This is a genomic window from Streptomyces sp. NPDC088706, from assembly GCF_044752765.1.
Taxonomy (GTDB): Bacteria; Actinomycetota; Actinomycetes; order Streptomycetales; family Streptomycetaceae; genus Streptomyces.
Window position 1 is genome coordinate 1 of the sequence record NZ_JBIVLW010000020.1, and the last position, 95,606, is coordinate 95,606.

97 protein-coding genes and 3 pseudogenes are annotated in these 95,606 nt (G+C 71.4%); 59 read left to right on the forward strand and 41 right to left on the reverse strand.

The window, feature by feature from the left end; genetic code table 11:
- Positions 1-566 precede the first annotated feature (566 nt).
- The 5 genes from ACIQAK_RS29475 to ACIQAK_RS29495 all read left to right on the forward strand — a co-directional run bounded on the left by ACIQAK_RS29475 (position 567) and on the right by ACIQAK_RS29495 (position 4,191).
- On the forward strand, positions 567-980 hold the full coding sequence (locus tag ACIQAK_RS29475; protein ID WP_366389344.1) for a hypothetical protein: 414 nt from the start codon (positions 567-569) through the stop codon (positions 978-980).
- Between the two features lie 66 nt (positions 981-1,046).
- A complete protein-coding gene (locus ACIQAK_RS29480; protein WP_366389343.1) occupies positions 1,047-1,796 on the forward strand; it encodes an ATP-binding cassette domain-containing protein in 750 nt (249 codons plus the stop codon).
- Between the two features lie 62 nt (positions 1,797-1,858).
- Positions 1,859-3,028: a hypothetical protein gene (locus ACIQAK_RS29485; RefSeq protein WP_366389342.1), complete on the forward strand. Its 1,170-nt coding sequence runs from the start codon at positions 1,859-1,861 to the stop codon at positions 3,026-3,028.
- Positions 3,025-3,603, forward strand: coding sequence for a hypothetical protein (locus ACIQAK_RS29490; protein WP_366389341.1), 579 nt, complete (start codon positions 3,025-3,027; stop codon positions 3,601-3,603). The genes ACIQAK_RS29485 and ACIQAK_RS29490 overlap by 4 nt, the downstream gene beginning before the upstream one ends.
- A 132-nt stretch (positions 3,604-3,735) precedes the next feature.
- Positions 3,736-4,191 carry an SUKH-4 family immunity protein gene (locus tag ACIQAK_RS29495; RefSeq protein ID WP_366389340.1) on the forward strand — a complete coding sequence of 152 codons (456 nt, stop codon included), beginning with the start codon at positions 3,736-3,738 and terminating at the stop codon, positions 4,189-4,191.
- Between the two features lie 60 nt (positions 4,192-4,251).
- Here the strand turns inward: ACIQAK_RS29495 and ACIQAK_RS29500 are convergent, their stop codons facing one another.
- Both ACIQAK_RS29500 and ACIQAK_RS29505 read right to left on the reverse strand, forming a co-directional pair.
- Positions 4,252-4,683, reverse strand: a complete 432-nt coding sequence (locus ACIQAK_RS29500; RefSeq protein ID WP_366389339.1) for a transposase — start codon at positions 4,681-4,683, stop codon at positions 4,252-4,254.
- Between the two features lie 153 nt (positions 4,684-4,836).
- Complete coding sequence (locus ACIQAK_RS29505; RefSeq protein WP_401849385.1) at positions 4,837-5,439, reverse strand: winged helix-turn-helix domain-containing protein; 603 nt, start codon at positions 5,437-5,439, stop codon at positions 4,837-4,839.
- Between ACIQAK_RS29505 and ACIQAK_RS29510 the strand changes: the two genes are divergently transcribed.
- From ACIQAK_RS29510 to ACIQAK_RS29545, 8 genes and pseudogenes are all read left to right on the forward strand, one after another.
- Positions 5,327-5,563, forward strand: coding sequence for a hypothetical protein (locus ACIQAK_RS29510; protein WP_366389338.1), 237 nt, complete (start codon positions 5,327-5,329; stop codon positions 5,561-5,563). The genes ACIQAK_RS29505 and ACIQAK_RS29510 overlap by 113 nt on opposite strands.
- Positions 5,550-5,984, forward strand: a complete 435-nt coding sequence (locus ACIQAK_RS29515) for a DUF6193 family natural product biosynthesis protein (RefSeq protein WP_366389337.1) — start codon at positions 5,550-5,552, stop codon at positions 5,982-5,984. The genes ACIQAK_RS29510 and ACIQAK_RS29515 overlap by 14 nt, the downstream gene beginning before the upstream one ends.
- Before the next feature lie 154 nt (positions 5,985-6,138).
- Positions 6,139-6,465 (forward strand): helix-turn-helix transcriptional regulator, encoded by a 327-nt coding sequence (locus tag ACIQAK_RS29520; RefSeq protein ID WP_366389336.1) that lies wholly within the window; start codon positions 6,139-6,141, stop codon positions 6,463-6,465.
- Between the two features lie 1,344 nt (positions 6,466-7,809).
- A complete protein-coding gene (locus ACIQAK_RS29525; protein WP_366389335.1) occupies positions 7,810-8,718 on the forward strand; it encodes a hypothetical protein in 909 nt (302 codons plus the stop codon).
- Between the two features lie 68 nt (positions 8,719-8,786).
- Positions 8,787-9,140 (forward strand): annotated as a pseudogene (locus ACIQAK_RS29530) (ATP-dependent DNA ligase); the annotation flags it as partial.
- Between the two features lie 173 nt (positions 9,141-9,313).
- A complete protein-coding gene (locus ACIQAK_RS29535) occupies positions 9,314-10,363 on the forward strand; it encodes a DUF6215 domain-containing protein (protein ID WP_366389334.1) in 1,050 nt (349 codons plus the stop codon).
- 142 nt (positions 10,364-10,505) lie between these two features.
- A complete protein-coding gene (gene panD, locus ACIQAK_RS29540; RefSeq protein WP_366389333.1) occupies positions 10,506-10,931 on the forward strand; it encodes an aspartate 1-decarboxylase in 426 nt (141 codons plus the stop codon).
- Between the two features lie 41 nt (positions 10,932-10,972).
- Complete coding sequence (locus tag ACIQAK_RS29545; protein ID WP_366389332.1) at positions 10,973-11,326, forward strand: GNAT family N-acetyltransferase; 354 nt, start codon at positions 10,973-10,975, stop codon at positions 11,324-11,326.
- Between the two features lie 411 nt (positions 11,327-11,737).
- On the opposite strand, the gene ACIQAK_RS29550 is transcribed toward ACIQAK_RS29545, so the two are convergent.
- The 4 genes from ACIQAK_RS29550 to ACIQAK_RS29565 all read right to left on the reverse strand — a co-directional run bounded on the left by ACIQAK_RS29550 (position 11,738) and on the right by ACIQAK_RS29565 (position 15,914).
- Entirely contained in the window at positions 11,738-13,144 is a 1,407-nt protein-coding gene (locus tag ACIQAK_RS29550; RefSeq protein WP_366389331.1) for a diaminopimelate decarboxylase, read from the reverse strand.
- Positions 13,145-13,179: 35 nt separating this feature from the next.
- Entirely contained in the window at positions 13,180-13,443 is a 264-nt protein-coding gene (locus ACIQAK_RS29555; RefSeq protein WP_366389330.1) for a hypothetical protein, read from the reverse strand.
- Positions 13,444-13,734: 291 nt separating this feature from the next.
- Complete coding sequence (gndA, locus tag ACIQAK_RS29560) at positions 13,735-15,174, reverse strand: NADP-dependent phosphogluconate dehydrogenase (protein WP_366389329.1); 1,440 nt, start codon at positions 15,172-15,174, stop codon at positions 13,735-13,737.
- A 170-nt stretch (positions 15,175-15,344) separates the two neighbouring features.
- Positions 15,345-15,914, reverse strand: a complete 570-nt coding sequence (locus ACIQAK_RS29565) for a DUF5709 domain-containing protein (protein ID WP_366389328.1) — start codon at positions 15,912-15,914, stop codon at positions 15,345-15,347.
- A gap of 232 nt (positions 15,915-16,146) precedes the next feature.
- Between ACIQAK_RS29565 and ACIQAK_RS29570 the strand changes: the two genes are divergently transcribed.
- The 4 genes from ACIQAK_RS29570 to ACIQAK_RS29585 all read left to right on the forward strand — a co-directional run bounded on the left by ACIQAK_RS29570 (position 16,147) and on the right by ACIQAK_RS29585 (position 21,285).
- Positions 16,147-16,287, forward strand: coding sequence for a hypothetical protein (locus ACIQAK_RS29570; protein ID WP_366389327.1), 141 nt, complete (start codon positions 16,147-16,149; stop codon positions 16,285-16,287).
- A gap of 289 nt (positions 16,288-16,576) precedes the next feature.
- On the forward strand, positions 16,577-18,052 hold the full coding sequence (locus ACIQAK_RS29575) for a UDP-N-acetylmuramoyl-L-alanyl-D-glutamate--2,6-diaminopimelate ligase (protein WP_366389326.1): 1,476 nt from the start codon (positions 16,577-16,579) through the stop codon (positions 18,050-18,052).
- Positions 18,053-18,542: 490 nt separating this feature from the next.
- Positions 18,543-19,688: a S1 family peptidase gene (locus ACIQAK_RS29580; RefSeq protein WP_366389325.1), complete on the forward strand. Its 1,146-nt coding sequence runs from the start codon at positions 18,543-18,545 to the stop codon at positions 19,686-19,688.
- Between the two features lie 478 nt (positions 19,689-20,166).
- Positions 20,167-21,285, forward strand: coding sequence for a DUF1996 domain-containing protein (locus ACIQAK_RS29585; protein WP_366389324.1), 1,119 nt, complete (start codon positions 20,167-20,169; stop codon positions 21,283-21,285).
- A 194-nt stretch (positions 21,286-21,479) separates the two neighbouring features.
- Here ACIQAK_RS29585 and ACIQAK_RS29590 read toward each other — a convergent pair.
- Positions 21,480-22,125 (reverse strand): annotated as a pseudogene (locus ACIQAK_RS29590) (family 1 glycosylhydrolase); the annotation flags it as partial.
- Between the two features lie 3 nt (positions 22,126-22,128).
- On the opposite strand from ACIQAK_RS29590, the gene ACIQAK_RS29595 reads away from it, so the two are divergent.
- Entirely contained in the window at positions 22,129-23,475 is a 1,347-nt protein-coding gene (locus ACIQAK_RS29595; protein WP_366389323.1) for an ROK family transcriptional regulator, read from the forward strand.
- Positions 23,476-23,539: 64 nt separating this feature from the next.
- On the opposite strand, the gene ACIQAK_RS29600 is transcribed toward ACIQAK_RS29595, so the two are convergent.
- Positions 23,540-24,628, reverse strand: a complete 1,089-nt coding sequence (locus tag ACIQAK_RS29600) for a LacI family DNA-binding transcriptional regulator (RefSeq protein ID WP_366389322.1) — start codon at positions 24,626-24,628, stop codon at positions 23,540-23,542.
- Between the two features lie 247 nt (positions 24,629-24,875).
- Between ACIQAK_RS29600 and ACIQAK_RS29605 the strand changes: the two genes are divergently transcribed.
- Positions 24,876-26,177, forward strand: coding sequence for a transglycosylase family protein (locus ACIQAK_RS29605; RefSeq protein WP_366389321.1), 1,302 nt, complete (start codon positions 24,876-24,878; stop codon positions 26,175-26,177).
- Here ACIQAK_RS29605 and ACIQAK_RS29610 read toward each other — a convergent pair.
- The gene (locus ACIQAK_RS29610; protein WP_401849395.1) at positions 26,147-27,388 is read right to left on the reverse strand and encodes a DMT family transporter; all 1,242 of its coding nucleotides are present in this window, start codon (positions 27,386-27,388) and stop codon (positions 26,147-26,149) included. The genes ACIQAK_RS29605 and ACIQAK_RS29610 overlap by 31 nt on opposite strands.
- A 233-nt stretch (positions 27,389-27,621) precedes the next feature.
- Between ACIQAK_RS29610 and ACIQAK_RS29615 the strand changes: the two genes are divergently transcribed.
- Positions 27,622-28,326 carry a (2Fe-2S)-binding protein gene (locus tag ACIQAK_RS29615; protein ID WP_366389319.1) on the forward strand — a complete coding sequence of 235 codons (705 nt, stop codon included), beginning with the start codon at positions 27,622-27,624 and terminating at the stop codon, positions 28,324-28,326.
- Positions 28,327-28,374: 48 nt separating this feature from the next.
- Here the strand turns inward: ACIQAK_RS29615 and ACIQAK_RS29620 are convergent, their stop codons facing one another.
- A complete protein-coding gene (locus ACIQAK_RS29620) occupies positions 28,375-28,743 on the reverse strand; it encodes an STAS domain-containing protein (RefSeq protein ID WP_366389318.1) in 369 nt (122 codons plus the stop codon).
- 212 nt (positions 28,744-28,955) lie between these two features.
- The gene (locus tag ACIQAK_RS29625; RefSeq protein WP_366389317.1) at positions 28,956-29,471 is read right to left on the reverse strand and encodes a MarR family transcriptional regulator; all 516 of its coding nucleotides are present in this window, start codon (positions 29,469-29,471) and stop codon (positions 28,956-28,958) included.
- An 86-nt stretch (positions 29,472-29,557) separates the two neighbouring features.
- Here ACIQAK_RS29625 and ACIQAK_RS29630 point away from each other — a divergent pair, with 86 nt between their 5' ends.
- Entirely contained in the window at positions 29,558-30,736 is a 1,179-nt protein-coding gene (locus ACIQAK_RS29630; RefSeq protein WP_366389316.1) for a PP2C family protein-serine/threonine phosphatase, read from the forward strand.
- A gap of 82 nt (positions 30,737-30,818) precedes the next feature.
- Here ACIQAK_RS29630 and ACIQAK_RS29635 read toward each other — a convergent pair whose 3' ends face one another.
- The 5 genes from ACIQAK_RS29635 to ACIQAK_RS29655 form a co-directional block, all read right to left on the reverse strand.
- Positions 30,819-31,274 carry an ATP-binding protein gene (locus ACIQAK_RS29635; protein WP_366389315.1) on the reverse strand — a complete coding sequence of 152 codons (456 nt, stop codon included), beginning with the start codon at positions 31,272-31,274 and terminating at the stop codon, positions 30,819-30,821.
- 96 nt (positions 31,275-31,370) lie between these two features.
- The gene (locus tag ACIQAK_RS29640) at positions 31,371-31,814 is read right to left on the reverse strand and encodes a response regulator (RefSeq protein WP_366389314.1); all 444 of its coding nucleotides are present in this window, start codon (positions 31,812-31,814) and stop codon (positions 31,371-31,373) included.
- Entirely contained in the window at positions 31,811-33,460 is a 1,650-nt protein-coding gene (locus tag ACIQAK_RS29645; RefSeq protein WP_366389313.1) for an ATP-binding protein, read from the reverse strand. Before ACIQAK_RS29645 ends, ACIQAK_RS29640 begins: the two co-directional genes overlap by 4 nt.
- Positions 33,457-34,689, reverse strand: coding sequence for a SpoIIE family protein phosphatase (locus ACIQAK_RS29650; RefSeq protein ID WP_366389367.1), 1,233 nt, complete (start codon positions 34,687-34,689; stop codon positions 33,457-33,459). Before ACIQAK_RS29650 ends, ACIQAK_RS29645 begins: the two co-directional genes overlap by 4 nt.
- Before the next feature lie 238 nt (positions 34,690-34,927).
- Positions 34,928-35,824: an RNA polymerase sigma factor SigF gene (locus tag ACIQAK_RS29655; protein WP_366389312.1), complete on the reverse strand. Its 897-nt coding sequence runs from the start codon at positions 35,822-35,824 to the stop codon at positions 34,928-34,930.
- A 224-nt stretch (positions 35,825-36,048) separates the two neighbouring features.
- On the opposite strand from ACIQAK_RS29655, the gene ACIQAK_RS29660 reads away from it, so the two are divergent.
- Both ACIQAK_RS29660 and ACIQAK_RS29665 read left to right on the forward strand, forming a co-directional pair.
- Positions 36,049-37,533 (forward strand): SDR family NAD(P)-dependent oxidoreductase, encoded by a 1,485-nt coding sequence (locus ACIQAK_RS29660; RefSeq protein WP_366389311.1) that lies wholly within the window; start codon positions 36,049-36,051, stop codon positions 37,531-37,533.
- Positions 37,534-37,911: 378 nt separating this feature from the next.
- Positions 37,912-38,088 carry a hypothetical protein gene (locus ACIQAK_RS29665; RefSeq protein WP_366389369.1) on the forward strand — a complete coding sequence of 59 codons (177 nt, stop codon included), beginning with the start codon at positions 37,912-37,914 and terminating at the stop codon, positions 38,086-38,088.
- A 17-nt stretch (positions 38,089-38,105) separates the two neighbouring features.
- Here the strand turns inward: ACIQAK_RS29665 and ACIQAK_RS29670 are convergent, their stop codons facing one another.
- The 3 genes from ACIQAK_RS29670 to ACIQAK_RS29680 are packed head-to-tail and all read right to left on the reverse strand — an operon-like array spanning position 38,106 to position 40,755.
- Complete coding sequence (locus ACIQAK_RS29670; RefSeq protein ID WP_366389310.1) at positions 38,106-39,560, reverse strand: lipase maturation factor family protein; 1,455 nt, start codon at positions 39,558-39,560, stop codon at positions 38,106-38,108.
- 41 nt (positions 39,561-39,601) lie between these two features.
- A complete protein-coding gene (locus tag ACIQAK_RS29675) occupies positions 39,602-40,114 on the reverse strand; it encodes a DUF1990 domain-containing protein (protein ID WP_366389309.1) in 513 nt (170 codons plus the stop codon).
- Positions 40,111-40,755: a YndJ family transporter gene (locus ACIQAK_RS29680; protein ID WP_366389308.1), complete on the reverse strand. Its 645-nt coding sequence runs from the start codon at positions 40,753-40,755 to the stop codon at positions 40,111-40,113. Before ACIQAK_RS29680 ends, ACIQAK_RS29675 begins: the two co-directional genes overlap by 4 nt.
- Positions 40,756-40,925: 170 nt before the next feature.
- Here ACIQAK_RS29680 and ACIQAK_RS29685 point away from each other — a divergent pair, with 170 nt between their 5' ends.
- From ACIQAK_RS29685 to ACIQAK_RS29700, 4 genes are all read left to right on the forward strand, one after another.
- Positions 40,926-42,122, forward strand: coding sequence for a DUF6777 domain-containing protein (locus tag ACIQAK_RS29685; protein WP_366389307.1), 1,197 nt, complete (start codon positions 40,926-40,928; stop codon positions 42,120-42,122).
- 98 nt (positions 42,123-42,220) lie between these two features.
- Entirely contained in the window at positions 42,221-44,287 is a 2,067-nt protein-coding gene (locus ACIQAK_RS29690) for a SpoIIE family protein phosphatase (RefSeq protein WP_366389306.1), read from the forward strand.
- A 128-nt stretch (positions 44,288-44,415) separates the two neighbouring features.
- Positions 44,416-45,780 (forward strand): wax ester/triacylglycerol synthase family O-acyltransferase, encoded by a 1,365-nt coding sequence (locus ACIQAK_RS29695; protein WP_366389305.1) that lies wholly within the window; start codon positions 44,416-44,418, stop codon positions 45,778-45,780.
- Between the two features lie 76 nt (positions 45,781-45,856).
- Positions 45,857-46,717: a DNA-formamidopyrimidine glycosylase family protein gene (locus tag ACIQAK_RS29700; protein WP_366389304.1), complete on the forward strand. Its 861-nt coding sequence runs from the start codon at positions 45,857-45,859 to the stop codon at positions 46,715-46,717.
- A 13-nt stretch (positions 46,718-46,730) separates the two neighbouring features.
- On the opposite strand, the gene ACIQAK_RS29705 is transcribed toward ACIQAK_RS29700, so the two are convergent.
- Positions 46,731-47,375 (reverse strand): zf-HC2 domain-containing protein, encoded by a 645-nt coding sequence (locus ACIQAK_RS29705; RefSeq protein WP_366389366.1) that lies wholly within the window; start codon positions 47,373-47,375, stop codon positions 46,731-46,733.
- A gap of 71 nt (positions 47,376-47,446) precedes the next feature.
- Here ACIQAK_RS29705 and ACIQAK_RS29710 point away from each other — a divergent pair, with 71 nt between their 5' ends.
- The 4 genes from ACIQAK_RS29710 to ACIQAK_RS29725 all read left to right on the forward strand — a co-directional run bounded on the left by ACIQAK_RS29710 (position 47,447) and on the right by ACIQAK_RS29725 (position 51,361).
- Positions 47,447-48,199 carry a LytTR family DNA-binding domain-containing protein gene (locus tag ACIQAK_RS29710; protein WP_366389303.1) on the forward strand — a complete coding sequence of 251 codons (753 nt, stop codon included), beginning with the start codon at positions 47,447-47,449 and terminating at the stop codon, positions 48,197-48,199.
- Between the two features lie 86 nt (positions 48,200-48,285).
- A complete protein-coding gene (locus tag ACIQAK_RS29715) occupies positions 48,286-48,648 on the forward strand; it encodes a hypothetical protein (protein ID WP_366389302.1) in 363 nt (120 codons plus the stop codon).
- A complete protein-coding gene (locus ACIQAK_RS29720) occupies positions 48,645-50,147 on the forward strand; it encodes a cation acetate symporter (protein WP_366389301.1) in 1,503 nt (500 codons plus the stop codon). The genes ACIQAK_RS29715 and ACIQAK_RS29720 overlap by 4 nt, the downstream gene beginning before the upstream one ends.
- The gene (locus tag ACIQAK_RS29725; RefSeq protein ID WP_366389300.1) at positions 50,144-51,361 is read left to right on the forward strand and encodes a histidine kinase; all 1,218 of its coding nucleotides are present in this window, start codon (positions 50,144-50,146) and stop codon (positions 51,359-51,361) included. Before ACIQAK_RS29720 ends, ACIQAK_RS29725 begins: the two co-directional genes overlap by 4 nt.
- 27 nt (positions 51,362-51,388) lie before the next feature.
- Here ACIQAK_RS29725 and ACIQAK_RS29730 read toward each other — a convergent pair whose 3' ends face one another.
- Positions 51,389-51,913, reverse strand: coding sequence for a hypothetical protein (locus tag ACIQAK_RS29730; protein ID WP_366389299.1), 525 nt, complete (start codon positions 51,911-51,913; stop codon positions 51,389-51,391).
- Between the two features lie 113 nt (positions 51,914-52,026).
- Between ACIQAK_RS29730 and ACIQAK_RS29735 the strand changes: the two genes are divergently transcribed.
- Positions 52,027-52,224 (forward strand): zf-HC2 domain-containing protein, encoded by a 198-nt coding sequence (locus ACIQAK_RS29735; protein WP_366389298.1) that lies wholly within the window; start codon positions 52,027-52,029, stop codon positions 52,222-52,224.
- Here ACIQAK_RS29735 and ACIQAK_RS29740 read toward each other — a convergent pair.
- On the reverse strand, positions 52,158-52,730 hold the full coding sequence (locus ACIQAK_RS29740; RefSeq protein WP_366389297.1) for a sigma-70 family RNA polymerase sigma factor: 573 nt from the start codon (positions 52,728-52,730) through the stop codon (positions 52,158-52,160). The two genes, ACIQAK_RS29735 and ACIQAK_RS29740, sit on opposite strands and share 67 nt — an antisense overlap.
- A 269-nt stretch (positions 52,731-52,999) precedes the next feature.
- On the opposite strand from ACIQAK_RS29740, the gene ACIQAK_RS29745 reads away from it, so the two are divergent.
- Complete coding sequence (locus ACIQAK_RS29745) at positions 53,000-54,199, forward strand: CapA family protein (protein WP_366389296.1); 1,200 nt, start codon at positions 53,000-53,002, stop codon at positions 54,197-54,199.
- 19 nt (positions 54,200-54,218) lie between these two features.
- Here ACIQAK_RS29745 and ACIQAK_RS29750 read toward each other — a convergent pair whose 3' ends face one another.
- Positions 54,219-54,677 carry a universal stress protein gene (locus tag ACIQAK_RS29750; RefSeq protein ID WP_366389295.1) on the reverse strand — a complete coding sequence of 153 codons (459 nt, stop codon included), beginning with the start codon at positions 54,675-54,677 and terminating at the stop codon, positions 54,219-54,221.
- Positions 54,678-54,817: 140 nt separating this feature from the next.
- Between ACIQAK_RS29750 and ACIQAK_RS29755 the strand changes: the two genes are divergently transcribed.
- Positions 54,818-55,666: a polysaccharide deacetylase family protein gene (locus tag ACIQAK_RS29755; RefSeq protein ID WP_366389294.1), complete on the forward strand. Its 849-nt coding sequence runs from the start codon at positions 54,818-54,820 to the stop codon at positions 55,664-55,666.
- A gap of 227 nt (positions 55,667-55,893) precedes the next feature.
- Here ACIQAK_RS29755 and ACIQAK_RS29760 read toward each other — a convergent pair whose 3' ends face one another.
- The gene (locus ACIQAK_RS29760; RefSeq protein WP_366389293.1) at positions 55,894-56,556 is read right to left on the reverse strand and encodes a class F sortase; all 663 of its coding nucleotides are present in this window, start codon (positions 56,554-56,556) and stop codon (positions 55,894-55,896) included.
- A 327-nt stretch (positions 56,557-56,883) separates the two neighbouring features.
- Between ACIQAK_RS29760 and ACIQAK_RS29765 the strand changes: the two genes are divergently transcribed.
- Positions 56,884-57,360, forward strand: coding sequence for a hypothetical protein (locus ACIQAK_RS29765; RefSeq protein WP_366389292.1), 477 nt, complete (start codon positions 56,884-56,886; stop codon positions 57,358-57,360).
- 92 nt (positions 57,361-57,452) lie between these two features.
- On the opposite strand, the gene ACIQAK_RS29770 is transcribed toward ACIQAK_RS29765, so the two are convergent.
- From ACIQAK_RS29770 to ACIQAK_RS29780, 3 genes are all read right to left on the reverse strand, one after another.
- Complete coding sequence (locus tag ACIQAK_RS29770; RefSeq protein WP_366389291.1) at positions 57,453-58,022, reverse strand: hypothetical protein; 570 nt, start codon at positions 58,020-58,022, stop codon at positions 57,453-57,455.
- Between the two features lie 220 nt (positions 58,023-58,242).
- Positions 58,243-59,007, reverse strand: coding sequence for a DUF4239 domain-containing protein (locus tag ACIQAK_RS29775; protein WP_366389290.1), 765 nt, complete (start codon positions 59,005-59,007; stop codon positions 58,243-58,245).
- Positions 59,008-59,020: 13 nt separating this feature from the next.
- Complete coding sequence (locus ACIQAK_RS29780) at positions 59,021-59,155, reverse strand: hypothetical protein (protein WP_366389289.1); 135 nt, start codon at positions 59,153-59,155, stop codon at positions 59,021-59,023.
- A gap of 32 nt (positions 59,156-59,187) precedes the next feature.
- Here ACIQAK_RS29780 and ACIQAK_RS29785 point away from each other — a divergent pair, with 32 nt between their 5' ends.
- The 5 genes from ACIQAK_RS29785 to ACIQAK_RS29805 all read left to right on the forward strand — a co-directional run bounded on the left by ACIQAK_RS29785 (position 59,188) and on the right by ACIQAK_RS29805 (position 64,058).
- Positions 59,188-59,448 (forward strand): hypothetical protein, encoded by a 261-nt coding sequence (locus ACIQAK_RS29785; protein ID WP_366389288.1) that lies wholly within the window; start codon positions 59,188-59,190, stop codon positions 59,446-59,448.
- Positions 59,445-59,651: a hypothetical protein gene (locus tag ACIQAK_RS29790; RefSeq protein ID WP_366389287.1), complete on the forward strand. Its 207-nt coding sequence runs from the start codon at positions 59,445-59,447 to the stop codon at positions 59,649-59,651. Before ACIQAK_RS29785 ends, ACIQAK_RS29790 begins: the two co-directional genes overlap by 4 nt.
- Positions 59,652-59,871: 220 nt before the next feature.
- Complete coding sequence (locus ACIQAK_RS29795) at positions 59,872-60,831, forward strand: SCO0930 family lipoprotein (RefSeq protein ID WP_366389286.1); 960 nt, start codon at positions 59,872-59,874, stop codon at positions 60,829-60,831.
- A 237-nt stretch (positions 60,832-61,068) separates the two neighbouring features.
- Positions 61,069-61,887, forward strand: a complete 819-nt coding sequence (locus ACIQAK_RS29800; RefSeq protein WP_366389285.1) for an SAM-dependent methyltransferase — start codon at positions 61,069-61,071, stop codon at positions 61,885-61,887.
- Positions 61,884-64,058 (forward strand): EAL domain-containing protein, encoded by a 2,175-nt coding sequence (locus tag ACIQAK_RS29805; RefSeq protein WP_366389284.1) that lies wholly within the window; start codon positions 61,884-61,886, stop codon positions 64,056-64,058. Before ACIQAK_RS29800 ends, ACIQAK_RS29805 begins: the two co-directional genes overlap by 4 nt.
- Positions 64,059-64,169: 111 nt before the next feature.
- Here the strand turns inward: ACIQAK_RS29805 and ACIQAK_RS29810 are convergent, their stop codons facing one another.
- The gene (locus ACIQAK_RS29810) at positions 64,170-65,066 is read right to left on the reverse strand and encodes a LysR substrate-binding domain-containing protein (RefSeq protein WP_366389283.1); all 897 of its coding nucleotides are present in this window, start codon (positions 65,064-65,066) and stop codon (positions 64,170-64,172) included.
- 131 nt (positions 65,067-65,197) lie between these two features.
- Here ACIQAK_RS29810 and ACIQAK_RS29815 point away from each other — a divergent pair, with 131 nt between their 5' ends.
- From ACIQAK_RS29815 to ACIQAK_RS29825, 3 genes are read left to right on the forward strand one after another with little or no spacing between them, the layout of a single operon-like run.
- A complete protein-coding gene (locus ACIQAK_RS29815) occupies positions 65,198-65,866 on the forward strand; it encodes a succinate dehydrogenase cytochrome b subunit (protein ID WP_366389365.1) in 669 nt (222 codons plus the stop codon).
- Between the two features lies 1 nt (position 65,867).
- Positions 65,868-67,817: a fumarate reductase/succinate dehydrogenase flavoprotein subunit gene (locus tag ACIQAK_RS29820; RefSeq protein ID WP_366389282.1), complete on the forward strand. Its 1,950-nt coding sequence runs from the start codon at positions 65,868-65,870 to the stop codon at positions 67,815-67,817.
- Positions 67,814-68,560, forward strand: coding sequence for a succinate dehydrogenase/fumarate reductase iron-sulfur subunit (locus ACIQAK_RS29825; RefSeq protein WP_366389281.1), 747 nt, complete (start codon positions 67,814-67,816; stop codon positions 68,558-68,560). The genes ACIQAK_RS29820 and ACIQAK_RS29825 overlap by 4 nt, the downstream gene beginning before the upstream one ends.
- A 79-nt stretch (positions 68,561-68,639) precedes the next feature.
- Here ACIQAK_RS29825 and uvrA read toward each other — a convergent pair whose 3' ends face one another.
- Together uvrA and ACIQAK_RS29835 are read right to left on the reverse strand one after the other, a co-directional pair.
- Complete coding sequence (uvrA, locus tag ACIQAK_RS29830) at positions 68,640-71,060, reverse strand: excinuclease ABC subunit UvrA (RefSeq protein ID WP_366389280.1); 2,421 nt, start codon at positions 71,058-71,060, stop codon at positions 68,640-68,642.
- 100 nt (positions 71,061-71,160) lie between these two features.
- Positions 71,161-72,177, reverse strand: a complete 1,017-nt coding sequence (locus ACIQAK_RS29835; RefSeq protein WP_401366289.1) for an MsnO8 family LLM class oxidoreductase — start codon at positions 72,175-72,177, stop codon at positions 71,161-71,163.
- A 123-nt stretch (positions 72,178-72,300) separates the two neighbouring features.
- On the opposite strand from ACIQAK_RS29835, the gene ACIQAK_RS29840 reads away from it, so the two are divergent.
- Positions 72,301-72,789 carry a hypothetical protein gene (locus ACIQAK_RS29840; protein WP_366389278.1) on the forward strand — a complete coding sequence of 163 codons (489 nt, stop codon included), beginning with the start codon at positions 72,301-72,303 and terminating at the stop codon, positions 72,787-72,789.
- Here ACIQAK_RS29840 and ACIQAK_RS29845 read toward each other — a convergent pair whose 3' ends face one another.
- The gene (locus ACIQAK_RS29845; RefSeq protein ID WP_366389277.1) at positions 72,790-73,005 is read right to left on the reverse strand and encodes a dodecin; all 216 of its coding nucleotides are present in this window, start codon (positions 73,003-73,005) and stop codon (positions 72,790-72,792) included.
- A 202-nt stretch (positions 73,006-73,207) separates the two neighbouring features.
- Between ACIQAK_RS29845 and ACIQAK_RS29850 the strand changes: the two genes are divergently transcribed.
- The 3 genes from ACIQAK_RS29850 (at position 73,208) to ACIQAK_RS29860 (ending at position 76,624) form a co-directional block, all read left to right on the forward strand.
- On the forward strand, positions 73,208-74,461 hold the full coding sequence (locus ACIQAK_RS29850; RefSeq protein ID WP_366389275.1) for an extracellular solute-binding protein: 1,254 nt from the start codon (positions 73,208-73,210) through the stop codon (positions 74,459-74,461).
- A 226-nt stretch (positions 74,462-74,687) separates the two neighbouring features.
- Entirely contained in the window at positions 74,688-75,515 is an 828-nt protein-coding gene (locus tag ACIQAK_RS29855; RefSeq protein WP_366389364.1) for a GNAT family N-acyltransferase, read from the forward strand.
- 164 nt (positions 75,516-75,679) lie between these two features.
- Positions 75,680-76,624, forward strand: a complete 945-nt coding sequence (locus ACIQAK_RS29860; protein ID WP_366389274.1) for a lysophospholipid acyltransferase family protein — start codon at positions 75,680-75,682, stop codon at positions 76,622-76,624.
- Here the strand turns inward: ACIQAK_RS29860 and egtD are convergent.
- The 5 genes from egtD to ACIQAK_RS29885 form a co-directional block, all read right to left on the reverse strand.
- The gene (gene egtD, locus ACIQAK_RS29865; protein ID WP_366389273.1) at positions 76,567-77,529 is read right to left on the reverse strand and encodes an L-histidine N(alpha)-methyltransferase; all 963 of its coding nucleotides are present in this window, start codon (positions 77,527-77,529) and stop codon (positions 76,567-76,569) included. The genes ACIQAK_RS29860 and egtD overlap by 58 nt on opposite strands.
- Positions 77,526-78,281 carry an ergothioneine biosynthesis protein EgtC gene (egtC, locus tag ACIQAK_RS29870; RefSeq protein WP_366389272.1) on the reverse strand — a complete coding sequence of 252 codons (756 nt, stop codon included), beginning with the start codon at positions 78,279-78,281 and terminating at the stop codon, positions 77,526-77,528. The genes egtD and egtC overlap by 4 nt, the downstream gene beginning before the upstream one ends.
- Positions 78,281-79,648, reverse strand: coding sequence for an ergothioneine biosynthesis protein EgtB (gene egtB / locus ACIQAK_RS29875; RefSeq protein WP_366389271.1), 1,368 nt, complete (start codon positions 79,646-79,648; stop codon positions 78,281-78,283). Before egtB ends, egtC begins: the two co-directional genes overlap by 1 nt.
- A complete protein-coding gene (gene egtA / locus ACIQAK_RS29880) occupies positions 79,645-80,994 on the reverse strand; it encodes an ergothioneine biosynthesis glutamate--cysteine ligase EgtA (protein ID WP_366389270.1) in 1,350 nt (449 codons plus the stop codon). The genes egtB and egtA overlap by 4 nt, the downstream gene beginning before the upstream one ends.
- Positions 80,995-81,142: 148 nt before the next feature.
- Positions 81,143-81,610, reverse strand: coding sequence for a type II toxin-antitoxin system PemK/MazF family toxin (locus ACIQAK_RS29885; protein WP_366389269.1), 468 nt, complete (start codon positions 81,608-81,610; stop codon positions 81,143-81,145).
- Between the two features lie 129 nt (positions 81,611-81,739).
- Between ACIQAK_RS29885 and ACIQAK_RS29890 the strand changes: the two genes are divergently transcribed.
- Positions 81,740-82,762, forward strand: coding sequence for a LacI family DNA-binding transcriptional regulator (locus ACIQAK_RS29890; protein WP_366389268.1), 1,023 nt, complete (start codon positions 81,740-81,742; stop codon positions 82,760-82,762).
- Between the two features lie 98 nt (positions 82,763-82,860).
- Positions 82,861-83,133 (forward strand): hypothetical protein, encoded by a 273-nt coding sequence (locus tag ACIQAK_RS29895; RefSeq protein ID WP_366389363.1) that lies wholly within the window; start codon positions 82,861-82,863, stop codon positions 83,131-83,133.
- Positions 83,134-83,214: 81 nt separating this feature from the next.
- Here the strand turns inward: ACIQAK_RS29895 and trxA are convergent, their stop codons facing one another.
- The gene (gene trxA / locus ACIQAK_RS29900) at positions 83,215-83,613 is read right to left on the reverse strand and encodes a thioredoxin (protein WP_366389267.1); all 399 of its coding nucleotides are present in this window, start codon (positions 83,611-83,613) and stop codon (positions 83,215-83,217) included.
- A 115-nt stretch (positions 83,614-83,728) separates the two neighbouring features.
- On the opposite strand from trxA, the gene ACIQAK_RS29905 reads away from it, so the two are divergent.
- Together ACIQAK_RS29905 and ACIQAK_RS29910 are read left to right on the forward strand one after the other, a co-directional pair.
- A complete protein-coding gene (locus tag ACIQAK_RS29905; RefSeq protein WP_366389266.1) occupies positions 83,729-85,180 on the forward strand; it encodes an NAD(P)/FAD-dependent oxidoreductase in 1,452 nt (483 codons plus the stop codon).
- Positions 85,181-85,611: 431 nt separating this feature from the next.
- Entirely contained in the window at positions 85,612-86,112 is a 501-nt protein-coding gene (locus ACIQAK_RS29910; protein ID WP_366389265.1) for a hypothetical protein, read from the forward strand.
- A 255-nt stretch (positions 86,113-86,367) separates the two neighbouring features.
- Here ACIQAK_RS29910 and ACIQAK_RS29915 read toward each other — a convergent pair whose 3' ends face one another.
- Positions 86,368-86,772, reverse strand: coding sequence for a DUF1622 domain-containing protein (locus ACIQAK_RS29915; RefSeq protein ID WP_366389264.1), 405 nt, complete (start codon positions 86,770-86,772; stop codon positions 86,368-86,370).
- A gap of 154 nt (positions 86,773-86,926) precedes the next feature.
- On the opposite strand from ACIQAK_RS29915, the gene ACIQAK_RS29920 reads away from it, so the two are divergent.
- A complete protein-coding gene (locus tag ACIQAK_RS29920; RefSeq protein ID WP_366389263.1) occupies positions 86,927-87,916 on the forward strand; it encodes a magnesium and cobalt transport protein CorA in 990 nt (329 codons plus the stop codon).
- A gap of 81 nt (positions 87,917-87,997) precedes the next feature.
- Here ACIQAK_RS29920 and ACIQAK_RS29925 read toward each other — a convergent pair whose 3' ends face one another.
- Positions 87,998-88,231, reverse strand: coding sequence for an alpha/beta fold hydrolase (locus ACIQAK_RS29925; protein ID WP_401849429.1), 234 nt, complete (start codon positions 88,229-88,231; stop codon positions 87,998-88,000).
- Between the two features lie 46 nt (positions 88,232-88,277).
- Between ACIQAK_RS29925 and ACIQAK_RS29930 the strand changes: the two genes are divergently transcribed.
- Complete coding sequence (locus ACIQAK_RS29930; protein ID WP_366389262.1) at positions 88,278-88,409, forward strand: hypothetical protein; 132 nt, start codon at positions 88,278-88,280, stop codon at positions 88,407-88,409.
- A 175-nt stretch (positions 88,410-88,584) separates the two neighbouring features.
- On the opposite strand, the gene ACIQAK_RS29935 is transcribed toward ACIQAK_RS29930, so the two are convergent.
- On the reverse strand, positions 88,585-89,412 hold the full coding sequence (locus tag ACIQAK_RS29935; protein WP_401849420.1) for a pentapeptide repeat-containing protein: 828 nt from the start codon (positions 89,410-89,412) through the stop codon (positions 88,585-88,587).
- A gap of 343 nt (positions 89,413-89,755) precedes the next feature.
- Between ACIQAK_RS29935 and ACIQAK_RS29940 the strand changes: the two genes are divergently transcribed.
- The 6 genes from ACIQAK_RS29940 to ACIQAK_RS29965 all read left to right on the forward strand — a co-directional run bounded on the left by ACIQAK_RS29940 (position 89,756) and on the right by ACIQAK_RS29965 (position 95,365).
- The gene (locus ACIQAK_RS29940; RefSeq protein WP_366389261.1) at positions 89,756-90,601 is read left to right on the forward strand and encodes a hypothetical protein; all 846 of its coding nucleotides are present in this window, start codon (positions 89,756-89,758) and stop codon (positions 90,599-90,601) included.
- A 737-nt stretch (positions 90,602-91,338) separates the two neighbouring features.
- On the forward strand, positions 91,339-91,911 hold the full coding sequence (locus tag ACIQAK_RS29945) for a hypothetical protein (RefSeq protein WP_366389260.1): 573 nt from the start codon (positions 91,339-91,341) through the stop codon (positions 91,909-91,911).
- 181 nt (positions 91,912-92,092) lie between these two features.
- On the forward strand, positions 92,093-93,136 hold the full coding sequence (locus ACIQAK_RS29950; RefSeq protein ID WP_366389259.1) for an acyl-CoA desaturase: 1,044 nt from the start codon (positions 92,093-92,095) through the stop codon (positions 93,134-93,136).
- Positions 93,137-93,260: 124 nt separating this feature from the next.
- Entirely contained in the window at positions 93,261-93,761 is a 501-nt protein-coding gene (locus ACIQAK_RS29955; protein ID WP_366389258.1) for a hypothetical protein, read from the forward strand.
- Positions 93,762-93,911: 150 nt separating this feature from the next.
- Complete coding sequence (locus ACIQAK_RS29960; RefSeq protein WP_366389257.1) at positions 93,912-94,631, forward strand: GAF and ANTAR domain-containing protein; 720 nt, start codon at positions 93,912-93,914, stop codon at positions 94,629-94,631.
- Entirely contained in the window at positions 94,628-95,365 is a 738-nt protein-coding gene (locus ACIQAK_RS29965; protein ID WP_366389256.1) for a GAF and ANTAR domain-containing protein, read from the forward strand. The genes ACIQAK_RS29960 and ACIQAK_RS29965 overlap by 4 nt, the downstream gene beginning before the upstream one ends.
- A 70-nt stretch (positions 95,366-95,435) precedes the next feature.
- On the opposite strand, the pseudogene ACIQAK_RS29970 reads toward ACIQAK_RS29965, so the two are convergent.
- A pseudogene (locus ACIQAK_RS29970) lies at positions 95,436-95,606 on the reverse strand (cardiolipin synthase B); the annotation flags it as partial.

Below are 95,606 nucleotides of genomic sequence, written 5' to 3' on the forward strand. Positions count from 1 at the left end.
TCCACGGCCGAGTGCTCACACCATCACGAACGGCCGAATCGTCAGATCGGTCACGCCCCACCAGGACGATTCAGCAAGATCGTGTTACGAGCTCTTAGACCGCAAGACGGATCCGCGGCGTTGATCACCGCATACGCCTGGGTGCTGACTCTCACTTCAGCGCCGAGTGCGTTCTTGCTCTGGTGTCTGAGGCGACGGGCTCTGAGCTGCCATTCCTCAGCACGAGGTGAGACGATGGTCGGCGCCTCGCGAGAAGGCCCAGCCCAGCGATACGGAAGTCAGCACTTGAATGCCGGCCCGTTCGCCACGTTGAGCGCGCGAGGGTGCTCGTGAGGTGTGAGCCAGGGCCCTGCGGATGTCGCTGTGTTCCAAGACATGACCGAAAGTGGCCGTTGATCAATTTTGGCTATCAACTTACGATCTCACCGTTTGGCATGTGGCAGGAGCATGGCGCTCTTGTCGGGGCGGGCATGCCTTTCCGGGGGAGGGGGATTCCCTCTTCGCGTGCCCGGATTCGACCCGCGAACGAATGGGATGTACCTGTGAGATCTCTCCACGCGCGTGTCATGGCTCTGCGAGCCTCGGTTCGTCGGGCAGCCATAGTGCTGCTCAGCGCCGTCACGATCGTCAGTATCTTCGCCTCGCCGGCTCAGGCGGGGAGCTGGGACAGCAGCCTGTCCGGCGTCGGCCCGGGCTATGAGTCCCGCCGGTGGTACCAGCCGAGCTCCTCCACGGGCACCACGATCAAGTTCACCGGGTGCACGGGAGGGAACACTGTTGTAAACGTCACACTTTACAAGGTCGTCAACAACTTCCCTGACACGGACTACACCAGGGCGGCGTTCACGAAGTGCTTCGCGGGCCCCTCGTCGACCTCCACGGGAAACTGGAAGGACCATGGAGCCGGGGACTACTACTTCGTAGTCAATGACGGTGGTGGCTCGACCGTTTCGGTCAGGTACCTGGTCGTTTCCTACTAGTCATACTGTCCCCGGCACCGCGTTCACCGCGGGGCCGGGGGCGAGTTCCGTCGATGAGGTTGACCCATGCCGTTGCACTACCAGTCCTGTACGTTCCGCTACAGCCGCAGGACACGTCCTGTCATCGACAGACTCGACCTGAGTTTCTCGCCGGGCAACACCGTCCTTCTGGGTCCGAACGGAGCGGGTAAGAGCACGCTTCTTGCGCTAGGAGCGAGCGCGCACGCTCCACTGGAAGGAAAGGTCCGCTTCGGCGAGTTGCGGTCCACTAATAGCAGGACTTTGCAGTCCTACCGGCGCAAGGTCTCCTGGTTGCCCCAGCGTGCCAGCTTTCTTCCGAGAATGACTTGCCGGGAGCACGTTGCCTACGTCGGCTGGCTCAAGGGGATGCGGGAACGAGACGCCTGGCGTGCCGCTCCCGCAGCGATCGAGCGTGTCGGGCTGACGACGAAGATCAAGGACAAGGTTGCGACCCTCTCGGGAGGGCAACAGCAACGGCTGGCCATTGCCCAGGCCTTGGTGCATGACGCGGAACTCTTGCTTCTCGACGAACCCACGGTCGGCCTGGACCCTGTCCAGCGACGCCGGTTCCACGATCTGCTCGTCGAACTGCGAGGCAGCGTGCACGTCATCGTGTCCACACATGACATTGCCGACCTGGACCAAGCCTTCGACGAGGTTGTGGTCCTGGAAAACGGGACCCCGAGATTTCAGGGTGGAGTAACAGAATTCGCCGACTACGCCGATCCGCAGAGTGTTCCAGGACGACGCCTGGAGAGCGCCTATTCAGCTCTGCTGGGATCGGTGGAACAGTGATCTCGCTCGGGAATCTTCGTGCGTCCTCCGCCCCTTGGTTGATCCTCCCGGCGCTTTTTTACTTGAACAGCTTCGTCACGGAGGGAAACTTCTGGGGCGTTCACGGCTACGGCCTGGCATCGGGCGAGTTCGCCTCCTGGGGCATCACAGCAATCGCTCCGGCAGTGGCCGGGGCTGCCGCCTGGGAAGCCGGCCGCCAGCGGCACGTGGAAGACCTGCGGAGGGTCAGCTCTCGAGGTCCTGTGCGCCAGTGGTTGTGGGCGTCCCGACCGGTCTTCGCGCTGCACCTCGTCCTTGTCGTTGGCGCCCTGATCATGACCAGGATGACCGTCGGGGTCTGGCCGAGCACTTCCGGTCTGCTTGCCGTTGGGCACCTGTTGGTACTCCCGTGCGCCTGGGTAGTCATCGGCTGGATGGTGGGGCTGCTGTGTCCACGTGCTGTTGCCGCGTTGATCGCTGCGGTCAGCAGCTGGGTTTGGCTGGCCATTCCGCAGTCCATGAGTGCCCCCTCATGGCGTCATCTGAATGGCTTCATTACTGAGAACTCGACCCTCACCGACACTCTGGACCCACTCGTCTATCTTGTTCCCTGGCTGGTCACGGCAGGAATCGCTGTGGCTGTCGTGCTAATCGTGGGCGTCCGCCGCAGGCCTTGGCTGATCGTGTTGAGCGTGGCCGTTCTGGCAGCAACGATCCTCACAGGCAGAAGTCTTGTATCGGACTGGGGGCACAGCCCGCTCGCAAATGCACGCGTCGGCCACACCGTATGCGTCGGCCAGTCGCCGACGCTCTGCCTGCCCGAAGAGTACGGGGAGAAGGCCTTGAGCCTGCGAAACAGCTCCCTGTCGGCGCTGGAAGAACTGCGAGCCTCTGGAGTGCCCTCGCCACGGACGCTGCGACTGGCCTCCGATGAACTCGATCTCGAACCGGGTACCTGGCCCCTGTACTGGTCGCCGGAGAACAGCACCGAGCAACTCCGCGTCGATCTCGCACGATCGGCCGTCGCCGGCGTCGCCGCCCTCCACGGCATACGTGACTGCCGCCAGCCGTACCTGGCTGACACATGGGCGCTGCTGGTCGTAGGCATAGACGAAGAAGACGTGCGGGCGAGCGTCCCTGAGCAGGACTGGAAGCAGGTCCAGCGCATCCGTCAGCTTCCGGCCGAGCAGCAGGCCCAGTGGTTCACTAAGGCCGCCCAAGACCAGACCCACTGTGTGGGGGGAACGACGTGAAGCTCTACTTTTCCGTCGTGCGACGTTGGTGGACCGTGCCCTGCGCACTCCTGCTGCTGGCAGTGATCTGCTGGATACTTGGCGGGACGGAAGTCCCCGTACCGGCATTTCTGGGCGGCATGGTCAGTACGCGTGTTCAGTACTTCACGCCGCTCCTCGTTGTCGGGGCAGTCCTCTACTGCCTCGAGCGTCGCCTGGACGCTCCCGAGAGGACAGCAGTCGTGCGCGTTGACCGCTGGGACCTCGGGGCCGTCACGGTCACTGTGACGTTGTCTCATCTACTGGGCCTCATCTTGGGCATGGACATCCCACGCAACCTGATGCTGCTCCTCGCTGTGGCTCTGGTCGTACGGCGGGTCAGTAACGAGGCAGCAGCTGGCGCCGTCTGCCTGCTGCTCCTGCTGATCAGCGCCAGTCTCGGCCGCGCTTTTCACCCTTCCGGGAAGCCAGTAGCTGAGTGGTGGGCTCTCACGCTCTATCCATCCGAGAGTCTGCCCGCGTGGACTGCGGCTCTTGTTCTGTTCGCCTTGGGACTACTGGCATCCAGTCGGCGTCAATCAGCAGCGCGTAGCTGACTCGCGGCCAGCATTGAGAACACCTGGTATGAACTACTGAACTTGAATCCGTGCTGTCGGGGTCTGCCGCGTGGTGCTGGGGGCCTGGCTCGCGGTTGACCCACGACGCGGGAGAACGAGGATGATGTCCGCGTGATTCGAAACCTGCCGCCGTTGTCGTTGCCCCAGTACGTCGTGGTCCGTATCGGCTGCTCACCAGAGGTGCCCCCTGAGATTGCCGCCGATCTGCGGCAGATCGGAGTCCCGGCGGGGCTGATCGGCTATGAGTACCAGCCGCTTGCTGAGGCGGCGGTCCTCGGCGGGATGGGCGACAGCGGGTTGGTCGTCTTCGGGACCAGCGGCCTGTTTGGACACATCGCCATCGAAGTGGCTTCGCGCCGCATCGTGCACATGCCCATGGCCGAGTCTTCGACCACCAATCACGTGAACAGGGACCTCGAAGCCTTCCACCGGTGCGTCGCGGCCACCATCGCCCGCTTCCCGTTCTACGAAGAAGGCGAGGAGGAAAAATTCGAGGAGGCGGCGGGCGACCTCCGCGAGCTCCTGGCCACCCTCGATGACACCGCGCTCGCACGCAACGGGCTTTAGGAGGCCCTGTGTGACGACATTGCGATGGGTGACTACGCGAACTGGGAGGACTGAAGTATGTCAGCCCTCCAGCATCAGACCCGTGGCCTGCAGGCAGCCGTCGACCAGCTCCGGTCGGTACTGGATCCTTCTGAGGCGACGCTTTACGGCTCGGGTGATCTGGCTGAGGTCCGCTGCGGCGAGGTTGCCGATGTCGCGTTTGACCAGCGACCAGACGCCCTCCTGCGGGTTCAGGTCCGGGACGTAGGTCGGTAACTGGAAGACGGTTAGCCCGGCGGTGTTGGCCGCGAAGAACTCCCGTAGCGGCGCGACCAGGTGCATGCGCAGGTTGTCCCACACCAGGACGATCGGGCCGCCGAGATGAGTGTGGGCACGGGCGATCAAGTCGCGGTAGTCCTTCCAGCCGAAACCCTTAGGTTTGTCCTTACGGCCCCGGTACTCGCGGACCGCGTAGATCAGGCGAGAGCGCTCACCGGGCTTGTAGCAGGTCATCCCCCCATCGAGACCCGACCTGAACCGCGTCCGCGCACGCGGACGACCGGAGTGACGCCCAGGCGGCCCCGGGCCCTGGCACGCGGTGGCGTCATCGACTGGCCGGCCTCGTCCTCGAAGACCACCCAGGCGTTGTTCACCGCCGCGGTGCTCTTACCCGCGGCCAGACCTCCCGCCTCCACAGCGCACCGCGTCGTCGTCGCGCTCGATCGCCCGCCGGACGGGCTGCTGCCACGACCATCCGTGCCGCCGAAACAGCCGCCACGTACCCTCCACCGTGCACGAGACGTGGAACAGGCGGCCGATCATCGCCTTTACCCGGGCCAGCGTCCACTGCAGATCGGTCCATCCGTGCACCAACGGTCCGCGCTCCAACTCCCGTTCCAGTCGCGTTATCTGTGTGCTCGAGAGCCGAGGCCGACCGGGAGATCCCTTCGATGCCACCCCGGCCAGACCGCATCGAGGAGACCGACGGAGCAGTCCGCCTCCGCCTCGGCGCCCTCCCCGTCGACTTGCCCGGTCCCGTTGCTGAGCTCGCCCTTCAGCAAGTTGCGGTTCGCCGGAGCCATGCCGTCCTCGCCCGGGCAGACTCACCCTGGCTTTTCCCCGGCGGCCGGCCTGGCGCCCGATCAGCGTCTGGGCCATGGGCGAACGACTCCGCAAACTCGGCATCCGGCTCGCCGAGACCCGGTCGACTGCCCTGTTCCAGCTCGCCACCGAGCTGCCCGCCGCGGTCCTCGCCCGCACGCTCGGCATCGACATCACCGTCGCCGTCAAATGGCAGCGAGCCGCCGCCGGAGACTGGGGCGCCTACGCAGCCGAGATCAGCCGACGAGCCAGCAGCCACCAGCAAGGAGAAGACGTACGTGACTCTCGATGACCAGAACGAGAACGCGCAGACATCCGCAAGCCACGATGCCACGGAAGCAGGTTGGCAGGCCGTTCGCCGAGACGGTCGAGTCCGCGACGAACTCGTCAACGCTGCCTACGGCCATCCTCGCCTACGGCAGCTCTTCCCCTGGACAGGCATGGGAGAACTGCACTTCAGTCGCTGCACCGAACACCGCTGGACATGGGACATTCCATACATCCAACCCGCCAAGGGGGGTGGCTACTGGGTTTCCGGCCCACTACGCACTGAATCGGTCGGTCCAGCCGCAACCGTGGAGGACGCCATCGCCATAATCATCACGAGGCTGCCGGCCAACGCTGGCCCGGCGTTTGTGGGAACCCCCGAGCAGCTTGAGGACTATGAAGCTTCGCCTGGCTCTCACCCGACCACGAACCCAGGCGCTGAATGATCCGGGCCGCAAACACCGCTCACCTCACGACATTCGCTGGGGTATTCGGAGAGTTCCAATACCCGAGCACACCATTAGGCGTCTCCGACGAGTACCGCAACCAGCTCCTTGAGGCTTCACTGAAGCGTCGGCTGGGTGACGACTGGGATCTTAAATGATCAAAAAGATGGGATACGAGTGGTGCTTGCGGGCCACGATGGCGGAGCATCAGATATTCCAGACATCGGACCTCGTGCCGCTCCTTGCCGAGCGCGGCGTGACGCTGTCGCGCGAACAGGTCTACCGCCTGGTGACGCAGCCGCCCCGGCGGATGAGCATGGACACCCTGGTCGCCTTGTGCGACATCTTCCAGTGCACCCCGAATGACCTCATAAAACCGAAAGTGGTCAACGCCCAGGTCAAGAAGACCGCCGACGGGCAGGCAGAGCCGCTTCCGCTCAAGCAACGGCGGACCACGATCCGGCGTCCAGGACAGCCATGAGGCCGCCGACTTCCGACCAAATCCGCCTACGTGCCGAGCTGGCTGCCGCCCAGGAACAGATCGTCGTGCTGCTGCGATCGGCAGTGGGCGACACGCTTTCCCCCGAGCAGGCCCAGGCCGCGGCCGAGCAGGCTCAGGCATGGCGAGGCGCGAACGCCTTCCGCCTGCTTCGATACCTGTCCGGTGGACCCGACACTCTGAGCGCTCCCGTAGCGACTGCCCTTCCTGCGCAGTGCGCCTGCTGGCCGCGCTCGCCGCCGCCGGACACGACGACAAGGTCGCGCTGTTGGCCTGCGCCGACTGTGGGCGCATCCAGCCCCTCCCCATCGAGAATGGGCCGGAAGGGCGCCTGCGTTCACGCTGCGCCGGCCGCCGCCGCAAGAAGCCGTGCGCCCGGTGCGGCAACGTGGCCAGCATCTACACGCGCCGCGAGGATGGCGGCATCTGCCTTCCGTGCAGAAACAAGGAGCCGGACGCCGAGGAGACCTGCGCCAACTGCCGCCGGCTCATGCTCCCGTACCGGCGCCTGCCCGACGGAACCAGCCTGTGCCAGACCTGCGCACCCAAGAACACTCAGACCTGCTGCAGCTGCGGCCGGCTACGCCGGGTCAACGCCCTGACCACCGCAGGCCCGGTCTGCAGCACCTGCTACTCCAGCCCGCCACGACAGTGCGGGATCTGCAAAGAGATCGCGCCCATCATGGCTCGGGCCGACGGAACCAGGCTGACGCCTGCTACCGATGCCATAAGCGGCCAAAGAAGCCGTGCGCCATCTGCAAGAGGCCCGCCCAGGTCACCACATCAACAGCGGCCGCGGCGCGTGCCACTGCGACACATGCCGCCCCCGCGCGGAGGGTGCCTGCACGCTGTGCGGCCGAACCGTGAAGGTCAAGATCTTCTGGCCGCGAGGACCGGTCTGCGCACCCTGCTACCGGACGACTCGGTCGACGCCCGCTCCATGCGCCTCGTGCCGTCGGCGCCGCATCCTCGTAGGGCAGACTGCCGAAGGAGCTCCGCTGTGCAAGGCGTGCTCGTTCCCCGACGAACCAGTTGAGCGCTGTGCGACCTGCGACGAACCATCGGACCTGTACTCCGCCGGTCGCTGTCCCCGCTGCACTTTGACCGACCGCGTCACCCATCTACTCTCCGCCCACGGGGAGGGCGTGGCGCCGCCCCTAAAGCCGCTCGTTCACGTGTTGGCCGATGCGGAGAATCCTTACCAGGGCCTGAAGTGGCTGCGACGGAGCCCAGCCGCTCACCTCGTGAGGCACCTGGCCCTCTCCCCGGAGATGCTGAGCCGCGAGTCCCTCGACGCACTTCCTCAGAGGGCCGCATCGGGCCTACGTGTGGGGACTGCTCGGCACCGCTGGCATCCTTGCACCGCGGGACGAGAATCTCGCACTGCTCACCAACTGGGTGACGCGCACGGTCGCCGACCTTCCAGCGCGGCAGGCCAACATCATCCGGCCCTTCGCCGAGTGGCACATCGTCCGCGATGCTCGTCGACGCTCATCGCGCGGCCGCTACACCTATGCCGCGTACAAGGGCGACTACGGCAACGTAACTGCCGCCATCGACTTCCTGAACTGGCTCGACTCCCAGAGCCTGAACCTCCGCCGGCTCCAACAGGCGCACTTGGACACCTGGGCAACCGACCGGCCGACTCTGCGCGCCCGAGCCATCCCCTTCCTCCGCTGGGGCATCGCCCGACGGCTCTGTCCTCCCGATCTGGTCATCGACCGCCCAGACTCCCAACTCCCCGGCAATTTCCAAGCCGAAGATGACGCCCGTGAAGAACTAACGCGCTGCCTCAACGACGCCACACTGCCCTTGGACGTCCGCATCGCCGGAGCTCTCGTCCGCCTCTACGCTCTGCCCCTGACCCCGATCGTCGAACTCACCACCGACCACATCAGCCGCGACCGGGAGCACACATACCTGAGGGTCAAGCAACACTCCTTCCTGCTGCCGCCCAAGCTCGCCCGCCTTATCGCTGACCAGATCCGTTGCGGTACACCCGGGCACAGTGTTGTGACCGGACCACGACATCTTTTGCCTGGTCAGAGCCCTGGGCGGGCACCACGGCCTGTCCGCTCGCGTTGCTCGAAACATTGCCATGCTGAACGCCCTCACGGATCTACCGCCCATGATCATCGCGGACCTTCTCGGCATCCATCCCAAAACAGCCGACCGTTGGGCCACTCTCGCGGGCAACAACTGGTCCGAGTACGTGTCCTCGCGGACCTGATCTGACGACATCGAGAGACCAGCCCTCGACCGGGGCATACCGCAGCTCCCGAATAGCGACACTTCACCAGTGGCACGTGCGGACCGAGGACGTCGTCGTCGGCGGCTGGCTGCCCGGACAGGGCCGACTCACCTCCCTGCCCGGCGCCCTCCTCACGGGCCAACCCGACCCCGACGGCCAGCTCCGCTACGTCGGCACCGGCTGGCGAGACACCGAACGCAACGAGCTCGCCGCCCTCCTCCAGGCCGCGGCGACCGACACCTGCCCCTTCACCGAGCGGCCTGCCGTGACCGGCGCCCGGTGGGTGGTACCCGACCTTGTCGGCGAAGTCCGCTGCGTGACCCGCACCAGGTCGGGACGGCTGCGACAGCCTTCCTGGCACGGCCTGCGCCCCGACCTCACCCCCGACGACCTCCGGCCTAGCTGAGGCCGCAGGAGCAGGAGAGGGAACGACTGCGTGGTGGCGGTGTCGGCGACACGGGAGGCTCTGGCCACGAGCCCGAGGGCATCGAAAGCCCTCGGTTCATCACGGTTGAGTCCCGAGCCGGAACTATGGCTTCCGTCACAGCCAATGCGATCTTGCCCTGATGAGATCGCCGAGTGCTCGGTTTCCTCTTCAGCCTCCTGCCCTTCTGGGTCCGTGAACCCCTGTTCATCGTGGTCGGGTCTGTTTTCGGCGTACGCATCATGTATCTCGCCCTCCGCGACGACGCATGGGTGGCAGCCGGGATCGGCGTGGTGTTCCTGCTGTTCACCGCGGTGCGCGTCCACACGGTGGTCCGGGCCCTCCGCGCGCGCCGGCACTCGAGCCCGGCGGCCCTCGCGGACGGGGCGGTGTCCGACGCTCCTGTCCAGCCCCAGCCCCAGCCCCAGCCCCAGCCGCAGCCGCAGCCGCAGCCCCAGCCGCAGCCTCCAGCGGTGCAGCCTCTCGCCTCGGCCGCTCCGGAGGCAGAACCCAACGCGTGGGGCCAGGCCTTTGCGGCCGTGGCCGTGTTCGCGGTACTCGGGGCCGTCCTGTGGCTGGGTCCGCACCTGCTGCCCTCCGACAACGACAGCACCCCGCAGGCCCTCTCGTGTTCGCGCGGGGAGGACGAGGAGCTGCCGAGCGCCTACAAGAAGACGCCCCACGCTGTCACCGGCGTCGAACTGTGCGAGGCGCTCAACAGGCCCGACCTGCCCAAGCTCCTCGGAACGCCCACGGAGACCGCGACCGTGGTATCCGGCAACAGCAACACCGCCCCGCTGACCGACGGGAAGGTCGCTCAACCGGAGGCTGAGGTCCAGTTCGACACCTACACCGTGAACGTCGTGGTCACGTACAACGACCTGTCGATCGCCCAGTACGTGAAACTGATGGGTTTCGGGGAGACGACGGACGTCAAGACGCTCCCGGTCCTCGGCCGGCCCGCGGTCCTCTCCTCGGATCACACCATGGAGATCGAGATCAATCTCGGGAGCGGTGGATCATCCGGCGGACCCGTCGAGCAAGGCCCCCTGGCCAGAACGCTGTCCGTAGCCCTCGACGGTAGGGACCGGGGTGGCTACTACGACATCACCGTGTGGAGCACGTCCGGAGCCCTCCCCGACGACAGCGTGCTCCTCGACCTTGCCGAGACGGTTCTTCCGACGATCCCCGAACGGACTGCGTGAGGAGGCGCTCAGGGATTCCAGGGCCAGGGTGAAACAGGAGCAGCGAGGAAGTCGACCGAACCCGGGCCTCGTTGTAAGGTGAAGAAACAGCACTTGACCTGCAAAAACGCAGGCAGGGAGCCTTGAACCCGGGAGTACTCCGATGATGCGCACCATGTTCAAGTCCAAGATCCACCGGGCTACCGTCACCCAGGCCGACCTGCACTACGTCGGTTCCGTGACCATCGACGCCGATCTGATGGACGCCGCCGATCTGCTGCCCGGCGAGCTGGTCCACATCGTCGACATCGACAACGGCGCCCGCCTGGAGACGTACGTCATCGAGGGCGAGCGCGGCTCCGGAGTCATCGGGATCAACGGCGCCGCCGCACACCTCGTGCACCCCGGCGACCTGGTCATCCTGATCAGCTACGCCCAGGTCGAGGACGCGGAGGCCCGCGCGCTCACCCCCCGGGTCGTCCACGTCGACGCGGACAACCGGATCGTCGCGCTCGGCACCGACGCGTCGGCCCCGGTGCCCGGGACCCGTACGGAGCGAAGCCCCCAGGCGGTCGTCGCGGGCGGCTGAGCCGGCCGACCGCGTCCCACGGAACGAGGAGAGCAGAACCCATGGCGGAGAACGCTGCGACGGAGATCGGCGACGACCGGGAGCACGGCACGCTGACGGCCTGCGTGAACGGGGAGGCCGCCGGAACCATCGCGTACTTCGTCATGGACCCCGCCCCGGGCGCGCTCGTGGCCGTCCACACGGTCGTCCGCCCCGAACACGAGGGCAAGGGCGTCGCCGGAGCGCTGGTCCGGAAGTTCTACGCCATCGCCGCTCAGGAGGGCGTCCCCGTCGTGCCCCTGTGCCCGTACGCGGCGAAGTGGGCGCAGCGCCACCCGAAGGAGGCGCCCGAGGCTCCGGAGGAGCTCGTTCGGGAGGCGGGGCGGCAGCTCAAGGACCATCCCGAGATGTTCTGACGGCACCTCGGCGGTCCTGGAGCCCGTACTCCTGCGGGCTCGGTACGTGTGGACTCGACAGGCGGGGGCAGCCGCACCGGGAGACGGTGGAGGAAAGCTTCCATCTGTCCGTTTCGTGTCGTTGTGGAGGATCGAAATGACCCACCCGTACCCCGACCCCGTACCGCCGTCGCCGACGCCTCCGCCCGTGCCGGGTCCACCCACCCCCGTGCCGAGCCCGCCGCCCGTGCCGCCGGGCCCCGGCCCGGTGCCCCCCGGCCCGGCTCCGGACCCGATTCCGCAGCCCCCGGCACCCGGACCGGACCCCGTGCCGGACCCGGAGCCGCAGCCCGAGCCCACCGGGCCGTAGGGACGGGCGCGGGGGCGAGGCCGCCCCCGCGCCCCATTGCCGTGCGACACCGGCCGCGGCCCTCAGCCCAGTCCCGTCAGCGCGTCCGCGTGCGCCAGCCCGCTCTCCGCCGCGATCGCGTCCATCGTCTGCGCCTCCCGTACCGTCGTGAACGTCACCTCGCCCTCCGGTGCCGTCGAGCGGAAGCCGTACACCGCTGGACGCGGCAGGCTGTTGTACGCCCACGGGGTGGAGAAGTAGTACGCCCCCGTGTCGTACAGCACCACGAAATCACCCTCGGCCAGCTCCGGCAGCTCCCGGGCGTGCGCCACCACATCGCCCGCGAAGCAGCACGGCCCGGCGATGTCCTGCGCCAGCCCCGGCCCGCGCTTCGGTGAGCCGTCCGCGGCGAACGCCCCGATGCGCAGGGGCCAGGAATCGGGCATGAAGACCGTACGGGTGGCGGTCTGCGCCCCCGCGTGGGTGAGCGCGATCCGGCGCCCGCCCGCGTCCTTGGTGTACTCCACCCGCGCCCCGATGAAACCGTTCTTGGCCAGCAGCGACCGGCCGAACTCGGTGACCAGCGTGTAGCGCCCGGAGAAGAGCCCGGGGGCGGCGGTCGTGAGGGCGGCGACGTAGGCGGCGTAGGTGGGGTGTACGGCGTCGTCGGTGAAGTTGACCGGCAGTCCGCCGCCGATGTCCAGGCTGGTGACCTGACGGACACCGAGGCGTTCGTTGATCTCCTCGGCCAGCTCGTACGTCTGCGCCACGCCCGCCGCGATCAGCTCCAACGGGCATCCCTGGGAGCCGACATGGGCGTGCAGCCGGGTGAGCCACGGGCGGGCTTCGAAGGCCCGCACGACCGCCTCGCGCGCGCCCGGGTCGCGCAGTGCCACCCCGAACTTCGAGGTCTCCGTCGCCGTGCTCATCGGCCCGATCGCACCGCCGCCCACCTGCGGATTGACCCGCAGCCCGAGGACGGCGGCGGAGTCCTGGTTGCGCAGCGCGTCGATGCGGCGGAGTTCGTCGATGCTGTCGGCGTTGACGGCCACCCCGAGGGCGAGCGCCAGCCTGATCTCCTCGCGGGTCTTGGCGGGGGAGTCGAGAACGATCGTCCCCGGCGCGAAACCCGCCTCGACGGCGAGCCGCAGCTCACCCGGGCTCGCCACCTCGCACCCCATCCCGCAGTCGGCGAGCAGCCGCAGGACCGGGATGAGGGATGAGGCCTTGGCCGCGAAGGTGTGCAGCACACCGGGGCTGTGGGCGAACGCCGCCCGCAGTGTGGCGACGGACGCGCGCACCCCGTCCGAGTCGACGAACCCGGCCACCGGGTGGGACTCGCTCAGCAGGCCCTGCCCGACGGCGGCCCGGACGGCCGCGTCGAAAGGAGCGGCGGGCCGGTGGGTGGTGACCGCGGGCGCGGCGGGGTCATCGAGAGGTGCGCAAGGTGTCGGTGTCGTACGGCCGCAGTCGGTGATGGCTGCCCCCACAGGTCTTCGGCGGATGGTTCCGGATCGGACACCGGTCAGGCGATGCGCCCGACCACCGTCTCCGGCGTCAGTATCCGGAAGGTGAACGCCTGCTGGAAGGAGAGGCGGACGCCGGCGGCTTCGTGGGCCGCGTCGCCGATCGTCAGGCCCTGGCCCGGGTCGAGGGGCAGCTGCGGTGGGTCGGGCGATGAGCCGTCCCGTAGACCGGTGATCCCCGCGAACAGCGCCGCGCCGGGATCACCGGTCTGCGGAGCCACCACGGGCTGGACCGGAACGGGGTCGGGAACGGCGTCGGACATACGCACTCCAGCGTCGGGTGGACCACGTGAACAGGACTCGCGGCCCAGTCAGCCACGTCCCGCGGCCGACCGCACCTGGGGTGGCCCGGGCGGACGAGAGCAGCCGGACCGGATCGCCCGGAGTGCGGGAGCGTACGTGTCGGGCAGCATCCGGTTCCGGCGCGTACGCCTTAATCCGCGTACGTCTACAGGCCACGTCCGTCCCGGGCGCGTACGTCTACAGGCTTCGTTCGTCCCGGGCGCGTACGCCTCAAACCACGTCCGTCCCGGTACTGGCATGCGGGTGGTCGGTCAGCTTTCGCCTTCGGTCTTGTCGCCGCCCCAGAGGGTGTGGAAGGTGCCCTCCCGGTCGGTGCGGCGGTAGGTGTGTGCGCCGAAGTAGTCGCGCTGACCCTGGGTGAGGGCGGCGGGGAGGCGTTCGGCGCGCAGGGAGTCGTAGTAGGCGAGGGTGGCGGCGAAGGCGGGGGTGGGGACGCCCCGGGTGACGGCGGTGGCGATCACGGCGCGCCAGTCGTCCTGTGCTGCCCCGATCTCCTCCGCGAAGCTCTTGTCCGCGAGGAGGCTCGGCATCTGGGGCTGGGCTTCGTAGGCGCCGGCGACCCGGTCCAGGAACGCGGCCCGGATGATGCATCCGCCGCGCCAGATCGCGGCGACCTCACCGAGGTCGATGTTCCAGTCGTACTGCTCGCTGCCGGCCGCGATCTCGTGGAAGCCCTGGGTGTAGGCGACGATCTTCGAAGCGTACAGCGCCTGCTCGACCTGGTCGGCGAAGGCCGCCGCCTCGTCCTCGCCCAGCTTGTGGGCGGAGGGTCCCTCAAGATGGCGTGAGGCAGCACGGAGGGCGGCGTGGCCGGATACGGAGCGCGCGAAGACGGCCTCGGCGATGGCGGAGACGGGGACGCCCAGATCGAGGGCGATCTGCACGGTCCAGCGGCCGGTGCCCTTCTGCTCCGCCTGGTCGAGCACGACGTCCACGAAGGGGTCACCGGTCTCCGCATCGACGTGCGAGAGTACTTCCGCGGTGATTTCGATGAGGTAGGAGTCCAGGCGCCCGGTGTTCCAGGAGCGGAAGATGTCCGCGATCTGCGCGGGGGAGTACCCGGCCACGTCACGCAGCAGCTGGTAAGCCTCGCCGATGAGCTGCATGTCCGCGTACTCGATGCCGTTGTGCGTCATTTTTACGAAATGTCCGGCGCCGTCCGGTCCGATATACGTGACGCACGGGTCGCCGTCCCTGGCCTTCGCGGAGATCTTCTCCAGCATCGGCTCGAGTGAGCCGTACGACTCCTTGCTGCCGCCCGGCATGATGCTCGGCCCGTGGAGCGCGCCCTCCTCGCCGCCGGAGATGCCCGCCCCGACGAAGTGGATGCCGCGCTCGCGCAGCTCCCTCTCCCGGCGGCGGGTGTCCTCGAAGTGGGCGTTGCCACCGTCGATGATGATGTCGCCGTCCTCCAGCAGCGGCGCGAACTCCTGGATCACCGCATCCGTGGGATTCCCGGCCTTCACCATGATCACCAGACGCCGTGGCCGTTCCAGAGCCACGACGAACTCCTCGGGGGTCCGCGCGGCGACGAAGGTGCCCTCGTCGCCGAACTCCTCCACCAGGGCGTCGGTGCGGGAGGTGGTGCGGTTGTGTACGGCGACGGAGAAGCCGTTACGGGCGAAGTTCCGGGCCAGGTTGCGGCCCATCACCGCAAGCCCGGAGACGCCGATCTGAGCAGTGCCGCTCATCTGTGTGCTCCTGCGGGTCCGGGGGCGTTCGGTCAGGGGAGTACGGGACGGCGAGTGGGCGCGCTCACGCGTCTGCTTGCCTACGTGCCTACGTGCATACGTGCCTACGTGTTCGCTCGCCGACCGTCCGGTTCGGTTGAGTCCGGTCGGTTCAGTCGGGTCGGGTCGGGTCAGGGTGACGGACGCTGTTCGCCCTCGACGGGCGCGTTGTCGGTACGGGACCCCTCGGCCGGAGAGCCGTCGAGCATGGCGCCATTGGGGAGCGAACCGTCCAGAAGGGTCGCGTCGTCCCCGTCCTCGGGGATCACGTGCATGGCGGCCTCCTCGGCCGACGCCGCGGCCCCGTCGATGCCCACATCGCTGGCGGTGAGCGTGGCCGGGACACTCCCCTCGGCCTGCTGGGTCAGCCGCCCGGCACGGGTGATGCCCACCTTGCCGTCCCAGAGCTCACCGTCCCCGCCCGCCAGGTCACCCACCCCGTCGCCGGTGAAACCGGGCGTCTCGGGAAGTTCTCTGGTCAGCCGGGCTTCGAGGGACTCACCCGTGACGCCTTCGGCAGCCGTGGTACCGAGACCCTCGACCACCCAGGGCCGGTCCGGCGGCGAATAGCCCTCGTCGAGGGGGTCGCCGGTGCCGGAGGGGTCCAGCAGCGTGTCCTTGGAGCCGAGCTGCTCCTCGGGGTCGGCGGCCTCCGGCTCCTGGGGCTGGTAGACGTCGTCCCCCCAGTCGGTGTCGCTCATGGCGCGTCCTTTCCTCGGGAGAACCACTGTCCCCTGTACGCAATTCCACTCCGGTCCCGCTCCGCCCGCAAAGGGAAGTCCGGTCCCGCTCCGCCCGCAAAGGGAAGACCGGAACACGGCATACGGCCGTGACTCGCGGGTCGGGTCCGTACGGCGGCCCTGGCCCGGCCGGACCTGCCCCGACCTGCCCCGACCGGACCGGGGCGTGCGCTGCCGGACGTACACTCGGCCCATGGGTCGTAGCGCCGAACTGAGGAAGTGCCCGCACCGGGCCGCCTCCGTGCTGCCCCCGGTCGCGGCGTCCGCCGCCGCGCCGGCACCCGCCCACGCGGCGCCCGGAACGGGCCGCACCGCGCTGCACGGCCACGGCTAGCGACCTTCGGCGTCTGCCGGGCCCGGGCGGTTGCCCAGGTCCGCCGCCCCCTCCCACGAACGACTCCGGCCTCCCTGCGCCGGAGGGAGCCGCCCTTCCGGCGCGCGCCGGACCAGCGATCCATCACGTACCACCGACACGTACCACCGACACGCATCACCGATCGCGCATCACCGATCACGCATCACCCACCACCATTCATGCATCACGCGGCACACGGCGCACCGCCCGTGCCGCTGCCCGGCGACGGCCGCAGAGACGGGTCGAGCCGCATTCGAAGGGACCCATCGTGAAGCTGAGCGACCTATTGGCCGGGCAGGACCACCACGTACTGCAGGGAAGCCCCGAGCGGACGAGAATCACCGCCGGCACGACGTTCGACGCGGACCGGGTCATGCCCGGCTCCGTCTTCGTCGCGGTGCCCGGCCACGCGGCCGGCGGTCCGGACGCCGTCGCACCGGCCGTCGCCCGCGGCGCGGCAGCCGTCGTCGTCGACGCCCAGGCACCACCTCTCCCCGCAGCCGCGGGCGACGTGTGCGCGATCCGGGTGCCGGACGCCCGCAAGGCCGCGGCCGTCATCGCATCGCGCTACTTCGGCGAGCCGGGGCGGGCGATGGATCTGGTCGCCATCACCGGGACCAACGGCAAGACCTCCGTCTCGTACATGGTCGAGTCGGTGCTGCGCCTGGCCGAGGGTGCCCGGGTCGGCGTGATCGGCACCGCGGGGAGCCGCATCGGGGACGAACCGATCCCGATGCCGCCCTCGGCGCTCTCCACCCCCGAATCGCCCGATCTGCAGTATCTGCTGAGTCGCATGCGTGACAGCTCGGCGGGCAGCGTCGTCCTGGAGGCCACCTCGATGGGTCTGCTGACCCACCGTCTGGACCGGACCTTCATCGACGTGGGCGTCTTCACCAACCTGTCGCAGGACCATCTCGACGACCACGGCACCATGGAGCACTACCGGGACGCCAAACTCCGCCTCTTCCAGGGGCTGTGCCGGCTCGCGGTCATCAACGCGGACGACCCGGTCGGTGCCGGCATCCGGGAGCTGATGCCCGACGCGGTGACGACGTACGGGCTGGACGGGCCGGCGGACTACCGTGCGACCGACCTTGAGGTGGACGCGTCGGGGACCCGGTTCACCCTGCACCACGACGGCCGGAAGTACCCGGCGGCGATTCCGTCCCCGGGCCGGTTCTCGGTCTCCAACGCCCTGGCCACGGTGGCGGCCTGCCATCTGCTCGGTCACGGCTTGGCCGGGCTGGTCGACGCGTTGGAGCGCATGCCGCAGATCCCCGGCCGCTTCGAGCGCCTCCACACGCCCGAGGGCACTTCGGTGATCGTGGACTACGCCCACTCGCCGGACTCCCTCAACAAGGTCCTGGCCACGATCCGGGGTTTCGCCGAGGGCCGGATCATCACGGTCTTCGGCTGCGGCGGCGACCGCGACACCACCAAGCGCGCCGAGATGGGAACCATCGCCGGCACCCACTCCGACCTGTGCGTCCTCACTTCGGACAATCCCCGCTACGAGGACCCCGAGGCGATCCTCGACCAGATCGCGCCGGGCATCGCTGCGACCGGGACGCCGTACGAACGGTTCACGGACCGCCGCCTGGCCATCGCCTCCGCCCTCGCCTCGGCGGGGCCGGCCGACATCGTGCTGATCGCCGGCAAGGGCAGCGAGCCCCACCAGATCGTGAGGAACGAACTGCTGCCCTTCAGCGACATGGCCACTGTGCGCGAACTGATCGGCCAGTAGGCGGGCAGGGCGCGGTTGGCGGGGTTCAGTGGGTCCGTGCCCGGCACTGCGCGGACATGCCTCCCGCCGCCGGAAACCTCCACGAGGCGAGCCTCCACTTCCTGACCGTCAGCCCGTCCGGCCCCGCCGACGACGAGTTGTCGCACCGCATGGCGAAACCTGGGCCGGGTCCGCCGTTCGCGGAATCCCGGGCCGGGGTCCACTCCTCACGGAATCCTGTGCCGGGTCCGCCGCTCACGGAATCCAGGGCCGGGGCGCGGACGCCCCCCGCACCTGGGCCCGGGCGCGGACGCCCTCCGCACCAGGGTCGCGGTGCGGACGCCCTCCCCGCATCTCCCCATCACGTCATTGGCATGGACCTGACTATCTAACTCCGCTACAGTCCGGGACGACGCGTCTGAGAGCGCTCTCAAAGACTCGATCCCGATGTGCTCCCCGATGCCTCCCGTTCCACCCCCACGTCGCTGGAACAACAGGAAGGATCACTCCCTTGAGACACACAACCGTGCTGCGGACCGGTCTGTCCGCGCTTCTGGTCCTCGGCGCCTGGACCGCCGTCGGCCCGTCGACCGCCTCAGCCACCCCCGCCGGCTCCGCAAAGCTCCCCGCCTCCGCGTCCCTGCTCTCCGCCATGCAGCGTGACCTCGGCCTGACCGAGGGCCAGGCTCGCACGCGGCTGGCCGAGGAGAAGGCGGCGACGGCCCTGGAGCCGAAGGCCCAGCGCGCCGCGGGTTCCGCCTACGGCGGGTCGTGGTTCGACCCCGCGACCGGCAAACTGACCGTCGCCGTCACGGACGCCGGCAAGGCCGGTGCCGTACGGGCGGCAGGTGCCCGGACTCGGATCGTCGAGCACTCGGCGGCTCAGCTCGACGCCACCATGAAGCGCATCGACGCGCTCAGCGCACCGGATGGCGTGGCCAGTTGGCGCGTCGACCCCGCGGCCAGTCGCGTCGTCGTGAACGTCATCGGCTCCGCCCAGCGTGACAACGATGTCCGCGCATTCGTCGCCAAGGCCCGCAAGGCCGGGCCCGTCACGGTCGAGCGGGCGGCCGAGGCCCCGCAGACCTTCGCCGCGGGCACCGTCGGCGGCGACCCGTACTACACCGGCAACGTCCGCTGCTCCATCGGCTTCTCCGTGCACGGCGGATTCGTCACCGCCGGGCACTGCGGGGGCGTCGGGCAGCAGGTCCGCGGCTGGGACAACTCGTACATCGGCAACTTCCAGGGTTCGTCCTTCCCCGGTGACGACTACGCCTGGGTGAACGTCGGCAGCGGCTGGTGGACCGTCCCGGTCGTCCTCGGCTGGGGCACTGTCCCGGACCAGTTGGTCCGCGGCTCGAACGAGGCTCCGATCGGCGCCTCGATCTGCCGCTCCGGCTCCACCACGCGGTGGCACTGCGGCCGGGTCCTCGCCAAGAACGAGACCGTCAACTACAGCCAGGGTGCCGTGCGTCAGATGACCAAGACCAGCGTCTGCGCCCAGGGAGGCGACTCCGGCGGCTCGTTCATCAGCGGCGACCAGGCCCAGGGCGTCACCTCGGGCGGTTGGGGCAACTGCAGCAGCGGGGGAGAGACCTGGTACCAGCCGATCAACGAGATCCTCAACCGGTACGGGCTGAGGCTGCACACCGCGTGATCCGGGGGAGTCGGCCGCTCGGCGGGGCGGCCGACTCCCACCGGCGGGCGACGCGCCCGTGCCCGTCATCGCCGCCGACCGGCCGGGCCGGCCGGTGGACGGGCGGTGGTGACGATGGCGACAAGGTGATCGAGCGGCCCTGCCCCAACGGCGGGGCCGCTTCCCTGCCGTGCCGGCTTACCCGGCCGCATCCTGGGTCATGCGATACCGGTCACCGTCATCGCCATCCGCCCGTTATCGCCGTCCGTACGCTGCCCCAACGCCCCTGACTCAGCGCAGGGTTCACCGTCTATTGACACCCCCTCAACCTCGACGCAACACTGACACTACGCGGGAGAGCGCTCTCCCACTCGTCTCCGGCGGTGCTCCGGGCGCGTGGACGCCGGGGGGCAGCGCCTCTTCCCGGCTGCACCGCCCAGCTCAACTCCCCCCACCGTGCACCCGATGTGCACGGACGCGGAGCGGCATGGAGGTCCGTATGGCGACAGGATTCAGCAGGACAACCCTGGTGTCCGCGCTGATCGTGGCGACCGCCCTGGCCCTGGTGGCCCTGGGGCTGACCGCGATCACGAACGCCGGGGCCACCGCGGCCGGCGCCGCCCCCAGGTCCGCGGCCGATCCGCCCGCCGCGGCGGCCCACGTCATGCGGGGGCACACGATGGCGGCGGCCAGGCCCGTCGCCTTCGGGGACGACCCCGACGGTGACGGATACATTCCGGCGAATCCGCCGGTCACCGGTGTGGAGCCGTCCCGGGAGATACCCCCGCACCGCTACTTCCACGAGTTCCAGGCGAACTGTTCGGTCACCCACACCGCCCCCGACGACCCGATCGTCTACCCGGGCCGGGCCGGCGCGTCGCACGACCACACGTTCATGGGGAACAGGACCACCAGGGCGAGCAGCACCACCGCATCGTTGAGCGCGGGCGGGACGGCATGCCTGGCACCGGGCGACCGCTCCGCGTACTGGATGCCGACCCGCTTCGACGGGAACCGGGAGGTCCGTCCGATCGGACCGCAGACCATCTACTACAAGGCCGGAGTCACCGACTACCGCACGGTCCGGCCCTTCCCCAAGGGGCTGCGGTTCGTCGTGGGCAGCCCGACCCAGACCGCGCAGCAGTTCCGCGACCACCCCGGCATGGTCGAGGGGTACGAGTGCGGTGAGAGCTACCACAACTACGAGTTCCCGAAGGCCTGCCCCACCAGTCCGGACACCCAGCTCAACCTGCGTATGCAGGCGCCCAGTTGCTGGGACGGGAAGTATCTGGACACGCCTGACCACAAGGCCCACATGGCCTACCCGATCGGGATGGGGGCCAACCAGGACGTCTGCCCGGCGAGCCACCCGGTCGCCCTGCCGATGATCGAGTTCAAGATGGCGTGGCCGGTCAACGGAGACATGTCGCAGGTGAGGCCGGCCAGCGGGACCGGCCACTCCTTCCACTACGACTTCTTCAACGCCTGGGACGACGCCACGCTCGACGCCCTGGTCGACCACTGTGTCGTCGGCGGTCTCCAGTGCAACGCCCGTGGCTACGACGAGAACAACCCGGGCCGGGGCGCCGCTCTGGACGAGAACTACGAGCTGCCCTGACCGACGTGGAGCGCTCTCCCTCCTGGACGTACCCCTGCCCAGGAGGGAGAGCGCTCTCCCGTCGACCGACGGCGGCGGCCTTCACCGAGCGCCGTGGCGGCGCCTCCGTGCCGGGGGATGGACCGCGACCGTGGTGGCGGCGTCGCCTCTGCGCGGGATACGCCTTCCGGATCTCCGTGGCCGCGGGGCCGAACTCAGACGGCCGGCACCGCGCGGCGCCCCGCGTGCTCCCCGGATCAGCTCCGCGTACCGGCGGCCGCTGCTCTTGACCGTACGGCGCTGGGTCGCGTAGTCCACGTGGACCAGGCCGAACCGTTTGTCGTAGCCGTACGCCCACTCGAAGTTGTCCAGCAGCGACCAGGCGAAGTACCCCTTCAGCGGAGCGCCCTTGGCGACGGCGCGGGCACAGGCGGCGAGGTGCTCCTCCAGGTAGCGGACGCGCTCCGGGTCGTGGACCGAGCCGTCCGCCGCGACGGTGTCCTGGTAGGCCGAGCCGTTCTCGGTGACGTAGACGCGCCCGACGCCGTACTCCTCGGTCAGGCGCAGCAGCAACTGCTCCAGCCCGTCCGCGTACACCTCCCAGTCCATGTACGTGTGGCGCGCACCGGCCACCGGGACCTGCGTGAACCCCGGCGCCGGGCCCGTCGGGTCCGCGGTGACGATCTGACGGAAGTAGTAGTTCAGGCCCAGCCAGTCCAGCGGGGCGGCGATGGTCTCCAGGTCGCCCGGCCGCACCGGGAGCTCGACTCCGTACAGCTCGACCATGTCCTGCGGGTAACCGCGTCCCAGGATCGGGTCCAGCCACCAGCGGTTGATGTGTCCGTCGGCACGGCGGGTGGCAACATGGCCGATCGCAACAGACGGACCGTGCGTGACCTGCGGCGGGGCAACCGGGCGCGGGTATTGCAACGGTTGTATTTCGACGGCCCGCTGAGCCGTCAGGAGCTCGGCCCCGCCATCGGGCTGAGTTCGGGCTCCATCAGCAACGTTGTCGCGGAACTGGCCGCCGAGGGGCTCCTCCAGGAGGCGGGCATCGTCGACTCCGACGGCGGCCGCCCCCGTACGCTGTTGCGGGTCGCCCCGGACGGCGGGCTGCTGGTGGGCATCGACATCGGGGAGACCCGGGTACGCGTCGAGCTCTTCGACCTCTCCCTGACCGAACTGGCCCGCACCGAGCGGCTGCTCGCCCAGCACGGGTACGACGTCGAGCGCATCGTCGCCCACGTCCGTACGGGCCTGGCCGACGTGCTGCGCGACGCGGGCGCAGACCCGCACCGGCTCCTCGGCATCGGCATCGGAGTCCCCGGCATCATCGAGCACGAAGGACCGAAGGGCCCTGACGGGACGCGCACCGCGGTGGTGCACGGCCAGACGGTCGGCTGGCAGGCGGTCCCCTTCGAGCAGCTGCTGCGCGAGGCCGTCGACGTACCGCCCGAGGTGCCCCTCTTCATCGACAACGGCGCCAAGACCCTCGGCCGGGCCGAGATGTGGTTCGGCGGCGGGCGGGGGGCGGGCGCCACCGCCATCGCGCTGATCGGCTCCGGGGTGGGCGCCTGCGTCGACCACGGCGACATCCTCGCCGAGAACCGCACGAGACTCGCCCTCGAATGGGGATACACCACTGTCCAGCTGCGCGGCCGCCGGTGCCGATGCGGCTCCATCGGCTGCCTGGAGGCGTACGCGGGCGCGGAGGCCCTGCGCGAGCGCTGGCGCGAGGCGGGCGGCCCGCTCCCCGAGGACGCCGACGACGAGACCGCCCTCGCCGCCCTCATCGCCGCCGCCTACCCCCCGCCCGGCGGACCCGCCCCGGACCGGGTCGCTTTCTCCCTCCTGGACGAGACAGCCGAGTGCCTCGGCGCGGCCCTCGCCGACCTGGTCAACCTCTTCCTGCCCGAACGCATCCTGCTCGGCGGCTGGGCGGGCCTGCTGCTCGGCCCCCACCTGCTCCCCGAGATCCGCCGGTACGCGGACGAGTACGCCCTGAGCCACGCCGCGGCCCGCACCACCATCGAGATGGGCCGGCTCGGCCCGGACGCGGTCACCGTCGGCGCCGCCACGCTCCCACTCGCCGATTTCCTGACCCGCGGCGGCAGCCGCCCGGTCCCCGGCGCCCGGTCGGACGGCACCGGCGCGCCCTCGCGGACGGCGGCCGAGACCGTACGCAACCGGAGCCGTACGAAAACGAGTTGAGTACGGGATGCCCCGCCCGCCGGGGCCCGTCGTCAGACTGCCGCCTGCCGTGCGACGGCTGGCCCTAGGCCGACCCCCGCACCACCAGCTCCGGTTCGAAGATGACCGAGGTGGCGGGGGAGTCCGGGCGGGCCAGCCGGTCCAGGAGGAGACGGGTCATCTCGGCGGCCATCTCCTCCACCGGCTGGCGGACCGTGGTCAGCGGCGGCCGGCACGCCAGGGCGGCGCTGCTGTCGTCGAAGCCGACCACCGCCACGTCCTGAGGCACCCGGCGGCCGTGCTCCCGCAGGACATGGCAGGCCCCCATCGCCATCAGGTCGTTGGCGGCGAAGACCCCGTCCAGATCCGGATGCTCCGCCAGCAGCCGCTCCATCGCCGCCTCCCCGCTCTCCTGGGTGAACCGCCCCTCGGCGATCGGGGTGTACGGGTGCCCGTGGCGCGCCATCGTGTCCCGGAAACCGGCCAGTCGGGCCTGCCCCGCCGGCACGTCCAGCGGACCGCTGATCGTCGCGATCCGGCGGCAGCCCCGGGCCAGCAGGTGCTCCGCGGCCAGCCGGGCACCGTCCTGGTGGGCGAGGTCGACGTAACTGATCGGGACCGGCCGGGCGGGGCGCGCGTAGAGCACCGCCGCGAGCCCCGCCTCCGTGAGCAGGCCGGGCAGCGGGTCCTCGGCGTGCGTGGAGACGACGAGGGCCCCGTCCGCGCTGCCCTGCCGCAGATACGCCACCACCTCGGCGCGAGCCGACGAGGTCTGCGCGAACATCAGCACCGGATGCATCCCGCGCGGCCGCAGGTGATCGACCACCCCGGTGATCACCCGGCCGAAGAACGGGTCGGCGAACACCCGCGCGGTGAAGGAGCCCCCGTCCCCGGCCTCCCGTGCGCCGGAGCCCTCCGGACCCGCCCCGGCCTCGACGCCCGCTCCCGACACCACCAGTGCCACGGCGTCGGCGCGCCGCGTGACCAGGGAGCGGGCCGCGCGGTTCGGCGCGTAGCCGGTGACCGAGACCGCCTGCCGTACGGTCTCCTGGATCGCCGGATCGACGTTGCGCACGCCGTTGATGACCCGCGAGACGGTGGCACGCGAGACACCGGCCGCCCGTGCGACGTCCTCCAGGGTGGGCGCTCCGGCCGATCGCGGATCATCCGTCATGAGCGCCTTTATAGCACCCGTGGAGAGCGCTCTCCATCGTCGTCCGCACCGGGCGGCCGATCCGGACGAAGCGGGTCGGGCCGCCGAACCGCCGGGCGCCCAGGCCGATATCAGGCCGCCGGGAGCGGAATTCGGCCACACACCTGACGTAGGCGGCCGACTATCCTGATTCCCTTGTGATCAGTCTTCGGGGCGTCCTACGTTTGCGGCTTGCGACGTGTCCCAAAGCCTGTGGGGGAGTCAAGTCATGGCCGCGAACGGTCGGCACCGCAGATATCAGCCCAGCCGGATCAACCGTGCCTCGCTCACGGTGACCGCGGGCGGTGCGGGCATAGCGCTCCCGCTCATCACCGCGGCCTCGGCCGGAGCCGCTTCGGGGGAGGTCTGGGAGAAGGTCGCCGCCTGTGAGTCGAGCGGCAACTGGTCCATCAACACGGGCAACGGCTATTACGGCGGGCTGCAGTTCAGCGGTCCGACCTGGGCGGCCTTCGGCGGTACGCAGTACGCGCCGCGCGCCGACCTCGCCACCCGGGACCAGCAGATCGCCATCGCCGAGAGGGTGTTGGACGGCCAGGGGCCCGGAGCGTGGCCGTCCTGCTCCGTCGAAGCGGGCCTGACCCGGGGCGGGGACGCGCCCGGCACCACCCCGCAGAGCGCGGGCGACCGGCCCGTGCGGAGCGCGGCGCCGCAGAGCGCTCCCCCCCGGCAGCCGAGGGCGACCCCGGCCGCGGCGACGCCGACGCATGTACCGGGCAAGCGTGAGGCGTACACCGTCGCCGGCGGCGACTCGCTCTCGGGCATCGCGGACGCCGAACGGGTGCGGGGAGGCTGGCAGCGGCTCTACGCCGCCAACCGCACGGTCATCGGCGACAACCCCGACATGATCTTCCCCGGCCAGCGGCTGAGCCTCACACCGCGCGGCGGGGACGGGGCGAGCTCCGGCAAGCCCGCACCGCAGGAGAGCCGGAAGAAGCAGGCGGCGCCCGAGGCCGCCGAGCGGCAGGCGGGCGAGCCCCGGGCCGGGAAGCCGAAGCAGGCCGAGCCGCGCAAGGCCGAGCGGCGGGCGGCCGAGCCGAAGAGGGCGGAGCGGAAGCAGGCCGCGCCCCAGCAGAAGAAGCAGGCGCCCGCGGAACGCGCCGTGCAGCGCTCCGGCATGAGCGCCCCCGTCTCCGCCTCCACCGGCACGGCGTACCGCCAGGCCGGCTCCTGGTCCAGCGGCTATCACACGGGCGTCGACTTCCCCGTACCCACCGGCACATCGGTGAGGGCCGTGGCCTCCGGCCGGGTCGTCTCCTCCGGCTGGGCCGGGGCGTACGGCTACCAGGTCGTCATCCGCCACGAGGACGGCAAGTACAGCCAGTACGCCCACCTCTCCGCGCTACACGTGAAGGAGGGGCAATCGGTCTCCGGCGGCCAGCGGATCGCCCGCTCCGGCTCCACGGGCAACAGCACCGGCCCGCACCTGCACTTCGAGATCCGCCTCGGACCCGGCTACGGGTCGGACATCGACCCGCTGGCCTACCTCAGGGCAGGCGGCGTCAGCGTCTGAACGGTCCGCTCCTGGCGCGGGGCGGCGGCCGGCTCATTTCGCCGGTCGTGCCCCGCCCGGCGAGGACCGCCGAACCTCACGTGCGGGACGGCGCTGCCCGGCCGCAGGGGCGGAGCATACGTGGACCCGGCGACGGCCATCCCACCCCCGGACGGCGCCACCGCGCCGACGTCGCTCCCCGCCTCCGTATCCACAACGCCGTCGCTCCCCGCCTCCGCACTCACGGCGCCGGAGCTCCCCGCCTCCGCATCCACAACGCCGTCGCTCCCCGCCTCCGCACTCACGGCGCCGGAGCCCTCCGCCTCCGCGTCCACAACGCCGTCGCCCCCCGCCTCCACGACCGCACCCGCCGGCCGCGACTTCCCGACGGCCTGTTCCGCGCTCAGCCGCTCCGTCGTCAGCATGACGAGGCCGCCCGCCGCCAGCGCCCCGCAGGAGAGCGCGAGGACCGTGCCGGCCGCCCCGTGCCGGAAGTGCTCGCCGAACAGCGTGATCCCGATCGCGGCTGCCACCACCGGGTTGACCACCGTCACCGTCGCCAGCGGAGCGGCGAGCCCCGCGCCCCGGTAGGCGGCCTGGGAGAGGAGCAGGCCCGCCGCGGCGAGCCCGGCGATCACCAGCAGGGTCGGCAGCCCTGAGCGCACCGAGCCGGACGTCCACTCCATGGCCACGGTCTTGGTGAACACCGAGGCCATACCGAACGCCGTACCGGCGCCCGTGGCCAGCACCGCGCTCCGCAGCACCGGCCGGTGCACCGCCCGGGCGAGCAGTGTGAGCGCCCCCACCGCCCCGAAGGTCACCGCGGCCAGCGCCAGCTGCTCGGACCCGCCCAGGGAGCGCGGCTCGGCGCTGCCCGTGAGGGCCAGCAGCCCCACGAGACCGGCCGTCGCCATGAGCGCCCCGCGCCAGGCCCGCGCACCGGCCCCGCGCCCGACGAAGAGGGCGGCCATCGGCAGGGCGAAGACGATCGTCAGCGCACCGAGGGGCTGCACCAGGCTGAGCGGGCCGTAGGCCAAGGCCACCACGTGCAGGATCGCGCCGGCTCCGTTGAGCAGCACGGCCGCCCACCAGACCGCGTTGTGCACCAGGGCGTACGGGGAGTTGTCGCCGCGCGCGGCCACCCGCTCCTGGACGATCGCCCCGGCCGCATAGGCGACCGCGGAGACCAGTGACAGCAGCACAGACAGCGCGAGGGAACTCATGTACACCACGATGTCCTGTCCGGGGCGCCACGTCGTCGTCCTTGAGACGGCACTTCCGCGTACTGCCCCAGTAGTACGGACGGAGGGCCAAGGTCCTCCCCTCGACGGTAGTCCTGTCGCCCCCGGCCGTCAGAAGGAGCGCCCCGGCGGATACGGTGAGCGCCGGAACCGGTACCCGTGGTCGCCGTCGCCGCACGTGCTCCGGCGTCGGCCGGGCAGCGGCGGCGAGCGAGGAGCGTGGCATGGACCGGGCGCAGGCGGCATCGGTGGGCGGCTTCTTCGCGCTGCGGACCATCCCGGTCACCGGGGGCGCCCACCGGCCGCTGGCCGAGCTGTACGCGGGTGGGACGGCACCCCTGACGGCGCGGGTCGACAAGGTCGCGGTGCGGCTGGACGCCCCCGAACGCCGGGTCGCCGCCTCCATCGCCCACCTCGGCCTGGCCGCCCGGCTGTGGTCGATCGCGCTGGGCCCGGCCGCGCTCTTCGGGCGGTTCCCCGCCCTCGTACCGGACGCCCTGCACTGGGACCCGCTGCACACCTCGCCGGACGACCTCTGGATCGCCGACCCCGAGGAGCTGCCCGGAACGGCCGACCGGATCCGCGAGCAGGTCCAGTACGGGCACCTGGTGCCGCTGGCCGAAGCCGTACGGCGCGACGGGAACATCTCCCCGCAGCTGCTGTGGGGCAACGCGGGCTCCGCGCTCGCCGGGGCCGTACGCGAACTGGTCACCTGGTCGCGCGGGCAGGGCCGCCCGGATGTGGCGCGGCGGGCCCGCGCCACGGCGGCCGAACTGTTCGACCATCCCGACCTGCGCTCCACCGGCTCCCCGCACGACCCGGCATTCCGGCGGCACAGCTGCTGCCTCTACTGGCGCTGTCCGGGCGGCGGGCTCTGCGGCGACTGCGTCTTCGACCGCGTGCCGGGTGCGGCCGGGACGGGCCGGTAGCCGCCGGGGCGGTCCGCCCGGACCCGGGGAGGCGGCGGCGCGGAGGTGTCAGGAGGGCAGGGCCGCGTCTATCGCCTCGTCGACGTCCTGCCGGACGGGGATCGCGCTGTCGAGGCCGATCATGCCGATCAGCCGCTGCACGAACGGGGACGGCGCGGCGAGCCGAAGCCGGCCGCCCAGCGCGGTCTGTCCCTGGAGCAGCACGTTGACCGTGGTGGAGTCCGCGAAGCCCACGCCGGAGAGGTCCACCACGACGGGCCCGGAACCCTGTCCGGCCGCCGCGTCGAGCGCCCGGCCGAGGGGCGGGACGCTGTCGATATCGAGGTCACCCGACACGGTGAGGACCAGAGCACCCCGTTCCTGACGGGTGGTGATGGTGACTGCTCTGTCTTCGTTGGGCGGTTGCACGGAAGGCACCTCGGGCGGTTCGGGCGGATGACGGACACCGATGCGCCGGACGGGTCGGCATGTTCCGTCCCTGCTCACGGCGGGGTACAGGGATAACGATAGAAGGAACAGTTGCCATTTGACAACATTCTCCATTGGGTAACAATCTGATCCGCAACGGTTGAGGGACCAGCTGTCGGTGGTGACGCAGCGGGAGAAGCGGAAGCAGGGGCTGGATGAGGCTAGGCGCTGTCGGCGACATCATCGCGGAGCAGGGAGGCCGACGCACCCGTTTCCGGCGAGAGCCGCTCCGAAGCCGCCACGTGGAAGGCCGCGAGGCCCTCCGCGAGCGCGGCCACGGCGGCCGGTTCCATCCGGTCCAGCACGGCGCTCACCTCGCGGCCGCGCAGGGCCCGGTACTCTTCGAGGAGAGCTCGCCCGCGCAGGCTCAGCCGCAGCTCCACCTCGCGCCGGCTCGTCGGGCTGGGCGCTCGCTGGACGAGCCCCATCGCCTCCATGCGGTCGCACAGCCGGCTGACCGACGGCGCACGCGAACCCAACGCCGCGCCCAACGAACGCAAGTTGGTGCCCTCCTGCCGCTCGATCACGAGCAGAGCCCGGAGCTGGGAGGGCGAAACCGTTCCCGAAGAGGCCGCTTCCTGGCCACGACCCCAGAGCACTTCCAGCAGCTCCGAGGCCGCGGAGGCGTCGGCGGACACCTCTGCGCGGCTGCGCGGGCGGCGGGCACGGTGGGGCATCCGTCCACTCTGTCATCCGCCGGCCCCACTTGTCAGCCCGGCTCGGCCCCCTACCACGTCGCAGGACGAAGAATGCACGAGAGACCGTGAACAGAAGACCGGACATCGAGACGGCCGTCAGGGCCGCCGCTCCGCACGCGCTGCTGACGACGCTGCGCACCCTGCTGGCCGACGCCTACGGTGCCCTGGCGGTGGAGCTGCATCTGGCGGATTACGGTCTGCGAGTCCTCAAGCGCCTCGACCGGCCCGAGGGCGAGGAGGAGTCGCTCTCCCTGCACAACAGTGCCGAAGGCCGGGCCTTCGGAAGTCAGGAGCCCGGTGAACAGCAGGTCAGCCACGGCGACGCGGTCGACCACTACCTCCCGGTGACCGTACGCGGCGAACGTCTGGGCATCCTCACCGTCCGGCTGCCCGCGGTGCGGTCCCTGCCTGACACGGTGGGTGAGCTGACCCACGTGGCCGACCTGCTGGGCCACGAGATACTGGTCGCCGAGCGGGACACCGACGTCTACCAACGGGCCCGGCGCACCACCCGGCTCACCCTCGCCGCCGAGATGCAGTGGCAGCTGCTGCCCGCCCGCGCCTGCACCGCCGCCGAGTTCGCCATCGGTGCCCAGCTGGAGCCGGCGTACTCCATCCACGGGGACAACTTCGACTGGGCCGCCGACGCCGACGAGCTCACCCTCGCGGTGACCAACGGCATGGGCGAGGGCATACAGGCCTCCCTGCTGACCAACCTCGCGGTGAACGCCCTGCGCAACGCCCGCCGGGCCGGCATCGGCATCGCCGACCAGGCGGCCCTCGCCGACCAGGCGCTGTACGACCAGCACCGCGGCGCCTGCCACGTCTCCACGCTGCTGCTCCGCTTCGAGCTGGCGACCGGCCGGGTCGGAGTCGTCGACGCCGGGTCGCCACAGCTGTGGCTGCAGCGCGGGCGCACGGTCCGGCGCATGGAGCTGGAGGCCCAGCTCCCGCTGGGCATGTTCGAGGAGTCGCACTACACGGTCCAGGAGTTCCATGTGGAGCCCGGCGACCGGCTGCTGCTGCTCAGCGACGGGGTCTACGAGGCGGTGTCCCCGGCGGGGGAGACGTACGGCGAACGGGCGCTGGCCCGGGCCATCCAGTCGACGCGGCTGCTTCCGGCGGCCACCGTCCCGCGCGCGATCCTCGGTGAACTGGCCGAATACCGCGTGACGGAGTCGCTCGACGACGCGCTGGTGGTCTGCCTGGACTGGTTCGGCCGCCAGGGCGGCGACTTCGGCTGAGTCCGTGACACGACAGCTGGGACAGGAACACGACGCCCCCGCGGACGCATCGCGCGTCCACGGGGGCGTCGGCGTGCCTGAGTCAGGTGGAGAGCTGGAACTCCGCGCGGATCCGCTTGCCGACCGGCACCCGCTCGGCGGTGAGCCGGTCGCACAGGGCCACCACGATCTCCATGCCGTGCCCGCCCAGCCGGGAGGGGTCGGGGCCGTACAGCACGGGCATCGCCGTACTGCTGTCGTACACCGTGACGCTGATGAGCTGCGCGTTCCCCTCCAGCTCCAGGAGGTACGGGCCGTGGCTGTAGCGGTCGGCGTTGGTGACCAGCTCACTCACGGCCAGCATCAGGTCGCTGCGCGTGTGCTCGCCGATCGGCGCCAGACACTCCACCGCGAGACGGGTGAGGAAACGGTCCGCCAGCGCGCGCGCCAGCGCGATGCAGCCCGGTTCGCCGTCGAAGACCTCGGCGCTGAGCAGCACCTCGGTGGACCGCAGACCCTGGCCGGAGTCCTCCGGTGGTGAGGTGACCTCTGTGTTCATGTGCTCCAGCCAGGCGCCGCAGTGAGGTCGGAGACCCTGATCCGCCATTCGTCTACCCGTGTCGAAGGATCCCACTCCAGGGGATCCGGACCGATCCTACGCACGTCTGGGCAGCCGGACCACGGACACGAAGAATTCGTCGATCTGGCGTACCGCCGCGATGAACTGATCCAGGTCCACCGGCTTGGTCACGTACGCGTTGGCGTGCAGTTTGTAGCTGCGCAGGATGTCCTCCTCGGCCGAGGAGGTGGTCAGGACGACCACCGGGATGAGCGACAGCTCGGGATCGCCCTTGATCTGCTCCAGGACCTGCCGGCCGTCGTACTTGGGCAGGTTCAGGTCGAGCAGCACCAGGTCGGGGCGGGGAGCGTCGGTGTGCTCCCCGCGCCGGTAGAGGAAGTCCAGCGCCTCCTGACCGTCGCGCACGACGTGCAGGGTGTTGCGGATCTTGTTGTCCTCGAACGCCTCGCGGGTCATCAGCTCGTCGCCCGGGTCGTCCTCGACCAGGAGGACCTCGATCGGTTGTACGGGGCTGTTCACGAAGGTTCTCCCGGCTGGCTGGCGGTCAGGGCCGGAGCGGAGGGCTCGGCCGTGGTGGGCTGGGGCGCGTCGGACGCGACAGGCAGGGTGAAGTGTATGCGGGTGCCTTCGCCCGGCTCGGCGTCCAGCCAGATCCGGCCACCGTGGAACTCGATGATCTTGCGGCAGAGCGCCAGGCCGATGCCCGTGCCCTCGTACTCGTCGCGCGCGTGGAGCCGCTGGAAGATCACGAAGACCTTGTCCGCGAACTCCGGCGCGATCCCGATCCCGTTGTCCGAGACGGTCAGGTGCCAGTCCTCGCCCTCCCGCACGCAGGTGACGGTGATCCGGCACTCGGCGTCCTCCCGGCGGAACTTGACCGCGTTGCCGATGAGGTTCTGCCAGACCATCGTGAGCGCCGTGCCGTCGCCCAGGATCTCGGGCAGCTCGTCCGGCCGCTCGATCACCGCCCCGGACTCCTCCACCGCCACCGTCAGGTTGCCGAGCGCCCGGTCCAGCACCCGGCCCAGGTCGACCGGCACCCGCCCCTCGTGGACCCGGCCCACCCGCGAGAAGGTCAGCAGGTCGTTGATGAGCACCTGCATGCGCTTGGCGCCGTCCACCGCGAAGGCGATGTACTGCTTGCCCCGGTCGTCCAGCTCCTTGCCGTACCGCTTCTCCAGAAGCTGGCAGAAGGAAGCGACCTTGCGCAGCGGCTCCTGGAGGTCGTGCGAGGCGACATAGGCGAACTGCTCCAGCTCGGAGTTGGAGCGCCGCAACTCCTCCGTCTGTTCCGCGAGCAGGGTCTCGCGGCTCTGCGCCCCGCCCAGTTCGTCGACCAGCCGGCGCCGCATGTTCTCGACCGCCCCGGCCACCGCCTGGACATCGGAGGGTCCCTTGATCTCGATCCGCTGGCTGAAGGAGCCCGACCGTACGCGCTCGGAGGCGGCGCGCAACCGCTTCAGCGGAACGCCCACCAGCCGGTGGAGCAGCACGCTCACCGCCACCACGGTCAGCACGAAGAAGGCCACCAGCGCGAACAGCACCTGGTCGCGGGTGGTGCGCGCGTCGTCGAGCTCGGCCCGCAGGGTGTCCCGAGCCTCGGAGAGGTGGCTCTGCTGGGCGCCGTAGGTCCGCCGCAGGGTGTCGAAGTCCGTCTTGCTGCTCCGCAGCTGGGCGGAGATGCCGGCCGCGTTCGGCCCCTCGTCGCGGACCAGCTCCATCAGCGGCTCGGCCTTGCTCTCGCGCCACTGACGTGCGGCGGTCTCGATGGCGTCGAGATCCTCGGCGAACTGCTTCTGCCCGCCGAGCAGCTGCCGGACCTGGGCCAGCCGCTCCCGCTCGGCGGCCTTGCCCGCCTCGAAGGGTTCGAGGAACGAGTCGTCGCCGGTCAGCGCGAACCCCCGGACCCCGGTCTCCTGGTCCAGCAGGGCGTTCTGCAGCTGGAAGGAAGCCGACCGGGCCGGCTGTATTCGGTCCACCAGCTCGGTCGTACGGTCGGACATCCGGGCCAGCACCAGCCCGCCGACCACCAGACAGCCGCAGACGACCACGACGAATCCGCCGAGGATCAGGTGCACCCAGTTCTGTACCGAGAGCCGTGCGGCCGTGCCGACGGGTGCCGGGTCCGTCTCGGTGTCCGTACGCGCGGACTGTTCCGTACTCATGAGATTTCCGATCCCCAGCCCAGATGCAGGACGGCCACATCGTCCGCCAGTCCGCCGTAGGGGGCGGCTCCCTCGGCGGCTCCCGCCACCAGTGCGTCGACGAACCGGCGACCCGGCAGATGCCCGTAGACCTGAGCCATCGCCAGCAGCCCGTCCTCGCCGAGCCGGCTGTCCGGGCCGTCGCGCCCCTCGAACAGTCCGTCGGTGAAGAGTACGAGACCGTCACCGGGTACCAGCGGCAGGTCGACCGTCGGCCACCGGCCCATTCCGGGCAGCAGCCCGAGCGCCATGCCGCCCTCCGGCTCCACCCACCGCACGTCCCGGCTCCGGCGCAGCAGCAGGCCGGGGTGTCCCGCCCGGACGATCTGCGCGCTGTGCCCGTCGGGCGCGAAGACCACGGAGGTCACCGTGGCGAAGACATGCGAGTCCGCCCGCTCGGCGACCAGGATCTCCTCCAGGAGCTCGATCTGCTCCAGGTGGGAGGTCCCGCACAGCACGGCGGTACGCCAGGCGACCCGGAGGCAGACCCCCAGCGCCGCCTCCGCCGCGCCGTGCCCCGAGACATCGCCGATCACCGCGTGCACCGCTCCGTCGGCGGTCTGCACGACGTCGTAGAAGTCACCGCTCAGCAGCCCGTGGACGCGCCCGGGTTCGTACCGGGCGCGCGCCTGGAACCGGTCGTCCCGCAGCAGCGGGACGGGCAGCAGCCCGCGCTCCAGCCGGGCGTTCTCCTGCGCGATCAGCTGATTGGACCGCAGCGCCGCCGCGGCCCGCTCGACCTCCTTGCGCTGGAGGGCGTAACGGATCGCCCGCGACAGCACCTCGGGGTCCAGCCTGCCCTTGACCAGATAGTCCTGGGCACCTCCGGCGACCGCCCGCAGCCCCGTGCCCGACTCGTCGAGACCGGTGAGGACGACGATCGCGGCATCGCTGTCGGACTCCAGGATCTGCCGTACGGCGTCCAGTCCATGGACGTCCGGCAGGTGCAGGTCGAGCAGGACGCAGACCGGGGTGGCGCAGGTGCGCAGGAAGGCGCGGGCCTCGGCCAGCGTCTTGCACCAGGTGAGGGCGGAGTCCAGCTCGCTGTCGGCGAGCATCTCCTCGACCAGCAGCGCGTCACCCGCGTCGTCCTCCACCAGGAGGATGGTGGCGTCGACGTTCCACAGGAGGGAGCCGGGGGAGGAGTCGCCGGTGACCTCCTGCTGTGCGGGGATGCCGGCGGTGCCCACAGGTTTGAGAGACATGCCCATGGGTGACTCGGCCAACCCCTCCACCCCCCTCGTGCGGCCGGGCTCGGAGCGGCCGGCCGATCGTCGGGAAGCATATGTGATCGGCGGCTCCGGCAGATGCCGCGGGCCGCCGCTCGGACAGGAAGCGGCCGGGCACCCAGAAGGGTGCCCGACCGGGCGAACGGCTGACCGCCGGGGAAGGAAGGCCCCGGTCAGCTAGGGGAAAATGTGCGCGGGCTCACGCCTCCACGCTCATCCCCTTGCGCAGTTGCTTGACGATCCGGGTCAGCAGCCGCGACACGTGCATCTGGGAGACACCCAGCTCCGCACCGATCTGCGCCTGCGTCATCTCCGCCCCGAACCGCATCTGGACGATCCGGCGCTCCCGGTCGTCCAGCTGCTCCAGCAGCGGCGCCAGGGTGTGCAGGTTCTCGACGGTCTCCATGGCCGGGTCCAGCTCGCCGAGCACATCGGCGTACGCGCGCTGCTCCTGCCCGGAGTCGCTGTCCGCCGAAGGGGTGTCGAGCGAGCCCGCCGAGTAGCCGTTGGCGGCCACGAGCCCCTCGATGATCTCCTCCTCGGGCAGGTCGAGGTGGGCGGCGAGCTCCTTGACCGTGGGGTCGCGGTCGAGCTCGGCGGAGAGCTGCTCCTTCGCCTTGGCGAGGTCGACCCGCAGCTCCTGGAGGCGGCGCGGCACGTGCACGGACCAGGTGGTGTCACGGAAGAAGCGCTTGATCTCGCCCACGATGTACGGGACGGCGAACGTGGCGAACTCCACCTCGCGGGAGAGGTCGAAGCGGTCGATCGCCTTGATCAGACCGATCGTGCCGACCTGGATGATGTCCTCGGTGTCGTCGCCGCCGCGGTTGCGGAACCGGGACGCCGCGAAACGGACCAGCGAGAGGTTCATCTCGATCAGGGTGTTGCGGGCGTACTGGTACTCGTGGGTGCCCTCCTCCAGAACCTGGAGGCGGTCGAAGAAGACCTTCGACAGGGCCCGCGCGTCCTTGGGGGCGACCTTTCCGGCGTCCTCGACCCAGGGCAGTTCCTCGGTGCCGACGTCGGTCCGGGTGCCTACCAGGTCGTCGCTCAGCGGCGCCGTCGCTCCGGTGGCTCTCACAGACATCGCCGTCATGGTGTCACCCTCCCTGCTGCCCAATGTGTCGGACGGTCGCCTTCCCGGCCATGCGGAAGTCATGCCTGCCATTTCGAGAAAGTTTTCCGGGCCTCCCCACGGGGGGTCCGGGCCTGCGGTCCGGCCCGAACGGAGCAGCCTCGCGCGCATGGCAAACTTGACCGGGGTGTTGAGGCCTGCGGTGACCCCTGACCCGCGGGGATGAGGATGACAGAGGAACGGCAATGACGGTGACAGAGGACAGCCCGGAGCTCGCTCCCGGAATCGACGAGTTCGGTCCCGGTATCGACCCGGAGCGACTGGCCGTCTGCCTGAGCGTGCTGGACGAGCTCGACGACATCGAGGTCGACCACCCGGACGCCATCGCCGTCCGCCGCGCCACCGCCGGGATCTACCGCACCGTGAAGCAGCGCCGCCGCCAGGAGCGCCGGGCCGCGAAGACCGCCCACGACCGCGCCGTCACCGAGGCGACCGCGACCGGCTCGGCCGAGCGCATCGACGACGAGACGCAGGGCGTCCTGCCGTCCTCCTCCGCGCAGGCCGAGATCGCGGGGATACTCCAGCGCCCCCGGTCCTGCTACATCTGCAAGACCCGGTACGTAGAGGTGGACGCGTTCTACCACCAGCTCTGCCAGGCCTGCGCCAGGGACAACCGCGCCCGCCGCGACGCCCGCACCGACCTCACCGGCCGCCGGGCGCTGCTCACCGGCGGCCGGGCCAAGATCGGCATGTACATCGCGCTGCGGCTGCTGCGCGACGGCGCGCACACCACCATCACCACCCGCTTCCCCAACGACGCCATCCGCCGCTTCAAGGCGATGGAGGACAGCGACGAGTGGATCCACCGGCTGAAGATCGTCGGCATCGACCTCCGTGACCCGGCCCAGGTCGTCGCGCTGGCCGACTCCGTCGCCGCCGAGGGCCCGCTCGACATCCTCATCAACAACGCCGCCCAGACGGTCCGCCGCTCCCCACAGGCCTACAGCGAGCTCGTCAGTGCCGAGTCCGCTCCGCTGCCCGCGGGCGCGCTGCCCGCCGCCGAGGTCATCGGCACCTTCGGCAGCGGCACCGTCGACCGGGTTGCCGCCCTGCCCGCCCCACGCAAGGAGGGCCTCAGCGCCCAGGAGGTCACCGGCCTCGCGCTGGTCACCGGCTCCGCCTCCCCGGCCCGGATCGCCGCGGGCACCGCGATCGACGCGGGCGGGCTCGTCCCCGACCTGCACGACACCAACAGCTGGGTCCAGACCGTGGAGGACGTCGAGCCGATCGAACTCCTCGAGGTCCAGCTCTGCAACTCCACGGCGCCGTTCATCCTGATCAGCCGGCTCCGCCCGGCGATGGCCGCGACCGCCGCCAAGCACTCCTACGTCGTCAACGTCTCCGCGATGGAAGGCGTCTTCAGTCGGGGCTACAAGGGTGCGGGCCACCCGCACACCAACATGGCCAAGGCCGCGCTCAACATGCTGACGCGCACCAGCGCCCAGGAGATGTTCGAGAAGGACGGCATCCTGATGACGGCCGTGGACACCGGCTGGATCACGGACGAGCGGCCGCACCCGGACAAGATGCGGCTGGCCGAGGAGGGCTTCCACGCCCCGCTGGACCTCGTCGACGGCGCCGCCCGTGTCTACGACCCGATCGTGCGCGGCGAGGGCGGCGAGCCGCTCTACGGCTGCTTCCTCAAGGACTACGCCCCCGCGAACTGGTGACCCGGCACTCCCGGGCGTAACCCGACCGGCTCAACCGGAACCGCACCTTCCGTGCGAAGGCCGCAGACCCGGCCCAGGATGAATCCTGGGCCGGGTTTTCGTTGCCCGGAGTGGCCGAAAGTGACCCACTGCACACGTTCTATCGAGCGCGGAGCCGCTCATTTGGTTACTCTGAGGCGAACGGACGCCATCGAGGAGCCCACGAAGGTTCCCCGACCGTCCCGGGACAGGTCTGCAACCCGACCGCCGTCCCGCCCCGACACGGCGCCACCGCGACCGACATATCCCCATCCCTGCCCCGTACGGGGCGGTCGAGCTCCGGCGTCGCAGCCGGAGCGTCGGCGACGCCCTGGGTGACGCGACACAGAGGAGTGCGCGGTGACGACACCAGAACTGACGATGAGCGAGAAGCGACCCGCCGAACGGTACGGGGAGCGGACCGCCAGACCCGAGAAGCTGCGGAACATCGAGGTGTGGGCCAGGTCCGCACCGATCCGACTGGCCGGTTACGAGGACGACCTCGCCGAACCGCACATCCTGCCCGGCATCGACTGACCGCCCCGGCTGAGCGTTCAGCGCTGCTCACGGCCCGTGTCCCGGCCCTCCCGCTCCGGCGGGAGCGGCCGGGACACGGGCCGCATGAACTCCCGGACGAAGGTGCGGTCCCACCAGTTCCCGGTGGCCCGCAGCTCCCGCGGCTCGGTGAACCGGTAGTGGTAGACCCGGGCGCGCACGTGCGCCGGCGGGGCGCCCGGGAACGGGTTGTGCGCGAGCAGCCGGAGCGTGTCCCGGTCGCCGCGCAGCAGCCGCTCGGTGAACGGGCCGAACCAGGAGCGCGCGTACGCCGGAGAGAGCGCCGCGAACCACATCATCCAGTCCAGCCGCAGGTGGTACGGGGCGAAGGGGCGTGGCAGCCGCCCCACATCGCTCGGTTTGCCGCGGAATCCGTACTCCCGCCAGTCGGCGCCGTCGTCCGCGACCGGATCGGCCGTGCCCTCCACCACGACTTCCAGCCGCATTCTGCTGATGGAACCGAACGCGCCATAGGTGTTGACGAGGTGCAGGGGGTCGAAGGAGCGGTTCATCACCTGCCGGCGCGAGAGCAGGTTGCGCGCGGGGCGGTAGCTGAGCGCCAGCACCAGGGCCGTCACCGCGAGCACGACCACCTCGTACCAGAGCGGTGGCGCGGCCAGGGCGGCCGGCTGTCCGGTGAGCGGGGTCCAGTCGATCACGGAGAGCGCCAGGGCGATGGTCAGCCAGTTCAGCCAGGCGAAGTTGCCCGACAGGACGAGCCAGAGCTGGGTGAGCACCATCAGGGCGGCTGCCGCGCTCGCCACCGGCTGCGAGGTGAACAGCAGGAAGGGGACCAGCAGCTGGGCGACATGGTTGGCGGCCACCTCGACCCGGTGCACCGGGCGTGGCAGATGGTGGAAGAACCAGCTGAGCGGCCCCGGCATCGGCTGGGTCTCGTGGTGGAAGTCGAGGCAGGTCAGCTTCCGCCAGCACTCGTCGCCGCGCATCTTGATGAGCCCGGCGCCGAACTCCAGCCGGAACAGGAGCCACCGCAGCAGCCAGAGCACCAGCACCGGCGGCGCGGTGTCCCCCGTACCGAGAAAGATGGCGAGGAACCCCGTCTCCAGGAGCAGCGACTCCCAGCCAAACCCGTACCAGACCTGCCCGACCTGGACGATCGACAGGTACAGCACCCAGGGCAACGCCCACAGCAGCATCCCGCCCCAGAGCGGAAGGTGACCGTCCAGCCCCGCGATCAGGGCCACCGAGACCGCGCAGCCGCCCCAGGCGACGGCGGCGAACAGCCGGTCGGAGTAGGACAGCCGGAACAGGCCCGGCGCCGCCCTCCAGGGGGTGCGCCGAAGCAGTTCCGGTACGGGCAGCATGCCGCGCTCGCCGATCAGCGCCCGGAACTGGAGGGCGGCGGAGAGGAAGGCGACCAGGTAGATCACGGCCAGCGTCCGCTGGAAGATCAGCCTGCTCAGCCAGTAACCGTCGGCGGAGAACCACTCCATCCCTGCCAGTATCGGCCGGAGTCCGGTTCGAGCGCGCGCCGTCAGCCCTCGGCGACGAGCCGGCGCAGCGTCCGCCCCAGCCGGCGCGCGTACCAGAGCTGCACGGGGGGCACGAGCGGCCCCGCGAGCCGGGTGTACCAGGCGGCGGGGCGGGAGAACGCCATGACCGTGAACCAGACCGTGCCGTCGTCCGCCAGATCGACCACGAAGCACTCCTCGCCGTTCTCCGGGTGCCCGGCCAGGGTGCCGTAGCCGAATCCGGTACGGCCCTCCTCCCCGTACGCCGTCCAGATCACCTCGCACGTGGCGGCCAGGCGCAGAGGCCCCACGCCGAGCGCCATCCTGACGGTGCCGCCGGGCTCCGCCCGCCGGGCCGAGGCCTCCACACGGGTGCCCGCGGCCCGGTGCATCCGCCACTCGGTCACCGCCGCTCCCGCCGCCGCGAAGTAGTCCGCGCCCCGGCCGACCCGGGTGCGGTGGCGCAGGTGGTGGTAGCCCTCGGGGAGCGGGCCGAGCCGGGTGGCACCGACCTCTGGATAGGTGAGCGTGCTCATGCTGTCCTGCTTTCCAGGTGGGACGGGTGGGACGGGTGGGACGGGTGGGACGGGTGGGACGGGTGAGTGGTACGGATGCGCCGCCAGGCGAGCAGCGAGCACGGGGCGAAGCCCAGCGCGTTGCCCAGGCCGTGGGTGGCGGCCATCCAGGTCAGGGTGGGGTGGGGCAGTCCGGTCGCCTCGCCGACCGCCCAGCTCAGGGCGAGCCCCCGGCAGACGAGACCGGCCACCAGGGCGGCGGTGAAACCGGCGAAGGGGAAGTGGGGCACGGTCAGGGCGAGGATGCCCAGCTCGAAGCCGAACAGTTCGTGGCCCGAGCGCTCCGCGACCAGGGCGAGTGCGGCGACGGCCGGGGTGACGAGCGCGGTGAGGAGGGCGATTCCGGCGGGGGAGAGGTCCCGGCCGCGGACCGCTCGGCGCGGCGCGTGGAGGGCGAGGAGGGCGGCGCCCAGCGCGTAGCAGGCGCCGAGCGCGGTTGCGGTGGGGCCGCGCTCCCACCAGAGGGCCACCGCACCGGGCGCGGCGGAGAGGGGCCAGAGCCTGCGGATCCGGTCCAGCTCGCGCAGTCCGGTCAGCCGCAGCCCTGCCGGGACGACGACGAACATGCCGACCATCACGATCGCGTTGACCAGTACGGTCACGGCGCCACTCCCGGCTTTGAACGCGTTCAACTCCTGTGGTGAGGGTAGAGGTTTTCTTGAACGCGTTCAAGGTGCTGCTCCCGGAGGGGTGTCCGCTTGCGGGCGGGCAACGCATACGGCACAGATGGTGACGATCCATTCGTTTCGCCATGGACAGGCAGGAGAGCCCCGTGCGCTCACCCAGACGTATCCGGCGCGCTGTGCTCGCCGCGCTGTCCGCCGGGGTCCTGCTGGCCGTCGCCGGCTGCGACAGTGCCGGGGACAGGACCACGAAGGGCACCACCGGCATCGCGGAGGCCAAGGACATCCTCCTCCTGCCGTCGGCCGAGCCCGGCCCGGGACCCTTCACGAGATCGACGGTGCGGGCGGCGCCCTCGCCGTCCCCCACCCGTTCGCCGCTGGACGGCGGAGGGTCCGCCACCCGGACGGTCCACCGGGTCTCGGGCGCCGTCCCCGGGCTCTACGGCGGCGTCCGGTCCGAGGCCGCCTGCGATGTCGGACAGCAGGCCCGGCTGCTCACCGCCGACCAGGACAAAGGGCGCGCCTTCGCAAGAGCGGCGGGTGTCGAGGCCGTACAGATCCCGGGCTATCTGCGCTCACTCACCCCGGTGGTCCTGCGCGCCGACACCCAGGTCACCGACCACAGCTACGGTGCCGGCGCCGCCACCGCCTTCCAGGCCGTGCTCCAGGCGGGCACCGCCGTCCTGGTCGACAGCAGGGGGCTGCCGCGGGTCCGCTGCGCCGGCGGCAACCCGCTGGACGAGCCGGTGCTCACGAAGGGGAAGGTCACCTATCGCGGGGAGCGCTGGCCGGCTTACGACCCCGCGCGGATTCTGGCGATCGAGCCCAGTGTGCAGCCGGTCACCGACCTGGTCATCGTGGACACCACGGACAACAACTGGATCGAGCGGACGGTCGGCGACGACGGCGGACGCGACCGGACCCCGGAGGATCCCCCGCCCTTCGAGCCCAGCGAGGACCTGCTCTTCCCGGGGCCGGGCCGCCCCTCCGAGCCCGCACCGCCGGACGCCACCCCGTCGGCTCCCGCCCCGGCCGAGCCGGAGGAGTGCCCGGGGCCCATGGACGACCCCGCCGAGCCGCCCCCCGGGTGCCCGCCGCCCATGGAGCCCGACCCCGGCACCGAGCCGCCGGAGGACTTCGACGGCATGCCGACCGACGAGCCCTGGGAGCTGGAGGAGGACGGGTCGGACGTGGTGCCGGAGCCGACCCAGGTCTTCCCCGACGACCTCTATGATCCCGATGGGTACGAGGAGTTCGAGGAGGTCGAGGAGGTCGAGGAGGTCGAGGAGTTCGACGGGTTCGAGGAGCCGGTGGACTCCGGCGTTCCGGAGCCCTTCGCCGGCTGACCGGCCGCGCCCGCACCTCCGCCGGCCCGTGCGACGCCGTCTCCGGGCGACGTGCGGATCACTCGAAGAATCGGACAAATAATGGCAGAGTGGCCCACATGGATGATCGGGTAGCGGGTGCCCTGTCACTCCCGGACGACTGGCCCGCCCACCCGGACCTCAGCCTCGCCCTGAACCGTATGGGCAGCTTCGACTGGGATCTGGACACCGGCCTCATGCACATGGACCGGCCCGCCCTCGACGTGTTCGACCTGACCCCCGACGAGTACGACAACCACCCCGCCTCCCTCGCCCGCCGCGTGCCGACCGACGAGGCGCAGCGCCTGGACGGGATGGTCTCGCAGGCCCTCAAGAGCGGCCGCACCAACTACGGCGCCTACTTCCGCATCCAGCGCCGCGACGGCACCCTGCGCTGGACCCACACCCAGGGCTTCGTCCGACGGGACGCGACCGGCCGGCCCCGCCGCATCATCGGGATCGTCCGCGACGCCACCCAGGAGCTCGCCGAATCCTCCGCCCGGCAGGATCTGGACGTGGAGCGGCGCCGGCGCACCAGCCTGGTGGAAGGCACCACGGCGTCCCTGGCTCACGCCCGTACGGTCAAGGACGTCATCGCGGTCCTGAAGAACTCCCAGGGCCTCGCTCATCTGGGCGCCACCAGCCTCGTCATGGGTCTGCTGGAGTCCGGCCGCATCCACCTCGTCGCCGACGGCCCCGAAGGCGCCCACGTTCCCGGCACCCGGTTCACCCGGGTGGACGAGCAGTACCCGATGAGCGAGGTCGTGCGCACGCTCACCCCTCGCTTCATCGAGTCCGCCGAGGACTTCGCCACCTCCTACCCGGTCCTTTGGCCCGGCATCAGCCGCCTCGGCATCACCTCGGCCGCCTACATGCCGCTGATCGCACAGGCCCGCCCGATCGGAGCACTCGGCCTGCTCTACCGCGACAAGGCGGGCTTCACCCCCGACGAGCGCAACCTGCTCGTGGCGCTCGGCACATCGATCGCCCAGAGCCTCCAGCGGGCGATGCTCTACGAGCAGGAGCACGACCTCGCCGAGGGGCTCCAGCAGGCCATGCTGCCGCGCCGGATCCCCGCCGTCCCCGGGGCGCAGGTCGCCGTCCGCTACCGCTCGGCCCGGCTCGGACGGGACATCGGCGGCGACTGGTACGACCTGATCCCGCTGCCCGGCGGACGGGTCGGCGCCGTCATCGGGGACGTACAGGGGCATGACACCCACGCCGCCGCTGTCATGGGACAGCTGCGGATCGTGCTGCGCGCCTACGCCGCCGAGGGGCACAGTCCCGCCACCGTCATGGCGCGCGCCTCCGTCTTCCTCCACGAGCTGGACACCGACCGCTTCGCCACCTGCACCTATGCCGAGGTCGACCTGACCACCGGGGTCGTCCAGGTGGTCCGCGCCGGCCATGTCGACCCGCTGCTGCGGGACGTGGACGGGAGCTGCTCCCGGATGCCGGCCGAGGGCGGGCTGCCCTTGGGCCTCTCCGCGGAGTTCGGCCGGCTGGAGTACCCGGTCTCCACGGCGGAGCTGGACCCGGGCCAGACGATGATCCTGTTCACCGACGGCCTGGTGGAGCTGCCCGGCTCCGATCTCGACGAGGGCATGCAACTGCTGACCACGCTGGTCTCCAACGGCCCCCCGGACCTCCAGAAGCTGGCCGACGACCTCTGCGATGCCGTCGACGTGCGCGGCGGCCAGGACGACGTGGCACTCCTGCTGCTCCGCCGCCGGGCCGCCCAGGCTCCCCAGCCCGGTGGCCGGCTCCAGCAGCACGTCGCCCAGAACGACCCCGAGGCGCTCAGCTCGGCCCGGCACATGATCCGGGCGGCGGTACGCGCCTGGGGGGCGAAGGGGCGGGCCGACGAGATCGAACTGGCCGCCGACGAGCTGGTCACCAACGCGCTGATGCACACCGACGGCGGGGCGGTCGTGACGATCCGAGTGATGGTCGGGTCCGAGCGGCGGCTGCGGGTCGACGTGGAGGACCGCTCCAGCGCCCTGCCCCGGCGCCGCGACGCGGGGGAGTGGGGGGTCTCGGGGCGCGGGCTGATGCTCGTCGACCGGCTGGCCGAGGTCTGGGGCGTGGAGCCCCGGGGCAGCGGCAAGTGCGTGTGGTGCGAGTTCCTGATCCCCGAGCGTTCCTGATCGGCCGGGAAGTGTGCACCGAGCCCTGCTGTAACAGTACGTAACATGTCCGTACTTGACCGTAACCGACCGCAAAGGATTGACTGCGGAGGTACGGCCGTTCCGCCCCCGACGACATGAGGCCCCTGTTGGGTACCGAACTCCTGGCCCCGCTCGACCTGGCCTTCTGGCACCTCGAATCCGACGCCCACCCCATGCACCTGGGCGCGCTCGCCGTCTTCGCCCCGGCGCCCGGTGTCACCCCGCGCCACGTCCTGGACCTGCTCCGCACCCGCGCCGCCGCGATCCCCCGGCTGCGGATGTGCGTACGGGACGTCCTGCTGCCGGTCGGCGGGGCGGCCTGGACGGTGGACAAGGACTTCGACGTGCACCGGCACGTGCGCCGCGTCACCGTGGATGACGGCGACTTCACGGCCGGGGCCACCCGGCTGGCCGGCGAGCTGATGGAACAGCCCCTGGGCCGCGGGCTGCCGCCCTGGCAGATGTATCTCATCGGCGGCGCCGACGACGGGCCCTTCGCCGTACTGGTCAAGCTGCACCACGCGCTGGCCGACGGGATGCGGGCGGTCGCCATCGGGGCCGGGATCTTCGACGAGATCGCCGCCACCACGGCCCGGTCCGCCGCCCGCGGCCGACCCGTCGTCCCGCCCCGCTCCTGGCTGCCCGACCCCCGTGAAGTGGCGGGCATGGCGCTCGGCCGGATCGGCGAGGTCGGCCGGGCCCTGGGCGTGGGCGCCTCCGTCGTCCGCGCGGGCCGCCTGGACCCGCGCCCGGCCTCCGCCCTCACCGCGCCCTCCAGTGGCACCCGCCGCCTGGCCACCGCGGACCTGGACGCCACGGACCTCCAGCGGATCCGGCGGGCCGAGGGCGGCACCGCCAACGACGTCCTGCTCGCCGTGGTCGCCGGGGCCCTGCGCCGCTGGATGGCGGAGCGCGGCGAGCCGCCGGCCGGCACCGACCCGCGCGCCCTGGTGCCCGTCTCCCGGCGCGGGTCCGGCGGCACGGTGACCGGAAACCGGCTCTCCGGCTACCTCCTGGACCTGCCGGTCGGCGCGGCCGACCCCCGCGAACGGCTCCGGACCGTCCGGGCCGCGATGAACCGCAGCAAGGCGGCCGGCCCCCTGAAGGGTGCCGGTGCCGTCGCCGTACTCGCCGACCAACTGCACCCGCTGGCCCACCGGTTCGGCGCGCCCCTGGCGGCGAACGCCGCCCGTATGCTCTTCGACCTGCTGGTCACCAGCGTCCCGCTGCCGCGCTCCGCGCTCTCGCTCGGCGGATGCCCGCTGAGCGCGCTCTACCCGATGGCGCCGCTGGCCCGCGGGCAGTCGCTGGCCGTCGCCCTGTCGGCGTACGGCGGCCGGGTGCACGTAGGTCTGGTGGCGGACGGCAAGGCGCTGTGGGACCTGGACCGGCTGGCCGAGGCGGTCCAGGAGGAGTTCGAGGAGCTCCGGGAGCTGGTGACCGGCGGCCGGGTGGCGGCACCGGGGTCCTGAGCGCCCGGTCCACCCGACGGTGCCGGGAACGGCGTCCTGACAGGCAGCGCCGGGCGGCCTGCGGCAGGCTGGTGCCATGCCGGAACTGCCCGAAGTCGAAGCCCTGCGGGTCTTCCTCGACGACCGCCTGGTCGGCAAGGAGATCGCCCGCGTCCTCCCGCTGGCGATCAGCGTCCTGAAGACGTACGACCCGCCGCTGACCGCCCTCGACGGCACGAGCGTCACCTCGGTGGCCCGCCACGGCAAGTTCCTCGACATCGGGGCGGGCGGGCTGCACCTCTGCACCCACTTGGCGCGGGCGGGCTGGCTCCGCTGGAAGGACTCCTTCCCGGCCACCCCGCCGCGCCCCGGCAAGGGCCCGCTCGCCCTGCGTCTGGTGACGGTGGACGGCGACGGCTTCGACCTCACCGAGATGGGCACCAGGAAGCGCCTCTCCGTCCACCTCGTGCGCGACCCGATGGACGTCCCCGGCATCGCCCGCCTCGGTCCCGACCCGCTCGCCGACACCTTCGACCGGGACACGTTCGCCGGAATCGTCGGCGGGGCGCGCCGCCAGATCAAGGGCGCGCTGCGCGACCAGTCGCTCATCGCGGGCATCGGCAACGCCTACAGCGACGAGATCCTGCACGCGGCGAAGATGTCCCCGTTCAAGCGGACCGCCGACCTCGACGAGGACGACATCACCCGCCTCCACACCGCGCTGCGCACCACACTCAAGGACGCCGTGGACCGTACCGGCGGAGTGGAGGCCGGCAAGCTCAAGTCCGAGAAGAAGGGTGGGATGCGGGTCCACGGGCGTGCGGGGGAGGCCTGCCCGGTCTGCGGCGACACCATCCTGGAGGTCTCCTTCAGCGACTCCTCGCTCCAGTACTGCCCCACCTGCCAGACCGGCGGCAAGCCCCTGGCGGACCGGCGGCTGTCGAAATTCCTGAAGTGAGACCCGGGGCCGCTCACCGCTCCACCGTCACCAGCCGCCGCCCGCCCGCCGTCCGCACCTCGAAACGGTCGATGCCCTCCGGCCGCAGCGCCGACCCGCCCTCCACCTCCACCAGGCCGTCCCCCGCACCCCCGGCCGACCAGCTGCTGACCGTCTCCTCGCTGCCGTCCCGGCCCACCGCGACCAGCGCGCACACGCCGACGGCCGGCACCCCGACGACCTCCAGCGCCACCGCCGTCCCCCACTCGTGCCCCGCCGCCGTCACCACCGCGGCCGCCCCCGACACCGGGTCCGCGCCCACCCACCGCTGCACCCGCACCCCGCCTCCCGGACCGCCGGTGCCGCCCGAGGAATCCGCCGCCGCCAACGGGCCGCCCACCGCAAGCACCACCGCGGCCGCCACCAGCGCGAGCCGCCGCCTGCCCGCCCTGCGCCGCCCCGCCGCCACCGCCTCCGCGAGCCGGTCCGCGAGCCCGGACCCCGGCCGCACCACCGGCCCGGCCGCCGCCAGCCGGGCCGCCACCCGGGCCATCTCGCGCGCCAGGGCACGGCACTGCGGACACTCCTCCAGATGCTCCTCGAACCGGAAGGCGTCGGCCCTCCCGAGCACGCCCAGGGCATAGGCCCCCACCCGGATGTGGGGCTCGGTCGTCTGCATGTACTGCGGTACGGGAACAAGCCGGGAATCACTCACGCCATCGTGCCCCGCAGCCCCTAAACTCCGGGCTCATGCTGCGCGTACTCGCCGTCGACGACGAACCCCCCGCCCTGGAGGAACTCCTCTTCCTCCTGCGCGCCGACCCACGCGTCCGCAGCGCCGAAGGAGCCACCGGGGCGACCGAGGCGCTGCGCCGTATCGGCAGCGCGGTGGAGGCGGGCCCCGACGACCCGTCCGCGATCGACGTGGTCTTCCTCGACATCCACATGGCGGGTCTGACCGGCCTCGACGTCGCCCAGCTCCTCGCCGGATTCGCCGCGCCCCCGCTCATCGTCTTCGTCACCGCGCACGAGGGCTTCGCCGTGCACGCCTTCGACCTCAAGGCCGTCGACTACGTCCTCAAACCGGTCCGCCGCGAACGGCTCGCCGAGGCCGTGCGGCGGGTCGCCGAGCAGGTGGGGGAGCGGTCCGCCCCGGTCAACGACACCGGCAGCGACCAGATCCCGGTCGAGCTCGGCGGGGTCATCCGCTTCATCCCGATCGACGAGATCGCGTACGCCGAGGCGCAGGGCGACTACGCCCGGCTGCACACCGCGACCGGCAGCCACCTCGTCCGCATCCCGCTCACCACCCTGGAGGAGCGCTGGCGCTCGCGCGGCTTCGTCCGCATCCACCGCCGCCACCTCGTGGCGCTGAGCCGGATCGACGAGCTGCGGCTCGACGCCGGGAGCATGAGCGTACGCGTCGGAGAGGCCGAGCTGGCCGTCAGCCGCCGCCACACCCGGGCCCTGCGCGATCTGCTGATGCGCCAGGGCGGCCGCTGAGAAAGGCCCGCCGATACGCCCGTGACCTGGGCGTCTCCCGGAGATCCCTTCCCAGCACCGTCCCCCGCCGCCTACACTCCGAGCCCATGTCACCGGAGAGCGCACCCCGGCGCGAAGTCGTCACGGGAGAGCCCCGCCGGGTGCGTCCGCTGCCCCGCTACCGCACCCAGTCGGAGATCGAGGAGCAGACCGCCCTCGGCGGCGCCTACGTCCGCTCGCTGATGCGCGGCCAGCTCCGCGCCGGACTCACCGTCTTCGCGGTGCTCGCCCTCGTCGCCGGCACGCTGCCGCTCCTGTTCGCCGCCCTGAACAGCGCCGCCCTGGTCTGGGCGGTCCTCGGCTTCGCCACCTACCCCCCGCTCACCCTGGCCGCCTGGTGGTACGTGCGCAGGGCGGAACGCAACGAGCGCGACTTCGCCCGGCTGGTGGAGGGCCGTCCCGCACCGTGAGCGCCCCCGACCACACGGCGTCCTGGGTGGCGGTCGCCCTCGTCGTCCTCGCCACCGTCCTCGTCGGCGGCTTCGGCCTGCGCATCTCCCGTACGACCTCCGACTTCTACGTCGCCTCCCGGACCGTGCGGCCCCGGCTCAACGCCGCCGCGATCAGCGGGGAGTACCTCTCCGCCGCCTCCTTCCTCGGCGTCGCGGGCCTGGTCCTGCTGCACGGCCCGGACATGCTCTGGTACCCGGTCGGCTACACCGCCGGCTACCTGGTGCTGCTGGTCTTCGTCGCCGCGCCGCTGCGCCGCTCGGGGGCGTACACCCTGCCGGACTTCGCCGAGGGGCGGCTCGAATCGCTCCACGTCCGGCGCCTGGTCAGCATCCTGGTGGTCGGCGCCGGCTGGCTCTACCTCGTCCCGCAGCTCCAGGGCGCCGGGCTGACGCTCAAGATCCTCACCGGGGCGCCCGGCTGGCTCGGCGACGTCCTCGTGGCGACCGTGGTGATGGTCGCCGTCGCGGCGGGCGGGATGCGCTCCATCACCTTCGTCCAGGTCTTCCAGTACTGGCTGAAGCTGACCGCGCTGCTGGTCCCCGCCCTCTTCCTGGTCCTCGCCTGGCAGGGCGAGGGCCGGCCCCGGGTCAGCTTCGACGACCAGTTCGCCGTCTTCCGCGCCGACCACCCGCTCTACGCCACGTACGGACTCATCGTGGCGACCTTCCTCGGCACCATGGGCCTGCCGCATGTCGTCGTCCGCTTCTACACCAGCCCCAACGGCCGCGACGCCCGCCGCACCACCGTCGCCGTCCTCGCCCTGGTCGGCCTCTTCTATCTGCTGCCGCCCGTCTACGGAGCGCTCGGCCGGCTGTACGCCCCCGAACTGCGCCACGGGGGCGACGCGGACGCGGCCGTCCTGCTGCTGCCCGCCCGGGTCATCGGCGGGCTCGGCGGCGATCTGCTCGGCGCGCTGGTCGCGGGCGGGGCGTTCGCCGCGTTCCTCTCTACCGCCTCCGGGCTGACCATGGCGGTCGCCGGGGTCATCACCCAGGACGTGCTGCCCTCGCGCGGCGTACGCCACTTCCGGCTCGCCACCGTTCTCGCCATCGCCGTGCCGCTCGCCGGTTCGCTGCTGGTCAGCCGGGTGCCGGTGGCCGACGCGGTGGGCATGGCGTTCGCCGTCTCCGCTTCCTCGTTCTGCCCGCTGCTCGTCCTTGGCATCTGGTGGCGACGGCTGACCCCGCCGGGCGCGATCGCGGGACTCCTGCTCGGCGGCGGGTCCGCGCTCCTCGCCGTGGCGATCACGGTGAGCGGGGCCGTCACCCCGCCCGGCTGGCCGCACGCCCTGCTCGCCTGGCCCGCCGTCTGGTCCGTCCCGGTCGGGTTCCTCGCGATGATCCTGGTCTCGCTCGCGACGCCGGGGCGGATACCGCCGGGCACCAACGCCGCCATGACCCGCTTCCACCTGCCCGAGGCGCTGGCCTCGGCGCGCGCCGCCGGGAGGGAACGATGACGGGGGCCTCGGTCGCCGTCCTCGTCGTCCTGGTGGCGCTGCTGCTCGGAACCGGCTTCCTGCTGGGCCGCCGCACCGCCCGCCCGGTGCGCCCGAGCGATGTCGGCACTCCCGTCGAACACGCCACCTTCGAGACCCTGCACACCGCCTCCCTCGCCGCGCCCCCGCTACGGGCCGGCCTCACCGAGGAGAGCGCCCGGCGCTCGGCCCGCCGGCTGCGCTCCCTGCTCGGCACCGACGCCCTCTGCCTCACCGACCGGGAACGCGTCCTGGTCTGGGACGGCGCCGGACACCATCACGGCAAGGACGTGATGGGCCACATCGAGGAGTTGCTGGAGGGCGGGCGCGGCGCCGCCTTCGACAGCGGCTGCGCCGACCTCGACTGCCCCCTGCGCTGGGCGGTCGCCGTCCCGCTCACCGTCGAGAACCGGGTCCTGGGCGCGCTCGTCGCCTACGCCCCGCGCGAGTCGGCGGTACTGGCCCGGGCGGCGGGGGAGGTGGCGCGCTGGGTCTGCGTACAGCTGGAACTGGCCGAGCTGGACCGCTCCCGTACACAGCTCATCGAGGCCGAGATCAAGGCGTTGCGGGCGCAGATCTCCCCGCATTTCGTCTTCAACTCCCTCGCCGCCATCGCCTCGTTCGTCCGCACCGACCCCGAGCAGGCGCGCGAACTGCTCCTGGAGTTCGCCGACTTCACCCGCTACTCCTTCCGCCGGCACGGCGAGTTCACCACCCTGGCCGACGAACTGCACTCCATCGACCAGTACTTGGCACTGGTCCGGGCCCGCTTCGGTGAACGGCTCTCCGTCACCCTCCAGGTCGCCCCCGAGGTGCTGCCGGTCGCCCTGCCGTTCCTCTGCCTCCAGCCGCTGGTGGAGAACGCGGTCAAGCACGGTCTGGAGGGAGCCGCCACCCCGCCCCGCGAACGGCCTGCGGACACCCCGTTCCGGATCACCATCAGCGCGCTCGACGCCGGATCGGAGGCCGAGGTCGTGATCGAGGACGACGGCACCGGCATGGACCCCGAACGGCTGCGGCGGATCCTGCGGGGCGAGGTCACCGCCTCCACCGGCATCGGCCTGCTCAACGTGGACGAGCGGCTGCGCCAGGTGTACGGGGACGGGTACGGGCTCGTCGTCGAGACCGGGATCGGCGCGGGCATGAAGATCACGCTCCGGCTGCCCAAGTACCGTGCGGGAGTGCACGGTTCGTAGGACCCGCTCCGTCCCCGGCGGGTCCTCTCAGCACAGGTGCACGGCCAGATGCCCCAGTGGCAGGCCCAGTTGCCAGGCGGGGGTCCACACCTGGATCTCCCCCTCGTCGCCGTCGTGTGCGCCCCCGGCCACCGGCTCCCAGGGCGCGGGCACGATCGCGTCGAGGTCCGCGGCGAGCAGTTCGGTTTCCTCCAGCCACCGCCAGGCCGCCCGGGCCAGCGCCAGGTCGACGTCGCCGGGCCCGGCCTGCCGCTCCGACTCCGCGAGCCGCTCGCAGACCCAGCTGCGCCAGACGGCCCCGTACGCCGTGAGCAGCCGCAGTTCGTCCACGCGCGCCGGTGACAGCGCACGGGCGGCCGGGGCGTTTGTCAGGAGGCCGGAGAGGAAGATGGTGAGCGCGAGCGCGTCGCGCCCGGCCCGGAACTCCAGCGTCGTCGGTTCCATCAGATCGCCGGTGCGTAACAACTCGTCGGCGGTGTACTCGGTGTACAGCCAGGCCATCGGTACCGGCAGCCCGTCCCCACCGGTCTCGTACGTATCCTCGGGACGCATCCCGTCTCGCCTCTTTCCTTGCTCGGTACCGGGCTTCACGCAGCATTGAACCGGGGGCGCGCGCCCCGCGTGGGCAGAAGCGGAGGACTGCCCAGGAGATTGCGAGGGTGTGGATGAGTGCCGGCCCCGGCGACGACCCGCATGTGCGCCTGCTGCTGGGCGCGTACGTCCTGGACGCGCTGGACGCGGAGGAGACCAGCCGCGTCGCGCGCCATCTCCAGCTCTGCGACGGCTGTGCCCGGGACTATGTGGAGGTGGCGCAGGCCTCGGCCCTGCTCGCGCTGTTGCGGGCGGCGGACCTCGGGGAGTAGCCGGGCAGAGTGCGCGAGAGCAGCCGTAGCGCGTAATACGAACGGGACTTGACGGTCCCGGCCGGGATGCCCAGCGCCTCGGCGGTCTCGGTGACACTCAGCCCGTGGAAGTAGATCCGCACCAGCACCGCACGGTGCTCGGGGCTGAGGGTGCGGACCGCCTCGCGGACGTCCAGGGCGTGGACGGCCGAGTCCGCGGTGTCCTCGACCGCGGGGGCGCTCTCCAGCATCAGGTCGCCGACCTCGGCGGGGCGCGCCTGGCGGGAGCGCCGGGCGTCGATGGCGAGGCGGCGCCCGACGGTGAACAGCCAGGGCCGCATGGAGTCGTAGGGGGCGTCGAAGGCCTCCGGGTGCTGCCAGGCGCGCACCAGGGTCTCCTGCGCCAGGTCCTCGGCCCGCTGCCGGTCCCCGAAGGTCAGGCCGAGCAGGAAGTGGAGGAGGGCGGGGCCGTGTTCCCGCTGCAACTCCGCGATGGCCCGCTCATCGGTCGTCGTCGTGGTCTTCATGAACGTCCTTTCCCGCGGGAGGCCCCCTGGCGGCCTCGCTGCCGCCTGGCGTATCCGAACGCATTCGGCGGCGCGGGAACAGGCGGTGCACCGAGGTGTGCGACGAGCGGTCGCTCAGTGCGGCGAATGGTGCGGCGAACGGTCAAGGGGCCGTCGGGGTCGGACGGTACGACCAGTTCAGCTAGGTATGCGGCAATGTTCCTTGCTTAAGCAGTATGAATATATGTGTAGTCGGATGATCGTAATCATCCGAACATGGAGTCGAGCCGATGACACAGCGCATCCGACCGGGCGTGGTGGCCGCCCTCGCCCTCCTGCTCGCCGCCGCCACCGGCTGCACCGGGCAGCCGCCCGAACCGCCCGGCCCGAGCGCACCCGCTTCCGTCGCCCGGGGCGCGGGCGGCCACCACGCGGACGTACCGCGCCCCTTCACCCTCCTGGCCTCGGGCGACGTCCTGCCGCACTCCTCCGTCATCGACCAGGCGGCGGCCGACGCGGGCGGGCGGGGCTACGACTTCACCCCGATGCTCAAGGGCGTCGCGCCGGTCGTCTCCCGCGCCGATCTGGCCATCTGCCACATGGAGACGGTGTACGGGAAGGAGGGCGGCCCCTACACCGGCTACCCGAGCTTCAAGTCGCCGCCCGAGGTGGCCACCGCCCTGCGCGCCACCGGCTACGACTCCTGCTCCACCGCCTCCAACCACACCCTGGACGACGGGGCCGAGGGCGTCGGCCGCACCCTGCGAGCCCTGGACGCGGCAGGCGTCCGCCACGCCGGATCCGCCCGCTCCGCCGCCGAGGCCGCCCGCCCCACGATCCTGCCTACGGGGGCGGGGAAGCGGGCGGCGAAGGTGGCTCACCTGGCGTACACCTACGGCACCAACGACAGGCCGCTGCCCCCCGGGAAGCCGTGGACGGTCGACGTGATCGACGAGGACAAGATCGTGACGGAGGCGAGGAAGGCCCGGCGGGCGGGCGCCGACGTCGTCGTGCTCTCCATGCACTGGGGCACCGAATGGCAGGACGAGCCGGACGCCAGGCAGCTGGAACTGGCCGAGCGGCTCACGGCCTCCCAGGAGCGCGGACGTCCCGACATCGACCTGATCATCGGCACCCACGCCCATGTCCCGCAGGCGTACGAGAAGGTCAACGGGACCTGGGTCGTCTACGGCATGGGTGACCAGATCGCCGGCGCGATGATCAACTATGAGGGCGTCCAGGACCCGCGCGGCAACCAGAGCTCGATGGGCCGCTTCACCTTCGCGCCGCCCGCGCGGCCGGGCGGGCGGTGGACGGTGGGAAAGGCCGAGTTCGTCCCGCAGTGGTACGACACCACCACCGGGCGCGTGGTCAACCTCAACACCGCCCTCAAGGCCGGGGCCGAGCACCACCGCCAGGTCCGCGACCGCATCCGCGACGTGGTCCTCGGCCGGGGAGCGGAGGGCGACGGCCTGGTGATGGGGGAGTGACCCGGACCCGTACGGGGACCTACGGCACCACGGTGACCGGCCGGCGCCCCGCCTTCACCACCCGGACGGCCACCGAGCCGATGAACCGGTGCCCCGCCGACTCCGACGCCCCCACCACCACGGCGCCAACGGTGAGTTCGTCGGCCGCCGTCACCAGCCCGTACGGGTCGCCGCGGAAGGCACAGAACTCCCAGCGCACGTTCCAGGTGTCGTTCAGCCGCTCCGCCGTCTCCCGGATCTCGTCGGCCGGCTCCTGGGCGATCTCCCCCGTCGCGTCGCCGACGGGCACGCCCGGCGCGGCGCCGGAGGCGATCACGGGCCGCACGTGGACGAGGGCCAGTTCCGCGTTCTGACGCCGGGCGAGCCCGGCGGCGCAGGCGGCCGCGCGCATGGACGAGCCGGACCCGTCGACCCCCGCGACGATCACCTTGGGCCCGTCCGTACCGCGTGCGAACCGATGAGGCTGCTGGTCTGTCACGGTTCCGTGGCTGTCGGCTCTCCCGGCAGCCACAAAGGCGGGCTTCGGCTCAGGACCACCGCTGCGGCGAACGGGTACAAAACGGGCGGCCCTCGGTGTCGTCCGCTGGCAAGGACGCCCGGTCGTGCGAGCAGTTGGCCATGAGAAGTGATCACATCCGGCCCGACCGCCGCACCCTGCTCAAGGCCGCCCTCGGCCTCGGAAGCGCCACCGCCGTGTACCTGATCGCCGCCGATCCGGCGTCGACTCCGACCCGCCCCGCACGGGCGGCGGGCACCCCGCCCGCCGCCGCGGGGCCGCCCGCCCACCTACCGGGCCGGCCACCGGCGTACCGCCTGGAGCCCATGACGGCCGGCTCCCCGCCCCGCTTCCGACCGGCCAGGCCGCCGGTGCGCACCCGCCCCTTCGAGGAGCTCCCCGACCTGGGGCACTCGATGGTGCTCAGCTTCGACGACGGCCCCGACCCCCGCTACACCCCGGACATCCTCGCCACCCTGCGCGAGCACCGGGTCCGCGCGATGTTCTTCGTCTGCGGCGAGATGGCCGACGCCCACCCCGACCTGCTGCGGGAGATGGCGGACGACGGCCACGTCGTGGGCAACCACTCCTGGTCGCACCCGCTCGTCCCGGGACTCTCCCGCGCCGCGATCCGCGACGAACTCGGCCGGACCAGCGAGGTGGTCGACGCGACGCTCGGCACCCCGCCGCTCTGGTACCGGGCCCCGTACGGCGCGTGGAACCGCAACTCCTTCGAGATCGGCGCCGACCTGGGCATGGAGCCGATGGCCTGGACCGTCGACACCCTCGACTGGACCACTCCCGGGACGGGCACCATCGTCCGCCGGGTGCTGGACCGAGCGGCACCCGGAGTCGTCGTCCTCTCGCACGACGCCGGCGGCGACCGGTCCCAGAGCGTCGAGGCCCTGCGCCGCTACCTCCCCCGGCTGCTCGACGAGGGGTACCGCATCACGGTGCCCCAGCGGTTCTGAGGAGCCGGCCCGCCCGGGGCCGGCCTCGACGGATCCGGTGCCCGCGGTACGCGTCCGGGGCACCGCCCCGGGCGCGTCGGGCCGCCACACCGCGCTGCCCCCCTGGACGGACCGGCGTCCGACGCGCTCGCGGTCGCGGGGGGCGCGGTCGCGTCAGCGGGGGCCCCCTCCACGCCCGTCGCACCGAGCCGGCGCGGGGCTAGGTCGCGTCAGTCGCGTCGGTCGCGTCAGCGGGTCTCGACGAGCCGGGCGAAGACCACCACGTTCCCGTCGTAGCCGCCCGCCTTCGAGTACCCCCCGCCGCAGGTGATCACCCGGAGCTCCGCGTGGCCCGTGTCGCCGTAGACGCGGGCGCCGGGGAAGTCGTCCTTGGAGAAGACCTCCACCCCGTAGACCTCGAAGACCCCGACCCGGCCGTCGTAGCGGGTCACCTCGACGCGATGGCCCTTCTGGAGCGAGCCGAGGCCGTAGAAGACCGCGGGGCCCGAGTTGTTGTCGACATGGCCGACGACCACGGAGGTGCCGAGCTGCCCCGGTGCGATGCCGTTCTGGTACCAGCCGGCGAGGTTGGGGTCCTCGGGCGGCGGGGCGTCGATCAGGCCGTCCGCGTCGAGGCTGACATCGATGACGGGTGCGTCGACGTCGATGGACGGGATCTTCACGCGTGAGGCCGGGGCGTAGGGCAACGGCCGCACGCCGGTCTCGTCGACCGGAGGTCCCATGACGTCCGGCCCCAGGTCCAACGCGGCAGCCGCCGCGGGCTGCGGCGGCCTGTCGCCGAACTCCGCCGTCCCGTCGCGCATGAGCGCGAGGCCGGTGAGCATCACCAGGGCGATCGCGCCCCATGGCACCCGCTTGGTCCGCTCGGCGCCACCGTAATCGTGGCCCATGGTGCTCCCTTCGTCATGACGTGACGAACGTTAGGTCCACGTCGGGCGGGCGGCGATCGGAGAGAGGCGAACGGGTGGTGGGGCGGGACGCGCCACGGGGGAGGGGGCTGCTCTTCGGAGTAATCGGCAGATAAAAGTTCTGATGGTCTGTGACCTGGGGCTCCGTGACGTTCGGGGGCCTGTGTACGGCGCGTCGGTTCACCGGGGTGGAGCAGTGCCGAAGTGCAATCCACAAGTGAACTGGTGAGTGTTCGTCATGGGACGCGTTGTCGCCGATCCAACCCGGAGGACAAGACTCCGGGGCGCTTCCCGATGGAGGTTCACACGATGCGTGCTTCACGTGCTCTTGCGGTCACCGTGACCGCCTTCGCGGCCGTCGGGCTCAGCGCACCCATGGCCGCTGCCACCTACGGCCCGCAGGACGTCAGGGTCAGCCCGTACGAGGTGCACCAGGGCGGCACCCTGCAGGTCAGCGCCCGTGGCTGCGGCCACGGCGGCCGGATCACGTCCAACGCGTTCCCGACCGCCAACCTGCCGGCGAGCGACAGCACCAGCTACGCCAGCGTCCGCGTCCGTGACAGGACGACCCCCGGTCACTACAACCTCGCCGTCGAGTGCGACGGACGGACGGCCACCGCCAAGTTCCGCGTGCTCGCCGGCCGGGGGACCTCCGGTGGTCTCGGCGGCTCGATCGGCCCGAACTCCACGGAGATGCAGGTCGGCGGCGGACTGGTGGCCGCTGCGGCCGTCGGTGGCGCGGTCTTCCTCGTCCGGCGTCGGCGGACGAGCCATGCGGCCTTCTAGTACGCCCGAGTTCCCGCCCGGCCCGATACCACCGTCGCCCCGAGTCCTGGATCAGGACCCGGGGCGACTGTCGTGCGCCACACCGTGAGCCGTCAGTGCCGGCGGCCGGCGCTGCGGCGGCGTACGAAGTAGAGGGTGCCGGTGGCCGCGGCGACCACCAAGGCCCCGCCCAGGGCGAGCTCGACGGAGTCCATGGTCTCCATGCTGCCGCCCAGACCGCCGCGTGCCGCACCGGTCGGAGCGACGGCCGTGGAGCTGACGGTGGGAGCCGTCGTCGGCACGGTGGTCGGGGTGCTGGGGGGGCCCGCGGTGATGCTCAGGTTGACGTTGCGCGAGGTGCCGGTGGAGCCGCAGACGAACGTCACCGCGTAGACCGCGCCCCGCCGGGCGTCCGCGTCGACGGTGGCGGTGGCCGTGGTGCCGCCGCTCGGGATGACGGTCGTGTCGAAGATGCCCGAGGTGACGGTCGTCTCGCCGGTGCAGCCGCCGGAGCCGAGGGTCACCCGGCCGCCCGGAGCGATGACCGAGGGCGCGATCGTCGGGTTGAACGTGTTGACGGCCCCGTCGGGCGCGGCGTGGGCGGCGGGCGCGGCCGGCAGGGCGAGGGCGGTGGCACCCAGGAGTGCGAGGGGTGCGAGGGGTGCGACACGTATCGCGCGCATGGTGATCCTCCGGGTTCCCCGAGGGGCAGCTGCGGAATGAATTTCCACATAGCAGGAAAAATGCACCTCGATGCCCGACACGCTAGGAGCGGGGCACACCGACCGCTATCGGGGTCCGGCGAATGGGTCAGTCGTGTCCCCCGACCGGCGCACCCGACGGCGCACCCGACGGCGCACCGGCGGCTTCACCGGCGGCTTCACCGGCCGGGGGAGCGGAGTGTCAGCGGGTGGCCTCCGGGAACAGGTCCAGGAAGGGCGCGGCGGTGGCCGAGATGCCCCGGCCGAAGGGCGCGTCGAAGTCCCAGATCAGGAAGAGCAGGAACGCGATCAGCGCACTGAAGAGTCCGGCCAGCAGCAGTTCCCGGAACGTTCTGCGGATCTGGAGGGTGAAGATCAGCCCGACCGTCACCAGCGCCCCGATGATCAGGCCGAACCACACCACCCCGGGCATCGTCGCCCCCGCGTTCTGCTCCCGCGAGCTGCGGGCGTCGTCCGCCGCCGCCACCTGGTCCACCAGCGGCTGGTACGCCTGCCCCTCGTGGTCGGTCTTCGGCTGGTAGTCGGTGACGTCCGCCCGCACCCGGTCCAGCAGCTCCGTCCCGCGTTCGGTGAGGGTGCCCCGGTCCGCCATCACCCGCCACTCGTCGGCGACGACATGGGCGACGTACGCGTCGACGTCCGCGCGGATGCGCTCGCGTACCTCGGCAGGGTAGACGGAGGCCCGGGCCTGCACCTCGTGCAGGGCCTGCGCCTCCACCCGTACGGACTCCTGGGCGGCGCTGCGGCCCTCCCAGACCCCGGCGATGGCCAGACCGAGCACGATCGCGTAGACCACGCCGATCATCATGGTCATGTACTCGATGACGTCGGGCGTCTCGGAGGGGTCGTCGTCATCCCCGACCCGGCGGTGGTTGAGGACCGCGATGGTGAGCACGACCGCGCAGGCCGACGCCATGGCAATGCTCAGAACGAGCCATTCGGACATGGATGTCTCCTCGTCAGCGGGACGATCGGGGCCGCAGCACGGCGACGGCGAACACCGCCGGGGCGGTGATCAGCAGGGTCAGGGACACCAGCGAGGGCCCGCTCCGTGGCTCCTTGCGGGCCGGTTTGCGGTACGTCGGCAGCGCCACGGACCGGGGCTCCGGAGGTTTCGGACGCACCGATGGGGTCGGCGACGGTTCGGGCTCCGGCCTCGGCGCGGGCCGGGGCGCGGGCGCGGCCTGCGGCACGGGAGGCGGCGCGGGAGGCGGCGCGGGAGGCGGAGGCGGGGGAGGCGGTTCAGGTGCCGGGGGCGGTGGTGGAGGGGGCGGCTCCGGTGCGGGAGGCGGGGGCGGGGGTGGTGGAGGCGGTGGAGGTGGGGGTGGCGGTGGAGGTGGGGGTGGGGGTGGGGGTGGCGGAGGTGGCGGTGGTTCCGGTGTGGTGACCGCCACGCAGTCCCCGCCGCCCGCCACGGCGACCGAGGTGCTGCCGTCGCCCTGCCCGATGGTGGCCACCGCGCAGGCGTCGGCGGTCGCGGGCTGCGGTACGGTTATCAGCCAGATGAGTGCGGCGGCTGTCGAGAGCCGCCCGATGCGGGATCCGTACACGACGGGGAGCCTGATCCACGCCGCACGGCGACACGCGTGACTCCGCGGTGATTCGCCTGATGGTGGGACAGTGCGCCGTTCATGTTTGCGCGCGGTTGACGGCCCGACAGGCCCACGGCCGCCGCCGCGCCGCGCGGCCCGCCTCAATCTTCTCGCCCCGCGTTGAACGCGACCCCCGTCACGCCCCGTACCTAGGGCCATGAACGGCGCGGACTCGCGCCGCCATCGGAGCGATACGACGACGTACCACGGGAGTCGACATGAACACCTGGCGCAACGCCTCGCTCGCGGTCACCGCCGCGGCCCTGTTGACGCTGACGACGGCGTGCGGTCAGGAGCAGGGCACGGCATCGCCCAACGGACAGGCGGTGGGCAACGCGGCCCCGGCGCAGCAGCCGGCGGAGGGCGGATACGGCTCGGACGGCGGCGGTTACGGCTCCGGCGCGGACGCCGCCGCTCCGAAGGCGGCGGGCCAACTCGGCGTGCAGGAGAGCAAGAAGCTCAGAAAGGTACTCACCGACAGCGAGGGATTCACGCTCTACCGATTCGACAAGGACACCGCGAAGCCGCCGAAGTCGAACTGCGACGGCGACTGCGCGAAGGCCTGGCCCGTGGTGCCCGCGGGCGACGTCACCGCCGCCGCCGGAACCGACGAGGCGCTGCTCGGCGAGGTCGTCCGGACCGACGGCTCCAAGCAACTCACCGTCGACGGCTGGCCGATGTACCGGTACGCGAAGGACACCTCGCCGGGGCAGACAGCCGGCCAGGGCGTCGGCGGCACCTGGTTCGCCGCCGCCCCCGACGGGAAGAAGGCGGCGGCCAACGCCGACAGCGCGGCCGTCGCCGAACCGGCCGACGCGGCGGGACTTTCCGTCCGCAAGGACCCCGAACTCGGCGACATCGTGGTGGACAAGCGCGGTATGACCGTTTACCGGTTCACCCAGGACTCCGCATGGCCGATGAAGACGGCCTGCACCGGCGACTGCCTCAAGAAGTGGCCGGTGGTCGCTCCCGTGGCCAAGAACTCGGTGGAAGGCGTGACCAAGAAGGGATTCGTCACTTTCGACCGCCCTGACGGGATCAAGCAGCAGACCATCGACTGCTGGCCCCTCTACACGTTCGCCGGGGACGAGAAGCCGGGTGACGTGAACGGTCAGGGAGTCGGTGGCACGTGGTTCGCGGTCTCACCCGACTCCAAGCTCGTCAAGACCGCCAAGTGACCGCCCAGCAGCTCCCAAGTGGCCCCGGAACACCGGTAATCGGTGGGCGGCGTGCCGGTCCGTCGCCGCATGTGTACGCGCAGCGACGGATCGGCCGTCGATGCCACCGGAGTGTGACCAATAACGGATCGCTAATTTCCGTTTCCACTCGCTCTCTTGGCGGTCGATCAGTAGCCTCTGGTCAACACTGACCATGAACATGGCCGGATCGCCGTGGCGAACTTGTTGGAGACATCGATGGAGCGTCCCGCCTGGGCACCGCAAGGCATAGATATCTCGGTGCCTAGCGTGTCCCGCATGTACGACTTCTATCTGGGCGGATCGCACAATTTCGAGGTGGACCGGGAAGCCGCGCGGATGGCCATGGAGTTCCTTCCGGGCCTTCCCAAGATCATGCAGGCGAATCGGGCCTTTATGCGCCGGGCCGTGCGGTACGCCATCGACGCGGGGATCGACCAGTTCCTGGACATCGGCTCCGGCATCCCGACCTTCGGCAACGTCCACGAGGTCGCCCAGGCCGCCGACCCACGGGCCAAGGTGGCGTACGTCGATCACGACCCGGTCGCCGTCGCGCACAGCCAGGCGGTGCTGGAGGGGAACGACGGCGCGGTCATCGCCGCCGCCGACCTGCGCCGGCCCAAGGAGATCCTGGCGAGCCCGGAGGTCACCGGGCTGCTCGATCTGGACCGGCCGGTGGCCCTGCTGCTCGTCGCGGTGCTCCACTTCATCGAGGACGCCGACGACCCGCGCTCGGCGGTCGCCGAACTGCGTGAGGCACTGGCCCCCGGCAGCCTGATCGTCCTGACCCACGCCTCGTACGAGGGTATTCCGCTCTCCCGGGAAGAGGCGGACGGCACGGTGGGCGTCTACCGGAACATCCGCAACCCGCTCATCATGCGCACGCGCGAGGAGATCGGCGCGTTCTTCGAGGGGTACGAGATGGTCGAGCCCGGGCTCGTGTCGATGCCCGAGTGGCGGCCGGACACCCCGCAGGCGCCCGAACAGGAAGACCCGTACGCCTTCTCGGGCTTCGGCGGGGTTGGACGCAAGGCGTGAGTATTCCCGCCCAGGCCTCCGGTGAGCAGGACGCGGAACCGGACGGGCCGGAGGGCCGGCTCCGAAGATTCGCCACGATCTGGAGCAGGGCCATCTTCCCCCTGACGGCCACCTCGCTGACCCGCCCGGAGTTCGAGCGGCACCTGCTGCCGCTGGCACGTGAGCTCAACCTCACCCTGCACGCCCGCCCGTTCGACGCCTCCCCGGCCGCCCGGATCGGTGCGGCGCTGGTCGACGCGCACTGCACCGACCCGGACGCCCTCAGCTCCACGCTCGGGGTCGTCGACTCCTACCTCGTCCTGTACTGCGGGGGCAACGGACCCGGCGAGCTGTCCACCGAGGACGCCCGCGCCCGGTGTGCCCGCATCCAGCACACCCTCGCCTCCGGCTTCTCCCAGGCCCTGCGTGAGCGGACCCTCGCCGAGCAGGAGGCCATCGCCCGCTCGGCGCTCACCGCCCGCTCGGATGCCGAACAGGCCCTGCACGCCACCGAGGCCCGTTTCCGCGCGGTCTTCAAGGACGCCGCCGTCGGCATCGGCATCGCCGACCTGGACGGCAACATCCTGGAGATCAACGACACCCTCACCAAGATGTTCGGCGGCCTCGAACACCACGTCCGCAGCCACAAGGTGAACGAGTGGGTCCACCCCGAGGACTCGCCCCAGGTGTGGAAGTACTACAACGAACTGGTCCGGGGCGAGCGCGACCACTACCGGGTGGAGAAGGCGTACTACCGCAACGACGGGACGGTCCTGTGGACCAACCTCACCGTCTCCCTGCTGCGCGATGCCGAAGGGCGCCCCCAGTACCAGCTCGCCCTCATGGAGGACACCACCGAGCGCCGGCTGCTCAACCTGCGGCTGCGCTACGAGGCCACCCACGACGCACTCACCGGACTGCCCAACCGGACCCTGTTCTTCGAACGTCTGGAGAAGGTGCTCGCCGCCAAGGACGGCGCCCGCTTCGGCCTCTGCTACCTGGACCTCGACGGCTTCAAGGCCATCAACGACAGCCTCGGCCACGCGGCCGGCGACCGGCTGCTGGTCGAGGTCGCCGACCGGCTGCAGAGCTGCGCCACCGCGCCCGGCGAGATGGTCGCCCGGCTCGGCGGGGACGAGTTCGTGGCCCTGACCACCGGTCCGGAGACCGCCGAGGCGGTGGACGAGCTCGCCGGCCGCATCCTGGGCGTCCTCGCCACCCCGGTCCGGCTGGACGGCCGCGAGCTCACCGTCCGCGGCTCGATCGGCGTCGTCGAGGGCCCCGCCGCGGACCGCGGCGCCGCCGAGGTGCTGCGCAGCGCCGACATCACGATGTACCGGGCGAAGGCCGCGGGCGGCAACCGCTTCGAATTCGCCGACGCCGAGGCCGACGCCCGCGCCATCACCCGCCACGGACTGACCACCGCGCTGCCCGCCGCACTGGACCGGGGCGAGTTCTTCATCGAGTACCAGCCGCTCGTCCACCTGGGCGACGGCACCGTGCACGGCGCCGAGGCGCTCGTACGGTGGTGCCATCCGCAGCACGGGGTGCTCGGCCCCGACCGGTTCATCCCGCTCGCCGAGCACACCGGGCTGATCGTGCCGCTCGGGCGCTGGGTGCTGGAGGAGTCGGTCCGGCAGGCCAACTTCTGGCAGGAACGGCACAGCGACGGCGGTCCGCTGCGGATCAACGTCAACCTCTCGCCGACCCAGCTTCACCACCCCCGGCTGGTCGCCGAGACGGTCGACGTGCTGGAGCGTTCCGGTCTGGAGCCGGGCGCGCTGTGCCTGGAGGTGACCGAGTCCGCGCTGATCGGCGCCGACGACGATCTCCTCAAGCCGTTGCGGCAGCTCGCGGAGATGGGCGTCGACATCGCCCTCGACGACTTCGGCACCGGCTACTCGAACCTGGCCAACCTGCGGCGGCTGCCGGTGAGCGTCCTGAAGCTGGACCGCTCCTTCACCCGGGGGATGCAGCAGCATCCGGCCGACCCGGTCGACCTGAAGATCGTCGAGGGGATCGTCTCGCTGGCCCACAGCCTGGAGCTGGCCGTGACCGTGGAGGGCGTCGAGACGGGGGCCCAGGCCGAGCAGCTGCGCCGGCTGGGCTGCGACACCGCTCAGGGCTGGTACTACGCCCGCCCCGGCGCTCCGGACCGCATCCACACGCTGCTCATGGCCGACGCCGTCTGAGCCGGGCGGCCCGGCGCACGCCGGTGTGGGCCGGGCCCGGCCGCGCGTCGGCGGGGGCTCGCCTGCACCGGCCGGGGCCCGTCCGCCCGGTCCGCGCCGGCCGGGAGCCGGTCACCCGCCCCCCGGCCCGTGCTCCAGCAGCATCCGCTGGAGCTCCCGGGCCGCCCGGGGCGGGGCCACGTCGTTGCGGTGCGCGAGGGCGATCGTGCGCCGCAGCCCGGGCCGGGCCAGCGGAGTCCGGCGCAGGTCGTGACCCGCCCGGTGGGCGGCCATGCTCGGCACCACCGCGATCCCGAGCCCCGCCCGTACGAAGCCGAGCACCGCGTCCATCTCGCCGCCCTCCACCGTGAACGAGGGCTCGAACCCCTCCGCGCGGCACGCGGCGAGCGTCAGCTCCCGCAGGTTGTAGCCGTGCCGGAACATCACCAGCGGCGCCCCTTCGAGATCGGCGATCCGCACCCGGCCACCGCGCCCCGGCGCCGGCTCCAGGGCGGACGACACCACCACCAGGTCCTCACGCAGCAGCTCCACCGTGGTCAGCGCGGGTGACGCGGCGGGCAGCGGCAGCACCACCAGGGCGAGGTCGAGCGCCCCGCGCGCCAGCTGCCGCACCAGATCGTGCGAGCCGCCCTCCTCCAGCAGCAGCCGTACGCCCGGATGCCGGTCGTGGAAGGCGCGCAGCACATCGGGCAGCAGCCCCGTACAGAGGCTCGGCGTCGCCCCGAGCCGCACCCGGCCGCTCCGCAGCTGCACCAGCTCCTGCACATCGTGGCGCGCGGTCTCCGCGTCCGCCAGGATGCGGCGGGCCAGGGGCAGCAGCGCCTCGCCCGCGTCGGTGAGGGTGATGTTGCCCCGGGCCCGGCTGAACAACTCGGCGCCCAGCTCGCTCTCCAGCGCCCGGATCTGCTGGGAGAGCGAGGGCTGCGAGACATGCACGGCCTCGGCGGCCCGGGTGAAGTGCAGGGTCTCGGCCACGGCCACGAAATACGTGAGCTGCTGGAAGTGCATACACCGAGGCTACTGTCGTTCGATAGGTCATGCCTATGAAGATCAGCCACTCCATGTCTTGGACTGATCGGCTCGCGCCCCCTACCGTCGGATCCATGGCATTGGCAACGCGGACGGACCGACGGCCGTCGATGACGCGTACGCTCTGGGACTCGACCGTCGGCAAGAAGGCGATCATGGCCGTGACCGGTCTGATCATGCTCGGTTATCTCGTCGCCCACATGGTGGGCAACCTGAAGATCTTCTTCGGACCCGGCGAGTTCGACCACTACGCGCACTGGCTGCGCACCATGGGCGAGCCGGTGCTGCACTACGAGTGGGCGCTGTGGATCGTCCGCGTGGGGCTGGTCGCCGCCGTCGTGCTGCACGGCGTCTCCGCGTACCAGCTGAGCCGCCGCGACATCCGCGCGCGCCCGGCCAAGTACGTCCACAAGCGGCCGCGCGCCAGCTACGCCACCCGGACCATGCGATGGGGCGGGATCATCCTGGCGCTCTTCATCGTGTGGCACATCCTCGACCTGACGACCGGCACCGTCCACACGAGCTTCCAGGCCGGGCACCCGTACCAGAACGTCATCGACACCTTCTCCACCTGGTACGGCAACGTCATCTACATCGTCGCGGTGCTCGCCATGGGCCTGCACGTCCAGCACGGGTTCTGGAGCGCGGCGCAGACGCTCGGCGTCGGCAACGCGACCCGCGACCGCGTCCTGAAGACCCTCGCCAACCTCCTCGCGGCGGTGCTGACGCTGGGCTTCGTCTCCGTACCCGTCGCCGTCATGACCGGAGTGGTGAGCTGACATGCCCGACTACACGCACTACGCCACGGGCGAGCCCGTCGTCGACGCCAAGGCCCCCGAGGGCCCCGTCGCCGAGCGCTGGGACACCCGCCGCTTCCAAGCCAGGCTCGTGAACCCCGCCAACCGGCGCAAACACACCGTCATCGTCGTCGGCACCGGCCTGGCCGGCGGATCGGCCGGCGCCACCCTCGCCGAACAGGGCTACCACGTCGTCCAGTTCTGCTTCCAGGACTCGCCCCGGCGCGCCCACTCGGTCGCCGCCCAGGGCGGGATCAACGCGGCGAAGAACTACCGCAACGACGGCGACTCCATCCACCGGCTCTTCTACGACACCGTCAAGGGCGGCGACTTCCGCGCCCGGGAGTCCAACGTCCACCGGCTCGCCCAGATCTCGGTCGAGATCATCGACCAGTGCGTCGCCCAGGGCGTCCCCTTCGCCCGCGAGTACGGCGGCCTCCTCGACAACCGCTCCTTCGGCGGCGTCCAGGTCTCCCGCACGTTCTACGCGCGCGGCCAGACCGGACAGCAGCTCCTCCTCGGCGCCTACCAGGCGCTCTCCCGGCAGATCGCCACGGGCGGCGTCGAACTCCACGCCCGTACCGAGATGCTGGACCTGATCGTGGTCGACGGAAAGGCGCGCGGGATCGTCGCCCGCGACCTCGTCACCGGGAAGATCGACACCTACTTCGCCGACGCGGTCGTCCTGGCCACCGGCGGCTACGGCAACGTCTTCTACCTGTCGACCAACGCCATGAACTCCAACGCCACCGCCATCTGGCGGGCCCACCGGCGCGGCGCCTACCTGGCCAACCCCTGCTTCACCCAGATCCACCCCACCTGCATCCCGCGCACCGGCGACCACCAGTCCAAGCTCACCCTGATGAGCGAGTCGCTGCGCAACGACGGCCGGATCTGGGTCCCCAAGGCCAAGGGCGACGACCGCCCGGCCGACCGGATCCCCGAGGACGAGCGCGACTACTACCTGGAGCGCATCTACCCGGCCTTCGGCAACCTGGTCCCCCGTGACATCGCCTCCCGTGCCGCGAAGAACGTCTGCGACGAGGGACGGGGCGTCGGCCCCGGCGGGCAAGGGGTCTACCTGGACTTCGCCGAGGCCATCGGCCGGATGGGGCGCAAGGCCGTGGAGGCGAAGTACGGCAACCTCTTCGACATGTACCAGCGGATCACCGACGAGGACCCGTACACCGTTCCGATGCGGATCTACCCCGCCGTGCACTACACGATGGGCGGCCTCTGGGTCGACTACGACCTCCAGACCACCATCCCCGGACTCTTCGCCATCGGCGAGGCCAACTTCTCCGATCACGGGGCCAACCGGCTCGGCGCCTCCGCGCTGATGCAGGGCCTCGCCGACGGCTACTTCGTCCTGCCCTCCACGATCAACGACTACCTCGCCCGTAATCCGCACACCGAGAAGGTCGACGCCGAACACCCCGCCGTCGCCGAGGTGGTGGCGGAGACCGAGGACCGGATCAACCTGCTGCTCTCCGTCGACGGCGACCGCACCCCCGACTCCTTCCACCGCGAGATCGGTGAACTCATGTGGGAGTACTGCGGGATGGCCCGTACCGAGGACGGCCTGCGCAAGGCGCTCGCCAAACTCCCGGAGATCCGCGAGGAGTTCTGGCGCCGCATCAAGGTCCCCGGCACCGGCGAGCAGTTCAACCAGTCGCTGGAGAAGGCCAATCGCATCGTCGACTACCTGGAGCTCGCCGAGCTCATGTGCCTGGACGCCCTGCACCGCGCCGAGTCCTGCGGCGGCCACTTCCGCGTGGAGTCCCAGACCCCCGAGGGCGAGGCCGAGCGGCGTGACGAGGAGTTCTCGTACGCCGCCGCCTGGGAGTTCACCACCACCGGCGGCGCCCCCGTCCTGCACAAGGAAGACCTCGTCTTCGAGTACGTCCACCCCACTCAGCGGAGCTACGCATGAAGCTCACCCTGCGCGTCTGGCGCCAGCAGAATGCCCAGACGCCCGGCGCCATGGCCACCTACCAAGTCGACGGGATCTCCCAGGACATGTCGTTCCTGGAGATGCTCGACACCCTCAACGAGGAGCTCATCCTCGCCGGTGACGAGCCCGTCGCCTTCGACCACGACTGCCGCGAGGGCATCTGCGGCGCGTGCAGCCTCGTCATCAACGGCGACGCCCACGGCCCGGAGCGCACCACCACCTGCCAGCTCCACATGCGGTCCTTCGCCGACGGCGACACGATCGACATCGAGCCGTGGCGGGCCTCCGCCTTCCCGGTCGTCAAGGACCTGGTCGTGGACCGTTCCTCGTTCGACCGGATCATCCAGTCCGGCGGTTACATCTCCGCCCCCACCGGTACGGCTCCCGACGCCCACGCCACCCCGGTGCCCAAGCCGGACGCCGAGCTGGCCTTCGAGAACGCCGAGTGCATCGGCTGCGGCGCCTGTGTCGCGGCCTGCCCCAACGGCTCGGCCATGCTCTTCACCGCCGCCAAGGTCAACCACCTCAACGTCCTGCCGCAGGGCGCCCCGGAGCGCGAGACCCGGGTCCTGGACATGGTGGCCGAGATGGACGAGGAGGGCTTCGGCGGCTGCACCCTGACCGGCGAGTGCGCCACCGCCTGCCCGAAGGGCATTCCGCTGCCGTCGATCGCGGCGATGAACAAGGAGTGGCTGCGCGCGACGCGCAAGGTCCGCCGCTGACAGGGGCGTTGATCCCGTACGGGCCTGTGCTTCGGGGCCGTACGGGATCAGCGGCGTACGGGCCCCGGGCCGTACCCGGTCAAGGCCGCAGCGCCTTCGCCAGATAGGGCGCCGTACGACTGCGAGCCGCCCGCGCCACCTCCGCCGGCGTGCCGGTCGCCACGATCCGGCCGCCCCGGTCCCCGCCCCCGGGCCCCATGTCGATCACATGGTCCGCGCCCGCAACCACGGCCATGTCGTGCTCCACGACCACCACGGTGTTGTGCGCGTCCACCAGACCGTGCAACTGCCGTATCAACAGCTCCACATCCGCCGGATGCAGCCCCGTCGTCGGCTCGTCCAGCAGATACAGGGTGTGCCCGCGCCGGGTGCGCTGGAGCTCGGAGGCGAGCTTGATCCGCTGCGCCTCGCCGCCGGACAGCTCGGTGGCGGGCTGCCCGAGCCGCAGGTAGCCGAGCCCCACGTCCAGCAGGGTGGTCAGCGCCCGCTCGGCGGCCGGGGTCCCGGCGAAGAAGGAGGCCGCCGACTCCACGGTCAGGTCCAGGACCTGAGCGATCGTCAGCCCGCGCAGGGTGATGTCCAGGGTCTGCGGGTTGTAGCGCGCGCCGTGGCAGTCCGGGCAGGGCGCGTACGTGCTCGGCAGGAAGAGCAGCTCCACCGAGACGAACCCCTCGCCCTGGCACGTCTCGCACCGCCCGCCGCTCACGTTGAACGAGAACCGACCCGCCGTGTAGCCCCGCTCCCTCGCCGTCTCCGTCTGCGCGAACAGCTTCCGTACGGTGTCGAAGAGGCCGGTGTACGTGGCCAGGTTGGACCGGGGCGTCCGGCCGATCGGCCTCTGGTCCACCTGGACGAGCCGGTCCACCGCCTCCAGACCGGTGGCCGAGGCGCAGTACCGCTCGACCGCCCCAGGCTCCTCACCGGCCTGCCGATCCGCCAGCACCCCGGCGAGCACCTGTCCCACCAGGGTGGACTTCCCCGACCCGGACACGCCGGTCACCGCCGTGAACACCCCGAGCGGGAACGCCGCGTCCACCCCGCGTACGTTGTGCCGCTCGACCCCCGCGAGCCGGAGCCACCCGGTCGGGGTGCGCGGCTCCCGTCCGGGCGAGGGCTCGTCGTGCTCGCGGAAGAGGAACCGCCGCGTCGCCGACTCCGGGACCTGGGCGAGACCCTCCGGCGGTCCGCTGTGCAGCACCCGCCCCCCGTGCTCCCCGGCCAGCGGACCCACATCCACCAGCCAGTCCGCCCGCCGCACCACATCCATCTGGTGCTCCACCACGAAGACCGAGTTCCCGGCCTCCTTGAGCCGGCCGAGCACCGCGAGCAGGGACTCCGTATCGGCGGGGTGCAGTCCGGCCGACGGCTCGTCCAGTACGTAGACCACCCCGAAGAGCCCCGAACGCAGCTGGGTCGCCAGCCGTAGCCGCTGCAACTCGCCGGCGGAGAGCGTGGGGGCGGTCCGGTCCACGCTCAGATAGCCGAGCCCCAGCTCCGTCACCGTCCCGATCCGGGCCAGCAGATCGGCCGTGAGCACCCGGGCCGTCTCCTCACCCCCCGCTCCGGCGCCGGCGAGCACCTCGGCCAGGTCGGAGAGGGGGAGAGCGGCCAGCTCCGCGATGGTCCGCCCGGCGAAGGTCACCGCCATCGCCTCCTGCCGCAGCCGGCTCCCGCCGCACACCGGGCACGGCGCACTGGTCAGGAAGCGCTCGGCCTTCGCCCGCAGCGTGCGGCTCCTGGTGTCGGCGAAGGTGTGCAGCACATAGCGCCGGGCGCTCATGTACGTACCCTGGTAAGGGCGTTGGATCCGTCCCGCGTCCCGCACCGGATGCACCGTCACCACCGGCTGCTCGTCCGTGAACAGGATCCACTCCCGGTCCTTCGCCGCCAGCTCGCGCCACGGCCGGTCGACGTCGTACCCCAGGGTGTCCAGGACGTCCCGCAGGTTCTTCCCCTGCCAGGCCCCCGGCCACGCGGCGATCGCACCCTCCCGGATCGACAGCGAGGGGTCCGGGACCAGCAGCTCCTCGTCCGTCCGGTGGATCCGCCCCAGGCCGTGACACTCGGGGCAGGCCCCGGCCGCCGTGTTGGGGGAGAAGGCGTCGGAGTCGAGCCGCTCGGCGCCCGGCGGATGGTCACCGGCCCGGGAGAACAGCATCCGCAGCGAATTGGAGAGCGTGGTGACCGTCCCCACGGACGAGCGGGCCCCGGGGGCGGAGCGCCGCTGCTCCAGGGAGACCGCAGGCGGCAGGCCGGTGATCTCCCCGACGGCTGGGGCGCCCACCTGGTGGATGAGCCGGCGCGCATAGGGGGCGACGGACTCGAAGTAGCGGCGCTGCGCCTCGGCGTAGAGGGTCCCGAAGGCCAGCGAGGACTTGCCCGAACCGGATACCCCGGTGAAGACCGTGAGCGTGTCGCGCGGGATGTCGACGTGCACGTCCTGGAGGTTGTGCTCGCGCGCGCCGCGTACCCGGACGTACGGATCGTGGGGGGAGTGCATGAGGATCGGCTCCGTACGGGGGTGGGGAGGGCTGACGCCTGGGGGACAAACGGTTCGATTCTAGGCGCGTTCGCCCGTGCGGGCCGGTCGGGCGCTGCCCCTACGGGCCGCTCGCCCGGCGCCCCTGCCCGACGATCCCGGCCAGCCGTCGCAGCGAGTCCACCAGCGCCGCGCGGTCGTACGTACTCGTGGTGACGAGCACCTCGTCCGCCCCGGTCTCCTTGATCGCCGTCTCCAGTTGCTCCGTCACCTGTTCCTCGGTGCCGTGGATGTGCCCGTCCAGCCCGCGTTCGTACAGCGTGCGCTCCTTGGCCGTCATGGTGAGGCCCTCGATGTCCTCGGCGGGCGCCAGCGGAGGGAAGCTGCCGTGGGTGCGCGCGTACGCCATGGCCCAGGCCTCCGGAACGAGCAGGCGCCGGGCGGCCTCCTCGGTGGCGGCGACGGCCACCGTGCCGGAGACGATCACCTCGGGGCGCTCCGCGTGGCCCGAGGGGCGGAAGTCCCTGCGGTACACCTCGACGGCGCGCACCACCTTCTCGCGGCCGCGCAGATCGCCGATGACCAGGGGGAGGCCCGCGGCGGCCGCGACCGCCGCGCCCTCGCCGATCGCCAGGACGTACGCGGGGATGCGCAGGCCCTCCGCCGGGCGGGCGTGCACCTGGGGGTGGGCCTGCTGGGTGCCGTCGATCCAGCCGAGCAGCTCGGCGAGCCGTCCGGGGAAGTCCTCCGCGTCCTCCTTGCCGTGGCCCAGGGCCCGGCGGACGCCGTCGGTGAACCCCACGGAACGGCCGAGCCCCATGTCGATCCGGCCGGGGAAGAGCGAGGCGAGCACCCCGAACTGCTCGGCGACGACGAGCGGCTGATGGTTGGGGAGCATCACCCCGCCGGTCCCCACCCGGATGGCGGAGGTCGCGGCGGCTACGGCGGCGGCCAGGACGGTCGGAGCCGAGCCCGCGACACCCGGCACGCTGTGGTGCTCGGAGACCCAGAGGCGGTGGTAGCCGAGCGCCTCCACCTCCCGCGCCAGCGAAACCGTGTCGCGCAGTGCCTGGGGGCCGTCGTGCCCCGCACGGGTGCGGGAGCGGTCCAGGAAGGAAAACCGGGTCGAGGCGATCACAGAGCTCACCCCCTCTACAACGCTCCCGGCCGGTGAGGATTCCCGCGGCCCGGGGCCCAGGTCTCCCGAAGCGGTCGGCGGTCTCCCGACGCGGTCGGCGCCGGGGCTTCCTAAGCTGGCCGGGTGAACAACGACACCCGGCCGCTGGCCGTGTTCGACCTCGACGGCACGCTCGCCGACACGGCCCACCGGCAGCACTTCCTGGAGGGTGCGCGACGGGACTGGTCCGGCTTCTTCGCGGCCGCCCCGCACGATCCGCCGCTGGCGGAAGGGGTGGCGCTCGTGCTCAGCAGCGCCGAGGAGTGCGAGACCGTCTATCTGACCGGGCGGCCCGAGCGCTGCCGCCGGGCCACCGTGGAGTGGCTGAACCGTCAGGGTCTGCCCGAGGGACAGCTGTTCATGCGGGGCAACGACGACCGGCGCCCGGCCCGCCGGACGAAGCTGGAGATTCTGCGGCGGCTGGGCCGGTCGCGTGAGGTACGCATGCTCGTCGAGGACGACGAGCTGGTCTGCGGTGCGGCCGAAGAGGCCGGATTCACCGTGGTGCGGGCCCGCTGGTTCGACCCGTCACAGGCGCTGAAGGATGCACAGGAGCGCGACGGGCGTACCTGATCAGGCTTTCTCGTCGAGCCGGAAGCCCACCTTCAGGCCGACTTGGTAGTGCGCGATTCGGCCATCCTCGATATGACCGCGCACCTGGTTGATCTCGAACCAGTCGAGATTGTGCAACGTTTCCGCGGCTCTTGCGACGCCGTTCCGGATCGCCGCGTCGATGCCCTCCTCGGAGGTTCCTACGATTTCGGTGACCCGGTAGGTGTGGTTGGACATGTTTTGTCTCCTCTCTGCTGACCACGGTGCCTCAATCCCGGGTGTCGCGCGAGGGAGCGGGCGGGGCGAACAGGGGTGACGGCGCGTCTTGACCTACGCATTGGTCCATACCAAGATTCAGCCAAACACCCGTGCGAGCGTCGCCCGCAATCCCCCCACCCCGGGTCCAGATTCGTCGTGCCGTTTCGCAGAAGGTGATGTCGTGAAGAACCGCATACTCGTCGGGGCCGTCGCGCTCGTTTCGGCCGCCACGCTCAGCGGATGTGGCTACTTCTCCGGCTCGGGTGGCGGTGACCGCACGGTGACGGTCTGGCTGATGAAGGACAGCGTCTCGCCGGACTTCCTGGAGAAGTTCACCCGCTCGTACGAGGAGGAGAATCCCTCGGTCGAGCTGGAATTCACGATCCAGGAGTGGAGCGGCATCGGCCCCAAGGTCCTGGCCGCCCTGGAGAGCGACGACGCCCCGGATGTGATCGAGGTCGGGAACACGCAGGTCGCGCAGTACGCGGAGAGCGGCGGCCTGCGTGACCTCACCCTCGAGTCGATGCGCGACCTGGGCAGCGAGGACTGGCTGCCCGGCCTCGCCCAGCCCGGCCAGATCAGCGGTGTGCAGTACGGAGTTCCCTGGTACGCCGCCAACCGCGTGGTGATCTACAACAAGGAGATCTTCCAGGCCGCCGGCATCGATGACCCGCCCAAGACGCGCGGGGAGTGGATCGAGGACACCGAGAAGCTCAACAGTCAGGGAAACCAAGGCATTTACCTGGCCGGCCAGAACTGGTACGTGCTCGCCGGATTCATCTGGGACGAGGGCGGTGAACTCGCCGAAGGCAGCGGCGGTGACTGGCGGGGCACCCTGGACAGCCCCGAGGCGCTCGCCGGCATGAACTTCTACAAGGAACTCCAGGTGCTCGGCGACGGGCCCAAGGATGCCGACGAGGAGAAGCCGCCGCAGAACGACGTATTCGCCCGGGGGGACGTCGCCCAGGTCATCTCGCTGCCCGGCAGTGCCGCGCTCATCGAGGAGAAGAACCCCGAACTCGAGGGAAAGCTCGGCTACTTCCCCATTCCCGGCAAGACGGCCAAGGCCCCCGGGTCCGTCTTCACCGGCGGCTCGGACCTCATCGTGCCGAAGAAGGCCGACCAGCTCAGTGCCGGTATCGCGGTCGTCAAGGCGCTGGCGAGCGAGAAGTGGCAGACCGAACTCGCCCGCTCCATGAGCTACGTCCCCAACAAGCCCCGCCTCGCCCATGTCGTCGAGGGCGAGGAGGGCACCGCCGCGATGGCCGAGGGCGCGCGCCAAGGCCGCGCCACCCCCAACTCCTCCCAGTGGGCCCGGGTCGAGGCGGAGAACCCGATCAAGCCGTACATGACAGCGGTGCTCACGGGCGCCGACCAGGCCGAGGCGGCGAAGACCGCGTCGGAGCGCATCACGGCCATGCTCGCCGGCAGCTGATCCGGCAGCTGATCCGGCAATCGACCCGGCAATCGACCTGGCAGTTCACCGGCGGCGGCGCAGGGCGCGGGCGCACCGGCTTCCCTGGGATTCAGCCGTCGCACATCCCCGCGCTCCACAGCGGTCACGTCGAATCCAGCCGGTGACGGAAGAAGTAGGGGGCCGGGCCTTCGCTCCCCGCGCGGGCCCGGCAGCCGCCCTCGCCGATCCGTCCCCGGAGACCGCCATGACCGTGCTGCCCACCGCCCCGCCCACCCTCTCGGCGCCGGCCCCCGCCCCTCCCCGTTCTCCCGCCCCCGCCCCTCCCCGTTCCCCCGCCCCCGCCTACCGGGTCTCCCTCGCCACCGGCCAGGAGGACGTACGCGCCGCCCAGCGCCTGCGCCACCAGGTGTTCGCCGGTGAGCTCGGAGCCCGGCTGGAAGGACCCGAACCCGGCATCGACAGCGACGCGTTCGACGCGTACTGCGACCACCTGCTGGTCCGCGAGACCGCCACGAACGAGGTCGTCGCCACCTACCGCCTGCTGCCCCCCGAACGCGCCCGCACAGCCGGACGGCTCTACGCGGAGAGCGAGTTCGACCTCACCCGCCTCGCCCCCATCCGCGACGACCTCGTCGAGGTCGGCCGCTCCTGCGTCCACCCGGCCCACCGCGACGGTGCCGTCATCGCCCTCATATGGGCCGGACTCGCCCGCTACATGGAACGCTCGGGCCACACCTGGCTGGCGGGCTGCTGCTCCCTGCCGCTGGCCGACGGCGGCACGCTCGCCGCCCGCAGCTGGAACACCGTCCGCACCGCGCACCTGGCGCCCCAGCAGTACTGGGTCACCCCGCTCCGCCTCTGGGACGCCTCCGCGCACCCGGAGGCGGGACCTGGCTCCCGGGCCGACCTGCCGCCCCTGCTCCGCGGCTATCTGCGGCTCGGGGCCTGGGTCTGCGGAGCCCCGGCGTACGACCCCGAGTTCGACGTCGCCGACCTGTACGTCCTGCTCTCGCTGCGCCGCACCGACCCGCGCTACCTGCGCCACTTCCTCTCCCTCGTACCGCAGTCATGAGCGCCTGCGGTCCTGCGGGCACGAGCGCCTGCGGTCCTGCGGGCACGAGCGCCTGCGGTCCTGCGGGCACGAGCACCTGCGGTCCTGCGGGCACGAGCACCTGCGGTCCTGCGGGCATGAGCGCCTGCGGTCCTGCGGGCAGGAGCACCTCTCGCCCCGCAGCCGTGAGCGCCTGGCTGCCCGCAGCCCCCTGCACTCCGCAGACCTGCGCCCGCCACGCCGGGGCGGTCCGGGCCCCGCTCCCCGCCGCCCTGCGGCTCCTCGCCGGGTGCGCGTGGACCCTGTCGGGAGTGGTGTGTGCCCTGCCGGTCCGGCTGCTCCCGGGGGCTGTGCGCGCACGGCTCGTGCGGCGCTGGGCCTACGGCGTACCACGGGCGTTCGGCGTACGGGTGACGGTCCGGGTCCATTCCCGCCCCGCGTCCACCGGCGGTCAGCTCGTCGTCGCCAACCACACCTCCTGGCTGGACATCCCCCTGATCGCCTCCGTGCTGCCGGGCCGGATGCTCGCCAAGAGCGAGGTCGGACGCTGGCCCCTGCTCGGTCGGCTCGCCGCGCTCGGCTCCACGCTCTTCATCGACCGGGACCGGCTGCGCGCGCTGCCGGAGGCCGTGACCACGATCGGCGCGGCCCTGCGCTCGGGCTCCCGGGTCGTGGCGTTCCCCGAGGGCAGCACCTGGTGCGGGCGGGGGAGCGGTGGGGCGTTCCGGCCGGCCGTGTTCCAGGCGGCGATCGACACGGAGGTCCCCGTACGGCCGGTCCGCATCACCTACCCCGCCGCGGGCGCGGTCGCGTTCGTCGGCGACGACCCGCTCGCCGCCTCGCTGTGGCGGGTGGTGCGGGCGGCCGGGCTCACCGCCGAGGTCGATGTCCTCGCCCCGATCCGCGCGGGCGACTTCGTGGCCGTCTCCGCGAACGGCGAACCCGGTCGCCGCGCCCTGGCCCGCACCGCGAGAGCCGCCGTCCTCGGCGCGGGCCGAGCGACGACGGCTCCTGCGGCGGCGGTGGCTCAGGCCGCCGTGGCTCAGGCCGCGGTGACGCGAACCGCCGTGGCTCAGACCGCCGTGGCCAGGGACAGCGCGAACCGGCCGGCCGCGTCCGTCCACCACTGAGCGAGCTGGAGCCCGGCCGCGGCCAGCTCCTCGCGCACATCCTCCTGGCGGAACTTCGCCGACACCTCCGTACGCAGCTCCTCACCGGCCTCGAACGGCACCACCAGGTCCAGCTCCCGGATCTTCACGCTCAGCGCCCGGCGGGCGCGCAGCCGCATCTCGATCCAGCGCTGCTCCGGGTTCCACACGGCGACATGCTCGAAGTCCTCCAGCGGGAAGTCGGCGCCCAGCTCCCGGTTGACGACGTTCAGCACGTTCTTGTTGAAGGCCGCCGTCACCCCCGACGCGTCGTCGTACGCCGCGACCAGCGTCTCCTGGTCCTTCACCAGATCCGTGCCGAGCAACAGCGCGTCACCGGGGGTCAGCAGCGAGCGCACCGAGTGCAGGAAGCCGGCCCGCTCCTCGGGGAGCAGATTGCCGATCGTGCCGCCGAGGAAGGCGACCAGCCGGGGCCCGGGCGTGCCCGGCAGCGCCAGACCGCCGGTGAAGTCCGCGATGAGCGCGTGCACGGAGAGCCCCGGACGCTCGGCGAGCAGCGCCTCGGCCGCCCCGGTCAGCGCGCTCTCGCTCACGTCGACCGGCACGTAACTGTCCAGCCCCGGCAGGGCGTCCAGCAGATGGCGGGTCTTCTCCGAGGAGCCCGAGCCCAGCTCGATCACGGTCCGGGCCCCGGACACGGCGGCGATCTCCTCGGACCGCTCCTCCAGGATCTCCCGCTCCGCCCGGGTCGGGTAGTACTCGGGCAGCCGGGTGATCTCCTCGAACAGTTCGCTGCCGCGCGCGTCGTAGAACCACTTGGGCGGCAGCGTCTTCGGGTGCCGGGTCAGCCCGCTCAGGACGTCGGCGCGCAGCGCCGCGTCCGTCGCGTCCTCCGGCAGGGTGCGGGTCAGCAGGAAAGGGCTCACGCGGCGGGCTCCTTGAGCGGTGTGGGGGTGACGTCTGCGGAGGTCGCAACCAGCAGGGTGCGGTCGGGGACCTCGTGCCAGCGGGGATCGTCGTCGTACGGCTCCGAGGCCACCGCGGTCGAGCGGCCCGGCTCATGCAGAAACCAGAGGGAGTCGCCCCATGCGGTGGCCACGATGGCGGTGCCGTCCGTGACCAGCAGGTTGAGCCGGGACCCGGGGGCCGCTTCCGCGACCTCCCGCACGGTCTCCGCGACCGCCGTCGGCACGTCGTCACCGGCGGCGACGCGGTGCAGGATCAGCGCCCAGACCAGCGCGGAGTCGTTGCGGGCGGCGAGCGACAGCAGTTCCTCGGCGGGCAGGGTCGCGGCCGGCCCGGCCAGGCAGGTGGGCCAGCCCGGCACCGCGCCGTTGTGGCTGAACAGCAGCCGCCCGGCGGCGTACGGCGCGGCGGCAGCCTCCCCGTCCGCACCCGCCTCGGTGGCGTCCCGTACGGCGGCGAGCAGCGCGGTGGACCGCACCACCCGGGCCAGGTCCACGAAGGTCTGGTCGTGCCAGATCGGCCCCTGGCGCCGGTAGCGGCCGGGCACCGGGTCGCCGTCCGCGTACCAGCCGACGCCGAAGCCGTCCGCGTTGACCGTGCCGTGACGCTGGCGGCGCGGTGCCCAGGACTGGCGCACCAGGGAGTGCGGCGGCGCGGACAGTACGCTGCCCAGCGCCACGGGTTCGCCCACGTAGGCTATATGACGGCACATCAGGCGTCCCTCGCGGTGCGGAACCCGGAGAAGATCTGCCGCCGCACCGGCAGGTCCCAGTTGCGGAACGTGCCCCGGCAGGCCACCTGGTCCACGCCGAACGAACCGCCGCGCAGCACCTTGTGGCCCGGGCCGAAGAACACGTCCGAGTACTCCCGGTAGGGGAATGCCACGAAGCCCGGATAGGGCAGGAAATCGCTGGAGGTCCACTCCCACACATCGCCGATCAGCTGACCCGCGCCGGACGGCGCCCGGCCGGCCGGATACGCGCCGGCCCGCGCCGGGCGCAGATGGCGCTGGCCCAGATTGGCGTGCTCGGGTGTCGGGTCCGCGTCGCCCCAGGGGTAGCGCAGTGAACGCCCGGTGGCGGGGTCGTGCCGGGCGGCCTTCTCCCACTCGGCCTCGGTGGGCAGCCGCCTGCCCGCCCAGCGCGCGTACGCGTCCGCCTCGTACCAGCTGACGTGCAGCACCGGCTCGTCGTCCGGTACCGGCTCGGTCACCCCGAACCGGCGGCGCAGCCACTGCCCGGCGTCCCGGTGCCAGAACAGCGGGGCGGTCAGGTCGTGTTCGCGGACCATGTCCCAGCCCTCGGGCGCCCACCAGCGGGGGTCGGTGTACCCGCCGTCCTCGATGAACCGCCGGTACGCGCCGCAGGTGACGGGGGCGGTGTCCAGGTGGAACGCGGCCACCTCCCGCCGGTGCGCGGGCCGTTCGTTGTCCAGGGCCCATGGCTCGGCGGAGGTGCCCATGGTGAACGGGCCCGCCGGCACCAGGACTTCGTCGGGCAGCGCGCCGGCGTCGGAGGGTGCGGGCGGCGCGGGCGCGGTGAGCGCGGCCGGACCGGAGCGGAGCTGATGGGTGATCAGCATGGTCTCGTCGTGCTGCTGTTCGTGCTGGGCGATCATCCCGAAGGCGAACCCGGCCCGCTCCAGCGGCCGTCCGCCCTCGTGCAGCGGGGCGCCCTCCAGGATGTCCAGGGCCCTGCCCCGCACGTCGGAGGCGTACGTGCGTGCCTCGGCGGGCGCCAGCAGCGGCAGCGAGGACCGTGCGGAGCGAGGGTGCTCGAACGCGTCGTACAGCCCGTCCATCTCGGGGCGCAGCGCCTGCCGGCCGCCCACGGCACGGAGCAGCCACTGCTCCTCCTGGTTGCCGATATGGGCCAGGTCCCAGACCAGCGGGGACATCAAGGGGGAGTGCTGGGCGGTGAGTTCACCGTCGTCCACGCTGTCGGTGAGGGTGGCGGTGCGCTCCCGGGCGGTCAGCAGCGCGTCGAGGGCCCGTCGGCGCAGCGCCTCGGGGTCGTGGCTGCCGGAGGTCGGCGGGAAGCCGTCCTGGAGGGTGGCGGAGGGGTCACGGTCGTCGGTCATGCTGAGGTCACCCTTCCGGAGTGCGGCGGTGCGATCAGCCCGTTCCCGGAGCCCGTCAGCAGTGACAGGTCGGTGAGAGCGGCCGGTTCGGGCAGGTCGTCGGCCGGACATCGGCCCCGGGCCACATAGCGGTCGTTGAAGGCCGCCACGGTGTTCCGCACGGATTCGCTCGCCCCCATCCGGTCCAGCGCGGCCAGCGCCGTCTCGAAGCAGACGGTGGCCGCCGCCCGCAGCTCCGGATCGTCCAGGCCCTCGCGGGCCGCCGTCGTCCAGAGCGGATTGCGCGGCGCGGCGGCGTAACCCGCCGACTCGGCCAGGGGTTTCACGGTGCGGTACACGGTCTCGGCGGCCTCCGGGTCGTCGAACAGGGCGGTGGCGACGGCGAGCGGCACCAGCCACCCGTCCGCGCCGCTCTGCGCGTCGATCATGCGCAGTTCGAGGTGCCCGCGCGGCCGGACCGGCGGGAAGAGGGTGGTGATGTGGTAGTCGAGATCGGCCCGGACCGGCGGCCGGGGCGCGCCGGTGCGGATCCACTCCCGGAAGGTGAGGCCCTCGGGCACGTCCCAGGGGCCGTCCTCGCGGCGCACGCACATCACGGTGGTGTCCAGCACGTACGCGGCCCACGCCTCGCGCGGCGGGAGCCCGCCACTCGGCGCCAGCGTCCGTACGGGGTCGAGATCGGCCCACAGGGACTGCCGGGTGGACTTCCACCCGGTCCGGCGGCCCTGGCGGAACGGCGAATTGGCGAACGCGGCCACCAGGACGGCACCGAGCAGATGGGTGAGCTGCCAGCGTCGCCCGTAGCCGAGCGGTCCCGGCTCCTCCTCGCCCGCGTCCAGGCAGACCTGCACCGAGGCGGAGGTGCACATCATCGCCCGGCCGGCCGGGCCCGTACGGTCGAGCGCCGCCTCCATCGCGTCGTACCGCGGCTCGCGCAGCCTGCGGTGCGGTGTCTGCCAGGGGTCCACGCCGAGCCCGACCGGCGCGAGTCCGGCCCGGCCGAGCGAACCGCGGACAGCGGCCAGATCCGCCGCGGTCCTCTCGACGCACTCCATCAGGGAGCCGGCCGGCTGGGAGCTGAGCTCCAGCTGTCCGCCCGGCTCGAACGTGAGTGCGGCGCTCAGCGGCAGCTCACGGAGGGCGGCGACCGCGCTGTCCAGCCGTTCCTGGGCCACCGGGACGGCGGGATGTTCCTGGTCATGGATGAGCCATTCGAGCTCCACTCCCACGATGCGGGGCGGACCCGTCTTGAAACATATGCCGCGCAGCAAATCCTGTGCCGCACCCTCGTCGAGGGTGTCGGAGTCCGGGCGCGGTCCGGGGTCGTCAGGTGTGTCCGAGGACATGAGGCGCCTCCTTCTCAGTTGCGTACCCACCACCCAAACCCGTACCCCGGGATCGCACAAGAGTGCCCCCGAGCCACCGGAAAAGCGGTCGCCGCCGCACCGCTCCGGAACCAGCATGCGCCGTGGGCTCCACACCGGCGAGCGCCGGTCAGCTCCAGCCGTACCGCTCCCGCAGCCGCACGACGACGGAATCGAACCGGTCCCGGTCCAGTGCGCACGCCTCGCGCCGCATCCCGTCCTCGTGGACCCGCAGCACCCGGTCCAGATCGACCCAGGACTGCCGCCCGGAGCTGTCCCAGGGCCCGGCGCCCAGGGCCACCCACTCGTGGTCCATGTCGTGCCGCTTGCTGGAGAGCTGGACCGCGAGCAGCGTCCCCGCCCGCTCCCGGGCGACGAGGAGAACCGGCCGGTCCTTGCCGCGCCCGTCCCCCTCCTCGAACGGCACCCAGGTCCAGACGATCTCGCCCGGATCGGGGTCGCCGTCGCGGTCGGGGGCGTAGGAGGTGCGGACCGGGCCCACCTCGTGCGGATCGGCCTGGGCCGTGGCGGTGGGACCGGTGCTGCCGGGCGGGACGGGCGGGCTGTCGGTGCGCCGCGCGCTGTGGTGGAACGTCATCGCAACACCGTAGGACCCGCGCGCCCCGTTCCCGGGAGCGGGTCCGCCGAACGGGGCCGGCGAGCCGCCTCGGCCCTGTGCCCCCGGGGCGCGGTCCGGTGCGGCGGATCTGGAAGACTGCCGCACGCCATGAGCCAGTTACCCAAGCAGCCCACCGAGGTCTCCGTCCCGACCAGCGCCGATGTCGCGCGCCTCGCCGGAGTCTCCCGGGCCACCGTGTCGTACGTCCTGAACAACAACGCCACCGTCCGGATCAGCGAACCCACCCGGCACCGGGTCAGGGAGGCTGCCACACAGCTCGGTTACGTCCCGCACGCGGCCGCCCGCAGCCTGCGCGCCGGACACAGCCGCCTGGTGCTGCTGCCCTCCGGTCATATACCGGCGGGCCCGCTCCACCAGCGCTTCTTCCAGGAACTCCAGGCGGGCCTGCGCCGCCTGGACTACACCGTCGTCCAGTACGGCAGCGCCGGCCTCGCCGACGACGAGGCGGCCAGAGCCTGGGCCGAACTGCGGCCCGTCGCCGTCGTCGTACCGCCGGGCATCACCCTCACCCCGCACGGCACGGACGTCCTCACCCGCTCCGGCGCCAAGGCGGTGATCACCCTCGGCCCGGAGCCGGTGGCGGGCGCCCATGGGCTGGTCATGGACCAGCGGCGGGTCGGAGCCAGCGCGGTCGGCCATCTGCTGGCCCGGGGCCGCCGCCGCATCGGGGTGGTCATGCCCGGTGAGCCAGGCCTGGAGCCGTTCTCCGAACCCCGCCTCGCCGGGGCGCGGCAGGCCGCCGCGACGGCCGAAGCACACATTTTGCCCCTCCCGCTGCGGTACGAGGAGGAGTCCGCGGCGGAGCTGGCGGGCGGCTGGCGGGAGCTGGGGCTGGACGCGGTGTTCGCGTACAACGACGAGTACGCCATGCTGCTGATGCGAGCCCTCCAGGACGCGGGCGTCGTCATACCCGGCGACACGGCGGTCGTCGGGGCGGACGACCTGCTGCTCGGCAGACTGCTGCGTCCCCGCCTCAGCACGGTCCGCATGGAGCTCGCCATGGAGCACGCGCTGGCCGAGACGATCGACCGGCTCGTCCACCACCCGGGCGCCGCCCCCGTCCACCACGACCTGCTGCGCACCAGCGCCGTCCACCGCGAGTCCAGCTGACCGCCCCCGGCACGACGAGGTGCGGCGACGGCATGCCTGGCGACGACGTGCCCGGCGACGACATGCGCGGCGTGCGGCTGATGTCTAGCGTCGAGCCCATGAGTCATCCGCAGAGGTACGAGCTCCTCCTGATCCCCGACCACAGCAAGACGCGGACGGGAGCCCCCGGCCGGCCGATCCGCTCGGCGGTCGTGGCCGCCACCGGCGAGACGGGGGCCTCCGGCTACCCCCGGTACGCGGGCCAGGGCATGGAGGCGGACATCGACCCGGAGACCCGCACGGTGGAGGCCGTGCTGATCGACGGCGAGGAACTGGACTACGGGATGTCGGTGCGGGTCGCCGAGGGGGACGACCCGGCGGGCAGGGCATGACTGAGGGCCCCGACCACGCGACACCGCTCTCGGTGTCGCGTGGTCGGGGCCCTCGGCCCGCGCCGTGCGCCGGAACGGCGGTTATTGGGGCTCCGGCTGTCCCTGCCCGGCCTCCGCCGCCCGCTTCTGCTCCTCGACCGACTTGCGGACCTCGTCCATGTCCAGGTTCCTGGCCTGGCCGATGACGTCCTCCAAGGCCGCCTCGGGCAGGGCACCGGGCTGCGAGAAGACCGCCACATTGTCCCGGACGATCATCAGCGTCGGGATGGACCGGATCTCGAAAGCGGCCGCCAGCTCCTGCTGCGCCTCCGTGTCGACCTTTGCGAAGACCAGGTCGGGGTGGCGCTCGGACGCCGAGTCGTAGACCGGCGCGAACTGTCGGCAGGGGCCGCACCAGGAAGCCCAGAAGTCGATCAGGACGAAGCCGTTGTCACTGACGACCTGATCGAAGTTGTCCTTGGTGAGCTCTACGGTGCTCATGCTCAGATACCTCTTCCTGTGCCCGTTCGGACCTGTCCGGCACAACGGTGACTGCACTTGCGCTATTCCGCCTGCCCATGTGGCCAGGGCGCACACTCCCGACGACACTGTTTCCATGACTGATGCGACAACTGAAGCGGTGGACGTTTCCGAGTACGACGTGGTGGTCATCGGCGCGGGTCCGGTGGGGGAGAACGTGGCCGACCGGGCCCGCGCCGCGGGGCTGAGCGCGGCCGTGGTGGAGTCCGAGCTGATCGGCGGCGAATGTTCCTACTGGGCCTGCATGCCGAGCAAGGCCCTGCTGCGCCCCGTGATCGCCCGGGCCGACGCCCGCCGTGTCCCGGGCCTGAGCGCCGCCGCGCAGGGCCCCCTGGATGTGGAGGCCGTCCTCGCCCACCGGGACGAGATGACGAGCCACTGGAAGGACGAGGGCCAGGTCGGCTGGCTGGAGGGCATCGGAGCCGCCATCCACCGCGGTACGGGGCGCCTTGCCGGCCCCCGTGCGGTCACCGTCACCGCCCCCGACGGCACCGAGCACCGGCTCACCGCCCGGCACGCCGTCGCCGTGTGCACCGGCACCCGGGCCGTCGTCCCCGGCCTCCCCGGCATCGAGGAGACCCGCCCCTGGACCAGCCGCGAGGCCACCAGCGCAAAGGAGGTCCCCGGCCGGCTCGTGGTCGTCGGCGGGGGAGTGGTCGGCGTGGAGATGGCGACCGTCTGGCAGGCGCTGGGCGCCGAGGTGACCCTGCTGATCCGCGGCGATGGCCTGCTCCCGAAGATGGAGCCCTTCGCGGGCGAGCTGGTGGCCGAGGCGCTGACGGAGGCCGGAGCCACCGTCCGTACCGAAGTCTCCGTCACCGCCGTGCACCGCCCCGCACCGGACGGCCCCGTCACCGTGGAGCTGGACGACGGTGGCCGGATCGAGGCCGACGAGATCCTCTTCGCCACGGGCCGGGCGCCGCGCACGGACGACCTGGGCCTGGAGACGGTCGGCCTGAAGCCCGGCTCCTGGCTCACGGTGGACGACAGCTGTCGCGTCGAGGGCACCGACTGGCTGTACGCGGTCGGAGACGTCAACCACCGCGCCCTCCTCACCCACCAGGGCAAGTACCAGGCCCGCATCGCGGGCGCCGCGATCGCCGCCCGAGCCCAGAAGGTCCCGCTCCTGGAGACGGACCGCTGGGGCGCCCACGCGGCCACCGCCGACCACGCGGCCGTCCCCCAGGTCGTCTTCACCGACCCCGAGGTCGCGTCGGTCGGCCTGACCCTCGCCGAGGCCGAACACGCGGGCCACCGCGTCCGCGCGGTCGACTACGACCTCGCCTCGGTCGCCGGCTCGAGCCTGTACGCCGACGGCTACCGAGGCCGCGCGCGGATGATCGTGGACCTGGACCGCGAGATCCTGCTCGGCGTGACCTTCGTCGGCCCCGGAATCGGCGAACTCCTGCACTCCGCGACGGTCGCGGTGGCGGGCGAGGTCCCCATCGACCGGCTGTGGCACGCGGTTCCGGCCTACCCGACGATCAGTGAGGTGTGGCTGCGGCTGCTGGAGACGTACAGGGGTTAAGGAAGCGCCGTCGAGTACATACAGCGGCAGACGCCCCATGTGCTGTGGGACTCGGATTCTGCCGCAGGTTCCAGCGCGGTCGTGGTTGTGCCTTCCGGGCTGGTCGTCTGCTCGATGGTGATGACGCAGCTCGTCGGGCAGGTCGGACCCCGTCGAGGTGACGTGTACCGGTGGGGCACCGAGGGCGGTCGGCGCTGAGCGCTGGCCCACCGAGTCCTGCTGGTCAGATGTCGCGGAAGAGGCCGGACGCCGCGGTGGCCTACCACGACGGCGACCTTCCGCTGCTGACCTGCGCGCCTGCCGGAAGCGGTGGCCGGGTTGATCGAGACATTCGCGGCAGGGGAGAACTCATGAAGCCACCGGATTCATCGGAACCGTCCGTACCGCACGATCCGTCGGATCGGTGCCGGTCCTCGCCTACGGCTCGCCAAGTGCCGTCCACGCGCACGGCTCACCGGTCGCCGTGGCTGCGCCTGCTGCCCGGCATCTCCTCCGAGCGTCGCGGCTTCGTCCTCGCGTGGTGGGGGTTTGCCCTCACCTTCGGCGGTATGCGCCTGCTCACCTGGCTGATCCACATCGACGTGGCCGGAGTGGGAGACGTACAAGCCGGCGGCGTGCACATCCACCACTACGTGTGGGGAATTCTGCTGCTCGCGGTCGTGGGAGTGGCGGGCCTCGTGCATCGTTCGGCCCGCGCGCGTGCCTGGATGGGTCTCGCCTACGGTGTGGGTATGGCCCTGATCATCGACGAGGCGGCACTGCTGATCAGCCTGGAGGACGTGTACTGGGACACCGACGGATGGGTCAGTATCGCCCTGGCCATCGCGTTGATCGCCGTCGTAGGAGGCGTGCTGGCGGTGACAGGCGGAAGTCGAGGCTCGAACCACCGGGACCGGAAGCGGAATCAGAGCCAGGACCGGAACACCGGCTGAAACACCCCTCCTCCGGCACTCCGACGAGTCCGGCCTGACGGACGGCGGGCCATACCGTCCCCCCGATTGACCCGCCGGGCGGGCCGGCTCGACCGACAGACCACATGCAGCGCACCGCGACCTGGTGCTGGACCTGGCCGAGGGCACCTTCTGCGATTTCTCCGGCCTCGACGCCGCCTGCCGAAGAACCCGTGCCGTAGGCGATCGCCCCACGCAGCAGTCCGGGTGGCCGGCCGTGCGTGATCGCCCGCTTCCTCAAAGGGCCGCGGAACGCGGTGCGGTCTCCTTCCGGTCCTGCTCGATCTCCGCGCGTTCCTGGGCGATCTCCCGGGTGAGGAAGAAGTTGAGAACGGTCCGGATGGCGGCGATGGCCGCCAGTTGGCCGATCTCGGAGAAACTGGGCGCGACCGCGGTGCGCAGGACGTCTCCGGCGAGCTGGAACTCCAGCCCCAGGACCAGGAAGCGGCCGAGGCTGAGGCGAATCCTGTTGAACTCGGTGATGAGGGAGTGTCCGCGAAGCGCTGTGCCGGCGAACCGGACGAAGGCCCAGACGGCTCCCGCGAAGATGATGAGAGCACCGCCGGCCTCGATCACGTGGGCGAGCCACCCGATCACATCGCGCACCGTGGACTCGGACAGCAATTCTCCTGGCACTGACATGCCGCCCGCCTACCCGCTCCGCGTCCGTCATACCGGTGCGCCGCAGCGCTGTGCAGGTGGGAGCGGTCCTGCACAGCCGGTGCAAACGAGCGCGGGACGACCGGTGGTGCATGAAATCGGCGTACTGAAGCATGTTCATGGGATGGAATGCGTGATGTACGAGGAACGGTCGGGCCGGTCGGAGACGGTGGAATGCGGTCTGGAAGAGGAGGCCTGTCAGCTGGTGCTGAAGCGGCTGCGCGGGCTCGGCGAGGGCGAGTTCGCCTGGGTGCGCCTGGTCGACCCGTCCGAGGCCGAGTTGCTGCACCTGGCGGAGGAGCTCGGCCTGCACCCCCTGGCGGTCGAGGATGCCGTCCAGGCTCACCAGCGCCCCAAGCGCGAGCGCTTCGGTGACGTGTTGGCCGTCGCGCTCAAGACGCTCTGGTACGTCGATGCGGAAGCGGCGGTGGAGACGGGGGAGCTGATGGTCTTCGTCGGTCCCCGCTATGTGCTCACCGTGCGGCACGGTGCGGTCGACCCGGCCGCCGAAGCCGCCCGTCGGCTCGAAGCCGATCCCGACATGCTGCACTTTGGCCCGCTGTCCGTTCTGCACGCCGTCCTCGACGTGGTGGTGGACGCCTACAGTGACAGCGCAGCCAGGGTGCGGGCCGCGCTCACCAAGCTGGAGGACCGTGTCTTTTCCACCTCGCGCGTGGACCACACCGAGGCGATCTACTCCCTCAAGCGGGAGGTGCGGGAGTTCCGCGACGCGGTACAGCCCCTCGTCCCTGTCCTGCAGAGCCTTCTGAGCAGCCCCGGCCCGGACGGGCGGGACCATCCGGCCAAGGTGCTGCCCTACTTCCGCGATGTGGCCGACCATCTGGGCCGCACCGACACCGAGGTCCGGTCGCTGGACGAGCTGCTGAACTCGGTTCTGGACGCGCAGCAGGCGCGGGTGGGCACCTGGCAGAACGACGACATGCGCCGCATCTCGGCCTGGGCGGCGATCTTCGCGATCCCCACCATGGTCGCCGGCGTGTACGGGATGAACTTCGAGCACATGCCGGAGCTGCGCTGGAGTTATGGCTATCCGCTCGCGCTCGCGCTGATGGTGATGGCCTCAGGACTCCTCTATCGCGCCTTCCGCCGCAACGGCTGGCTCTAGGCCGAACCTCTGCCGCGTCCGGTGCCTCAGCGATCCGGCAGGATGGCCACCGTGCCCACGACGCAGTGGTGCACCCGGCTGTCACTCCTCCAGCGGCTGTCCGAATACTCCCGCACCACCCGATGGGGACTGATGGGCCGTCATGTCGCTGATCCGGCGGGAGATGCCGGGCCACACGGCGGCGGGGAGGTCGTGGCCGACGCCCGGGTAGGTCACCAGGCGGGCGCCGCCGACGGCCCGGGCGGTGGCACGGCCCGCGCTGACCCGCAGGACGGGGTCCTGCTCGCCGTGCGGGACCAGGGCGGGCCGGCGCAGCTCTCACAGCAGCTCGCTGCGCCCCAAACGTGGGGGACGCGGCCCGGTGCCCGCGTTCGACCGCGACCGCATCGCGGCCGTCGGGGTCGCCCTGGCCGACGCGGTCGGTCTGCCCGCCGTCACCCAGCGGGCCGTGGCGGTCGCCCTCGGGGCCGGACCGGCATCCCTCTACCGGTAGGGGGCCACCCGCGACGAACTGCTGGTCAGAGCAGGTGCGTCTACGGACCCGGCTGGAGGCCACCGCCATCCTCAACGCCGTCGTCTCCGACGACATCGGAGCGACCCTCGTGCACGGTCGCGCGGAGACAAAGCCACCCGCGGCCAGTCCGGAGCCCGGCCGGGCCGGGCGGAGCCTAGGCTGCCCAGTGCGACGGGTGCTCCAAGGGGTGGGGGACCTTCGTGAGGGCGTCGCCCCGCGCGGCGTTCAGCTGCGCCTGGGTGAGGAACAGCGCGCCGCGCAGATCCGCCCCGCACAGGTCGGTGTCCCGCATGTCCGCGCCGATCAGGTCGGCGTCGCGCAGGTCGGCGCCGGACAGGTCGGCCGCGATCAGGAGGGCGCCGCGCATGCTGGTGCCGCGCAGCTTCGCGCCACGCAGCCGGGAGCCCGTGAGGTCGGCGCCCCGGTGGTTCTTCTTGCGCCCGGGGACCGCCGCGCGGGCCAGCTCGCTGGCGCGCAGGAGCAGCGGGTTCACCTCACCGCGCAGCGCGTCCACGTCGACGGCGAGCAGGCTTTCGACCGTGTCCCGGGTGAGCGCGTCGATCCGCTCGTACGCGCGGCGCAGATCCCGGTGGACGGGCCGCGCCGCAGGCAGGTCCAAGGCCTGCGCGGTGTACTTCAGGAGCTCCTGGAGCCGGCGCACGACGGGGAAGACCTCGTACATCGCGCGGGCCGAGCCCGGCTCCTCGCGCCAGCCGACGCCCTTGAAGGTGACCTGGGAGACCTTCTGGCCCGCGCCGAAGCAGTCGAACACCGTACAGCCGTTGTAACCCTTGTCGCGTAGCCGCTCGTGGATGCCGCAGCGGAAGTCCTCCTGGAGGTTTCCGCAGGGCGTGCCGGCGGACTTGTCCACCGGGAAGTCCGACGAGCGCGAGAAGGGCAGCGCCACGCAGCACAGGCCGAAGCAGTTCCCGCAGTCGGCCTGTAGGTCGAGCTGGGCGGCGAATGAGTTGCGCTCGGACACGGTGACTCCTGATGCGGCGTGCGGCATGCGGTGGGTGGCGGTGTGCGTGGCTGTACGCCCCATTGTCCCTGGCGGGCCGACCACACCCGTACGCGGACCGCGACGGGTGCGACGTCCCAGGACGAGGGTGTCGGACGCAGGTGGTCCAACGGTAGCTACCTTCGGCGATCGCCCCAGGTGGCAGGGGGCGCAGGACTCGACCGGTCGTCGAACCCGGGGGGCTCCCGCATCCGTGCTGGGCCGCATGGCGTGGCATGCGGGGCGGGCGTAGCGTGAGGAGAAAGCGGGATAGGGCACGTGAGGTCGTCGCGTGCTTCGATGCGACTTGCCGGGAGGTCACGGCATGGCACGGGGTATCCGTAACACGATAGGTCTCGTCCTGGCGGTCGTCGGCGCCGCCGCGGCCCTCTGGGCCCCCTTTCGCAGTTGGTACAGCGGTCGGCTCGGGCGCGAATTCCGGGTCTGGGAACTCTTCACCGGCGCGGGCGTGACGGACTCGGGCGCGGGACTGTTCGCGTCCATGTTCCTGCCGCTCCTGGTGGGCGCGGTCCTCACGGTCCTCGGCGTGGTGTTCCGATCGCGGCTCATGGTCCTCATCGCGGGGATCGTCACCCTCGGGTTCGCCATCCTGTGGATGGTCCGCCAGGGTCAGGCCGAGGGCAGTTTGACGGTCACAGGGGACAGCGCAGGTCTCGGCAGCGGGGTGGGGCTCGCGCTGGCCGGTGGTCTCCTGATGCTGATCGGGTCGGCCGTCATGGGCGGGCGCGAGCGCCGGGCCGTACGTAACGCGCGCGACGAGCGGGAACAGCGGGAGCGGGACGCCTCGCAGTACGCGGACGGGTACAGCCGCAGTGCCGAGACCGAACGCCCCTACGGCATGGCCGCCCGGGACCAGGACACGCGGAGCATGCCCGGTCGGGACGGCTCCGACGGTACGCGGCCCGGTGCAGAGGCTTCCGCCCGGCACGACGCGTCGGGAGGCGGCTCGCCGGGACGTCTGGTCCACCGGCCGCAGCAGCCGGCGGCGCCGCGCGGTCGGCCGGTCCCGGCCAGGGACGCCGACAGCGGCGATCGCAAGCCGGACTCCGACCGTACGCAGTACGAGCAGAACGGCCAGGCCGGTGGCTCCCGTGCCTCGGAGCAGGGCCGCTCGGGCTGGTGGCACCCGCACCGCGGTGACCGGTCCTGAGTAGCGCCGGGTCGCGTCCGGTGAGCCGCCGGGCGCGACCACAAGAACAGCGCCGAATTCTGTTCCCTTCTCGCCATACCCTGGTCGCCGGGGCAGCCGTGTGAGAAGCTGAAATGAAGCCCCGCCTCCGGATGATGATTCTGTTGCCGTCCCAGGCCGGGTAGAACAGAAATCAGCGCGTACGAAACCGGACGGATTTCGTACGCAGAACGCGACAGCACCCCAGCCCCCGGTGCTGACCGCCCGATCGGTTTTTGGGGGCCACATCCGTGCGACAGTCCATCAGCACCCAGGACGCCCACGAGCGGGACGCCGTGGGTCGCCCGGGACCCTGTGGGCGTCGAGCGCGAAGTGCTCCGTCGTCGCCGCCAGGTGGAAACCGCGCCGGGCTTACCAAGTGCGACCGTTCGCCTCATGCCTCACGGAGAGTTCGGCAGAAGCGAAATCGCTCATCTCGCTGCACACCACGCCGCTCGCCGCGTCAGGTGGGGAAACCGACGGAGAACCGGCGTCAGATTTCGCTGTTCCGGCGCCGATGAATGAACCCGGGCGTTCGGGGTACCTCAGGTCAGGCGGTATCGGGCCGTTTCTGCCGAAGACCTGAATTTCGGGAAATGGGCCGTGGCGAATCCTTAGTGGGACCGCCGAGCTCGAAAGACGCACCAACGCGGATGCCCGACCCCGAGCGGCGACAGGCCGCTCGACGGACACCGCGATCCACCATACGAAGGAGCGTCATGACCGAACGCAACACTTTCCTGCGCAGCGCACACGACCTCGGTCTGGCCGCCTGGTTCGGCGGTGCCCTGATGGGTGCGGTCGGCCTCAACGGGGCGGCCGAGGAGGAAGGCGTCACGGAGGTCGGTACGGCGCGCATCGCCTCGTCCGGCTGGGCCAAGTGGGCGCCGCTGGGTGCCGTTGCCGTGGGCGCCCATCTGCTCGGCGGCACCGGGGTGCTGGTCGCCAACCGCGCCCGGGTCGGCAACCAGAAGGGTGTCACCGCCTCCACCGTGACCAAGACCGTTCTGACCGGGGCGGCCCTCGCCGCCACCGCGTACACGCGGGTCCTGGGCAAGAAGGTCGATCTCGCCACGTCGGAGAAGGAGGAGGACCAGGAGGCGGCCGACCGCGCGCCGGGCACTGTCGAGCAGGCCCAGAAGCAACTCACCCTGATGCAGTGGGTGGTGCCCGCGCTGACCGCCGGCCTGGTCGTCCTCAACGCCCTGCACGGTGAGCAGCAGCGGCCCTCCGAGCAGGCCCGTGGCGCCCTGCGCAACGCTCTCGACGGGCTGAATCCGCAGAAGCGCTAGCTCGAGCCCGCCGGTTCGGCGGGACGAGCAGCTACTCAGTCCGGCGGAGCGTGGCCCAAGGCCACGCTCCGCACTCCACCCTTCGAGCGACACCGGTCACGTTCTTGGCTGTTCCGCACTTGCCGGACCACGGTGACCCCCCATCAGCGGTCCAGGTGTCGGCCAAGAAAGGTTCGCGCTCATGACCGCAGAAGTCTCCATCCGTCCCGAGAGGACGACGGGCAGCGATTTCGCCCGGCTGTCCAAGAGGATCGCCGACCAGGGTCTGATGGCCCGGCGTCCCGGCTACTACACGGTCCGCATCGCGGCCGTGATGGTGCTCTACGCAGCGGGCTGGACCGCCTTCGTCCTGGTCGGCGCCAGTTGGTGGACCCTGGCGGTCGCCGCCTTCCTGGCGGCGGTCTTCGGCCAGGTGGCGCTGCTGGCCCATGACGTCGCCCACCGCCAGGTGTTCCGGCTGCGCAAGGCCAGCGAGGTGTCGGGATGGGTCGCCGCGAACGCCGGCATCGGTATGGGATACGGCTGGTGGCAGGACAAGCACACCCGCCACCACGCCAATCCCAACCACGAGGGGCTCGACCCCGACATCGAGCCCGACCTGCTGGTCTGGTCCCAGGACCAGGCCCGCGCGGCCAAGGGCCTGCCCCGGCTGATCGGCCGCTCACAGGCCTACATGTTCTTCCCCCTCCTCACCCTGGAGGCGTTCAACCTCCATGTGTCGGGTGTCCGGGCGCTGGCCGACCGCTCGCTCAAGCACCGGCTGCTGGAGGGGACGCTGCTCGTCGGACACTTCGCGGTCTATCTGACGGCACTGTTCCTGGTGCTGCCGCCCGGCATGGCGATCGCCTTCCTCGCCGTCCACCAGTGCCTCTTCGGCGTGTACCTCGGCTCGGTCTTCGCCCCCAACCACAAGGGCATGCCGATCCGGACGGGCAAGGACCGTCCGGACTTCCTGCGCCGCCAGGTCCTCACATCGCGCAACGTCCGCGGCAACTGGTTCACCGACATCGTCCTGGGCGGACTGAACTACCAGATCGAACACCACCTCTTCCCGAGCATGCCCAGCCCCAACCTGCGCAAGGCGCAGATCATCGTGCGCCGTTACTGCGAAGAACTGGGCGTGTCCTATCTGGAGACGGGCCTGATCACCTCCTACCGGCAGGCGCTCCGCAGCCTCCATCAGGCAGGCGCGCCCCTGCGCGGCACGGAGGCCACCCCCGCGTGAGCCGTTCCGGGCCCGGCCCGCATCCGGCGCCCGGCAGGAACACGGCCCCCGCTCGTGCTCGTACCCCTTCCGTTCGCCCAGGCGGAGAACTCGCCGACGGCACCGACCTCAGGAGACGGACATCATGGAGCGCACCGCCGATCTGCTGGCCATCTATCTGAACGACCACCTGGCGGGATCCGCCGGCGGGGTGGAGCTCCTGCGGAGAGCCGCTCGCGCGCAGCCGCACGAGGCCGTCGCGCTTCAGCTGCGCAAGCTCGTCGACGAAGTCGTCCAGGACCGCACCGCGCTGACGCAGATCATGCGCGAGCTGGGCATCGCCCCCCGCCGGAGCAGACTCCTGCTCGGCCGCCTCGGTGAGAAGGCGGGCCGCCTGAAGACCAACGGCCGCCTTCTGTCACGCTCCCCGCTGAGCGATGTCCTGGAGCTCGAGGCCATGCGCCTGGGAGTGGAAGGCAAGGCGTGCTGCTGGCGAACACTGCGTGCGCTGGCGGAGACGGACCGACGTCTTGACCCACTCCGACTGGAGCAGCTCCTGCGACGCGCCGAGGAGCAGGCGGAACTGCTGGAGACACTCAGGATGTCGGCCGCCTCGGACACCTTCTCTGACCGAGTAGCGAGCTGAGGGCCGGCCCCCTCTCTCCTCAGGGCTGACCGGCTCCGCGGGCATCCACCTCGGCCGGCCGGCGCGTCAGGTGCGGAGATCCGTTGTGAAGGACCGAAGATCGATCCGCGGATCCGCCGGTACGATGGGGAATCCGAAAGGTGGCCGCCTGTGCTGAGCCCCGAGATGACCAGGACCCTCCGGGCTCTGCACACGGATGCCGGTCCAGGTCTGGACGCCGCCTGCGTATCGCTCCTCGGTATGGACCATCTCGCGGTGTCCCTGGTGGTCGACGGCGAGATCACCGAACACCTCTGGTCCTCCGGCTCGGTGGGCACCTCCTTCGAGGATCTCCAGTTCACCTTGGGGCAGGGCCCAGGGCCGGATGCCCTGCGCGCCGGTCAGGCGACCGTGGAGCCCGATGTGGCCGCGCTGGGCACGGTCCGGTGGCCCCTCCTCGTACCGGCCATGGCCCATCTGCCGATCGAGGCCATGTTCTGTCTGCCGCTGGCTCTGGGCGGCATCACCGTCGGCGTCCTCACCGCGCTCCGGGCCTCCCCGGGTCCCATGAGCGGCCAGGAGATGGACGACGCCCTCGGCCTCGCAGCCGCCCTCACCCTCCAGTTCCTCGGCGGGGCCGGAACGGGGTTCGCCACCTGGGTGGACGCGCAGCCGAACGGAGAGCTGCACCGTGCCGTCGTCCACCAGGCCACCGGCATGCTCAGCGTCCGGCTCGCACTTCCGCTGGGTGAGGCCTTGCTCCGACTGCGCGCGTACGCCTACAGCCACGACCGGTCCATCATCGAAGCCGCCGAGGACGTCGTCTCCCGACGGCTTCGACTCGACAACGACCGTCCCGAACCCGAATCACCCAAGGAGACGAAGGGATGACATCCATGTCCCGCGAGCAACAGGTGTCCCAAGTGTTCGTGCAGGTCGCGGACTCCCTCATCGATGACTTCGACCTCATCGAATTCCTCGAGGAACTGTGCGCCCACTGCGTCAGCCTGCTCGACGTCTCCACGGGAGGGATCCTCCTCGCCAACGAGCAGGGCCTCCTGCACACGATCGCCGCGTCCGACCAGAACACGCATCTGCTGGAACTCTTCGCCATCCAGCACGACCAGGGCCCTTGCCTCGACTGCTACCGCACGCGCAGCGCGCGCTGCAACATCGATCTGCACGATGCCGCCGCCACCGCCGCTTGGCCCGCCTTCGCCGAGCAGGCCCGGCGAAGCGGCTTCCGGACGAGCCACGTCTTTCCCCTCCGCCTCCGTGACCGTGCTGTGGGATCCATGAACCTCTTCCGCGCCGGGCGGCAGTCACTGAGCCCCGAGGACGCCTCACTCGCGCAGGCCCTCGCGGACGTGGCGACGATCGCCATCCTCCAGCAGCGCGACCTCGGGCAGGAGCAGCTGGAGAAGACCCAACTGCAACGCGCCCTGTCCAGCCGCATCGTCATCGAGCAGGCCAAGGGGATCCTCGCCGAACGCTGGAACGTCACCCCCGACGCCGCGTACGACGCCCTGCGCACCTACGCCCGAGCGCGCCGCCTACGGATCTCCGACTGCGCCCGCAGCATCATCGACCAGACGCTGGACACCGACCGGATCCCCCACCCCTGACCTTCCCGCGCAGCGGTCGAGCCGGGTCACCCGGAAGGGTGCGGGGGCTCGTCACCCCGCGGGAGAAGGCCTAGAGGTAGCGGCGAATGGGCACGACGGCGGCTTCGCGGGTGCGCTGGATGACCGAGCGGCGCTTCCAGCGGTCACGTTCGATGAGCACGCTGTTGTCGCGGTCCTCGTCGAAGTGGGCGTCCAGGGCGTCGGTGAAGTCGCAGTCCATGACGGCGAGCATGACCTCCTC

Coding starts and splice junctions, on each gene's coding strand:
- ACIQAK_RS29475 (WP_366389344.1), top strand. CDS start 567: ATGGCTCTGCGAGCCTCGGTTCGTCGGGCAGCCATAGTGCTGCTCAGC.
- ACIQAK_RS29480 (WP_366389343.1), top strand. CDS start 1,047: ATGCCGTTGCACTACCAGTCCTGTACGTTCCGCTACAGCCGCAGGACA.
- ACIQAK_RS29500 (WP_366389339.1), bottom strand. CDS start 4,683: ATGACCTGCTACAAGCCCGGTGAGCGCTCTCGCCTGATCTACGCGGTC.
- ACIQAK_RS29510 (WP_366389338.1), top strand. CDS start 5,327: ATGGGCGAACGACTCCGCAAACTCGGCATCCGGCTCGCCGAGACCCGG.
- ACIQAK_RS29505 (WP_401849385.1), bottom strand. CDS start 5,439: ATGCCGAGCGTGCGGGCGAGGACCGCGGCGGGCAGCTCGGTGGCGAGC.
- ACIQAK_RS29520 (WP_366389336.1), top strand. CDS start 6,139: ATGATCAAAAAGATGGGATACGAGTGGTGCTTGCGGGCCACGATGGCG.
- panD (WP_366389333.1), top strand. CDS start 10,506: ATGATGCGCACCATGTTCAAGTCCAAGATCCACCGGGCTACCGTCACC.
- ACIQAK_RS29545 (WP_366389332.1), top strand. CDS start 10,973: ATGGCGGAGAACGCTGCGACGGAGATCGGCGACGACCGGGAGCACGGC.
- ACIQAK_RS29555 (WP_366389330.1), bottom strand. CDS start 13,443: ATGTCCGACGCCGTTCCCGACCCCGTTCCGGTCCAGCCCGTGGTGGCT.
- gndA (WP_366389329.1), bottom strand. CDS start 15,174: ATGAGCGGCACTGCTCAGATCGGCGTCTCCGGGCTTGCGGTGATGGGC.
- ACIQAK_RS29565 (WP_366389328.1), bottom strand. CDS start 15,914: ATGAGCGACACCGACTGGGGGGACGACGTCTACCAGCCCCAGGAGCCG.
- ACIQAK_RS29570 (WP_366389327.1), top strand. CDS start 16,147: ATGGGTCGTAGCGCCGAACTGAGGAAGTGCCCGCACCGGGCCGCCTCC.
- ACIQAK_RS29585 (WP_366389324.1), top strand. CDS start 20,167: ATGGCGACAGGATTCAGCAGGACAACCCTGGTGTCCGCGCTGATCGTG.
- ACIQAK_RS29595 (WP_366389323.1), top strand. CDS start 22,129: ATGGCCGATCGCAACAGACGGACCGTGCGTGACCTGCGGCGGGGCAAC.
- ACIQAK_RS29600 (WP_366389322.1), bottom strand. CDS start 24,628: ATGACGGATGATCCGCGATCGGCCGGAGCGCCCACCCTGGAGGACGTC.
- ACIQAK_RS29605 (WP_366389321.1), top strand. CDS start 24,876: ATGGCCGCGAACGGTCGGCACCGCAGATATCAGCCCAGCCGGATCAAC.
- ACIQAK_RS29615 (WP_366389319.1), top strand. CDS start 27,622: ATGGACCGGGCGCAGGCGGCATCGGTGGGCGGCTTCTTCGCGCTGCGG.
- ACIQAK_RS29625 (WP_366389317.1), bottom strand. CDS start 29,471: ATGCCCCACCGTGCCCGCCGCCCGCGCAGCCGCGCAGAGGTGTCCGCC.
- ACIQAK_RS29635 (WP_366389315.1), bottom strand. CDS start 31,274: ATGAACACAGAGGTCACCTCACCACCGGAGGACTCCGGCCAGGGTCTG.
- ACIQAK_RS29645 (WP_366389313.1), bottom strand. CDS start 33,460: ATGAGTACGGAACAGTCCGCGCGTACGGACACCGAGACGGACCCGGCA.
- ACIQAK_RS29655 (WP_366389312.1), bottom strand. CDS start 35,824: ATGACGGCGATGTCTGTGAGAGCCACCGGAGCGACGGCGCCGCTGAGC.
- ACIQAK_RS29660 (WP_366389311.1), top strand. CDS start 36,049: ATGACGGTGACAGAGGACAGCCCGGAGCTCGCTCCCGGAATCGACGAG.
- ACIQAK_RS29670 (WP_366389310.1), bottom strand. CDS start 39,560: ATGGAGTGGTTCTCCGCCGACGGTTACTGGCTGAGCAGGCTGATCTTC.
- ACIQAK_RS29675 (WP_366389309.1), bottom strand. CDS start 40,114: ATGAGCACGCTCACCTATCCAGAGGTCGGTGCCACCCGGCTCGGCCCG.
- ACIQAK_RS29690 (WP_366389306.1), top strand. CDS start 42,221: ATGGATGATCGGGTAGCGGGTGCCCTGTCACTCCCGGACGACTGGCCC.
- ACIQAK_RS29700 (WP_366389304.1), top strand. CDS start 45,857: ATGCCGGAACTGCCCGAAGTCGAAGCCCTGCGGGTCTTCCTCGACGAC.
- ACIQAK_RS29705 (WP_366389366.1), bottom strand. CDS start 47,375: ATGCAGACGACCGAGCCCCACATCCGGGTGGGGGCCTATGCCCTGGGC.
- ACIQAK_RS29710 (WP_366389303.1), top strand. CDS start 47,447: ATGCTGCGCGTACTCGCCGTCGACGACGAACCCCCCGCCCTGGAGGAA.
- ACIQAK_RS29715 (WP_366389302.1), top strand. CDS start 48,286: ATGTCACCGGAGAGCGCACCCCGGCGCGAAGTCGTCACGGGAGAGCCC.
- ACIQAK_RS29725 (WP_366389300.1), top strand. CDS start 50,144: ATGACGGGGGCCTCGGTCGCCGTCCTCGTCGTCCTGGTGGCGCTGCTG.
- ACIQAK_RS29730 (WP_366389299.1), bottom strand. CDS start 51,913: ATGCGTCCCGAGGATACGTACGAGACCGGTGGGGACGGGCTGCCGGTA.
- ACIQAK_RS29735 (WP_366389298.1), top strand. CDS start 52,027: ATGAGTGCCGGCCCCGGCGACGACCCGCATGTGCGCCTGCTGCTGGGC.
- ACIQAK_RS29740 (WP_366389297.1), bottom strand. CDS start 52,730: ATGAAGACCACGACGACGACCGATGAGCGGGCCATCGCGGAGTTGCAG.
- ACIQAK_RS29745 (WP_366389296.1), top strand. CDS start 53,000: ATGACACAGCGCATCCGACCGGGCGTGGTGGCCGCCCTCGCCCTCCTG.
- ACIQAK_RS29755 (WP_366389294.1), top strand. CDS start 54,818: ATGAGAAGTGATCACATCCGGCCCGACCGCCGCACCCTGCTCAAGGCC.
- ACIQAK_RS29760 (WP_366389293.1), bottom strand. CDS start 56,556: ATGGGCCACGATTACGGTGGCGCCGAGCGGACCAAGCGGGTGCCATGG.
- ACIQAK_RS29765 (WP_366389292.1), top strand. CDS start 56,884: ATGCGTGCTTCACGTGCTCTTGCGGTCACCGTGACCGCCTTCGCGGCC.
- ACIQAK_RS29770 (WP_366389291.1), bottom strand. CDS start 58,022: ATGCGCGCGATACGTGTCGCACCCCTCGCACCCCTCGCACTCCTGGGT.
- ACIQAK_RS29775 (WP_366389290.1), bottom strand. CDS start 59,007: ATGTCCGAATGGCTCGTTCTGAGCATTGCCATGGCGTCGGCCTGCGCG.
- ACIQAK_RS29785 (WP_366389288.1), top strand. CDS start 59,188: ATGGGGTCGGCGACGGTTCGGGCTCCGGCCTCGGCGCGGGCCGGGGCG.
- ACIQAK_RS29795 (WP_366389286.1), top strand. CDS start 59,872: ATGAACACCTGGCGCAACGCCTCGCTCGCGGTCACCGCCGCGGCCCTG.
- ACIQAK_RS29800 (WP_366389285.1), top strand. CDS start 61,069: ATGGAGCGTCCCGCCTGGGCACCGCAAGGCATAGATATCTCGGTGCCT.
- ACIQAK_RS29810 (WP_366389283.1), bottom strand. CDS start 65,066: ATGCACTTCCAGCAGCTCACGTATTTCGTGGCCGTGGCCGAGACCCTG.
- ACIQAK_RS29815 (WP_366389365.1), top strand. CDS start 65,198: ATGACGCGTACGCTCTGGGACTCGACCGTCGGCAAGAAGGCGATCATG.
- ACIQAK_RS29820 (WP_366389282.1), top strand. CDS start 65,868: ATGCCCGACTACACGCACTACGCCACGGGCGAGCCCGTCGTCGACGCC.
- ACIQAK_RS29825 (WP_366389281.1), top strand. CDS start 67,814: ATGAAGCTCACCCTGCGCGTCTGGCGCCAGCAGAATGCCCAGACGCCC.
- uvrA (WP_366389280.1), bottom strand. CDS start 71,060: ATGCACTCCCCCCACGATCCGTACGTCCGGGTACGCGGCGCGCGCGAG.
- ACIQAK_RS29845 (WP_366389277.1), bottom strand. CDS start 73,005: ATGTCCAACCACACCTACCGGGTCACCGAAATCGTAGGAACCTCCGAG.
- ACIQAK_RS29855 (WP_366389364.1), top strand. CDS start 74,688: ATGACCGTGCTGCCCACCGCCCCGCCCACCCTCTCGGCGCCGGCCCCC.
- egtC (WP_366389272.1), bottom strand. CDS start 78,281: ATGTGCCGTCATATAGCCTACGTGGGCGAACCCGTGGCGCTGGGCAGC.
- egtB (WP_366389271.1), bottom strand. CDS start 79,648: ATGACCGACGACCGTGACCCCTCCGCCACCCTCCAGGACGGCTTCCCG.
- egtA (WP_366389270.1), bottom strand. CDS start 80,994: ATGTCCTCGGACACACCTGACGACCCCGGACCGCGCCCGGACTCCGAC.
- ACIQAK_RS29885 (WP_366389269.1), bottom strand. CDS start 81,610: ATGACGTTCCACCACAGCGCGCGGCGCACCGACAGCCCGCCCGTCCCG.
- ACIQAK_RS29890 (WP_366389268.1), top strand. CDS start 81,740: ATGAGCCAGTTACCCAAGCAGCCCACCGAGGTCTCCGTCCCGACCAGC.
- ACIQAK_RS29895 (WP_366389363.1), top strand. CDS start 82,861: ATGAGTCATCCGCAGAGGTACGAGCTCCTCCTGATCCCCGACCACAGC.
- trxA (WP_366389267.1), bottom strand. CDS start 83,613: ATGAGCACCGTAGAGCTCACCAAGGACAACTTCGATCAGGTCGTCAGT.
- ACIQAK_RS29905 (WP_366389266.1), top strand. CDS start 83,729: ATGACTGATGCGACAACTGAAGCGGTGGACGTTTCCGAGTACGACGTG.
- ACIQAK_RS29915 (WP_366389264.1), bottom strand. CDS start 86,772: ATGTCAGTGCCAGGAGAATTGCTGTCCGAGTCCACGGTGCGCGATGTG.
- ACIQAK_RS29920 (WP_366389263.1), top strand. CDS start 86,927: ATGTACGAGGAACGGTCGGGCCGGTCGGAGACGGTGGAATGCGGTCTG.
- ACIQAK_RS29940 (WP_366389261.1), top strand. CDS start 89,756: ATGGCACGGGGTATCCGTAACACGATAGGTCTCGTCCTGGCGGTCGTC.
- ACIQAK_RS29945 (WP_366389260.1), top strand. CDS start 91,339: ATGACCGAACGCAACACTTTCCTGCGCAGCGCACACGACCTCGGTCTG.
- ACIQAK_RS29950 (WP_366389259.1), top strand. CDS start 92,093: ATGACCGCAGAAGTCTCCATCCGTCCCGAGAGGACGACGGGCAGCGAT.
- ACIQAK_RS29955 (WP_366389258.1), top strand. CDS start 93,261: ATGGAGCGCACCGCCGATCTGCTGGCCATCTATCTGAACGACCACCTG.
- ACIQAK_RS29965 (WP_366389256.1), top strand. CDS start 94,628: ATGACATCCATGTCCCGCGAGCAACAGGTGTCCCAAGTGTTCGTGCAG.